Here is a 115,343-nt window from a genome sequence, read left to right on the forward strand (position 1 = left end):
CTCGGCCCGTGCCTCCGCGCGGAGTCGCGCCGAGCGACGTGCGAGCGCCGGGTCGTCGACGAGTTCGGTGAGAGCGGTCCGCAGCGCCTCGGCCGTGGCGTCCTCGGTGTCGATGCGGCGGGCCACACCGAGCTCCACGAGCCGGTCGGCGTTCATGAACTGATCCGCGCCCTGCGGGACGGCGATCATCGGGACCCCGGTGAACAGCCCTTCGGAGCTGCCGCCCATGCCCGCATGGGTCACGAAGGCGTCGGCCTGCTCCAGGATCGCCAACTGAGGCACCCAGGAGTGCACTTCGACGTTGGACGGGATGTCACCGAGCTTCCGCCGGTCGGTGTGCCTGCCGACCTGGAGCACCACGTGCCAGCCGGGCAGGTCGCCGTACGCGGCCAGGCACCGGCGGTAGAACTCGGGGCGGTCGGTGTACGCCGAACCCAGCGAGACCAGCAGGACGCGCTCCGCGTCCGCGGGACGGGTCCAGGTCCGATCGCCGCCACGCCGGCCGAAGCACGGGCCGACGAACGTCACCGTGTCCGTGTCGACGTCCTCGCCGTGCGGCTGCATCGCCCGGGGGATCAGCGCGAGGGTGTTCGCGGGATGGCCGCAGAAGGCGTCCATGTCGGTGGTGGACGCACCGCACTCGGCGAGCCACCGGCCGAACCCCGCCCGGTACGCGTCGGCGCCCGGCAGGGCCCAGAGCTGCGCGGCCACGTCCTGTGCGTAGCTCTCCCAGCCGACGAAGGTCGGGGACAGCTGCATGAGGGGGCGGTTCTGCGACTCGGCCAGCACACGCGCGGCATACGCGCCGATGTCGTACAGGTAGAGGTCTGCGGGGTCGTCGTCGTAGACGGCCCGCAGCTGCGGGAGAGCCTGGACGGCGTCGTCGAGGAAAAGGCCCATCGCGGCGATGGGGTCGTCGGGCCAGTTGTTGTCGGCGACCGGCAGCACGGAGCCGCACGGTACGAACTCGGCACCGGTGGCCTCGATCCGCTCGGCCACCACCGGATCGTTGGCGTAGGTCACCCGGTGGCCGCGGGCCACCAGTTCACGGATGACCTCAAGGCTCGGCAGGACGTGGCTGACGGCGGGGATACCGACCATCGCGATGTGCGCACGGCGACGGGACATGGAAGATCACTCTTTTCAGGTCTACGGCGAAGGAGACACGGCGGACCGGTGCGTCGGCGACCCCGGCAAAGATGCCGGGTCGTGGGCGCACACGGACATGCCGGACGCGGGCGGGGCGCTGCCCCGTCCGCGTCAGCCGTAGATCTGGAGGAAGTTCATGCCGGAGACCCTAGCCCGCGTCCGGGCCCCCCGCACCCGGGTTTCGGCGTGCCGCCGTACGCGGCCCGGCTGCGATGTCACACGGGCGGGGCCGCGGCTTCGAGTTCGTCGATGCTGCCCGACATGAGGGTCCGCACGTGCTCGGTGATGTGCTCCGCGGGCCAGTCCCACCAGGCCACCGCGAGCAGCCGGGCGATGTCCCGTTCGCTGTAGCGGGTGCGCAGGAGACGAGCCGGGTTGCCGCCGACGATCCCGTAGTCGGGCACGTCCTTGGTGACGACGGAGCCGCTGCCGATGATCGCGCCGTGCCCGATCCGCACCCCGGGCAGCACCGTGGCGCCGTGGCCGAACCAGACGTCGTGGCCGACGACGGTGTCCCCCCGGCCCGGCAGGCCGGTCAGCAGGTCGAAGTGGTCCGCCCACGATCCGCCCATGGTCGGGAACGGGAAGGTGGAGGGGCCGTCCATACGGTGGTTGGCGCCGTTCATGATGAACCGCACCCCCGTGCCCAGCGCGCAGAACCTGCCGATGACCAGCTTCTCCGGGCCGTAGTGGTAGAGCACATTGCGCGTCTCGAACGCGGTGGGGTCGTCCGGGTCGTCGTAGTACGAGTACTCCCCCACGTCGATCAGCGGGGACTTCACCAGTGGTCTGAGCTGCACCACCCTCGGCTGGCCGGGCATCGGGTGGAGCACGGTCGGGTCGGCCGGCACTGACATGTGCGATTCCTTACGGGTGGGGCGGGCAGGACCGGTCCCATGATCGTGCCGACGTCCCCCACCACGACACCGGATTACCGGAGACGGCGGCGGCGGGGGCGGGACAGGGAGGGTCCGCGCGACCCGCCCTCCGGATCCAGCCGGTCCGATGCCGACCGCAGCGTGGTCGTCGCCCCGCCGGTCCGATCCGCACGCCGCGACGACTTGAGCGCAACCCCCGGGTTGCTCCCGAGGCGCTCACGTGCAACTCTGGAGTTGCACCACATAGCGGCATCCATTGACGGAACTCAAGGAGTCATCCCATGAGCGAGGACCGGATCGAACGCGAAACCCTGATCGAGGCGCCCCTTGACCGGGTCTGGTCACTGGTGGCGCAACCCGGGTTCTGGGTGGCCGACAAGGCCTCCCTGCCGGGCACCGTGGCCAGGGAAGGTGAGTCACTGGTGGCGAAGAACTCCGAGCACGGCGACTTCCCCGTACGGGTGGAGAAGGTCGAGCCGCCGACGTATCTGGCGTACCGCTGGACCAGCGCGTTCCCCGGGGAGGAACTGCGCGAGGACAACAGCACCCTGGTGGAGTTCACCCTGACGCCGGAGGGCGAGAAGACGCGGCTGCGCGTCATCGAGAGCGGATTCGGGGCGCTTGCCGGGTCCGAGGAGCTGCGCGGTCAGAATCTCAAGGACCACACCGAGGGCTGGCCGCAGGAGCTCGACGCGCTCAAGAAGCGCGCCGAACAGCCATCCGCGTGACGGAGGGAAGCCCCGACGCCGCCGAGGCCGTCGACAGCGTCCTCGGCGCGCTGGCCGACCCGACGCGGCGCAGGCTGCTCGATCTGCTCGCGGCCCAGGGCGAGGCCACCGCGACGTCGCTCGCCGGACAGCTCCCCGTCTCACGCCAGGCGGTGGTCAAACACCTCACCGTGCTGGACGCCGCCGGACTGGTGTCCGGGGGCCGGGTAGGTCGCGAGGTGCGGTACTCGGTGCAGCCCGCCGCACTGAACGCGACGGCCCGGTGGATGGCCGGGCTGGCAGCCGACTGGGACCGGCGGCTGGCGAACATCAAGCGCGTCGCCGAGGCGGCCGAGCGGGATTCGCACTGACACCCCGCCCCAGGCCGGCACCGCTCCCACCGGGCCGGAAGACCGGTGGGAGCGGAAGGCCGGGTCAGGGCTGGATCGGCATGCTCCAGCAGTTGGACGTGGCCGCCCGGCCCGCGAGGCGGTCGGTCAGCCACGAGATCGCGTCACCCTGGTCGGTGATGAGCGGGACCACGTGGTTGGTGAGGAGCTTGTCGCCGAGGTTCGGCAGGATGATGGCGTCGTAGGTGACGTCGGCGCCCTTGCGGCACCAGTCCACGGCCAGCTTGCGCGCCTGTCCGTGGGGGACGATGTCGTCCTGGACACCGGTCGCCAGGCGCACCGGTCCGGCGGGCCTGAGATTGCCGATGCGCTGCCGGTCGAGAGCGGCCTGCGCGCGGGGCTCGGCCGCGATGACGTCACCGATGGACTTGCCGCTATTCGTCCACTTGTTGCTCTTGGCGAAGCCGTAACCGAGGATCGCGTCGCCGACGCACATGGTCGAGGCGTCCTTCAGCGCGGCCTTGCCCGCGGCGTTGATGCTGGCCTCGACGACGTTCCGGACGTCGGGGTCGGCCTGGGCGAAACCGTTGATCGACCAGCCCAGCGCACCGGCGAGGGCGCTGCCGTCGATGCCCTTCATGACCGCGGTCAGATCGGCGGGCGGTGCCCCGGAGTAGGTGCCGGCCAGTTCGACGTCGGGTGCGTAGGAGGGCTGCAGCTCGGCGGCCGCGGCACTGGCCCCGCCGCCCTGGCTGTATCCGTACAGCCCTGTGCGCGACTCGGGGGTGATGGACGCGCCGGGCACGGCGTGCGCGGCGCGGGCCGCGTCCAGCAGGGCGTGTCCCTCGTCGACCCGGTTGACGTAGGTGTGCAGCCGGTCGGTCGCGCCGAGTCCGACGTAGTCGGTGACGACCACCGCGATACCGGCGGAGAGAAGGCGGTAGATCGCCAGGGCCTCGTAACCGACCGACACCGTCTCGCCGTTCAGGGTCAGCGGGTACTGAAGCGCCATCGAGGGCGCGCACTGGTCGCCCTGGCCCATCGTGCCCGCGGCCAACGCCACCAACGGCCGCGGCCCGCCGCGCTTCCATGCCGCCGACGGCTCGATGTAGGCACCGGTCACCGCGACCGGCCGGCCGCTGGAGTCGGTCGATCCATACATCAGCCGGGTGGCCGTGCCGGGCATCGGCCGGCCGTCCAGACCCGGGATGGCCAGCCCCAGCGGGAGCGGCTCCTGACGGATCAACGCGCCATTGGCGTACGGCAGTTCAGTGGGCGGATTGTAGAAGTCGGGGATGGTCACACCCCGGGACACCACGGGCTCCGCCCCGTCGGCGGCATGGGCGGGTACGGCGTACGTGAGCGCACAGGCCGTCGCCGTCACGGCGACGGCCAGCAGGCGCACAGCGCCGGGACGTTGCGGACGACCGGGGGAAGTCACCGAGTGCGCGGTACTGAAGGTGGAACGCGAACGGGTGCTCTTGCGGCTCACAGCTCACTCCTCGCTCTGCTCCGAATGCAGGTGAGCGCAAGCTAGCAGCGGAACTTACCGAAGGTAACCCACCGGTAAGTTACGCTGCGGTAACCATTGCCCGGGTGCGGGCACGGAGGTACTGAGGTGCACGGAGGTAAGGCGGTACGGACCTGTCGCGCGCGGGAACGCGGCGTCCGGGGCGCACAAGTTCCCTATTCTGGGGGCGAGCTGATCGCCCAACGCCTCACGCACCCTGGAGTTCACCATGTCCCGACCGGCGAACGACGCCGCCTCCCTGCACATCGACACCAGCAAGCCGCATCCCGCACGGATGTACGACTGGTTCCTCGGCGGCAAGGACAACTACCCGGTGGACGAGGCAATGGGCCGCCAGATGCTCGCACTCGAACCCGGTATTCCGGTGATGGCGAAGGTGAACCGGGCCTTTATGCACCGCGCCACCCGCTGGCTGTCGAGTCAGGGCATTCGGCAGTTCCTCGACATCGGGACGGGGATACCCACCGAGCCCAACCTCCACCAGGTGGCCCAGCAGTCCGCACCCGCCACCCGAGTTGTCTACTGCGATAACGACCCGATTGTGCTGGCCCACGCCGAAGCCCTGCTGAACGGCAGCCCGGAGGGAGCGATCGACTACGTGCAGGCCGATGCGCGCGACGTGGACGCCATCCTCGAACACGCGGGAAAGACCCTGGACTTCAGCGAGCCGGTCGCTCTCTCGATGATCGCCCTGCTGCATTTCGTGAGTGACGAGGACGGCGCCTACGAGCTGATGAGCAGGCTGACCGGCGTACTGGCGCCGGGCAGCCATGTGGTGATCTCGCACCTCACCGCCGACTTCCATCCGGAGAAGGCCCAGAAGGTCGACGAGATGTACAAGGCCAACACGCTCACGCTGGCGCCGCGCAACCGCGCGCAGTTCTCCGCGTTCTTCGACGGACTGGAGATCGTCGAGCCCGGCATCGTGGCCGCCGAGGCCTGGCACCCCGAGCTCGGCGAACCGGTGCCCGGCCAGGAGGACATCATCAGTGCGGGGTACGTGGCGGTGGGCCGCAAGCCGTAGGGCCCGTGGCGCCACCGGCCGCCGCGCCCCGTCGTACGGGGCGCGGCGGTGACCCGGCACCGAAAAGGCAGCCGACCGCGACCCACCCGCGCAGGGCGGACTTCGGCCCCGCCCGCCGGCCTTCAGGGCATATACCCGCCGAACAGGGTCAGTTCATGCCTGGCACGGCATCGTGCGCATTTCGCGTCCAAACCCGTCGCACCGCCAGCTTCCTTTCCCCGAAGGGAACTTGCAGTTCTGCTGCGGCTCGGACGTTCACCCGACGGGCCTCGACATCCACCGGCGGACGAGAGCCCATCCGGAACGGTCGCCATCGCTAATCGGATCTAACCTTTCCGCAACGGCGGCCGAGAAGCTGACAGTTTGCCGATGCCGGGCGAGTTGGTCATGTGACCATTCCGCATACACGCCTGACAGCTCGTCACGCTGCAAGCGAGCGGCCGGTCAAAGCGATTTATCCGGGCAGGCCGAGGATTCCGCTTACCCTCGCCAAGTTCACCGTCCAGGCACTTTTGGCCGAGTTGGATCGCTTCCGTGTCTCTAGATGAGCGCAAACTTTCGACGATGTACGCATCGGTAGTTAGGTGCTACGGCATAGGATCAGGCCGCGCTACTGGAACCCCGCCCGCCCCGCTTGCCCCATCCGCAACCGTGCGCACGATGCACCAGCGTCCCCACCGTTCCCCCCACACCCCGTTAACAGGATCTGCGTGTCACCGATACTCAGCACCGGTTCCGGCAATGGAGCCGCGCAGTGAAAATCAACCGTCGTCTCGTCCTGCTCGTCACCGCCCCCCTCACCGTTGCGGTCACCTTCTCGGTTCTGGCCCTCGCACCCGCGACCAACCAGGCGCTCCAGGCCAACCGGCTGACGGAGATGGTCGATGTCGCCGCCGCCGCGGGTGATTTAACGCACCAGTTGCAGCGTGAGAGAGCCGCCGCAACCGCATCGGTCTCCAAACAGGGACCTTCGGACGCGTTCCAGACAAGTTCCAACGCGACCGACAAGAGCATCGCCGCCTTCAACAGCAGAATCGATCAGCTGTCCGAAGTGCCCGGCAGCGCACAGGCCGCGCTGGTCCGTATCAAACGCTTCATGGACGAACTGCCGGCCCTGCGTGCCCAGGTGCGCTCGGGCAGCAGCACCATCTCCGCGCTGGCCTTCGGCTACCGGATCGTCATCGCCGACCTCAACGGATACCGCGACGGCATCGCACAGGCCGACGGGGTCGACGCCGACATCGCGGACCGGATCCGCGCCGCCGCCGCCCTGTCCGAGGCCACCGAGCACACGGCTCAGCAGCAGGTCACCGTCATGAGGGCGCAGGCCGCCGGCGGTTTCACGATCGCCTCGCAGCGAACGTTCGATGCCAGCCGGCTGGGCTACACGGAGTCGACCGGTGCCATGTTCGGCCTCGGCCCCGGCGAGTGGCGGACGTGGCTGGAGCGCACCCTCTCCGGCCCGAAGGCGCTGGAGGCCCGACGGCTCGAGGACAAGATCGGTCGTACGGGCACCAGCAAGGACATCGATGTCACCCCGCAGGCGTGGCAGAAGGCTTCCGGTGACCGCCAGACGCTGCTGCGTTCGGTGGAGAAGCGGATCGACGAGTCCGTCTTCGCGACGGTCTCCAAAGAGCGCACCAGGCTCATGTGGACCGCCGGCGCCGAGGTCGCCCTGGTGCTGCTGACCCTGGTGGGCGCCGTCATCGTCGCCGTCCGCCTGGGGCGCGTGATGATCCGGCGGCTGCACGATCTGCGCAACGCCGCGCACGAGGTCGCCCACACCGGACTCCCCGCCGTGATGAGCGAACTGTCCCGGCCGGGCGCGCTGAGCGGCTCGACACCCGAGCAGGTCGCGGAGCGGTCGGGCAACCCGGTCAGGACCACGGGTGGGGACGAGATCGGCGAGGTCGGCGAGGCGTTCAACGCCGTCCATCACGAAGCCGTCCGACTGGCCGCCCAACAGGCCCGAGTACACGAGCAGTTCGCCGAGACACTGGTACGCGTCGCTCGCAGGGGCGCGCAGTTGACCAGCGTCATGGTGTCCGAGCTCGACACCGTGCAGCGCGACGAGGCCGACCCCGAGCGCATGCAGACGCTCTTCGCCCTCGACCACCTCGCCATCCGCATGGAGCGCAATACCAACAACCTGCTGGTACTGGGTGGTTACGGCAACGCCCGGGTGCGTTCGGCCAATATCGGCTGCTCCACGGTCATCGTGGCGGCGGCCCAGCAGATCGAGCGGTTCGACCGCGTTTCCCTCGGCGTCATCGAGTCGGGAATCGGCATCGCCGCCCGCGCCGTGCACGACGTGGCGCACATCCTGGCTGAACTCCTCGACAACGCGACCCGGTTCTCGCCTCCTGACCTGCAGGTCGGGGTCGCCGTCTGGCGGCTGTGGGACCGGGCCGTCGTGCAGATCGTCGACGAGGGAGTGGGGATCACGGCCGAACGCCGCGCCCTCCACAACGCCGCGCTGCGCGAGCCGCAGGCCGGCATCGGGGACGTCCGGTCCATGGGTCTGCACGTGGTGGCACGGCTCTCGGCGCGCCACGGCATCGTTGTCGAACTGCGCGACTCCTCCGGTCCCGGCACCATCGCCGAGGTCACCCTGCCCGCGAACGTGCTGGCCGAGATCCCGCAGGAAACCGCACCGGTGCAGGGTGCGCCCGGCGAGGCCCGCGGCGACGGTGTCCGCTACGAGACACCTCGTCCGGTCACCGCACACGGACAGCCCGGCCGCAGGCAGCCGGGCAACGTGGGCGGCCGGCCGGCCCGGCCCGTCGGCGCGGGTGTCGGCGTCCGGGAGGGCAGCGCCCCCGCCGGCGTGCCGGAGTACTCCCGCCCGGGCGACGGGAAGGCCGGGTCCGGCGGCACCGATGGACGCGGCGGCTCCTACGGCGCGGGTCCCGCCACCGACGCGCGCGAGCGCGCCACCGCCCCGGCCCCGCATCCCGTGCACGACGAACCCGCCTCGCGCATCGCCGGAGTCAGCTCCTCCGGTCTGCCCCTGCGGCAGCGCAACACGCCCCAGCAGTGGCCCACCCTGGGCAAACGGGGCGGCACCGATCAGCGGTCCGGCGCCGCCGCGCCGCGGCCGTCGCCCCGCCGCCGGGACTCCCGGCAGGTCTCCGACGTCCTCGCGGCCTACGCCCAGGGGATCAACCGGAGCACGAACCCCCGCGGGCGTTCCGCCACCGACGACGACACCGAACGGACCAAGAAATGACCTCACCCACCGACCTGAGCTGGATCCTGAGCGACTTCGCCGGACGCATTCCGGAAGTCACTCAGGCGATAGCCGTGTCCGTGGACGGACTCGCGCTGGCATACACCGGTGTGGAGCGTGACGACGCCGACCGGTTGGCGGCCATCGCCTCCGGCGTCGTCAACCTGCTCTCCGCCGCAGCCCAGTTGACGAACACCGACCCCGTCGAGCACAGCCTCACCGCGATGGAGGGCGGCTACATGTTCTCGATGGCCGTCTCCAGCGGCGCCTCGCTCCTGGTGACCACCACCAGGGACGCGGACATCGGCGAGGTCAGCTACATGATGTCCGAACTGATCAACCAGGTCGGTGACTCGCTGTCTCCCCACGTCCGCAGCCCGAGCATCTCGCCCACTCACTGACCGTCGGCGGTTTTCCCCACCGCCGCACCGGCCCGTCCGTCGCCCGCTCGGCGGCCGGGTCAGCCCGTTCCGCCCCTTCCCCCCGATGAGAGCCCTCATGTTCTTCGACATATCCAGTCCACGTCACCGCAGATTCCGGCCGGTGAGTGCTGCCGCCCTCGCCCTCGGTCTGGCAGCCGTCAGCGGATGCAGCAGCGACAGCGGCGCCGGCGACGACACCGTGAAGGTCGGCCTGGTGGCCTCCCTGTCCGGCACCTACAAGCCGGTCGGCACGGACCTGCGAGCCGGCTTCGAGCTGTATCTGAAGACGCACGGCAACAAGCTGGGCGGGCGCAAGGTCGAGCTCGTCGTGGCGGACGAGGGCGACGGCCCCCCGACCGCCGTGCCCGCCGCCACCAAGCTGGTCAAGAAGGACAAGGTCGACGTGCTGACGGGCCTCGTCAGCGGTGGCTCGGTCGCCGCGGTGATACCGCTGGTCACCAAGGCCAAGATCCCCTTCCTGGGGTCGAACGCCCGGCCGCCCGTGAAGGACCTCGAGTACGTGTGGACGACGAGCTTCATGTCCGACGAGCCGGGCAAGGCCATCGCCCCGTACGTCAAGGAGAAGGTGAACGGACCGGTCTACGCGATCGGCCCGGACTACCAGGGCGGATACGACGAACTGCGCGGCTTCACCGACGAGTTCAAGCGGATCAAGGGCAAGCTGGCCAACCCCGGCGGCAAGACCACCTGGACGCCGTTCCCGAAGACCACCAACTTCATGCCCTACTTCGCCGACATCGCCAAGACGGACGCCAAGGCGGTGTACTGCTTCTACGCCGGCAAGGCCGCGATCGACTTCGCCAAGCAGTACGCGCAGTCCGACGTCGCCGACCTGCCGCTGTACACGGCCTTCGTCACCGAGGGCAGTGTGCTGCAGGCACAGGGCAACGCGGCCAAGGACATCTACTCGGTCCTGAACTACGCGCCCGACCTGGACAACGCGGCCAACCGCAAGTTCGCCGCGGACTGGACGGCCGAGTACGACACGCAGCCGACCACGTACGCGATGTCCTCCTACGACGCGGCCTCCGTACTGGACAAGGCGATCGCCGACGCCGCGAAGGACGGTGACGTGACGTCGAAGACCATCAACAAGGCCATCGCGGGGCTGGGTCAGATCGACAGTCCGCGCGGCGCCTGGGAGTTCGGCGACAAGGCGCACTCGCCGGTGCAGACCTGGTACCTGCGCCAGGTACGGCCGGACGGCAACCAGCTGGCCAACGTCATGGTCCAGGACCTGGCGACGCTCGGCGGCTGACATGGAGCTTCTTGATGCCCACCTCGTGCCGGCGGTGGACGGGGTCGCCTACGGGCTGCTGCTGTTCGTGGTCGCCGCCGGCCTGAGCCTCGCGTTCGGCACCGCCGGCGTGCTGAACCTGTCGCACGGCACGCTGTACGCGATCGGCGCCTACACGGGCGCCGAGCTGAGCGACGGAACCTGGGGCGGCCTCGTCCTCGGGCTGGCCGCCGGAACCGCGGCGGCGGCGCTCGCCGGGGCGGGGCTGTCCGCCGCGACGGTTCCGCTCGCCCGGCGTGGGCATCTCGCTCAGGCACTGCTGACCTTCGGCCTCGCCCTGGCCGGCGGTGATCTGCTCATCCAGCTCTTCGGGGCGGACGAGCTCCCGGTGCGCGTCCCCGAGGCGCTCGACACCTCGGTGAGGCTGCTGGGCCACCGGTACCCCGCGTACCGGCTCTGCTTCATCGTGATGGCCGTACTGCTGGCGGTGTCCGGTACGTGGGTGCTGACCCGGACCCGCGTGGGAGCGGCGGTACGGGCGTCCGCCGACGATCCGCAGATGCTCGCGGCCACCGGCCACAGCCCACGGGCCGTGCACACCGGTGTCCTCGCGGCGGCGGGGGCGCTGGCCGGTGCCGCAGGGGTGCTCGGGGCACCGATCATCGGTCCCGGGCCCGGCACGTCCGAGAACGTGCTCATGCTGTCCCTCGTGGTGGTCGTCCTCGGCGGGCTGCGCTCGCTGTGGGCGACGTTCGCAGCGGCGATCGCCGTGGGCGAGGTCCAGACGCTGGGCGTCTCGGTGCTGCCGGACCTGGCGCCGTACCTGCTCTTCGCCGCGATGGCTGCGGTGCTGGTGTTCCGCTCCCGCTTCGCGGAACCGGCGGCGGTGCACGGCCCGCAGGACCCGGACCCGGTGGCCCGGCTCCGCCGTCGGCTCGCCGCACGGCTGAGGGCGCGCCGGGCCGCCACGGCGACCGGCACCGCGGACGGGACGGCGGGCGGTGCGGGCGACGCGAAGCCCTCGGCCGATCCCGGCGTGCCCGGCGATTCGGCCGGTCCGCCGGCGCCGTCCGGCGCGCACAGCGTGCACAGCGGGTTTGTGCGCGGGGCCGCGTGGCGTCGGGCCGCTCCGCTGCTCGTCCTGCTCGCGCTGCTGATCGCGTTGCCCGGGATACTCGACTCGTACAGCATCTCGCTGGCCGGCTCCGCCCTGGCCCTGGGGCTCCTCGCGGTCAGCGTCACCATCCTCACCGGCTACGCCGGACTGCCCACGCTCGGGCAGACCGCGCCGTTCGCCGTGGGCGCGTACGCCACCGCGAATCTCGCGGACGCCGGGTGGACGGTGGGCCCGGTCCAGATCGTCCTTTCGGCGCTCGCCGCAGCGGTGTTCTCGGCGGTGACGGGGCCCGCCGTGATCCGGGCCCGCGGCACCACCGTGCTGATGATCACGCTCGCCGTCGGTGAGCTGACCAGCGCGGTCATCAACCAGGTCAAGTCCGTCACCGGCGGCGCCGACGGTCTCGTGGGCTTCCCGTCCACGCGGGCGCTGTGGGGCGGTGAGGGGATGACCGACGAGAGCGACCTCTACAACTACGCGCTCGTCGTCGCCGTCGTCGCCGTCGCCGTCACCCTGCTGGTGCTGCGCTCCCCGGCCGGGAAGCTGCTCACCGGTACCCGGGGCGCCGAGGCCCGGATGCGCGCCTCGGGGCACCCCGTGGGGCGCTATCTGCTGGTGGCCCACGTCTGCGCCGGTGCGCTGGCCGGCGTCGGCGGCTCGCTGATGGTCAGCGTCCAGCAGTACCTCTCCCCCGCCGACGTCGGCTTCGAGATCGCCGCGTTCGCGCTGCTGGCGGTCGTCATCGGCGGCACGACATCCGTGATCGGCGCCCTGCTGGGTGCCGGACTCATCGTCTTCACCCGGGACTGGGTCGCCGGTTCGTGGCCCGGCCACGGGCCACTGCTGCTCGGGGCGCTGTTCATCGCCGCCGTGTACCTGCTGCCCCGCGGGCTGGCCGGCCTGCGCGGCGGACCCGGCCGGAGCGGGCGGGCTCCGGACGGACCGCGCACGGCCACCACCGCGTCCGCATCCACCCCGACTCCCGCCGGGAAGGCCTCCCCATGACGCCCGCGAAGACCGCGGCACCATCAGCCCCGGTGCTGGACCTCGCCCACCTCACCCGCAGATACGGCAGCCTCACCGCCGTCGACGACGTCAGCCTGCGGCTCCCCGCGGGTGCCCGGCACGCCGTCATCGGCCCCAACGGCGCCGGCAAGACCACGCTGCTCAACCTCATCGCGGGTACGGACCGGGCCGACCGCGGCACCATCGCCCTGAACGGCACGGACATCACCCGGACGGCCACCGCCAAACGCAGCCGTCTCGGCATCGCCCGCAGCTTCCAGCAGCCCGCGGTGATCTCCGAGCTGACCGTGCTGGACAACGTCGCACTGGCCGGCTGGCCGCACCACCCGAAGCGCCGCGGAGCCTGGCGCAGCCCGTCCCGCTACCGGCTGCACACCGAGTCAGCGGGCCGTCATCTGGAGACCGTCGGCCTCGCGGACCTCGCCCACCGCCCGGCCGCCACGCTCTCCCACGGACAGCGCCGCATGCTCGACCTCGCCGCAGCGCTGGCGGGCGACCCGCGTCTGCTGCTCCTGGACGAGCCGGCGGCCGGTCTGACCGACGGTGACATCGGCCGGCTGCTCGGCATCCTCGGCGGTCTGCCGGACAGCGTCGCGATCATCCTGGTCGAGCACCACGTCGAGGTCGTCGCCCAACTCGCCACGTCGGTCACCGTGCTGGCGGCCGGACGGATCCTGGTCACGGGACCGACCCGGGAGGCGCTCGCCCATCCCGAGGTCCGCGACGCCTACCACAACACCGGCACGACGGCGGACCGGGCACGGGGCGACGCCGCGGAGACCGTGGCCGCGGAGCCGGGCGCCGAGGACCCCGTCCCGCGCGTCGCCGGCCCGTCCACCACCGACGCGAGAGGATGACCCGGCCCACGATGCTCGAACTCACCGGTCTGACCGCGGGCTACCACGGCGGCACCGTCCTGCACGGTGTCGACCTTTCGCTGCCCGCCGGCACGGTCCACGCCGTCGTCGGCCACAACGGCGCGGGCAAGACCACCCTCGTCCACACCGTCGCCGGACTGATGCGTCCCGGGGCGGGCACCGTCCGGCTCGACGGCCGGGACGTGTCGGGCCGGCCCGCCCACCGGATCGCCCGTGCCGGGATCGGCCTCGTTCCGCAGGGCCGCCGGGTCTTCGCCGGCCTCACCGTCGCCGAACACCTGCGGCTGTCCTATCGCCCGCCGCGCCGGGGCGACACCCCGCGCCCGAGCGTGTGGACGCCCGCGCGGGTCCTGGAGCTGCTGCCCCGGCTGGGCGAGCGCCGGGGCAACCGGGGAGCGGATCTGTCCGGCGGCGAACAGCAGATGCTGGCCCTGGCCCGGGCGCTGCTCGGCTCACCGAGCGTGCTGCTGCTCGACGAGCCGACCGAGGGCCTCGCGCCCGCCCTCGTCCGGCAGGTCCATGAGCTGGTCACCACGCTGGCCGACGAGGGCATCGCCGTACTGCTGGTGTCCCCAAGCCCGGCGCAGGCGGCCGAGTGCGCCCATACGCTCACGGTCCTCACCTCGGGACGGACCACGCTTCGTCTGGACGGCGCGGCGGCCCGTGCCGATGCCGGCGCCCTGCACGCCGCGCTCGAACTCGCGCCGGCGGCCCTCTGAAGACGGACGCGGGCGCCCATGGGGGGGCGGTGACCGGCATCCGGCCACCGCCCCCGTCGCACTCCGGACCAACCGGCCCACCGGCGTAACCGGCCTAACCGGCCTTCAGGCTGTGGCCGCCGAAGCCGCTGCGCCGGTCGGAGCCGCTGTTCTGGTCCTGCCACCACGCGTCGAACTCCGGCTGCTCCATGGCGGACCAGTCCGGGGTGTTCTCGACCTGGGCACTGCCCATCCTGCGGGCGAGCGCGACCATGGCCGCCCCGACGGTGCCACGACCGGTGTCGTACCGCTCCAGAACCTCTTCCCAGCTGCCCCCGGCCACCCAGGCGGCCTCAAGGGCGGTGGCGTCCTGGAGCGCCTTCACGCTGCCGCCGCCGATGTGCGGCCGGGCGACACTCGCCGCATCGCCGACGAGCACCATCCGCCCCGAGGTGTAGTGCGGCACCTCAAGGTCGTAGATCGGCTGGATGAAGGTGGTCTCGGCGGGTGTGCGCAGGACCCTGGCCGCCCAGTACGGCGGGAAGTTGTCGGCCACCAGGGCACGCAGACGGGCGGTGAGCTCGGCGTTCAGACGGCCCGGCGGCAGGGAGGTCGGGGTCCGCAGGTCGGGTTGGAGGGCATCTGTCTGCGGGGGCGCGGTGTAGAGCACCCAGTTGAGCCGGTGCCCGCCGGCGCCGTCCGGGATGCGGTAGATCATGCAGTGGCCGCCGGGAAAGACGATGTTGTGCGCGGCCAGACCGTCCAGGGGGAGACCGTCGACGTCCGACGAGGTGCCGCGCCAGCCGATGTATCCGGCGTACGCCGCTTCGGCGCCGGGGAACATGGCCTCGCGGACGACGGAGCGGTAGCCGTCGGCGCCGATCACGACGTCGAAGTGCTCCTCGTAGCCCCCGGCCAGACGCAGTGTCACACCGTCACTGTCCGGATCCACGTCGGTGACCACGGCGCCGGACCGGTAGGTGACACCCTCGGGCACCCGGTGGCGCAACTCACTCCACAGCGAACCCCAGTTGTAGGCGCGGAAGGGAAACGGCTGCTCACCGACGGCCCGGCCGTGCTCCGCGTCGCCTTCGCGCACGCTCCACACCCGCCGGGTCAGCGGCGCCCAGGGCATCTCGGGAGCCACGTACCCGGCGTCCTTCAGCTCGTCGTAGCGGTCGCTGTGGAGGGCGATACCCACTCCTCTGTCACGGAGTTCGGCGTCGGCACGCTCGAAGACGGTGACCTTGCCGGCTCCCCCGCGCGACGCGGCCAGGGCCGCGGCACACCCCGCTATGCTGCCGCCGACCACGGCGATGCTGCCTCCACGCATGACTGGTTCTCCACTCACTTGGCGTTCCGGCCGCCATTCGGGGCTCTGCCGCGTCGGCGTGACCGGTCGGAAATCCACGGGCACTGGGGCTCGTTGTGCCGTTTCGGTGGATCAGGGCACGGACGGAATCCTATCCAGGGGCATCCGGCCGGTGAGCGGCGCGCACAGGGGTGGTGCAGGGGGCGGTCAAGAGCGGACGGTGGCCGCGATCCGCTCACGCGGCGCGATGGCTTCCGTGCCGTCGGCGCACCGCCCGCTCTCCTTGGACAGGCTCATCGGATCCTCGACGGCGCGGTTCGAGCGGAGGCGCCCTACCGCGTCCAGGGCCAGGTGGCCGGCGGCCGGGCCGCACACATCCGGCTCCTGACGCCCGCGAACGCGACTGCGGGGCACCCGCTGTTCACGGCGGAACCGCATGTGAGAGATTGTCATTCCTTTTGTGAAGACCCCTCAGTTAATGAGGGGTCCCCGGCGAGAGTTGCGACGGTCACCCGCGGCAGAGCGAGCGGGCCCTTCAACATGCCTACACACAAGGGTTATTGCGGATTTCGGGGCCGCGACTGACGTCTGTTGGGGCCAAGATCCGGTGATAGCATCCCGGCATCTGTGATCTTCATTCAATAGGTTCAGATGCTGATTTGCGATCGGTGGCCCGCCCTCTCCACGCGACAGCGGCCGGGCCGTGCCGAGCGGCTGCGTCACGGGTCCTCGCGAGGTGCATCCGTCGCCGTCCGCATGCCATGCGCCGGGAAAGGTTTCCATGATTCAAGACGCACTCGTGTGGTGCTTGGTTGCGGTGGCGGCGATAGCCGTTGTCGCGGCCGTCGCGCTCGCCGCCCGCAACAGAGCCCTTGGGGCGAAGAAGAAGCAGACCGAGGCCGAGCTGAGGCGCCAGCTCCATATATCCGACAACCACCTCCACGTCTCCCGAGCCGAGTTGCACCGGTTCAGGAGCGAGCAGGACGGCACTCTCCGAGAGGCCAAGGAGGCGGCCGAGGAGAACACCAAGGCGGTCCTCAAGGGTGCCGCCAGCTTCCTGCAGAGTCTCGCGGCGGAGCAGACCACGCTGCTGGACGGCGTGCAGCGGAAGTACGGCGGTCACGCGGTACTCAGTGACCTGCTGGAAGTCAACCACGCCAACGCGCAGATGGCGCGCAAGGCGCAGGGCATCGCGGTCATGTGCGGTGCGCCGCTCGGCCGCCGCAACCGGCCCGCCAGCGTCTACGACGTGGTGCGCAGCGCCCAGGGGCAGATCCGTAACTTCCACCGGATCGCCATCATGCAGCAGGCCGGTCTGGCGCTGAAGGCGTCCGCGGTCGCGCCCGTGGCCCTTGCGGTGGCCGAACTGCTTGACAACGCTGCCAGCTTCTCCCAGCAGGACGCACCGATCGAGGTGACGTTCCAGCGGGTCCGGAACAACCTGTGCATCGTCATCGACGACGCCGGTGTCAGCATGAACGACGAGGACCGGCAGCGGGCGACCGAGCTGCTCTCCGGTGACATCGTCCCCCGCCTGTCGCAGCTCGGGAACCAGCCGAAGTTCGGCTTCCCGGTGGTCGGTCTGATCGCGCGTCAGTACGGCTTCAAGGTGGATGTCACCGGAGTCTCCCGGTACGGCGGCGTGAGGGCCGTCGTCCTGTTGCCCGAGGAGCTGTGGACCATGGAGGAGACACCGCCGGCCCCGGAGGCCGCCGTCAGCAGCATCCTGCGCAACGAGGGCCGGCCGCAGGGCGCGCCCACGCGTACGACGCACGGTCTGCCGAAGCGCGGATCGCGCCAGGCGCCCATCGCGAGCGTGCCCGAACCCGAGGCCGACCGGCCGGCGTCCTGGGCTCCCGCGGAGAACAGCCGCCCCTCCGGACGCGGCCTGGGCGCTTTCCAGCGCGGCACGCTTTCGGGCCGCAACCTCGAAGCCACGTCACCCGAAGGGTCCGAAGACGCATGAGCGCAGACCTGTCGTGGATGCTCGAGGACATCGTGCACAACGTGCCCCGGGCACGGCACGCCGTCCTGCTGTCCGCGGACGGCCTTCCTCGCGGGGCCACGGAAGGCCTGGCCGAGAAGGAGGTGCGCACCATCTCCGCCGCCATGGCCGGGATGCAGTCGCTCAGCCGGGCCACGGCCCACTTCGCCGGGCCGGAGGAGGACCGGCAGTGGAACCAGACGATCATCGAGTTCTCCCACGGGTGGAGCTTCCTGATCGGAGCGGGACAGGGCGCCTATCTGGCCGCCGCCGCGGCGCCCGATGTGGACATGCAGCAGATCTCCTTCCGCATGCACCGCCTCGTCGCCCGGCTGGGCAACAACCTCACCTCGCCGCCGAGGGTGAACACCGAGGCCGACGCCGGTACGCGCAACACCGGTGCGGCCCGGCGCGGGGGCACCAGTGACTCCGGATTCGTGCTCGCCGACCTCGACCGGGTGATCGCCGATGTGCGCGGCGCCCGTCACGCTGTCCTGCTGGGATCCGACGGACTGCCCCGCGGGGCGACCAGCGGGATGAACAGGGACGTGGCGGACACGATCTCCGCCGCCATGACGGGCATTCACGCCTACAGCAGGGTCACCTCGCAGTTCGCGGGTGTCCTGGAGGGCGCGGAATGGCGTCAGACGGTCATCGAGTTCCAGCACGGCTGGATCTTCCTGATGGCGGCGGGTGCCGGGGCCTTCCTGGCCGCCGCAGCCGAGCACGACTGCGATATCGAGGAGTTCACCACGCGCCTGCACGAGGTGGTTCCCAGACTGACCGCGCCCACACCACGGGGGGAGGGGGCAGGCCATGCCTGACGAGCCCGAGCAGGACCTGGATCTGGAACTGACGTCCCCGTTAGTCCCCCTCTTCGTGATCACGAACGGACGGGCGCTACCTCCGGACCACGAGTACGAACACACCACCCTCGTCATGGCGGCACAGGACACATCGGCTGCGGCGCGCACGCTCTCCCCCGAGGCGGGTCAGGTCATGGACCTGGTGGCCGACGGCTTCCTGTCCGTCGCCGAAGTGGCCGGCCACACACACCTGCCGCTGGGCATAGTGCGCATCCTGCTGGCGCAGTTGGAGGAGGACAGCCTCATCCTCGTGAGGAGACCGATACCGCGCGCCGAACGTGTCGACAGAGAACTTGTCAGCGCCGTGCTCGAAGGCCTGAAGAATCGATTCGGAGCGTAACGCGTGCACCTGGATCCAGACGTATCCAATGCGGTAAAGATCCTCGTAGTGGGGCACTTCGGGGTCGGGAAGACCACCTGCATCGGAAGTCTCTCCGAGATCGAGCCGTTGCGGACCGAAGAGGAGATCACCGAGGCCAGCGAGGGTTTCGACGACCTGTCGGGCACACCCCACAAGACGACGACCACCGTGGCCATGGACTTCGGCCGCCTCACCCTCAGTGACACGCTCGTCCTCTATCTCTTCGGAACGCCCGGGCAGGAGCGTTTCAAGGAGATGTGGGAGGAGCTGTCACGGGGGGCGCTGGGTGCGATGGTCCTCGTCGACCCGGAGCGGCTGCACGAGTCCTTCCCCGTCCTGGACCTGGTCGAGAGCTTCGGCCTGACGTACGCCATCGGGGTCAACCACTTCGAGGGCACCACGGACTACCCGATCGAAGAAGTCCGCGAGGCGCTGAACCTGGCGTCCGACACCCCCATCGTGAAGTGCAACGTTCGCGACGAGAACTCCTCGGCCCAGGCGCTCATCACCCTCGTCCAACACCTCATGTCCCTACTCGGCTAGGAGCGCAGGAATGCAGCAGCCGCTTGACCCGCACGAGATACCCCCTCCCGGATGCCCCGCGCACGGGAACACCCAGTTGTACGGACCCGCGTTCGGAGCCGACCCCGACGGCCAGTACGCGCATCTGCGGACGTTCGGCCTGAGCGCCCCCGTGGACATCGCTCCTGATGTCCAGGTCGAGTTGGTCACCAGCTACGACGCCGCCCTGTACGTCCTGCAGAACCCCGCGTCCTTCGTCCGCGACTCCCGTCGCTGGAACGCGCTGAACGAGGGGCGCGTCCCGGCGGACAGCCCCGCGCTGCCGATGATGAGCTACCGCCCCAACGCGCTGTTCAGCGACGGCGCCGCACACGCCCGCCTGCGCCAGGCGGTCACGGACAGCCTCGCCACGGTCAACGAGCTCCAGCTCGTGCGGCAGACGCAGCAGTCCGCCGACTACCTGATCAGCCGCTTCAGCGCCGAGCCCCGCGGCCAGGCGGAGCTGATGGCCGAGTACGCCCAGCCGCTGCCGCTGCTGGTCTTCAGCGACCTGTTCGGCTGCCCGCCCGAGATCGGTGACCGCGTGATCGCCGGGATCAGCGGCATCTTCGAGGGGACACCCGGCGCTGACGAGGTGCTGGGCGGAGCACTCGCCGAGCTGATCGCCCTCAAGCGGCGTCGGCCGGCGGCCGACCTGACGACGCGTCTGATGGAGCACTCGGCCCAGCTGAGCGACGAGGAGGTGCTGCACCAGCTCGTGACCCTGCTCTCCGGCGGCACCGCGCCGCTGACCGCCGCCATCGCGACCAGCAGCGCGCTGTACCTCGGCGAGGAATGGCAGACCGGACTGCCGGTTGAGGACGCCGTCTCCCAGACCCTGTGGAACTACGCGCCGATCGCCAACTACGCGGCCCACTACCCGACGCATGACGTAGAACTGGGAGGCAGGGTACTCCGGGCCAACGACCCGGTCCTGGTCTCCTTCGCCGCGGCGAACACCGATCCCAAGCTGACCGAGCACCGTCAGCAGCTGAGCGCCAAGGCGCACTTGGCCTTCGGGGCGGGCCCGCACGCGTGCCCGGCCAAGGATCCGGCGTTCATGATCGCGGTCACCGCCGTGGAGACCCTTCTCAACCGGCTGCCGGACATCGAGATGCGCGTTCCGTTCAAGACACTCACCTGGGCGCCCACTCCGTGGAGCCGTTCGCTGGTGACCCTGCCGGTCCGCTTCTCCCCGAGGACGGTGCCGTCGGCCGCCGAGCACACGCATCCGCGAGCAGCCCAGGGGGCCCAGCAGCCCGCTACCCCCGAACAGCGATCCGCCGCAGGGGCATCCGGTCCGATGGGCGCCGCGTCGTCGCAGCACAAGGGGGGACTGTTCAGCCGCTTCCTGGCATGGACGAGAGGGGAGTGATTTAAGTAACCTCCTGAGTTCTCTGTGTTATTGGATAGTTCAACGATCTTGCGGGTATGCATGGCGGCTGGTTCTTGGAAAGGAGCAGTCATCATGGGCATTGCCACAACTCCGGTGCACGATCGCCGCGCTTCAGCCTCGCTTTTCTCCCGTCTGCGGACGGCAGGAGGGCAGGCCGATCCCTTCCCCATATACGAGGAGTTGCTGTCGAGGGGCGAAGTCATCCCCGCACCCTGGGGCGGCTCCGTCGTCACGAGCTTCGACGTCTGCGACCAGGTGCTGCGCAGCCGTGACTGGCTGGAGCCCGATAAACGGTGGCGGGAGAGGCAGGGTCCGGGAACGCGCTGGAACGCTTCCTCCTCACAGGAGATGAGCAACACCCTGGCAGCGCTCAATCCCCCGGACCACAAGCGGGTGCGCAGGGCGGCCGGCACGTTCGACCGGTCCACCATCGAGCGGATCAGCCGGACGGTGAGCTCGACGACGGACCGGCTTCTGGACGCCCTTTCGGAGCGGTTGCGCGACGGGGAGGCGGACTTCGCGGTCCTGGTGGGCGAGGAACTGCCGGTCGCCACCATAGGGGACTGGCTCGGCCTGCCCGCCGCGGACTGGCCCCGTCTGCGGCAGCTGACCCACGACCAGGTCTTCACCCAGGAACTGCTGCCCTCGGCGAGCCAGCTGGCCGCGTCCGACGCGGCGACGGCCGAGCTGCGCGCCTACTTCATGGCTCTGGTGAGCGACCGTCGCGCACATCCCGGCGAGGACCCCGTGTCCCGCTGGATACAGACGTGGGACTCGTTGGAGGCCGACCGCGAGAAGGCGGACGAGGCGGTCTACTTCCTGGTTCTGTTCGTTCTCCTGGCCGCCCTGGAGACCACCGCGCAACTCCTGACGACCATGACGCTCCTGCTCGTCGAGTGCCCGGAACGCTGGGATCTGGTCGCCGACCACCCCGACCTGGTACCCGGGTTCGTGGAGGAGACACTTCGCTACGACCCGCCCACCCACGTCATCAGCAGGGTCGCCGCCGAGGACTGTGTCCTGAGCGGAATGGAGATACGCAAGGACGAGATGGTCCACCTCATGGTGGGGGCGGCCCACCGCGACCCGGCCAGGCACAGCGACCCCGACCGGTTCGACCCCCTGCGCAAACCAGCCCACCTCGCCTTCAGCGGAGGCATCCACTACTGCCTCGGCGCGCCGCTGGCCCGGCTTGAGGCCCAGATACTTCTCCGTCAACTCATTCGGCGCCTTCCCCGTCTCACCCTCGTACGCCGCCCCTCGATGGCGCCCCGGGTGGCATTCCGGCGCCTGCTGAACTTGGATGTTGCCCTCGCATGATCGAAACGACCCGTTTCCTGCCCAGACACTCCCGCAAGGCGATACAGGTCGAGCAGGACGGCCCTGTGCTCCATGTCCGGCTCAACCCCTGGGAGCAGGACGACGTACTGGGCATCGCCGTCATCGACGATCTCCTGCTCCTGCTCAACGAACTCCACGAATGCCCGGACATCCGCGTCCTGACCCTGTCGTCCCTGGGCGCGGACTTCTGCCTGGGCGCAGACCGCAACGAGTACCAGGCGGCGCTCGCCGCGGATCCGACGGGAGCCGAACTGCGGCGCATCGCGGACAAGGCCCACCGTCTGTGCCAGGCGCTGGAGACCACCCACGCGGTCACGATCGCCCGCCTCCACGGCCGGGTGCTCGGCGCAGGACTCGCGCTCGCCTCGTTCTGCGACCTCCGCGCGGGCGCGGACACCTGCCGCTTCCGCATGCCGGAGGTCGGCATCGGACTCCCGCCCGCCTGGGGAGGCGCGATGGGCCGGCTGGTCTCCGAGGCGGGCGCCGCCAGGATCCGCGAACTCATGCTCACCTGCGATGCCTTCGACGCGGCCACCGCCCACCGAATCGGCCTCCTCCACAAAACCGCCCCGCTCGACCGGCTGGACGAGACCGTCGCGGCCTGGACGAGACCACTCGTCCGCCGCTCGTCCGAGTCCCTGGTCCTGACCAAGCGCATGCTGGCCGGCTACGCACGGGCGGACCGCACGACAGACGCCTCCCTGCTCGACTCCCACCTGCTCACGGCCCACATCAACCAGCGACGGGGCCCGGACGTGACTACGGACCGGTGAGTCGCGTACCCCCTGCACATGCCACCGCGCCCCGTGCGAACCGTATGTGTGCGGTTCGCGCGGGGCGCGGTGGCGTCCGGGGCCCTGTGGGTTTCCTCGATCGGCCCGGAGCGGCTGCGCCGGATCCGCGCCTACCGCTGGTGCAGCGCGGCGAGGGTGGCGTCGAGGTCGGCGGAGCGGGGACGGTTGTGAGGCAGCCTGGCAAGGGCGGCGGCCATGCCGCAGGAATTGGTGAGGGCGGAGAAGACCAGGCCGCCGCCGATGGCCGCCGAGAGCCCGCGGGCGGGGCGGTAGCGGGTGCCGACGGCGAGACCCAGGAGGACGAGGGACCCGGCGGCGAGGCGGACCTGGCGTTCCATGCCCCAGACGCGGGAGGCGCCTGCGGACCGGTCGAGGGGGTGGCCCTGTTCTGCCCACGCGCCGGTGCCACCGGTGAGGGTGGCCGCGGGAATACCGGCGGCGGCGAGTTCGCTGCAGGCGGTGGCGGAGCGGCTACCGGAGGCGCAGACCATCAACAGGTCGCCGCGGGCAGCGGCGGCCTTCAGTGCGGGCAGCGCGGCGCGTATGTGGTCCAGGGGGATGTTGTGGGCGCCGGGAACGTGGCCGGAGGCGTATTCACCGGGGGTACGGACGTCGATGACGGCGTAGTCGTCGAGCCGGGCCGCTGCCTGGGCGGGGAGGACTGAGGTGGGGGCGGTCATGTGTGGTGTTCCATTTCTGTGCGGGCCGGGGCCGAGGGCCCCGAACACGATAGGATACCCCTAGGGGTATTGATGGAGGAGGAAGCGTGGAGCTGGACATGGCGGCCGATGAGCTGAAGTCGGTGCTCAACCGGCTGAAGCGGGCCCAGGGCCAGATCGCCGGGATCATCAAGATGATCGAGGAGGGCCGGGACTGCGAGGACGTGATCACGCAGCTGGCCGCGGTCTCCCGCGCCCTTGACCGGGCCGGGTTCGCGATCATCGCAACGGGCCTGCAGCAGTGCATGGCCGATGGCGGACAGGCGGCCGGGGACCGGGACCAGATGCGGGCCCGGCTGGAGAAGCTGTTCCTCTCCCTGGCCTGACGGTGGCGGTCAGGCCAGCGCGTCGGCGAGCATGAATCCGGCGACCGCGAGGAGCACGACGGCGAACAGCCGCTGCAGCCCCCGCCCGGACACCTTCTCCGCCAGCCGCTTGCCGTCCCAGGCGCCCAGGATCGCGGCGCCCGTGAACGGCGCTATCACCGCCCAGTCCAGTCCCGCCGCACTGCCGGAGCGGGTGACCAGGGATGCCAGCGAGTTGACCGTGATGACCAGCAGGCTGGTCCCGACGGCGGCCTGCATCTCGAAGGCCAGCACAGTGACCAGCGCGGGAACCGCGAGGAACCCGCCGCCCACTCCGAGCAGCCCCGTCACCGCCCCCAGGCCCGCTCCCGCTCCCCCGGCCCTGAGCGGCCGCACCGCCTGCGAGGTCCCGTCGGCCGGCGCGGGAATGGGACGCAGCATCTTCAGGGCCGCGAGGGCGGCGATCGCGGCGAAGGCCGCGGTGAGCACCGGCTGCGGGAGGCGGTCCGCGGCCAGTCCGGCCAGAGCGGCGGGGATGATGCCCGCGGCGGCGAACGCCGCTCCGGCTCTCCAGCGGACGTGTCCGGCGCGGGCACGGGCGTACAGGGCGGTCGCGGAGGTGGCGGTGACGATGAGCAGGCTCGCGGTGGTGGCCGCGGCCGGGGTGAAGCCGAGCAGATAGATCAGCGCCGGAACGGCCAGGACGCTGCCGCCTCCCCCGAGGGCGCCGAGCGCCAGACCGACCACGGCCCCGGCAGCCAGCGCCAGGATCAGCGCGCTCACGCTATCGAACCGCCCCGGCCGCCGGAGGACGTGACGGCCAGGCCCGCCTGCGCCCAGGCGATCATGCCACCCGTGACATCGACCGCGTCGATCCCCTTGGCGGTGAGGTATTTCGCGGCCTGCCGGGAGCGGTGCCCTGAGCGGCAGATCGCCACCACCGGCTTCCCGGTCGCGCCCGCCGGCAGCTCAGTTCCGGTGAGCAGCCGGGAGAGCGGGAGGTGGACCGCCCGCGGCGCGTGCCCGGCCTTCCACTCGGGGGTTTCCCGGACGTCCAGGAGGACCGCGTCGCCGGTGCTCGTGCGGGCGTGGGCCTGGTCGGGGGTGAGGCGGCCGGGGCCGCGCCGGAAGAGGAACATCGTCATCGTCGCTTTCTGCTCACGGGGTTCAGCTGCTGGCGGTGACGGTCAGACCGGCGTTCCGGGCGGCGTCGAAGCCGTCGTCGACGGCAACCACGTCACGGCCTTCGGCGTCGAGCAGGGACGCGGCGATCGCGGCGCGCATCCCGCCGGCGCAGTGCACCCACACCACTCCGGCCGGGACCTCGCCGGTGCGCTTGTGCAGTTCGTGGAGGGGGATGTGCACCGATCCCCGCACGTGCTCGTCGGCGCGTTCGGAGTCGCGACGCACATCCAGCACCACGACGTCGTCACCGCGGTCGAGTGCCTGCTTCAGGGTGGCAAAGTCTACGCGGGGGAAGGACCGCAGGTCATCGCCCGTCCGCAGCCAGGAGGACGGCTCACCCGTGGCGGCGGCAGCGGGCCGCTCGATGCCGACCCGCACCAGCTCCCGCTGGGCTTCGGCGAGCTGTTCGGCGGATGCGGCGAGCAGGGTGACGGGCTTGCCCCACGGGATCAGCCAGGCCAGATAGGTGGCGAGCTTGCCCTCGGCCTCGAAGTTGAACGTCCCGGCCACATGCCCCTGCGAGAACGCGGTACGGCTGCGCAGGTCGACGACCCATTCCCCGGCGGCCAGGCGCTGCGCGATCTCCTCGCCGTCGGCGGCCCTGGGCGGGGTCAGGTCCACCGGCGCGGGACCGTCCGCGTTGACCGGGCCCATGTGCGCGTAGTACGCGGGCACGTCCTCCAGCCCGGCGAGCATCTGCGCCACGAAGGTGTCGACGTCCTGGGTCAGGGCGTCGTTACCGGTCCGCTCCTTGCCGATGGTGGTGGCATCGCCTTCGGCCTGGGAGGAGGAGCAGAAGCTCCCGAAGCCATGGGTAGGCAGCACCTGAACGTCGTCATGGAGTTCGCCGGCCAGCCGGTGGGCGGAGGCGTGCTGGGAGCGGGCCAGCTGCTCGGTCAGCCGCGGCTCGACCAGGTCGGGACGCCCCACCGTGCCGATCAGCAGCGACCCACCGGTGAACGCGGCCACCTCCCGCCCGTCCTCGACCAGCACGTAGGCCGTGTGGTGCGGGGTGTGACCGGGAGTGGCCAGCGCCCGCAGGCTCAGACCGCTGTCGACGGCGACGCTGTCGCCGTCGACGACCGGGACCCGGTCGAAGGAGACCCGGGCCGACGCGGGCACCAGATACTGCGCGCCGGTCAGCCGGGACAGCTCCAGACCTCCGGTGACGTAGTCGTTGTGTATGTGCGTCTCCACCACGTACGCGATCCGAACCCCGCGCCCGGCCGCCGCCGCCACGACTCGCTCCACATCGCGCGGCGGGTCGACGACCACCGCCGTGGCGGCCCCGCCTGCGAGATAGCTGCGGTTGCCCAGGCCCTCGGTCTCCAGGGTGTCCACGAAGAACACGGCTGACTCCCTCCATAGCGATTTACCCCGGGGGGTATCTTCATCTCACTGTAACAGTGATACCCCCAGGGGTATTCCTCACGCCGGGACCGTCGGGAGGGCGGAGCGACCCCGCTCCGGAAGCACCCAGGGCGTCACGGACATAACGGACGCGACCGACAGGCGGCACACGTGAAGCCCCTGGCGAATACGGTGATCCTCACCAAGGAATCACCCACCAGGAGCTTCACGACGTTGCACGGGAGTCCAACTCGACCGCGCCGCAGTCAGGCCGGAAACATCTCTCTCATCACTCTTTACGCTCCGCTCTCCAATTGAACTACTCGCAATTCAGAGCATGATGAGCAGACGCGTCTTCGGCTTGAGCTTCCTGTTCACCGAACGGCTCTGCACATACACCTCCAACTCGGGATTGTTCCCCGCCTTCACCGAGACGGTCCCGTGAATACCCGTGCCGAACAGAAGGCTGCGCGCCGCGTCTCCCGTATAGGCGCGATCGGTGTCCTTCTCGACCACGATGACTTCCTTGTTCGGCTGAACCTGAGCCCGGGTTCCCAGCTGGTAGTAACACGAACCGCGCTCGTACGTGACACCCGGATGCGAATCGACGAAGGGGCGGATCTCGACCTCCTTGTCGACCTTCAGAAGCCGGTATCTGTCGGCCGGAATCGGTTCGAGGTTCGCCCGCACCTCGTCAACCGATATGTCCTGGCCGACGGCGAACAGGTTCTTCGTGCCGCGCACGCCCTGCTCGCGACCCCGGAGGAAGCTGGTGGCGGCAGCGCGCACGGTGCCGATCGCCTCCTCGACACCCTCCTGGGAGTCCGCGTCCCAGATGGCGATGTTTCCGGCCGGGAAACCGTAGTTCTGGGCGGTGCGCTTCGCCAGGGAGTTCGGCACGAGGATCGCGGACGTCCAGTGCCCCGGAAGGCCGCCCATCCTCCCCGCGATCCTGTCGAGCCAGGGGCCGAGGACGGCCATGTCGCCGTCGTGCCGCCTGTCACCGCCGGAGGCGTTCTCCTCGCCGTCCGTCACCACGATCTGAAGGAAGCTGTGCTCGCCGTACTCCTCCCAGATATGGCCCAGATCGTCCAGGGACTTCAAAGAAGCCTCGATGAGAGCTGTCGCACCATTGTTGACCCTGTACAGACCCCTCATGGACGGCAAATGCTTCACGTCCATGTCCCAGACCAGGTTCTCCACCTTGTGGTCGAAGGAATAGAGGCTGATCCGCGTCTCATGACCGAGGCTGTCCGACTCGGCCTTCAGACCCGCCACGAACTCGTCGACGACGCGGATGAGCTGACCTTGGTGCGGGCGCATGGAACCCGAACAGTCCACTACCAGCGCGACGTGGTTCACCTTGTGCTGGATCTTGTTGGCGGACACCATTCTGCTCCTTCTCCGAGGCTCCCCGAGTGATGCCTCAACTCTATGGGGACCCACTGACAACGGAGTTTGACGCCCAATCACCAGTGCGCATCCGGCCACGCGTCCGGAATTCCGGAGACACCCGTCGGCGGTGCGCCACCCGAGGCCGACGCCGCTCCCGGAACGCCATCGACCCCGACCCGCCAGAACTCACGACATCCCGCAACGGTCCCTCCGGGCACCTGCTTTTGGCCATTCAGTCCCACCATGGGCATGACTCATGCGGACCTGGGACAGAAAAACGCCGGGCACAGCGGCATCCGTGAGGCAACAGCCGAGTGAACCGGGGGGTTCCAACACGTGAGAGACACCCGTGCCATCGAGGCCCAGGTGGAAGACTTCACCGAGGAGGGCTTCCTGGTATTGCCGGGTTTCCTGCCCGGCGCACTCGTCGAGCGTCTCGTGCCGGAGGTGAACAAATGGGTGGAGGCAGGGTGGCGGCAGAAGTCGGTCGACGCCTGTATGGACGCGGAGGCCGGACCACCCCGGATGGTCGAGCTGGACCTTGAGGCGCACGGCGAGCTCGCGGTGTACCCACCGCTGATGGACCTGCTCAGCAGGCCCGAACTGCTCGGCGAATCCTTCGTCTTCCACCACCTGCACAGCGACCGGAGAACGGTCGGCGGAGCCGGCAAGAGCTGGCATCACGACTACGAGCAACAGCCCCAGCGCGACCGGCACTTACCCATGATCCACGCGTTACATTACCTAGGCGGGCTCCAGCCCGGACGGGGTGGCCTGGTGGTGCTGCCGGGCTCGCACCTGGAGGTCGCCGAGAAGAACGCCCGCAGCCACCTGGGCACGGGCGTGCTGCCGGGCGAAGTGGTCATCGACGACATGCCGCCGGGGTCGACCGTCGTACTCCACTCGGCGCTCTTCCACACCCGCCGGGCCGCGTCGGCGCCCCAGGCGAACAGCGACCCGCGATACATGATCGACGGCTCCTACTGCCGCACGGGGGCCCTGTGGCCGCCGGTCAAACCCTACTGGCGACAGGTGCTGGCGGTGGCCCGGTCACGTGGTCTGGGAGCGGGGCGGCCGGAGCTCTTCGCGGAGCGACACTTCAGCGAGTACGAAAGGGCGGAGAGGCACAGCGGATGAGAGTTCTGGAAGCCGTACGATTCGACGCGATCATGGACCGCTTCGAAAAGGAGCACCCCTTCGACGCGTCCGACCAGGCCAATTCAAACGACGAGGCCGAGGGACACATCCGTAACGCCGAACTGGAACATCGCGGCCGTTGGCACCGGGTCCTGCTGGAAGGGCCGGAGATCCGGGACGTGGTACTGCCCTGGCACCTGGGCGAGGACGGAGAGGTGGAACTCATCCCCAGGACCGGGCTGACCGTGGCCGCGGCGGTGGACCGGCTCGCGTCGCTCGACAACTCGTACACACGCACCAATCCGCTGTGCGCGTCCAAACTCGCCCGTCAGAGCACAGCTGCTCACCTCGCCCTGTTCCTGACCACACGGGCCGTGAAGGGGCGTGACTACGAGTCCCTGACGGTCCGCGAGGGACTGATCCACCTGGACGGGCTGCACCGCATGATCGCCTGGGCCATGGCTGGTTACCTGATGCCCGGCAACTGGTTCGAGGCGTACGTGGCGGGACTACCCCCGGCCCACGTAGGGCATGGCGCTGGGCATGACCAGGACGGACTGGATGTTCACTCCGAGGGGCAGGCCGGCCATGGCCCGCACCATGTCGACGACGTGCCGCACGTCCATGGTGGGTTCCACCCGACGTGACCCGTCGGCCTGCAGGACGGCCGGCTGAGGCCGGTCCTGCGGGGTGACGTTGCCGATGTCGATCTGGCCGCAGGAGATGTCGTGGCGCCGGCCGTCCAAGGACAACGAGCGGGTCATCCCGGCCACCGCGTGCTTGGCGGCGGTGAACGCGATGGAGTCGGGCCGGGGGGCCTGAGCGGAAGGTGCGCCGTTGTTGATGATGCGTCCGCCGCACGGTGTCTGCTGCCTCATCACCCGGAAGGCGGCGCGGGAGCACAGGAAGGTTCCGGTGGCGATGGAGTCCATCACGCGGTGCCATTCCTCGACGCCCACGTCCTCGGTCGGGGTGTACGGCATGGTGTCGGCAGCGTTGTTGAACAGCACGTCCAACCGCCCGAACCGGTCCACGACAAATCCGAACAGGTCCTCGACGGCCGCGGGATCGGTGATGTCAGCAGAGAACGGGACCGCGCGGGGACGCTCGGCGGCGGGGGTGAGCGTCACCGTCTCCTCCAGCGCTTCCTTGCGCCGGCCCACCAGGATCACCGTCCAGCCGTCCGCCAGCAGACCCAGCGCGCACGCCCGCCCGATTCCGCTTCCCGCCCCCGTGATGACAGCCGTTCTCGCAGCCACGATCCACCCGACCTCTCCTCAGGGAAGCCCCGCGCACGAAGGGCTCTCCGAACGTGCCCGAGCACCCCTCAACCAAACAGGAGCCGCACATGAATGGCCATATACCGGCGTTGGGCGGGTCCGACGGCAGCCGGGCCTGGTTCGACCGGGCCCAGGCATCGCTGGCCGGCGGCATCAGTTCGTCCTCCCGGCTGACCTCGACCGGCCCGCACCCCTATCCGCTCTACATGGCCGAGGGGGCCGGTGCCCGCATCCGGGACATCGACGGCAACGAGTACCTCGACTACCTGATCTCCTACGGCAGCGCGGTGCTGGGACACGCCAATCCGCAGCTCACCGAGGCGCTCACCGCGGTCCTGCACACCGGCACGATGTTCGGCACCTGCAACACCACCGAGGTGGAACTCGCCGAGCTGATATGCGACATGGTGCCGTGTGCGGAGCTTGTCCGCTTCGCCAACTCGGGGAGCGAAGCGGTGCAGGGGGCCGTGCGCGCCGCCCGCGGGTACACCGGCCGCTCGAAGATCCTCAAGTTCGAGGGCCACTATCACGGCTGGACCGACAGCCTGGCCATATCCAACCGTCCCGCCGTCTCCGAGGCCGGCCCCTACGCCACCCCGCACTCCGTACCCCACTCCCCCGGCATCCCGGCGGGAGTCATCGACGACGTGGTCGTCTGCCCGTGGAACGATCCCGCCGCGCTCCGCGCCGTACTGGACGCCCACCGCGGGGAGTTCGCCGCCGTCATCTGCGAGCCGATCGTCGCCAACAACGCCTGCACCATGCCCGCGCCGGGTTTCCTGAACCTGCTGCGTGAGGAATGCACGCGCCGCGAGATCGTGCTCGTCTTCGACGAGGTCTGTACCGGATTCCGCACCGGCCCGGGGGGCGCCCAGACGATGTTCGGGGTCGTGCCGGACATCGCCGTCTTCTCCAAGGCGCTGGGGGGCGGCGTCCCGATCGCCGCCTTCGCCGGGCAGCGGCACGTGATGGAACCCCTGGCGCAGGGGCAGGTCAAGCACGGCGGGACCTACAACGCCTCACCGCTGTGCGCGACCTCCGCGCTGGTGACCCTCCGGCAGCTGAGCCAGCCGGACGTCACCAAGCGGATCGACGAGAGCGGCCGTCGCATCATGGAGGCAATCCGGCGGGCCGCCCACGACCGGCACATCCCCTGCTCGGTGCAGGGCGTCGGCGCCATGTTCCAGACCGTGTTCACCGCTGACGGCGCACCGACCCGGCAGTACCGCGACCTGCTGCTGACCGACCAGGCCCGCTACAACGCGTTCCGCCACGAACTCCTCAAACGCGGAATCCACACCAACGCTTACGGCATGGCCTGCTGGTTCGTCGCCGCCACCGTCACGGAGGACGACCTGGACGCCACGTGCGAGGCCGTGGAAGGCGCCTTCGGCGTGCTGTGAAAGGCGTGCCGGGACCTGGTGCTGGGCCCGGGGTCACCGCCACCGGATTGGCCGGCGTACGGCAGACCGCGCCCCCCTGTGAGGGGAGGGCCCCACCTGCTCAGGCGGTTTCCAGGGGCCCTCCTGCCGTTCGCCGGCCTCGCGGCCGGTGGTTCAGTCCTCGCCCTCCAGGTCACCTTCCGACTCCAGGAAGACCTGCCGCAGGGCGGCGAGGACCGCCGGGTCGGGCTTCTCCCACATGCCGCGGGACTCGGCCTCCAGGAGGCGTTCCGCGATGCCGTGGAGGGCCCAGGGGTTGGCCCGCTGGAGGAACTCGCGGTTGGCCGGGTCCAGGACGTAGGTCTCGGTGAGCTTGTCGTACATCCAGTCGGCGACCACACCGGTCGTGGCGTCGTAGCCGAAGAGGTAGTCGACGGTGGCGGCCAGCTCGAAGGCGCCCTTGTACCCGTGGCGGCGCATCGCCTCGATCCATTTGGGGTTGACGACCCGGGCGCGGAAGACGCGCGAGGTCTCCTCGACCAGGGTGCGGGTCCGGACGGTCTCCGGCCGCGTGGAGTCGCCGATGTACGCCTCCGGGGCACTGCCCTTGAGCGCGCGCACCGTGGCGACCATGCCGCCGTGGTACTGGAAGTAGTCGTCCGAGTCGGCGATGTCGTGCTCGCGGGTGTCGGTGTTCTTGGCCGCGACCTCGATGCGCTTGTACGCCGTTTCCATCTCCTCGCGGGCCGGTCGCCCGTCGAGTTCGCGGCCGTAGGCGTAGCCGCCCCAGACGGTGTAGACCTCGGCGAGGTCGGCGTCCGTGCGCCAGTCCCGGGAGTCGATGAGCTGGAGCAGGCCGGCGCCGTAGGTACCGGGGCGGGAGCCGAAGATACGGGTGGTGGCGCGGCGTTCGTCGCCGTGGGCGGCCAGGTCCGCCTGGGTGTGGGCGCGTACGTAGTTCTGCTCGGCGGGTTCGTCCAGCGAGGCCGCGAGGCGGACCGCGTCGTCGAGGAGGCCGATGGTGTGCGGGAACGCGTCGCGGAAGAAGCCGCTGATGCGGAGGGTGACGTCGATGCGCGGGCGGCCGAGTTCGGCCGCCTCGATCGCCTCCAGACCCGTGACGCGGCGCGACGCGTCGTCCCAGACCGGGCGGACGCCCAGCAGAGCGAAGGCTTCCGCGACATCGTCGCCCGCGGTACGCATCGCGCTCGTGCCCCACAGGGACAGGCCGACCGAGGTGGGCCAGTCGCCGTTGTCGGCGCGGTAGCGGTCCAGGAGGGAGTCGGCCAGTGCCTGCCCGGTCTCCCAGGCGAGGCGGGAGGGCACCGCCTTGGGGTCGACGGAGTAGAAGTTGCGGCCGGTCGGCAGGACGTTGACCAGGCCCCGGAGCGGGGAGCCGGAGGGGCCGGCGGGGACGAAGCCACCGTTCAGCGCGTGCACGGTGTGGTCGAGTTCATCGGTGGTGGCCGCCAGCCGCGGCACGACCTCGCGGGCGGCGAATTCGAGGATGTCGGCGACGGACCGCGGGTGCCCGGCCGCGACCCCGGCAACGGCGTCCGGCGCCCAGTCCGCGTCCTCCATCGCCTGGACCAGGGCGCGGGCCTGCTCCTCGACCTCGTCGGCGGTGGTGCGGGTGGCCGCGGACTCGTCGAGGCCGAGTGCCTCGCGCAGGCCGGGCAGGGACGTGGTGCCACCCCAGATCTGGCGGGCGCGCAGGATCGCCAGGACGAGGTTGACACGGTCGGCGCCGCCGGGCGCGCCACCCAGGACGTGCAGGCCGTCGCGGATCTGCGCGTCCTTGATCTCACAGAGCCAGCCATCGAGATGCATGATGAACTCGTCGAAGCCCTCGTCCTCGGGGCGGTCTTCGAGCCCCAGGTCGTGGTCGAGCTTCGCGGCCTGGATCAAGGTCCAGATCTGGGCGCGGATGGCCGGGAGTTTCGCCGGGTCCATCGCCGCGATCTGGGCGTGCTCGTCGAGGAGCTGTTCCAGCCGGGCGATGTCGCCGTAGCTCTCGGCGCGGGCCATCGGCGGTACGAGATGGTCCACCAGGGTGGCGTGGACGCGGCGCTTGGCCTGGGTTCCCTCGCCCGGGTCGTTGACCAGGAAGGGGTAGACGAGGGGGAGATCGCCGAGAGCCGCGTCGGGGCCGCACGAGGCCGACAGGCCGGCGTTCTTTCCGGGCAGCCATTCCAGGTTGCCGTGCTTGCCGAGATGGATCATCGCGTCGGCGCCGAAGCCGTTGTCCTCGGCGGAGGCGGCGATCCAGCGATAGGCGGCCAGGTAGTGGTGCGAGGGCGGCAGGTCGGGGTCGTGGTAGATGGCGATGGGGTTCTCGCCGAAGCCGCGCGGCGGCTGGATGAGGATGAGCAGATTGCCCCGGCGCAGGGCGGCCAGGACGATGTCGCCCTCGGGGTTGCGCGAGCGGTCCAGGAACATCTCGCCCGGAGCCGGACCCCAGTGCTGCTCGACGGCCTCGCGGAGTCCGGCCGGCAGCTTCGCGTACCAGCGGCGGTAGTCGGCCGCCGGGATCCGGACCGGATTGCGGGCCAGCTGCTCCTCCGTGAGCCACTCCTGGTCGTGGCCACCGGCCTCGATCAGCGCGTAGATCAGCTCGTCGCCGTCGCCGGAGGCGAGGCCCGGCACCTCCTCGTCACCGAAGTCGTATCCCTCGCTGCGGAGCCGGCGCAGCAGGGCGACGGCGCTCGCGGGGGTGTCGAGTCCGACCGCGTTGCCGATCCGGGAGTGCTTGGTCGGGTAGGCGGAGAGCACCAGCGCGAGGCGCTTGTCGGCGTTCGGGATGTGGCGAAGCCGCGCGTGGCGCACGGCGGTCCCGGCGACCCGGGCGGCGCGCTCGGCATCGGCGACGTACGCCGGGAGGCCGTCCTCGTCGATCTCCTTGAACGAGAACGGCACGGTGATCAGGCGACCGTCGAACTCGGGGACCGCGATCTGGCTCGCGGCGTCCAGCGGCGAGACGCCCTCGTCGTTGTCCTCCCAGTCGGTCCGCGAACCGGTGAGGCAGAGCGCCTGGAGGATGGGCACGTCGAGGCCGGTGAGGGCGCCCGCGTCCCAGGACTCGTCGTCACCGCCGGCCGAGGCCTCGGCGGGCCGGGTACCGCCCGCCGCGAGAACGGTGGTCACGATCGCGTCGGCGGCGCCCAGGGCATCGATGAGCTCCGGTTCGGGTGTGCGCAGTGAGGCGACGAAGAGCGGCAGTGCGCGGGCGCCCGCGTCCTCGACGGCGCGGCACAGGGCCTCGATGAACGCGGTGTTGCCGCTCATGTGGTGGGCGCGGTAGTAGAGCACCGCGATGGTGGGGCCGTCCAGCTCGCGGGACGTGCGCTCCAGGGGGCCCCAGGAGGGGGCCGGGGCGGGCGGTTCGAAGCCGTGGCCGGTGAGCAGGACGGTGTCGGACAGGAAGCGGGCGAGCTGCTCCAGGTTGGCGGGGCCGCCGTGTGCGAGGTAGGCGTGGGCCTCGGCGGCGATACCGATCGGAACGGTGGAGGCGGCCATCAGCTGGGCGTCGGGGGCCTGTTCTCCGGTGAGGACGACGACGGGGCGCCCGGTGGCGAGGACACGGTCGAGGCCGTCCTGCCAGGCGCGGACGCCGCCGAGAAGGCGTACGACGACCAGGTCGGTGCCGTCCAGGAGCTGGGGAAGGTCCTGGAGCGGGAGCCGGGAGGGGTTCGCGTAGCGGTAGGCGACCGGGCCGTTGGAGGCGCGGGCGCTGAGCAGGTCGGTGTCTGACGTCGACAGGAGCAGGATCATGCGGCGTCTGGCCTTCCTCGGGGTATCCACGCCCCGGGCAGTGTCGGAATGGGACTCCCCTGCTCGAACGGGTTCGAGCGTTCGGGGAAGGGAGTTCCTGACTCACCCGGCCGGTGGGGCCGGGATCACAGTGGCGGGACCGCGCCGGAATCGCACCGGGCTTCCTCCCCTGTCGCCGTCTGTGGCGACGACGGGCCGGATGGCCCGTCGCTAGGCATAGTAAGGGGCGCTCAAGAACTGGGAGGCATACGTATCTGATGAGATGGTCGGTATGCTCGCCGCCATGCCCCCGCCAGCCACTTTGCCCGCGCCCACAGGAGACGCGTCTCCCCGTGACCGCGGTGACGCCTGCCCCGGGGCGCTGCGGCTGCACCAGGCGGACGACGGTGCGCTGGCCCGCGTCCGGGTCCCCGGTGGCGTACTGACCACGGCGCAGGCCGACGTGCTGCGGGAGTTGGCGGATCGCCTGGGCGATGGTGAGCTGCATCTCACTTCACGCGGCAATGTACAGCTGCGCGGTCTGCGGCCGGACTGCGGCAGCGAACTGAGCTCCCGCATGGGTGAGTCGGGGCTGCTGCCCTCCGGGCGCCACGAGCGCGTCCGCAATATCGTGGCGTCCCCGCTCTCCGGGCTCGACGGCCGGGGAGAGCGGGACATCCGCCCCTGGCTGTCCGCGTTGGACGAGCTGTTGTGCGCGAGCGACACGGCGGCCGGTCTGTCCGGCCGGTTTCTGTTCGCGCTCGACGACGGCCGCGGCGATGTGGACCAGCTCGGCGCCGATGTGACCCTGATGGCGCGGCGGGACGGGGAGGCGGCTCTGCGGATCGGCCCGGCCGAATCCGTTCTGCGCGTCCCTGGCGCACGCGCTCCGCAGGCCGCGCTCATCGCCGCCGAGACCTTCCTGGACATGGCGCGCGGCTCCGGCGTCTGGCGGGTGACGGATCTGCACGCGGACGGCACGATCCTCCAGGACCGGCTGGCCGGGCGGTTGCGACAGGCCGGAATCCGCTCCGCGTGCACCGCCGGACCCGTGCGCCCGCCGGAAACCGCTGCGCCTGCTCCCGGCATCGTGAACGGCCCGCACGATACGGTCGCGCTGTCCGCCGGCGTTCCCCTGGGACGCATCGGCGCCGAGCAGTGGCAGGCGCTGACGAGCACCGCCCGGCACCGGGGCGGTGGCGAACTGAGGCTGACCCCTTGGCGCGGCGTCGTCGTACCAGGACTGGAGCGGGCGCAGGCCCCAGCGGCGCTGGACCGTCTGGGGACCGCCGGCCTGATCATCGGGCCCCACTCCCCCTGGACCGGGGTGGGGGCCTGCATCGGGCGTCCCGGCTGCGCCAAGTCCCTGGCCGATGTCCGGGCCGAGGCGACAGCGACCCTGGGGCCCGTGGGGGCGCTGCCGGTGTACTGGTCGGGGTGCGAACGCCGGTGCGGTCATCCGCGGGGCGAATGGGTCGACGTCCTCGCCACCCCGGACGGATACCGGGTCTCCCTGGTGCGCGGCGACGAACGGCGCGCCCCGCTGGCCGTCCCCGACAGCCCGTCAGCGCTCGCCGCCGCCGTGACGGCGGCCCGGGGCGGCCTCGGCTGACAGCGCCCTGCCCGGCACCACGACGCCTGACCGTTCCACGCCCCATCCACCCTTTCCACGCCCGAAGAAGAGAGCGACAGCACTGTGCACCAGTACGAGAAGGACGGACCGGCCATCTATCGCCAGTCCTTCGCCACGATCCGCGCGGAGGCCGATCTGTCGGGACTGCCCGCCGATGTGAGCCAGGTGGCGGTCCGGATGATCCACGCCTGCGGCATGGTCGACCTCGTACGCGATCTGGCCTTCACCCCGGACGTGGTGACCCGTGCCCGTGAAGCCCTGCGGGCCGGCGCGCCCATCCTGTGCGACGTGGCCATGGTCGCCAGCGGTGTCACCCGCAGGCGGCTGCCCGCCGGCAACGAGGTCGTGTGCACCCTGTCCGACCCGGCGGTCCCGGGTCTCGCGGCGGAGCTGGGCACCACCCGCAGCGCGGCCGCCCTGGAGCTGTGGCGCGACCGGCTGGACGGCGCGGTCGTCGCCGTCGGCAACGCGCCCACCGCGCTGTTCCGGCTGCTCGAACTGATCGAGGAGGGCGCACCGCGGCCCGCCGCCGTCATCGGGGTGCCGGTCGGCTTCATCGGCGCCGCCGAGTCCAAGGACGCCCTGGCCGCGCACCCGTCCGGGCTCGATCATCTGATCGTGCGCGGTCGGCGCGGCGGCAGCGCCATCGCGGCCGCCGCCCTGAACGCGATCGCCAGCGAGGAGGAGTGAGCGTGAGCGAGCAGAAGAACGGCCGGCTGTACGGAGTCGGGCTCGGACCCGGCGATCCGGCCCTGATGACCGTACGAGCCGTGCAAGTCATCGCTGAAGCCGATGTCGTCGCCTATCACAGCGCCCGGCACGGACGGTCGATCGCCCGGTCCATCGCGGCCGGGCACATCCGCTCCGACCACCTCGAAGAGGCGCTGGTCTACCCGGTCACGACGGAGACCACCGACCATCCGGGCGGATACCGGGGCGCGATGGACGACTTCTACACCGAGGCGGCAGCCCGCCTGGCGGTCCACCTCGACGCGGGGCGCACGGTCGCTGTGCTCGCCGAGGGCGACCCGCTCTTCTACGGCTCCTACATGCACATGCACAAGCGGCTCGCCGACCGCTACCCCACCGAAGTGATCCCCGGGGTCACCTCGGTCAGTGCTGCGGCCGCCCGGCTCGGCACCCCGCTCGCCGAGGGCGAGGAGGTGCTGACCATCCTGCCCGGAACCCTGCCGGAGGAGGAGCTCACCGCTCGTCTGGCGTCCACGGACGCCGCGGTGGTGATGAAACTGGGCCGCACGTTCCCCGCTGTGCGCCGTGCCTTCGACGCGTCGGGGCGGCTGCCCGAGGCGCACTACGTCGAGCGCGCCACGATGGCCGGGGAGCGTACGGGCGACCTGGCCGGGATCGATCCCGGCTCCGTGCCGTACTTCGCGGTCGCGGTGCTGCCCAGCAGGATCGACGCGCCACGTCCCGAGGGCGCTGCGGACGGCGGCGAGGTCGTGGTGGTCGGCACCGGCCCCGCCGGACCGCTGTGGCTCACTCCCGAGACCCGCGGGGCGCTGGCCGCCGCCGACGACCTGGTCGGCTACGTCACCTACCTGGACCGGGTGCCGGTCCGGCCGGGACAGTCGCGGCACGGCTCCGACAACAAGGCCGAGTCGGAGCGCGCCGAATTCGCCCTGGACCTGGCGCGCCGCGGACGGCGCGTGGCTGTGGTGTCCGGCGGCGACCCCGGCGTCTTCGCCATGGCGACGGCCGTACTGGAGGTGGCCTCCCAGGAGCGGTACGCGGACGTGCCGGTGCGGGTCCTGCCGGGGGTGACGGCAGCCAACGCGGCCGCCGCCCGGGTGGGGGCACCGCTGGGCCACGACTACGCCACGATCTCGCTCTCGGACCGGCTCAAGCCGTGGGAGGTCATCGCGGAGCGGTTGCGGGCCGCGGCCTCGGCGGACCTGGTGCTCGCGCTGTACAACCCCGGTTCACGCAGCCGGACCTGGCAGGTCGGCAAGGCGCGCGAGCTGCTCCTGGAGCACCGCTCACCGGACACGCCCGTGGTCCTCGGCCGGGATGTCGGCGGACCGGCCGAGAGCGTACGCACCGTACGTCTGGCCGATCTCGACCCGGCCGAGGTCGACATGCGCACGATCCTGATCGTCGGTTCCTCGCAGACGCGCTGGGTGCGGCGCGGTGACGGGCAGCAGATCGTCTGGACGCCACGCCGCTACCCGGAGGGCTGAGTCCGCGGCGGCCTCCGGCTACGGCCCGCAGCCGACGTGCCCGCGCAGCCAGGCGAGGGCCAGCGCGGGGGTGGCGGCCACCGCCACTGACCCGGGAACCGGTGGGCGGCGCACCACGATCACCGGGATCCGTGCCTCGCGGGCCGCGACGAGCTTGGGGGCGGTGGCGGCGCCGCCGCTGTCCTTCGTGACGAGAACGTCGATGCGGTGACGGCGGATCAGCTCACGCTCCCCTTCGAGAGCGAACGGGCCCCGGTCGAGCAGGACCTCCATCCGGGCCGGGTACGGGGGCTCCGGCGCGTCCACCGACCGCATCAGGAACCACAGCTCGTCCAGCCCGGCGAAGGCGGCCAGCCCCATGCGCCCGGTGGTGAGGAACACGCGCCGCCCTCGCGCGGGCAGCGCCCGTGCCGCCTCGTCCAGGGAACCGACCGGGTGCCAGTCGTCGCCCTCGCCGGGCACCCAGCCGGGGCGGCGCAGCGCCAGCAGGGGAACATGGGCAGCCGCAGCGGCTGTCGCCGCGTTGAAACTGATCGTCCCGGCGAAAGGATGGGTGGCGTCGATGAGCGCGTCCACCTGGTGCGTACGCAACCAAGCGGCAAGTCCGTCGGCGCCGCCGAAACCGCCGATGCGCACCTCGCCCGGGGGAAGTCTCGGGCCGGCCACCCGCCCGGCGAGCGAGCTGGTCACCTTGGCCCCGCCGGGAAGTTCCGCCACCAGGAGCCCGGCGAGGCGACGGGCCTCCGTGGTCCCGCCGAGTACGAGTACGTGCATCGAGTCCATCCATGGGTGAGGCGAAGGGCGGGCGCAGCGCCCAACTCAAACACACCGGTCTGCGGCCCGGCTGGACGACCGGTGCCTGCGCGACCGCGGCAGCCACGGCCGCGTACACGGCCCTGCTGACCGGGGACTTCCCCGACCCGGTCACCATCACCCTCCCCCGGGGCCAGACCCCGGCCTTCGCCCTGTCGGTGGAGGAGCTGGCCGAGGGGCGGGCGACAGCCGGCGTGGTCAAGGACGCCGGGGACGACCCGGACGTCACCCACGGCGCTCTCGTACGGGTCACCGTCCGAAGGCTGCCGACGGGCTCGGGAGTGGTGTTCAGGGCAGGACCCGGCGTGGGCACGGTCACCCTGCCCGGCCTGCCGCTCGACGTGGGCGAGCCCGCCATCAACCCCGTGCCCCGCCAGATGATCCGCGAGCACCTCGCACGGGTCGCCGCGGCACATCGGGGTTCAGGGGATGTCGAGGTCACCGTCTCCGTCGACCACGGCGAGGAGATCGCCCGCTCGACCTGGAACCCGCGGCTGGGCATCCTGGGCGGCCTGTCGATCCTGGGCACGACCGGCGTCGTGGTGCCGTACTCCTGCTCGGCGTGGATCGACTCGATCCGCCGGGGCGTGGACGTGGCCCGCGCCGCGGGACACCGCCATGTGGCGGGCTGCACCGGCTCCACCTCGGAGAAGACGGTCGTGGCCGAGTACGGGCTGCCCGAGATCGCCCTGCTGGACATGGGCGACTTCGCGGGCGCGGTACTGAAGTACGTACGCCGTCATCCGGTGGAACGGCTGACCGTCTGCGGCGGGTTCGCCAAGCTGTCGAAGCTCGCCGCCGGCCACCTCGACCTGCACTCGGCCCGTTCCCAGGTCGACAAGCCCTTCCTGGCCGGACTGGCCCGGCGGGGCGGCGCGGACGAAGCCCTGGCCGCCGAAGTGGCGGCCGCGAACACGGGCCTCGCTGCGCTCCAGGTGTGCCAGGCACGGAACGTCCCGCTCGGGGACCTGGTGGCCGTCGCCGCCCGGGACGAGGCGCTGACCGTGCTGCGCGGGGCGCCGGTCGCCGTCGACGTCATCTGCATCGACCGGGCGGGCACGGTCGTCGGGCGCAGCGGCGTCCGCTGACCGGCCGCCCCGCCGACATGACGGCGGCGTCAGCAGGCGTGCCGGTCACGACCCGGCGAGTAGAGGTGGCTGTCGCGGAACTGATCGGCGCCGAGCGTGCGGCCGACCATGATGACGGCGGTACGGATCACGCCCGCCGCCTTCACCTGCTCGGCGATGCCGTCGAGGGGGCCGCGCAGGATGAGCTCGTCGGGACGGGAGGCCAGCGCGACGACCGCGGCCGGGCAGTCGGCCCCGTAGTGCGGCAGCAGCTCCTCGACGACCCGGTCCACGTACTTGGCGGCGAGGTGCAGGACGATCAGGGCCCCGCTGCGGCCCAGTGTCGCCAGGTCCTCGCCCTCGGGCATCGCCGTGGCGCGGTTGGCCACCCGGGTGAGGATGACGGTCTGGCCGACCGTGGGCACGGTCAGCTCCCGCTTGAGTGCCGCCGCGGCGGCCGCGAACGCGGGCACGCCCGGAATCACTTCATAGGGCACGTCCGCCTCGTCGAGGCGCCGCATCTGCTCGTTGACCGCGCTGAACACCGAGGGGTCGCCCGAGTGCAGCCGCGCCACGTCGTGCCCCGCCTCGTGCGCGCCGGTCAGCTCGGCCGTGATCTGGTCGATGTCGAGCTGCGCGGTATCGACCAGTCGGGCGTCCGGGGGGCATTCGGCGAGGAGTTCGGCGGGCACCAGACTGCCCGCGTACAGGCACACCCCACAGGAGGCGAGCGTGCGCGCGCCACGCACGGTGATCAGGTCGGCCGCACCCGGCCCCGCGCCGATGAAGTACACGGTCATCTGTTGTCTCCTGAGTGTTCTGCGCGGGCTTGCGCTGAGAATCCCGCGGTCGGGCCGACCGAGGGCTTGCGTACCGACCACTGGGTGACCGGCATCGCCTGCCGCCAGCCGGTGAAGCCGCCGACGGGCACGGCGTGCGCGACGGCGAGACGGACCAGGTCACCGCCACGGCGGCGGTACTGCTCGGTGAGCAGCGCCTCGGACTCCAGCGTGACGGTGTTGGCGACCAGGCGGCCGCCGGCCGGCATCGCTTCCCAGCAGGCGTCGAGAAGGCCGGGCACGGTCAGCCCGCCACCGATGAACACGGCGTCGGGCGTGGGCAGTTCGGCCAGGCTGTCGGGGGCTCTGCCGGTGATCACACGCAGTCCGGGGACACCGAGGTGTTCGGCGTTGCGCGTGATGCGCTCCGCCCGCACGGGGTCGCGCTCCACGGTGATCGCCCGGCACGAGGGGTGGGCACGCATCCACTCGATCGCCACGGACCCCGAGCCACCGCCGACGTCCCACAGCAGCTCGCCCGGAGCCGGTGCGAGCACGCCGAGGGTCGCGGCCCGGATGTGGCGCTTGGTGAGCTGGCCGTCGTGTTCGTACGCCTCGTCGGGCAGACCGGGGACGGCGCCGAGGTGCCCGGCGCCGGGGGCACGGCGGCATTCGACCGCGATGACGTTCAGCGGGTCGCCGGGCGGGTGCGCCCAGGTGTCGGCGGTGCCGTCGGTCCACGCCTCGTTCGCACCGCCGAGCTGCTCCAGGACACGGAGCGGGCTCGGCCCGAAGCCGTGGTCACGCAGCAGCGCGGCGACCACGGCGGGAGTGGTGGCGTCCGCGCTGAGGATCAGCAGCCGGCGGCCGTTGTGCAGGGCGGCCGCGAGCCGGGCCGCGGGCCGGCCGACCAGGGTGATGACCTCGGTGTCCTCAAGGGGCCAGCCGACGCGGGCGCAGGCGTAGGACACGGACGACGGGTGCGGCAGGACGCGCAGCCCATCGGCGCCGAGCACTTCGGTGAGGGCCCGGCCGATGCCGTAGAACATCGGGTCGCCGCTGGCCAGTACGGCGATCCTGTTCCCCGCGTGTGCGGCGAGCAGGCCGGGAACCGCGGGTCGCAGCGGCGAGGGCCATGCCACGCGCCGTCCCGCGCACTCCGGCGGGAGCAGGCCCAGTTGGCGCTCACCACCGATCAGGACCTGCGCGTCCATGAGTTCCGAGCGGGCCGCGTCAGGCAGTCCGGACCACCCGTCGGCTCCGATTCCCACCACGCTCACTGCAGGTGGAACGGGGTGTGCGGGGGGTTCGGGAGTCACGGACGATACCTCGGTGCTCGGGGGCTGGCGCACCCGAACTCTACTGTCCGGCATCGGCCGGACACCGGTCAGGTGGAGCTCCCCTTACTCTTATTGCACATAGATCGCAATTAACTGTTCTACGCAGGAGAGCGGGACGTGAAATCTCCACTGGTGCTGGGCATCGAGTCCTCGTGCGACGAAACCGGCGCGGGTCTCGTACGCGACGGGCGGCTGCTCGGGCACGCGGTCGCGTCGAGCATGGACGAGCACGCGCGATTCGGCGGAGTGGTCCCGGAGATCGCCGCGCGGGCGCACGTGCACTCCTTCACGCCCGTCGTGCGGGAGGCGCTGGACCGGGCCGGGCTGCGGACGGCGGACATCGGGGCAGTGGCCGTGACCACCGGACCCGGCCTTTCCGGCGCGCTCCAGGTGGGCCTGGCCGGTGCGAAGACCCTGGCGTTCTCGCTGGGGGTGCCGCTGTACGGGGTGCATCACCTGGCCGGTCACGTCGCTGCCGACACCCTGGAGCACGGGCCCCTGCCCGATCCCTGCATGGTGCTGATCGTCTCGGGCGGCCACACCTCGCTGCTGCTCGTACGCGATCTGGCGCGGGACCCGATCGTGCACCTGGGCGACACCATCGACGACGCGGCGGGCGAGTGCTTCGACAAGGTGGCCCGGGTGTTCGGGCTGCCGTATCCGGGCGGTCCGGCCATCGACCGCGTCGCGAGGGAGGGCAATCCGCGCGCCGTGGCGTTCCCGCGGCCGCTGACCGGGCCGCGGGACTCGCGCTACGACTTCTCCTTCTCCGGACTGAAGACCTCTGCCGCACGCTGGGCCGAGCAGCACCGGCTGCGCGGCGGGGAACCGCCGCTGGAGGACGGGGCGGCCTCGCTGCAGGAGGCCGTGGCCGACGTACTGACGCGCAAGGCGGTCGCCGCCTGCCGCGAGCACGGGGTGGGAACGCTGGTCGTGGTCGGTGGGGTGGCTGCCAACTCCCGGGTACGGGCGCTCGCCGAGGAACGCTGCCGGGCCGCCGGAGTCACGCTGCGGGTGCCGCCGCTGAAGCTGTGCACCGACAACGGCGCGATGATCGCGGCGGTCGGTGACCTCCTGGTCCGCGCGGGAGCCGAAGCCGCCCCGCTGGACATGTCCATCGACCCGTCCGCGCCCCTGGAGTACGCCGCCCTGCATCCCGTCACCCGTGCCGCCGGGGCCGCGTGATGCGACCCCTGGTCCGGCCGGTTCCCGTATCCGGTGGCGAGCGACGGGGCCACGTACCCGCCCGTGTCCTTGGCGAAGGCGTGGGCGCGGTCGGTGCGCGGGTCGGCCGGGCGACGCAGCACCGCCGGGGCGATGAAGCACGCCTACCCGGCGCCGCAATCGGTGCCGTCCCCGTCCGGGCCGGGGGTGTCCTGGCCCAGGCCCCGGCGGATCGCGATCTCCACGGGTGAGTACGCGCCGTCGGCCCGCTCCAGTTCGTACGGCGCGGCCGGCATCAGCGGCGGCTGGGCCATGAAGCGCGGCCGCACCCCATGGTGCGGTTGCGCCGCGTGGACCAGGAACGGATGGCACAGGAAGACGTCGCCCGGGGACCCGGTGGCGAGGACGACGGGCCGGTGGCCGGACGCCGCCACCAGGTCGGGCGCGAGGGCCAGCCCGCTCGCCCCGTCCTCCCCGTGCTTCTCCAGCACCTTCGGCACATCGAGGTGCGAGCCGACCCGGATCCGGGTCGGGGCGTCCTCCTCACCGACCTCGCTGAACAGGAACAGCATCAGCAGCGCCCGGCCCCGGGAGCGCAGATTGGTGAAGTACCAGCTCTCGCCCTCCGGCAGATAGCTCCCCTCGATGTGCCAGCCCGCGTCGTCCGGCTCCTCCTCGTGCGGGAAGCGCAGCGGGAACGTGCCCAGCGAGTAACGCGGCTCCCAGCATCCCGCGCCGACGAGCAGGTCGTACGCGTGCTGCAGGGACGGAGAGTTGGGCGCGGCGGCGAACGGCCCCTGCGCCATGCCGGCCACCCAGTGCACGGGCTGCGTCCACGTCGCCGGATCGTCCGGGTCGCAGCCCGTCTCCCGCCACAGCAGCCGCGCACAGTCCGCGGCCACACGCGGCGCTACCGCGCCCTCCAACTTCACGAAGCCGTCGCGCAGGAAACGGGATACCAAGGTCGTGTCATCCATGCCCCCATCGTGCGGCGACACCGGCCCCGATCACCCCTCATTATCCGCACCGCGGCCACCGGGCCACACGGGCAGGGCTGGAGCCGGGCGCGGGGCGTAGGCGATCTTCTCGTCGAGGACCTCCATCGCCCGGCACAGTGCCGTCACCCGCTGCTCCAGGTCGGCACGGCGCTTGCGGAGGAACGCGACCCGGTCCTGCGCGGGGTGCTCGGCGCGCAGGATGGCGAAAAGCGGCGTGGTTCGCCGCCCCGACGCGCAGCACCGTTCCCTTCGAGACCAGTTCGCCGAAGACGCCGACCGTCTCCTCCAACGGCACGCCGCGGTCCTCGGCGTGGGCCCAGAGCATATCGACGTGATCGACTCCGAGACGCCTCAGACTCCCCTCGACGCCGGCGCGGACGGCGTCGGCGGAGAGCCCTTCGGCGCTGTCCGGCCAGGAGTGCGGGACGAGCGGGTTCTGTCGGACCTTCGTCGCGATGCGCACCGCGTCACGTGCGCCGGGGCGGGCCCGGAGCCACGCGCCGAGGACGCGCTCACTGGCGCCGTCGACGCCGTTGGGGTCGGCCCAGAAGGAGTAGCAGTTCGCGGTGTCGAGCCAGACACCGCCGCCGGCGACGAGGGAGTCGAGGATCGCGAAGGCTTGTTCGGGGCCGACGCGGGTGCCGAAGTCCATCGTCCCGAGAACGATCTGAGGGGCTGTGATGTTCATGCCCCCATGCCGCCGAGGGCCCATGACTCGATGTCGCGGTAGTGGATCGGCCCGGTGCTGCGGCCGGCGTTGCTGCCGACCAGGTGCAGACGTTCGGCCGGCCATCGGCTTCCGGCGAATTCGGTGAGCCCTGCGGCGATGTCCGCCGTCGAGGACCGATCGCCCCGTCGTGCACGAGCCAACGTCAGATGCGGGCGCAGTGGTCGGCCCTCGAACGCGACACCGCAGCTCTTGACCACCGTACGTACGTCGGCGGCGAGCATCCGCAGCCCGTCCAGATCTCCGTCGATACCGCTCCACAGCACCCGGTCGTCGAAGGTTCCGCCACCGCGCAGTGTCAGGCGGATTGGCTGGTGGGCCGCCGCGAGGCCGGCGAGCGGCTGGCGCAGGAGCGGAACGGTGGAGACGGGAAGTTCCCCGAGGAACGCCAAGGTGATGTGCCAGTCCTCGATGCGGTTCCACCGCAGGTGAGGGTACGTGTCATAGGCGGGGCGGAGTTCCCGGGCGAGTTCATCCTTCGCGTGGTCGGGTGGGGCGAGGGCGATGAACACGCGAACGGTCGTGGGCTGGGTCTGTTCGTTCACACCGGACTTCGTACCGCATGATGACTGGTTGAGGCGAAGGCGCCGGCGGCGTGGTAGTGGACCTGAGGCCGGGTTCCTGGGACCAGCCGTCGCCCTGATGATCGGCCTCCTGGTGCTCGGGCAGCGTCCCGGCGTGGCCCCCGCCTTTGGCATCGTGCTCGTGGTCGTCGCCGGTGTCGGTGCCACGAGGGGTCGAGACGGGGTGAAACCTGCCGTCGCTTCCCCGCCCACCCTCGGCGGCCAGGCCGGGCGTGACGCAGCCGCGAGCGTCCGCGCCGGTCACCGGCAGTGGCGGGGTGGGCAACGGCGCGGTTCGGTTGTCCGCTTCGGCGCTCAGTGAGAACGCCACGCCCGCGCCGACCGCATCGCGGGTGCGCGGCGTGGAGCCCGTTCCGGCCACTCGGGGAATGCGGTTCAGCCCGGGCAGCGGGACCGGCGGGCGCCTCCCCCCGAGGCGCCGCGCGCAGGCCCGCTACGTCTGCCGATCACCCCCGCGGCAACGGCCGCGCCCAGGTCTCCCGTACCGCGCTCAGCGGGTCGCGCTCGATGCGCGGCGACTCGTCCCAGATCATCGTCTCGCGGCCCTCGCGGCTGTACCGCGGCCAGGACGGTCCCGGGTCCAGGTCGCGGACGAACGCGACCCAGGCCGCGTGCATGGCGTCGGCCAGGTGCTGTGCCGGGTTCTCGCCGAGGGCGGCGGTGACGCCTTCGGCGTCGAGGACGTCGAACGCGAACGGCAGGTCCGTGCAGTGGTACGCCATGCCCGCGCAGCCCGGTGCGGTGCCGGCCCAGCCGAACTGGTAGAGCCAGGTGGGCCGTCCGAGCCGCGCCCGTGCGTCGGCGATGGCCAGCCCGGGAGCACGGAACGTCGTGTCGGTGACCGCCTGACCCGACAGGACGGCCGGATCGCCCGCGTACGAGGCGTACGTGTCGCGGAAGAGCCGGGCGTGGTGCTCGTCGAGGCCGAGGGCGGCGAGCAGGCCGCTCAGGTCCGCGTCGGTGGCGTCCGGCTGCGGCATGCCGTTGAACTCGTGTGCGGTGAAGCCGGCCATCAGCGGGATGCCTTCGCCCGCGTCGCCGGCGGTGAGCGCGTCGGGCACCGGCTGCGGGATCAGCTCCCCGTCGGCGAAGGGAGCGAGGACGAGCATCGGCAGCTGTCCCCGGTCGGGCCCGGGGGCGCCGAGCGCGTCCTGGTGGGCGAGGAGTTCGGCGTCGGTCGCGTCCTGGAGCGCGGCGGCGGTCGCGGGGACGCCGGTGCGCCGCGTGAACAGCCGGCTGACGGCCTCGGCCACTTCCCGGCTCTGCGGCTCCATCACGGCGCCGGACGCCGAGATCGCCGCCCTGAACAGACCCTGGGCGGCGGGTGTGGCGAGCAGCGTCTGCACGGCCCCGCCGCCCGCCGACTGGCCGGCCACGGTCACCTTGGCGGGATCGCCACCGAAGGAGGCGATGGTGTCGCGTACCCACTCCAGGGCGGCGATCCAGTCGCGTACACCCCGGTTGTCCGGCGCGTCGGGCAGCTGCAGGAAGCCCTCGATACCGAGCCGGTAGCCGAGCGAGACGAGGACGACGCCGTCCCGGTTGAAGGCCCCGCCGTCGTACCAGGGACTGGCGGCCGATCCGGCGACGAAGCCGCCGCCGTGCAGCCATACGAGGACCGGCAGGCCGGCGGCCGGGGACGGGTCGGGGGTGAAGACGTTCAGGTTGAGCGTGGAGGCGCCCGGGATGGACGGCTCGGGGATGGTGGTGACCTCGGCGAACTGCCTGCGCTGCGCGGTCGGTCCGTAGGAGGTGGCGTCGAGGACCTCGGTCCACGGCTCGGGCGGTACGGGTGCGGCGAACCGGAGTGCGCCGACGGGCGGCTGGGCGTAGGGGATCCCGAGGAACTTCACCCCGGTGGCGTGGCGCTCACCACGCACGGGGCCGTGCGGCGTGCGGACGGTGACGTGGGGGGTGGCGGAGTCGTGCGGCATGGTGGCCTCCATGGGGTGTGGTCAGGAGCGCGGGGCGTCGTGGGTGACGGCGGCGCCCTTGCCGGACTGTGCCTGCCAGTGCGCCATGACGACGACGCCGGCACCGGCGTCGCACAGGGCCTTACGGATCTCGGTGTTCTTGCGGATGCGTGGTCCGTCCCGGATCTGGAGCTGCTCATGTCCGTCCTCCTCGGCTGCTCTCGCGTGCGGGAAACGAGAAGAGGTGGCAGGTCGCGACGGTGGCGCCGACGGCGAGACCGGCAGCGGCTGCCGATCGCCGAAAGGTGCCGCGGGCAGAGTCGGGCGGCTCTCACACCGTGCAGGTAAGCACAGACAATCACGAAAACCGAGCAGGTGGTAGCTTTTGGGAAGTGGCGTGAGTCTCAAATCCGGAAGCCTCCCGGCCACCTGGCTACGGTGAGCGCATGGATCGGACGAACAGCCGTCGGCAGCAGACCGGCACCAAGGCGCGCGGGCCCTATTCCGTCGGCGACGAGCGGCGCCGGCGCATCCTGGACGCGGCAGTGGAACACTTCGCGCAGTGGGGCTTTCACGCCTCCTCCCTGGCTCGCATCGCGAAGGAGGTCGGCGTCACGCAGAGCGGTCTGCTGCACCACTTCCGCAGCAAGGAGGATCTGCTCGTCTCGGTACTCGAACGGAGCGAGGAGCACGACGTCGAGAAGTTCTTCCGCACGGACTTCGACTCCGCCGCGCACTGCTTCGTGCGCCTGCTCGAACTCGTCGACTACAACAGCCGCCGCCCCGGCCGCACACGGATGTTCAACGTCCTGGTCGGCGAGTCATCCGACCCCGGCCACCCCGCCCACGCCTTCTTCGCCCGCCGCTACGACACGATCGTCAGCCAGCTCTCCGAGATCCTCAGGACCGCGGTCGGCACAGGCGAATTCCTGCCGGCCACGGACTGCACGGCGACGGCCCAGGAGGTCATCGCCGTGATGGACGGCATTCAGCTCCAGTGGGCGCTCGCCCCGGACTCCATCGACATGGCCCAGCGGCTGCGCACCTACCTCGACCGGCTGTACCGGTCGGTCTCCACCACCGGCGCGACCCTGCCGCCGACGGCGCCCCTCGGCTGACGGACCTTACGGAGAAGGCCCCCACACATGCGGCGGGAGATGACAACGGGTCGGACGGGCCGGCGGCCGGACGCGTCTGAAGTAGTTCCCGCGCGAGTCGCAGGTGACGGTGATGTCGCCGCGCCGGAAGATTGCCTGCTCAGCGCGTGGTCGGCCCCTCGGACGAGTTCGGCAATCCCGACGACCTCGAACTGCGGTGCGCGATCAACGGCGAGGAGGTCCAGAAAGGCCGCGCCCGCGACCTGATCTCCCGAACGGACACAGGGCCAGGACGAAGTACACGACCAGCCGCGCCGACCTCCGACAGGGCTTCGCCGGGTTCGGGCGGGCGTCGCGGACACGAGCGCCCGGAGCCGGCCCGCATCCGGCTCCGGGCGCTCCCGCCCACGGGACTATCAGGCAGCGGGCTGTTGCTGCGTGACGCAGCGGATTGTCTGGAGCACAGCCCGAACATGGCCTGCCTGGCCTTCGTGGCGGATCTGGCGGGCAAGCCCCGCAGCTGAGTTGCTGGTTGACCCGGGTGGCGGCGTCGATGATGACATCTCCACCCGGGTCTTCGGTGGTTCTCAGGCCGGGACGACTCTGCCGGACAGGCCCGAGAATGTCGTCCCCGGCCGTATCGCCAACATCCTCCTGACGACCATCATTGGAGCGGCATCAGCAGGGTTGGCCTCCCTGGCCGCCACCACCTCACTTGCACCACGAGGGGACTGGAGAGTGGGACGCCCTGGACGAACGCGGGGACTCACCACCACTGGCACGGAGCGGGAGGCCGCATCGGTCCCCGTTCCGGCTCACCTGCCGCGCTGCTGTCACTTCTGGTCGAAGGAGAGCCATGTACCGGCGAGCCCCTGCTGACCCGCCCCGGGCTGGGACCAGTCGCAGACACCGTCCCGGAAGATCGCCTTCAGATCCGTGAACTGGCCGTCGGTCACCGGCACCAGGTAGTCGGAGCGGACCACGGGGCGCTTGCGGCACTTGATGATGTCGTTGGCCACATCGGCTCCGGCGACCATCCGCGGCGATGTCCACACCGGGTAGAGGGTGTTGCACTCGGTGTTGTCGATGCCCTCGACCTGGGGCTCCGCGATCTTCTTCGCACCGATGCCACGGGTCCAGCAGGCGTCCGTGAGGCCCTGCGGCTGGTGGCGGACGATCTTCTCGATGGGGGCGTCGTTGCCGGAGTCTCCCTTGATGCCGGTGAGCCACTGGTCCATGTCGGCCAGCATCCCGGCGAGAGTGAATCCGTGCCCGTTGGAGCGGGTGAGCATGACCTGGTTGGCGTGGGTGCCGTTGGCCTTGTCCAAGCGTGCCCGGGTGGAGAAGGAGTGGAAGCGCATGTGCATGTCGCCGGCCGCCGCGTCGTCCGTGTAGTCGCGGTAGTCGATGATCGGAACGTCGGCGAGGCCGCCACCGCCGTTCAGCACGCGCCCCGTCCGGTAGGCCGTCCGTACCGCCGCGAGATCGGCGACGGTGCGCTGCGCGGCGGGCTTGGCGTCGTCGTCGAGGCCGCCGATACGCCGGTTCAGGTCGATGAACTGGTCGATGTCGATGGTGCCCTTGTTCAGGGCCTCGAGTCCGTACTGGATACCGGTGTTGTCGAGCGGCCTGCGCGCCTTCCCGGACCCCGGTACCTCGCCGTAGACGTTCACGGTGTGGCTGTAGACGTCACAGCGGGCACCGTCCGGGTTGGTGGCGGGGTCGTAGCGCTGTTCCGCGGGCAGCTGGGGCGGACAGAACACCGTGGGGTCGATACGGCCGCCGGCCCTGGCCAGGCTGCCGATGCTCTCCCACTTGCCGAACCCGGAGACCACCCTCTGCTGCTCCTTGGTGAACGCGTCCGGCGCGACTTCCTTGAAGTAGTGGTTCAGCAGCTGGGCGTCGCTGAGGGTGTGGATCGTCCCGAAGCCGACGTCGGGGAAGCTGCAGCCGGAGAGGATGCCGTCCAGCAGACCCGGGTAGTTGTCGGCGATCTGGTGGGTCTGGTACGAGCCGCCGGAGCAGCCGTTCCCGATGGTGAAGGCCGGGTCGCCGTACGTCTCCACGAAGCGTTCCTTGACCATGCTCATGGTCTCGGCGGCCAGCAGGTCGTTGCAGTTGTTGCCGAAGACGTTCAGCGTGGACGATGCGACGCCGTAGCCCTTGCTCAGATATGTGTCGTTCATGATGCCGACGGTGTTGCGGCCCTGGACGTACCAGCCGCCGTTGCAGCCCCCGCCGAAGCCGTACACGAGGCGCCCGTTCCAGCCCGGCCCACGCTCCAGCGGGTCGGGGGTGCCCGACTCCGGGTCGTGCAGCACGGCCGTCTCGTAGATGCCCCGGTTGATGGTGCCGGTCTCGACGCGGACGATGTACGGCACCTTCTTGCCCGCGCTCGTCGTGGCGGTAGCCAGGTCGGCGGGACGGACGTTCTGGTCGGGCAACGGAACGAACGTGCCGGCCGTGGTGCGATACATGTAGTCGACGCGGGTCCTGACCGAGCAGTCCTGGTCGATCGGCTGCCCGAGGGGGGTGCCGGTGACCGTCTTGAACTCGGCGGTGTCACAGACGAACGGCTGCTCGTGCGGCCCGGCGAACACCGGCCCCGTGATGGGCTGGTTCTTCACGGTCAGTTGTCCGGCGTCCGCGCCCTGAGCCCGGGCCGTGAACGTGTTGGCGCCCTTGGACAGCTCCTTCACCACGCCCATCAGCGCGTTGTCGCCGGAGGGCCGGAAGCTCGAGGTCACATCCCGGCCCCCCACCTCGACCCGGACCTTGTCGGCCGCTGTGGACGCGGGCACCTCGACACGTATCAGGGCGTCGTCTCCCGACACCGTGCCGGGCCGCGACGACACGGCCGTCACCTGCAGCTTCTCGCGTTCCTGGCTGTCGGCCGGCGTCGCCGACGCGCCTACCAGCACGCCCATGAACGCTATGCCGACAAGGCCCAGTTGGACCGGCCTCGCGGCTCCTGTGAACGACACGACGGAGCTCGCCTCACTTCCTGGAGTCGTAATTCGTACTCGGTGTGCGGACGCGGGCGGTGGGCCCGCCGGGACGGTGACGCGCATGTACCGTTGTCATGGTGTGCGGCTTCCCGGCCAGTGGCCGGAAGAGGTCCGCTCCTTGTCCGGCGTCCTGCGCTCTGCCGGATGGGGCACAAGGGTTGTACGTGGCCTTGAATCCCGCAGGGCCGGCCCGCGCGGCGGACCGGCCCTGCGCGGCTACCAGTTGGTGAACGCCCCGTCCGCCGTGCGCAAGTGCGGGCGCTCGGCCGCCGCGGCCTGGTACCGGCGCGCCGCCTCCCGGTCGATGTCCACGCCGATGCCGGGCAGTTCGCTCGGCTCCACCCGCCCCGGCAGGATCGTCGGCCGCGCGGTGAAGAGGGCGGCGATGGCCGGATCGGGGTCGGTCTGGTGCTCCTGGACCGCGACATTCGGGCAGGCCAGGTTGAGCTGGAGCGAGGAGGCGGCGGTGACCGGGCCGAGCGGGTTGTGGGTGGCGAGCTTGATGTGGTGGGTCTCCGCCATCGCCGCGATCTTCTTCGCCTCGGTCAGGCCCGCGGCCACGCCGACATCCACGCGCGCGTAATCGATGAAGTCGCCCTCGATGAGTGCCCTGAACTCCCATTTGGAGCCGTACTGCTCACCTGCGGCCAGTGGAACGCCGGTGCGGGCCCGCAGCATGCGGTAGCTGTCCGGGTTCTCGCAGCGCAGTGGGTCCTCGACGAAGTACGGGCGGGCCGCCTCGATCTCCCGGCACAGGGTCACCGCCTCCGGCGGATCCAGGCGCGTATGGACGTCGAGGATCAGCTCCACCTCGTCGCCGACCGCGTCCCGCACCTGATGGAAGAGGTCGACCGAGTCGCGTAGGCAGCGGCGGGCGTCGAGCGTGCCATCGGCGTCGTGCGGCGAGGCGAACCGCAGATGGCGCCAGCCCTCGGCGACCAGGTCGCGGCAGCGGTCCAGGAACCACGCGCGGTCGTGGTAGCCATCGCCGACATGCACATAGGCGGGTACGTGATCACGCACCCGGCCACCGAGGAGCTCATGCACCGGTACGCCGAGCGCCTTGCCTCGGATGTCCCAGAGGGCCACGTCCACCGCTGCGATGGCGGCGCCGAGTATGCGGTCGGCGGGGAAGAACCCGCGCCGGAACATCACCTGCCAGAGGTGTTCGATCCGCCGCGGGTCCTCGCCGACGATCAGCTCCGCGAGGTGCTCCAGCCCGCCCGCTACCGCCCGTTGGCGCGACCTTATGCCGACCTCGCCCAGGCCGTGGATGCCCTCGTCGGTGTCGACCACGACCAGCATCATGCTGTCGCCGTGGTCGGGAAGAGTCAGCACTTCCAGGCCGGTGATCTTCATTCCGCTCCTCTATGAAAACGTTCCCGCAATTTCAGTACCGTTCTTGAGAGCACATCATCGGCAGCAGTCGAGGCGAAGCGCAAGACCCTTGCATCCAGAAGGTTTCCCTCGATGAAATACTCCTGACACATGTCTTGACACGCCATGGGAACGTTCGCAAACATCAACAGCATTCGCAGGATCCAGATGCGAGACGACCGGGGTCCCCCGGCTCAAGACGACGAGGAGGCCGTTCGTGGCAGTCACGATCCGGGAGGTGGCGAGCGCCGCGGGGGTCTCGGTGTCGACGGTGTCCCGTGCGTTCACCGCACCCGACCAGGTGCAGCCGACGACGCGGCAGCGCATCCTCGACGCCGCGACCAAGCTCGGCTACTCCCCCAACCCGGCGGCCCGTTCACTGCGCGGCGGGGGCACCGGAACGCTCGGCCTGATCGTCCCGGACATCGCCAACCCGTTTTTCCCGCCGATCATCAAGGCGATGCAGGCCCGCGCCCGGCAGCTGGGCTACACGGTCCTGGTCGCCGACAGCGACGAGCGCGAGGCGGACGAGCTGGCCGCCATCGCGGCCGTGTCGAAGCGGGTCGACGGCCTGATCCTGTGGGCCTCCACCCTCACCGAGGACCGGCTCCATGAACTCGCGGGCCGGATGCCACTGGTGGTGGTGAACCGTCATGTGCCGGGCATTCCCGAGGTCCGGATCTCGCTGTCCGCCGGCATCGCGCAGGCCGCGGAGCAGTTGAAGGCGTACGGCCACCGGCGCTGCGTCTTCATCAACGCGTCCCGCGCCGAGCTGAGCCGCGGCAAGTCCATCCAGGAGTCCTTCGAGGCGCTCGACCTCTCCCTGTCCGAGCTCGGACCGTACGAGCCGCGGTTCGAGACGGGCGTGCACGCCGCCACCCTCGTCGCCGCCCACGATGCGACGGCCGTGATCGCCCACAACGACCTGGTCGCCCTCGGCGTGCTGCACCAGATGGCCAACCTCGGTGTGAGCGTGCCGCGCGACGTCAGCGTCATCGGCATCGACGACACGCTGCTCGCCTCCGTCTCCACCCCCAGCCTCACCACGATCAGGATCGACCCCGAAGAGATCGCCACGCGCGCGGGGGACCTCCTGATCGAGACGATCGCGGGAGCAACAGGCCGTACTGGAGCCGGGCTTGAGGTCACGTCCCCCTTCGTGGAGATCGGCTCCCGCCTGATCCCCCGCGCCTCGACGGGCCCCGCACCCGCCCACTGATCCACGGCGCAGCCCACCGCCACAACGAACAAAGCCCCGCACTGCACCGCACCGAGCCCACTCCTGCCCTTCTTGGAGCCGTTATGCCCAGAAACTCCCGCTGTGCGGCCATACTTGGCTGCATGGCGCTGACCGCGACCCTCGCGGGCTGTTCCTCCCTCACCCCGAGCAGCGCCGGCGGGGACGGCGATCTCGTGCTGCGGGTGCAGGGCATGCCGCCGGCCACCGACAAGCCGGGGGTCGCCCTGTTCAAGAAGCAGGTGGCCGACTTCGAGAAGGCGCATCCGGGCATCAAGGTCAAGGGTTCGACCACGGTCTTCGACCCGCTGACGTTCTCCGCGAAGCTGTCCGGCGGCAATGTCGAGGACGTCATCAAGGTGCCGCTGACCGAGCCGCAGCGGCTCATCCAGCAGAAGCAGGTGCAGCCGATCACCGCGCAGCTCAAGGAGTGGAAGCACTTCAAGGAGTTCAGCCCCCAGGTCCTCCAGCCGCTCACCGACAGCGCCGACGACGTGTACGGCGTACCGCAGAATCCTTACGCCCAGGGCCTGGTCTACAACCGCGAGCTCTTCGAGAAGGCGGGCCTCGACCCCGACAGACCGCCGACCACCTGGGCGGAGGTCCGCACCGCCGCCAAGAGGATCAGCGACAGCACCGGCAAGGCGGGCTTCGTCCACGAGTCCAAGGACAACCAGGGCGGCTGGCAGCTGACGATGCTGTCGTACGCCTTCGGTGGCGAGCTGGAGAAGGAGCAGGGTGGCACGTACACCGCCACGCTCACCGGGGAGCCGACGAAGAAGGGCTTGCGGCTGCTCAAGGACATGCGCTGGAAGGACGATTCGCTCGGCAAGACCCTCCTCAACAACCAGAACGACGTGATCAAGCAGTTCGCGGCCGGGCAGGTCGGCATGTTCATGGGCAGCCCGGGGACGTACCGACTGGCGAAGATGCAGTTCGGCATGGAGAACACCGACGCCTTCGGAGTGGCCCCGATGCCGCAGTCCGGCGGCGACGCGACACTCACCGGCGGCGACATCTACATGGTCCCGAAGTCCGCCGACAAGAAGCACGCGGCAGCGGCCGTCGAGTGGCTCACCTTCGCCTACGCCAAGCCGCAGTACAGCACCGAAATCGCCGCCGAGCAGGCCAAGGCGCTCTCCGCCGACCCGAAGTCCGCGGTGGGCGTGCCGACGCTGCCCGTATTCGACAAGAAGCGGCAGACCGAGATCGACGCCGCGATCAAGCCGTACATCAATGTGAAGCTGCGGAACTTCAAGCCGTACACCGACGGCCTCTCCACGCTGAAGCTGAAGCCGGAGCCGCCGTACCAGGCGCAGAAGCTGTACACCGCGCTCGACCCGGTGGTCCAGGCTGTGCTCACCAAGCGCGACGCCGACATCGACTCCCTGCTGGCCTCGGCCGAGAAGGACGTCAATGCCAAGCTCGCCGCGGACCAGAAGTAGCCGGCCCATGGCCCTGCTCACTCCGTCCCGGCGCCCGGCCGCTGTGTCCAAGCAGCCCGTGCCGCGCCCCATGCCGCGGTTGCGGCGTGGCACCGGCGCCCGCAAACAGTTCACGGCCTGGCTGTTCCTCGTCCCCACGCTGCTGGTCTTCGGGCTCTTCGCCTGGTGGCCGATCGTGCGCAGCCTGCTGCTCAGCTTCCAGCAGACCAACCTCGTCGAGCCCGCGGTCTGGGTCGGCCTGGACAACTTCCGCACGCTCTTCGACGATCCACTGCTCGCCACCGCCGTCGGGAACACCGTGTTCTTCGTGGTCCTCGGCCTGCTGATCGGCTTCCCGGCGCCGCTGATCCTGGCCGCGATCATGTCGACGGTGCGGCGCGGCGCGGGCGTCTACCGCTTCCTGGTGTATCTGCCGGTGGTCATCCCGCCGGTCGTGGCGATCCTGCTCTGGAAGTGGTTCTACGATCCCGGGAGCGGGCTCTTCAACAACGTCCTCGGCAAGGTCGGGCTCGGCCCGTACGCGTGGCTGGAGTCGTCCGACAGCGCCATGCTCTCGCTGGTCCTGGAGGCCACCTGGGCGGGCATGGGCGGCGCCGTCCTGATCTACCTCGCGGCGATGGTCGGCATCCCCGGCGAACTCTACGAGGCCGCCGAGGTGGACGGCGCCGGCATCTGGCGGCGGATCTGGCATGTGATGCTGCCCCAGCTCCGGTCTGTCATCGGACTGCTGCTGCTCGTACAGCTGATCAACACGGTGCAGGTCTTCACCGAGCCGTACGTCTTCACCGGCGGCGGACCCGAGAACTCCACCCTCACGGTCCTGCTGTTGATCTTCCGGTACGCCTTCCAGGACGGCGAGTACGGCCAGGCCGCCGCGCTCTCCTTCCTGATGGTCCTCGCCCTCGCCCTGCTCTCCGCGGTCTACCTGCGGGCCACGCGCAGCTGGAGCACGTCATGACCACGCTCACCACCTTCGTATCCACCAACGACCGCCAACGCCCCGGCGTACGCGCCGCGGTGCGCTCCATCCAGGCGTTCTCCCTGATCCTGCTGCTGCTCATCGGCATCGGACCGCTGTACTGGATGGTCAAGGGCGCGGTCTCACCGCCCACCGAGCTCACGACCGCTCCCCTGGCCCTCTGGCCGGACCGGCCGGCCCTGGGCAACTTCTCGACGGCGTACACCGATCTGAGTGTCGGCCGCTATCTGATGAACACCTTCCTGGTGGTCGGCGGATCGTGGTTCGTGCAGCTCTTCGTCTCGGCCACGGCGGGCTTCGCCCTCTCGGTACTCAAACCGAGGTTCGGCAAGGCCGTGTACGGGGCGATCCTCGCCACGATGTTCGTGCCGTACACGGTGAACATGGTCAGCCTCTTCATGACGGTGATCGATGTGCCGTTCCTCCACCTCAACCTGGGCGACACCTACTGGGCGATCTGGCTGCCGGCCGGCACGAACGCCTTCACGGTGCTGCTCGCCAAGCAGTTCTTCGACGCCCTGCCGAAGGAGCTGTTCGACGCGGCGCGGGTGGACGGGGCAAGTACCTGGCAGCTGCTCACCAAGATCGTGCTGCCCATGAGCAAGCCGGTGCTCGCCGTGATCAGTCTGCTCGCGGTGATGCACTCCTGGAAGGACTTCATCTGGCCGCTGGTGGCCATCACCGACCCCGAGAAGCAGCCGATCAGCGTCGCTCTCGCCCAGCTCGCCACGCAGGCTCCGCAGGACCAGCTGATCGCCGCGATGGTGCTCGCCGTCGCGCCGCCGGTGCTCGTCTTCGTCGTCTGCCAGAAGTACATCGTCGCCGGACTCGGCTTCACCGGAGTCAAGGGCTGAGCTCCACCGGCGTCAAGGGCCAGGTCCACCGGAGTCAACGGCCGAGCCATCGACTTCCCCGCCGCACCTTCGGCTTCGGAACTTCGGAGCATCCGGAACACCCCGACCAAGAGAAGGGCACCTCCATGCCAGTCGCCCGCCGCAGATTCATCCAGGGCACGGCCGTCGCCACCGGCGCCGCACTGCTGCCGACCGTTCCCGCGTACGCCGCGGATCCCGTCACCATCGAGGCCGACGGCATCACCCTGGTCGGCCGCAGCGACGGCAGCGTCCTCGTGCGGGACGGCGCGGGCGCCGACCGCATCCTGCTCAGCCACTTCATGATCAAGGACACCGCGCTGGGCCAGCAGCGCACCTTCGGCGGTACGCCCGCCCGGATCACGCTCCCCGACGGGCGGCCCGCGATTCAGGTCACGTACACGATGGCGAGCGGCGCGTCCGGAGTCACGGTGCGCGGCACCTTCGACGTCACTCCTCGCAAGGCACACCTGAAGTGGGAGGTCGGCGGCCCCGGCACGCTCACACCGGCCGGCTTCATGTTCTCCCGCACGGTGTACGGGGCGAGCGCGGCGGAGTCGTACGAAGCGCTGACCGTCTGGGAGCGGGACGCCCGAGGTGGCATTCCGTACGAGGTGAACGCGGGCGGCGCGTACGTGGAGACGTGGGCGGGCTCGAAGGGCTTCTTCTGCCTCTCGTCCACCAACCCCGCCAGCACGAACGCCACATGGGTCCATTCCCCCGGCACCTCGACCGGCGCGACCAGCGCGGTCACCGAGGCCGATCTGGTCCTCGGCGATCTGCGGCCGCGCGGGGCGGGAGCACTCGCGGCCAAGAGGCCCCTCGGCGTGGAGGTGTGGACCGACCAGCCGTTCAACCTCTACAAGGCGGCCGGGCAGACGATGACGCTCAAGTCGCAGGTCGTCAACGGCTCCGCCGCGGCCAGGACGGTGCGGCTCAACTGGTGGGCGCGGGACTTCGGCGGCAAGAAGATCGGCGGTGGAACACTCTGCAGGAGCCTCGCGGCGGGCGCCGTCTGGAACGCCTCCATTCCCCTGACCTCGCCCTCGCAGAACATCGTGTTCACCGAGGTGGAGGCGGTCAGCGGCAGTGACAGGGCACTGGCCCGCACGAATCTGAGCGTGCTCCCGGAGTTCACGTACAAGGCCGGCAAGGAGTCGATGTTCGGTCTCGCCAACTACCCCTGGCTGCTCAAGCCCGGCAAGGACGCCGTACTCGGGCTGGTCAGGACGCTCGGCATCAAGTGGATCCGCATCGCCTACGCAGGCGCCCCGGGCATCGACACCGCGACTCTGGACGCGAACGGCATCGGGCACAACGTGGAGCTGAGCGGCATCCCCGTGGGCGGCAGTCCGGAGCAGATCGCGGCCTGGGCCGACACGAACGTCGCCAAGGCCCTGGACGCCGAGGCCGCGTACTTCGAGGTGAGCAACGAGGTCAACCAGCCCTGGATGTCGGGGCGCGGCGCCGACGCCTACGTCCGGGACGGTCTGCGCCAGGTCACCACGCGCCTCGACGCGGCGGGCTCGCGGATGAAGGTCATGAACGCCGGCCTCGGCGGCATGGACTACGTATGGACCGAGAACTTCCATGACGCGGGCGGCTGGGATCTCATCGACGCCTTCGCCTTCCACCCCGGTCGCGGCAACTTCACGCCCGACTTCGCGCCGCCGCCCGAGGAGTGGACGCAAGGGCCGTCCGGCTCGTACTGGAACTTCCTCGGCGCGCTGCGCAAGGCGAACCAGGTCCTGGAGGAGTACGGCGGCGACAAGGAGCTCTGGCTCACCGAGGCGTACGCACCGACCCGGCCCAACGCGTGGTGGAGCGACACCTACCGGCACGCCGCCGAGAACACGCTGCTCACGCTCGCTCTCGCCAAGGCCGAGAAGGTGCGCGCCGTCAACTGGTACCAGCTGCACGACTCGACGCTCTACCACCCTCAGGAAGCCGACCCGGCCAACCCCGAGTTCCACTACGGCCTGATGAACCGCGACACCAGCGCCAAGCCCTCGCTCCTCGCCTTCGCGACCGCCGCCCGGGTCCTGGACCAGGCCGAGTTCGTCCGGCATCTCGCCTTCACGGACGAGGACATCAAGGGGCTCCTCTTCACCACCCCCGGCGGACCGGTGTCGATCATCTGGAGCCGCAAGGACGGCTACATCCTCAACTCCGACCACGGCGAAGACCCTTGGTACGCATCGCCGGAGCCCTGGGTCGACACCTGGACGACCAGGACCGCGGTCGTGGCCCACTCGGGGACGGTCGACGGCACGGTGCGGGAGCTGAACTGCATCGGCCAGGAACGCTCCCTCAAAGCCTCCGGCGGCAAGATCAGCCTCACCCTCGACGGCGCCCCGCGCGTCTACTACGGTCTGTCCGCCCATCCCGACTGGAAGTAAGTGACATACGACATGAGGAATGAAACCGCACGCCACGACATCACCGTCGTCGGGGGCGGCCTGGCCGGGGTCTGCGCAGCGATCGCCGCGGCCCGGCTCGGCCGGAGCGTCGCGCTGATCAACAACAGGCCGGTGCTCGGCGGCAACGCGAGCAGCGAGGTCCGGGTCTGGGTGTGCGGCGCGACCGGCCACGGCAAGAACCACCATGCCCGTGAGGGCGGCATCATGGGCGAGCTGCTCGTGGAGAACCAGTTCCGCAACCCGGACGGGAACCCCTACTACTGGGATGCCGTGGTCCTGGACGCCGTGCGCGCCGAGCCCGGCATCACGCTCTACCTCAACACCGACGTGCGCGAGGTCGACGCCGAAGGCCCGGACGAGGCCCGGCGGATCACCTCGGTCACCGGCTGGATGATGGGTTCGGAACGGCGGATACGTTTCGAGAGTTCCCTCTTCCTCGACTGCACGGGAGACGGCCTGATCGGCCACCTGGCGGGCGCCCACCACCGCATCGGCCGGGAATCGCGCGCCGAGTACGACGAGGCATGGGCTCCGGAGACGGCCGACGACATCACCCTGGGCTCGACTCTCCTCTTCTATACGAAGGATGCCGGTCACCCCGTCAAGTTCGTGCCGCCGAACTTCGCCAAGGACATCACGCAGACCGAGATCCCCCAGCGCCGCATCATCAAGGCGGGCGACAACGGCTGCGCGTACTGGTGGATCGAGTTCGGCGGCGAGCTCGACACCGTCCACGACAACGAACGCATCCGCGACGAGCTGTGGTCGGTGATCCACGGCATCTGGGACCACATCAAGAACTCCGGCGAGTTCGACGCGGCGAACATGACCCTGGAATGGGTGGGCTCGATCCCCGGCAAACGGGAGTACCGGCGCTTCCTCGGCGACTACGTCCTGCACCAGGGCGACATCCTCGGCCAGACCGAGTTCGCCGACCGGGTCGCTTTCGGCGGCTGGTCGATCGACCTGCATCCGCCGCAGGGCATGTACGCCACCGAGGCAGGCGCCAGACAGCTCTACGCGGACGGCATTTACCACATTCCCTACCGCAGCCTCTACTCGGTGAACACCGAGAACCTGCTCTTCGCCGGGCGCAATATCTCCGCCAGCCATGTCGCCTTCGGCTCGACCCGCGTCATGGCGACCTGCGCCACGATCGGCCAGGCGGCCGGCACGGCGGCGGCACTCTGCGCCACCGGAGATGTCACCCCGCGCGAACTCCCCGTACCCGAGCTGCACCGGGCGCTGCTGCGCCAGGACGCCTCGCTCATCGGCCTCGCCTCGACGGACCAGGAGGACCTGGCCCTGCGGGCGACGGCCACGGCCTCAGCCACCCTGAGCAGCCTGGCAGTCGAGGACTCCGACGCGCTGTGGCCGCTCACGGCGGACGCCGGACTCGTCCTCCCCGCGGACCCGGACCTCTCCGGAGTGGAACTGCTCGTCGACGCCGACCGCGACACCGAGATCGTGATCGATCTGTACGACCCCGAACTCGGCCAGAACTACGTCCCGCGACGCCTGGTCACCTCCATCACCCTGCCCGTCGCCGCCGGTGCCCGGCAATGGCTCAAGACGGGCCTGGACTGGTCTCCCGAAACCCCGCGCAACGCCTTCCTGGTCCTCCGCGCCAACGACGCCCTCGCTCTGCACCGCTCCGACCGCCCCACCCCCGGCGTCCTGTGCTTCACGCGCGTCCCGCTGCGCCCGTCGGACGAATCGCCGCAGCCGCTGCGCGAGTGGACGGACGCGGGTCTGCTGCGCCGCACCTTCTGCTTCCGTACGGGAGAGACCGCGGCCTACTCCCCCGCCAAGGCCACCGACGGCTATGCCCGCCCGTACGCGGGACCGCACATGTGGGTCTCCGCCCCCCTGGCGGACTCCCCGTCCCCCTGGCTCGAGTTGGCCTGGCCCGAACCGGTCGCCCTGGGCCGGATCGAGGTCATCGCCGACGACGACGTCAACGAGGACCTGATCAACCTGCACCACCACCGCACGCCCTTCGACACCCTCCCCACCCTCCTTCGCGACTACCGCGTCGAGGCGCTGGACACCGATGGCACCTGGCGCGTCATCGCCCGTGCGGCGCAAAATCGCCGGCGCCGCGAGACGCACACACTGGCGGAGCCGGTCACCACATCCGCGATCCGGATCGTCGTCGAAGCCACCAACGGGGCGGCGTCGGCGCACGTCGTCGCCGTGCGCGCCTACAAGTAGAAGCACCGACGCGGGAGAGTGACGGAATGGCAGGCAGAGTGATGGTCACCGGGGCCGCCGGGCGGATCGGTCGAGCGGTCCTCGCGCTGCTCGCCGAGCGCGGGATCGAGGCGAACGCCTTGGTCCTCGATGATCCCGGCGATCTCGCGGCCCGCCTGGTCGTGACCGGGGACGCCGCCGACGCGAAGACCGTGCAGGCGGCTCTGGAGGGCGCCGACGCGGTCATCCACCTGGCGGCGATCCCGACTCCCGAGCGCAACACCGCGCTTGAGGTCTTCGCGGGCAACACCCTCTCCACCTTCACGGTCCTGGAGGAGGCAGGCCGGGCCGGGATCCGGCATGCGGCGGTGGCGAGCTCCTGGGGTGTCACGGGCCTGCCCTGGACGGACGTCGAGGATCCGCATCCACCGTACGCACCGGTCGATGAGGCGATGACCTCCCAGGTGTCCGACCCCTACGGCCTCTCCAAACAGGTCGACGAGCTGACAGCGCAGACGATGGCGCGGCGGCACGGGATGAGCGTGGTGTGCCTGCGCTATCCGTACGTGGGCGGATTCGAGGAACGCCTGCTCGCGCACGCCACCCGGCTCACGGCCGACCCGGCCGCGGGGGCAAGGGACCTGTGGACGTACCTGGAGGTCCATGACGCGGCGCGGGCCGCACTGCTGGCCTTGGACGTACCCGGCCGCGCGGCACACGCGGTACACCTCTGCGCCCCCGAGATCATCGTGCCCTACCCCACGGAGGAGCTGCTGCGCCGCTATCACCCCACCACCGTGCTGCGGCGCCCGCTGCCGGGCCGCGCGGCGCCGGTCGACACCTCGGCCGCGCGCAGGCTGCTCGGGTTCACGGCTCGGAATCTTCTCGGTCGCGGGGCGGTCACCCCCCAGTGAGCAGGCCGCTGCCGAAGAGCTGGCAGCGGACCAGCTGCGGACCGGCTCGATGCCGCGCCGGTGGTCGCGTCACGGCATGTACGTCGTAGCGCGTGAAGTCACCGGCGATACGGATCGGGCGCGGCCGCGCAGCACCCAAACCCGCAGGTCAGTCGTCCTTCTTCTCCGGCTCCAGGATCGCGACGCACTCGACGTGGTGGGTCATCGAAAAAATGTCGGCCTGAGCACGTGATGGAAAAGCCCAGGTCAGAGACCATTTCTCAGCTCGCCGTCCTGCGTGTGGCGGCCTGGAGCGTCAAACGAGCGTCATGGCCGACAGCCGGTGAACAGGCCGCCGAAGCCATGTCACCCATCGGGTCCACCCCCACCGGCTCCGGAGGCCAGCTCACCTGTCATGCCCCGCACCATCTTTCCGACCAACATCATGGGCCAGGCCCGCCGGCCGACAACACCCCGCACCCGGGCGGAGGAACTCCTCGGTCTCGGACGCCAACGACTTCGCGCTGCACCGGGAGAACCCCATCACCGCCCCTGCTAATGTCTCCGCCGAACCCGGAACGGTTCACTCTCAATGCCCCTGCCCAGCCGGACGGTCACGATCCTCACGTGAGATCGGACAACAGCAGCTCCAGTTCCCTCTCCTCCTCGACACGAACACCGAGTTCGGCGACGGCCGTAGCGAGTGCGGGCTCCCAGGGGGTCTCCGTCGGGGTGCTGACGAGCGGTGACAACGGAGGTTGGGCACAGCGGAGCACGGCGGCGCGGTAGTCCGCGGCCGTGTAGCGCCAAGGCAGCCAGGGGACGCGGCGGCGAAGGACGCCGGCGATCCGGAGCCCTCCCCAGTCGAAGTCCCCGTGGTAGTACAGGGTCGCTCCGTGGTCGTGCAACCCCCGGAGCAGTGTGAGGGCGGCGGCGGAAGGCTGGCCTTGGAGGCAGACCAGGGGCGGGCAGGCAGGGCCGAGCATGTCGGCCGCCGCCGCGAGGACGGTCGGGTTCTCGCAGATCCGCACCACAGGATCGGTGACGGCCGGAGCTCTGCGGGTGAGCTGGCGAAGGGTGAGCACACAGGGTTCGCCGTCTTCGGCCAGGCGGTCCAGGGCCGGGGTGCCGCGCAGGTTCAGGGTCAGGACGGTCGAGGACAGCTCGTCCCGCAACAGCCCTACCGAGGCCCAGGCCTCACGTCGCCATTCGGCGCCCTGACCATCGTGGAAACCGGTCAGCGCACGGGCCCCGGACAGAGTGAGAGTGGCCAGCGGTGTGCCGTCGTCAAGGGCGTGAGCCCAGCCGAGGACCCGGGCAGCGAAGGCGGGTAGCGAGACGACCGGGACGGCGGGGAGTGCGTACAGGGCGGTACACACACGGGTGAGCAGGCCGAACGTGACGTCTGGTGTGCGCCCCAGACGCCGCGCCAGGCCGTCGGCGCGTATCCGGGCCGCCCACTCCGCAAGCGCGGGGACCGAAGCGACGAGCTCGTCGAGCGGCGTGTGCGCCCGCTTCCAGGCGCTCTCCTCCTCTTGGCGGGCTTGGACGAGCGACGTGATAGGCCCGGTGAGCAGAGCGACCGCAGCGGCGAGGCCGTTCGGGCTTGCGCCCGAACGGCGCAGTACGGCGTCGACCGCTTCCAGCCGTACGGTCAGAGACCTGCCGCCACCGGGGGCCCGGGCGAGAAGTCGTTCGGCCGCTGCTCGCTGGGCCTGAGTGGGATCGGCCAGGGACACGGAACCAGTCATGGGCTGCCCGGCCACCAGTCGTCGGCGTGCTCGTTCGACGAGCCAGGAGAGGTCCGGCGTGCCGAGCAGCCTGGCCAGCCGCGGGCTGTCGACTGCTTCGGTGCCGGGCTCAGGCCCGTGGGTCAGCCCCACAGCGACTCGGGCTCCTCAACGCCGGGCGCGTCCTGCAAGGCGTCACGTACGGGGTCCTCGCGGCGCTGCCGTCGCGCGCCGTCCCATTCCCACCGGGTGACGAGGACCGCCGCCACCTCGTCGATCCGGGACAGTTGAGCGATGGCGATGCCGGGCACCTGCGGGTAGCAGGCCCACTCCCGTTCGCTGGTCATGACCACATCGAGGTCAAAGGCGCTCAGGAGGCCGAGGCACTTGGCTCGGGAGTCGTCGTCCACGCCGGCGAACGCCTCGTCCAGGGTGACCAGGCGGGGCGCGTGCGGGCTGCCCGCGCTGGCGTAGTGGGAGGAGGCGGCGGCGAACAGCGGTACGGAGACGGCGAGGACACGTTCACCGCCGGAGGCGGGGCCGGTGGCCGGGACCCAGCGCCCGTGCTGGTGACGTTCGACGCCGAATTCGTGCCAGGAGCGGTAGTCGAGCGCGGCAGTGAGGTGTTCGAGCCAGCTGCCCGAGCCGTCGTCGGACTGTTGGCGGGCGATCTGGGCCTGGAGGAACTCGCCCACCGCCGCGCGGTCCTCCGAAGTCCAGGCGTCCGCGGACTGGCGCAGCCTCTCGCGGGCTTGGGCCAGTCCGGACGGGGCCTTGCGCGAGGCCCGCCACACCAGCCGGAGTCTCATCCCGGTGGAGGTGGGGCGATCCTCCAGTTCGGTGTTCATGTCCCGCACCTGTCGTTCGGCGGCACCGATGAGTTCCTGGAGGGTGCCGGCGACCTCGGTGATCAGGTGGGTTTCGAGGATCTGGCGTTCGTGCGCGGACAGGATGCGGGTGAGCTCGCCAACCTCCGTGGCGAGCGCTTCGGCGAGTTCGGGTACGGCGCGCTCACGGCCCTGGTAGACGATGTCGACGACCATGCCGTCCTCGACCATGCGGGCGGACGCGCTGTGTCCGTGCCGGGACAGAACGTCCTGAAGGACCTTGAGTTCCTCGCTGAGTCGGCGCTGGACGCGTTCCCAGGCCGCGTCCGTGTCGTCGACGGACGACAGACCGGAGTCGATGGCACGGGCGAACGCGATGGCCGGGGTCGCGGCCCAGTGGCCGTCGTCCGAGGCGGGGACGGTGACCTCGGGCAGCGCGACCGCGACCAGGCCGGTGGCCGTGAAGCGCTGGAGCGCGGCAATGGCCTCCGCACGTGCGTCAACGACTTCGGCGAGGTCCTTGTCCAACTGCTCGATCCGCCCCTCGGCCCGGCTCGCCTCCCGGTCCGCCTGAGCGTGACGCTGCCCGGCGTTCTTCCGGTCGGCCTCACAGATCCGCTGTGCCTCGATGGCCTCGGCGAGGCGCCGTTGGAGTTCGGCGACGGCGGCGCCGACGGTGGAACGCAGAGTCCGGTGCCGCTCATCGGCCGCCGCCGCCTCGCGCGCCGCCTCTTCCGCCCGCTGGGCGAGGTCGACGACCCGCTGCTCCGCCTCGGCCTCCTCGGCACGCTCGTCGTCCACCTGCCGTGCGGCCTCCCCTTGTTCGCGCAGCGCGGGCCACAGAGCCGCCAGCGCGGTGGCGAGGGAGCCGAGGGCGTGACGCACGGCGGTGAGTCCGGCCCGTTCGGCGGGCAGCCCCAGATCAGCGGCAGCCTCGGTGAGATCGGCGGCAGCCCGCTCGGCAAGTTCAGCCGCCTCGACGACCTCGGTGGCACGCCCTTCGTACCGGGCACGGGCCTTGCGCGCGGTCTCGGCGGCGGCGCTGACGAGCGCGTGTGCCCTGGTGAGCGGCGACTCGTCGGGGACGCCTGCGAGCTCGGCGTCGAGCGTGCGGCGGCGTGCCGCGATCGCCGCGGACCGAACTGCGAGATTCTCTGACTCCTCGCGCAGAGAGGCGAGTTCAATGCCGAGCGCCGCGACCCGGGCCCGGCGCGCTGCTTCGCGTGCGCCCTCCCCGATGTACGTGGCGGCGGGCTTGGCCCACGTACCGGTGAGCGCACCGACCCGGAAGCGCCCGTCGGGTGCAGCCCATGTCGTGGCTCCTCCCCCGCCGTCGAGGCCGATGGCGGCGAGCAGTCGGGTCACCGTCGTCTCGTCCAGGACAGCGGCCCGCCCATCGCCGTAGTCCACGGCGGGGCCCAGAACGTCTGCCAGTGAGGGGCCGCTCACCGGTCCGTTCGACGGGGAGAGAAGGACATCGTGTCCGTCCACGGCGAGGGCGGAGCCGTCGGGCAGCACCCAGGCGTCGAGGAGGCCGGAGGCTTCGAGCGCCGCTTCGAGCCCGGCACGGCCGGCTTCGGGCAGTTCGTCACGGAAGTCGACCAGGCGCCAGAGCGGCGCGCCCGGCAGTGTTTCGCGCAGGCCGGGGGTGCGCGTCGCCGGGGGCCGGGGTTCGCGTCCGGCGCCGGCTTCCAGTGCGGTGAGCTCGCGACGGGCCTCGGCGGTGCGCTCTGCCAGCTCCGTGGTCGCGCGGGCGGCTTCGGCCGCCTGGTCGGCGAGGTCCACCGAGCGGGCGGTGTGCGCCCGGGTGGCCGAGACCCGCGCCGGGTAGGGGCCGTCGAGGTGGCGGGTCCACTCCTGGAGTTCGTCCAGGAGGCCCGTCGCGTCGGCGTAGGACAGCTCCTTCCAGGCGCGGGCGCGTTCGCGTACGTCGTCCAGGAGGGCCCGGCCCGCCCGCGCCGCGTTCTCCTCCGCCTCGCCGTGCGTCTCGGCAGCCAGCGCGAGGTCGGTCTCCGCCTCGTCGAGACGGCCCGACGCCCGACGGTGCTCGGCGGCGGCCTGCTCGGACACTTCGAGGCGGCCCTCGATGTGGCCGAGCCCTCGCTGGGCGCGGTCCGTGGCTTCCTCGACGGCCCGCCGCGATTCGGGCCCGGGCAGCAGGCCGTCCGCCGGCAGGGCGACGTGCCCAGCGGCCGCCTGCTCCCGCACGTGGGCGCAGGTCTCTTCAGCGCGGCCCCGCGCCGCACGCAGCCGGTTGTCGGCGGCGCCGAGCCGTCCGAGGGCCTTGGCGTGAAGCGCGTCCGCCTGCTGCCGGTCCTCCCGCGCCCGGTCCGCCGCCTGCCCGGTTCGCGTCACGGCCTGGGCGGCGTGCTCCAGCTCTCGGGCGTCGCGCATCTCGGGCGCCTCGCGCAGCGCTGCCTCCTGGGCCCGCAGACGTTCACCGGTCTCGGCCAGGGAGCTGATCTCCGCTTCGGCCGCCGCTCGCTTCTCCTCTGCCCGGGTTCGGCGCTCCTGGTCCTCGGCCAGATCTCGCTGCACGCGCTCGTAGCGGGAGTGCTCGGTGCGAGGGAGCCGGGCGCGGCGCCGGGTGGCGATCCGGGCGTACCGCCGGTAGTGCTCCAGGAAGGCGGAGGCGGCCCGCTCGGCGGCGGACGCGGCGGCCAGCTCGTCCTTCTCCTCGTCCAGGGAGCGGAAGGCCTCGGCCACGTCGGCGATGACGGCCTGGTCCACGGGCGGCAGCGCCTCGGTGAGGGCGCGGGAGAGAGCGGCTTCGTTGGGCCGCTTGGAGAGCTGGGGCTGGCGCAGCTGGATGAGCAGGTCGACCAGGGCCGCGTAACGCTGCTCTCCGAGGCCGAAGAGCGCTTCGTCGACGGCCCTGCGGTACGCCTTGGCCTGGTCGTACACCATGCCGTGCCCGGCGACGGCCTCGGCAAGACGGTCCCTGGACAGGGCCGTGCCGGTGGCGTCGAGGAGCCGGAAGCTCTCCTCCGTTCGTTCGGTGGAGCCGTGGTCGACGCGCTGGCGGGTGACGGCGTACCAGTGTCGGGCGATGCCCCGCCCGCTGACGGCCTTGAGCCCGCACAGCAGCGTGCGGAAGTGCTGCTCGCCGGTCGCGTCGTCGAGCCTGCCGAACTCGATCCAGGTGTAGCCGAGCCGTTCGGAATGCGGGTGCTCGCCACCGAGGAGCAGGTTCCACTCCATCCGCTTGCCCGGGTCGCCGTCGGGTTCGACACGACGCGGACTGAGGTCGCCGTCGAGCAGGAACGGCAGGGTCAGGGCGAGCACCTTGGACTTACCGGTGCCGTTGTTGCCGCGCAGCAGCAGGCGCCCGTCCCGGAAGCGGAACTCCTCCACGTCGTAGTGGAACAGGTCGACGAGCCCGATGCGCAGGGGTTGCCAGCGGGAACGCCGCGGGGTGGGGAGGCGGGTCACGAGGTGGCCTTTCGCTGCGGAGGCACGGGGGCAGAGCCGGGTTCGCGGATGACGGTCTCGCCGACCGCGTACCGGGCGAGGGCGGGTCGCACCACGACCGTGTACGGAGTACGGGAGATCAGGCCGAGCGCGGCCAGCCGGGCGACGGCCTGTTCGACGAGCTCGGTCTCCATGCCTGGCTCCCTGGCGGACTTCGACCAGAATCCGCCGTGCTGGGAGGCGAGTTCGCGGACTCGGAGGGCGAGCTCGCCGAGATCGACGGGGCCGTAGGCGGCGGCCAGGTGCTCGGCGAGCAGCAGGGTGATGTGGCCGTAGGTGCCCTGTTCGGGCATGCGGAGGTCGGTGAGGTGGTCTTCGGGGTCGACCATGGCGATCCCCTCGGCCCGCACCTCGGCTACCAGTCCGGTCAGTTCGGTGATCCGGGCGGTGAGGAAGCCGCGTTGCCGGGTGAGGTAGCCGAGTTCGGCGTCGCTCAGATCGTCGTAGTAGAGCACCGGGTCGTCGAGGAGCCTGCGGGTGAGCGAGCGGCGCATGGCGCGGAAGCGCAGCTCGTCGCTGTCCAGGGCGGTTTCGGCGACGAGTTCGGCGAGCCGGTCGTCGAAGGCTTCGGCGTGGACGGTGGAGGGGCCGCGGCGGGAGGCCAGGAGCCCGGCGAGGACGCGGCGTTCGACGTCGTACAGGACGTCGCCCGCCCCGCTGACGTAGGCCTCTTCCTCGCCCGCGACCCGCCGCAGTACTCCGAGGTCGAGCAGCAGCCGTACGACGGCGGCGAGATCGAGGCGCTCGTCGCGGCGCTCCAGGGCGAACTCGATCCCCGTCGCGGCGAGTCGGGGATCGGCGGCGTCGAGGACGATCTGGTCGGCGAGGCGCCCCAGCGCGATCTGGGCCTCGCCGCGTTCGAGGGCGGCGAGGGCGAGGCAGAGCAGGACGTAGCGGCGTCGGGTGAAGGGGGCGGCACCGCGGGTCGTGTCCCGCGCGGGGTGGGTGGGGTTGGTGAGGACACCGGGACTCTTGCGCAGCCGGGCGGCTTCGGTGTCCGACTGGAGCGCCCAGCCGGTGTTGCGGTCGAACCACTCCCGTAGCTCCGATGCGTGCCGGCGGGCGAGGCGGAACTCGTCGGCGTACCGGCCCCGCGCGAGCAGAAGTGGCTGCTTGAGCAGGGCACGGGCGGCCTTGCGCAGCTCGGCGGCGTGCTGGCCGTCCAGGACCTCGGCGAGTGGTGTGGTCATCGTCGGGGTTCTCCGTCCGTCGGACGGTCTCCGCCCACCAGGTCGTCTCCGTCCGTCAGGCCGTCTCCGTCCGTCAGGTCGTCTCCGTCCGTCAGGTCGAGGATTTCGATGAGGTGGTCCGGGCCGCTGAAGACTCCGCCGGGGGTGCGGACCTCGGCGGTCGTACCGTCGGCGAGTGCGGTGAGTCTGATCTCCATGGAGCCGTCGTTGCTGGTGGCGGTGGTGTGCCGCATACCGGGCCGCCATGTGGCCAGGGCGTCCCCGAGCAACTGGAGGAACAGCCCGAAGGAGTCCGGGTCGAGGTCGCCGAGGGCGGACAGACGCGTGACGCCTTCGGTGACGAGCCGGGCGCGGGCGGCGGCCGTCTCGGCGGCCTGCTTGGCGGCGGTCTCGGCGAGCGAGCGCCGCAGCTTCTCCCGGTCCTCGACCTTGCGGGGCTTTCCCCGCCGCTCGTAGCTGCCGGTGCGGCGCAGCTGCGGGCTGATGCGCAACGGCTCGGCCTCGGCCCACGAGGTGGAAGCCAGGACGGGCCGCGCCGCGCGGGCGGCGAGGGTGTCGGCGTCGACGGTGAGGTGCCGGGCCGGATAGAGGCCGAAGGCGGCCCGCCACAGCCGGTGCCGGGCGTCGTCGTCGGGTGCCTCGGCAAACCAGCGCGCCAGCGTACGGAAGTCGGCCGACCGGTCGGAGCGGCCGGCCCGGCGCTCGTTCAGCGCTCGTACGACGGCGAGGAGCTGGGGAATCGCGCCGAGTGCCCGGCCGCGCAGGAGCCTGGCCTGCGACTCGCGCCCGTCCCTGCTGAGGAACCACGCGCCGAGCCCCGACCAGCGGGCGGCCCACCGCTCGTACATCTCCCGCTCCGCGTTCGCGGCCTCCTCCGGCGAGGCGTCGGCGGCTTCCCGCCCGGCGGCTGCCCGGAGCAGGGGCTCCACCCTCCCGTCCTCTTCCAGCTCCAGGATCAGCCGCGCGATCCGTCCGCCCAGCGTGATCAGGTCCTGGATGAACCGCTCCAGGTACTGGATGAGCCGGTCCTTGTACGCGAGGAAGACCGCCTCTTCGACATCGTGCAGGTCGATGGTCTGCTGGAGCGATCCCATGAAGGCCCGGGCGTTGTCGGCGAGCGCGGCGAACCGGCTGGCCAGCGCGTCGAGCGCCAGATGCGCTTTGGCCGGATCCGGCTGCTCCTCGGCAGCCAGGACGAGAAGGGCGCGAAGCTGGGTGACGATGTCGTGCAGGGCCACGGCCTGGAGGGCACCGCGCCGCCCGAGCGCCTCGTCATAGGCGGACAGCGCCTCCTCGGCGGCCTCCCCCTCCCTCGTGAGCTGGTAGATGAACCGCTTCCGGTAGAAGTCCTCGACCGCGGTCACCCGGGCGGTATCGGGATCCGCCCGCAGATTGCCCCAGCCGACGAGCCTGTCGAGCGCGCCGACGACGGCGTCCGGCTCGGCGGGACGGACATCCGCCGGGAGCGCGGTGTGCACGTCCTCGGGCCTCAGGTGGACCGCGAACCGTTCCTTGGCCGTCAGGAACGTCCGCATCACGTGGCGGTAGAGCGGGGTGTTCGGCACCGTGAGATGAGCGAAGGGGCCGAAGCCCGACGGCTCGGGAAGGGGGCCGGCGGAAGCACTGGGGGCGGTGACAGTCATCGCCGCCATTGTCCCTGAGGCGCGGCAACCTCGGAAAGAGACCGAAATATCCGGCCGATTCACCCCGTTCTGACCGGTTCGGGATGTCAGGACGAAGCTGGAGAAGGGGCATCTCCCGACCGCCCTCGGGCTGTATCCGTTCGGGGCAAGGGTGACCTGCCCCGAACGGGACCTACTGTCGGATACCGCCGATACCCTTGGCTGTAGGCGCGCGACCATCCGACCGCACGCGCGCGGCCATCGCACGACCTTCGGCAGACCTTCGAGGTGGGGACCAGAGTGAACGCAACGCCGCTGAGCCCGGACGATCCGGCCGAGCTGGGCGGGTTCGCGCTGCTGGGACGGATCGGCCACGGCGGTATGGGCCAGGTCTACCTCGGCGAGTCCGCCGCCGGTGAGGCCGTCGCGGTGAAGGTCATCAAACCCACGGTCGTCGATTCGGAGACCCGGCAGCGGTTCGCCCAGGAGATCGAGGTCCTCAAGACGGTCTGGGGACCGCGCGTCGCCGCGTTCGTGAAGGCCGACACGGAGTCCGAGCAGCCGTGGCTCGCGACCGAGTACGTGGAGGGCCCCGACCTGCGCCGGCTCCTCGACACCCGGGGTGTCCTGTCGCCCCTGGCAGCCGCTTCGCTCGGAGCGACCCTTGCCGAGGCTCTGGCCGGAGTCCACAGCCAGGGGCTGCTGCACAGGGACCTCAAGCCGGCGAACATCCTGCTCGGCCCCAACGGCCCCAAGATCATCGACTTCGGCCTCGCCGTCTTCGCCGAGTCCAGCGCCTCCCTCACCGCACCGAACATGGTGATGGGCACTCCCGCCTGCATGTCTCCGGAGCAGGCGAACGGGGAGAAGCCGCTGACGGCCCCGGTGGACGTGTACGCGCTCGGGGCGGTGCTGCTCTTCATGAGCACGGGCCACTATCCGTACCAGGCCGACCACGTGCAGGTGCTGTTCAGCCACATCGTCAACCCCGAGAAGGCCCCCGACCTGTCGGGAGCCCCCGAGGAACTGGTCGGCCTCCTCTCGTCCATGCTCCGGTACGCGCAACACGACCGTCCGACGATGGACGAGGTCGTCACCCAGTGCGTTGCGGTCATCAAGGCGCACGGGGCGACCGTGGCCCAGGCCCGACGGCAACTGGCCGCCCTGGCCAAGGTCGCGTACGCACCGCCGGAACCCTCCCCCGTACCGGCTCCGGCTCCGCCGCCCACCGACGCCGAGGCTTTCTCCGAAGTGCCGACTCTCCTGGCCGCCCCGAACCCGGCGGCCATGGCACCGACCGTCCCACTGCCGCAGCCGTCCGTCGCCCCTGCCCACCCGCCGGGCTACACCCCGACGGTAGCGGTGACCACCCCGGAGGCCGAGGCCGCGCCCCGGCCCACGCCGGCGCCGCATCCTCGCCCCCGCCGTTCCGTCGCCGCGCTCCGGATCGCGGCACAGTTGCGGGAGACGTACGCGTCGACGGCGCCGTTCTGAGCGGGACGGCAGGCCGAGACGCTCCAGTGTGCGCCGGGCCGAGGTGGCACTCGCCCCTTGTCCGGAGGCGTGGCCCGCACGAAGATCTACACAGTTCAGCAGCTATCAGGAGGTACCGCGGGTGACCGCCCAGCAGTCCAGTCGGCCGTCCGGTGGGCAGCCCGTCCCGGGCACCGGTACGAGTCTCCCGCCCGGCGCCCAGATCGTCGTACGCGACGAGGAATGGCTGGTCAAGAACGTCACCCGGACCGATCACGACGGCGACCGCATCGAAGCCGTCGGGGTCTCCGATTTCGTCCGCGATCAGGAGGCCGTCTTCTTCACGGGCCTGGAGCGCACCCGCGACGGCGCGCCCGGCATCGAGTTGATGGACCCCGCCAAGACCACCCTGATCGGCGACGACTCACCGAACTTCCGCCGCAGCCGGCTCTTCCTCGAAGCGATCCTGCGCAAGACCCCACTGCCCCAGTCCGAGCGCGGTCTGGCCCTCGCCGACAGCTTCCTCCTCGACCCGCTGCCCTATCAGCAGCGGCCCGCGCAGCTCGCGCTCTCGGGGCGGAACCTGCGCCCCCGCATGCTGATCGCGGACGTCGTCGGCCTCGGCAAGACCCTGGAGATCGGACTCACCCTCGCGGAGCTGATCCGCCGCGGCCGCGGCGAGCGGATCCTCGTCGTGACCCCGCAGCACGTTCTGGAGCAGTTCCAGCACGAGCTGTGGACACGGTTCGCCATCCCGCTGATCCGCCTCGACTCCGCGGGCATCGAGCGGATCCAGCGGGAGATCCCGGCCGGCCGCAACCCCTTCACGTTCTTCAAGCGCGTGATCGTCTCGATCGACACCCTCAAGAACACCGATCAGTACAAGCACCATCTGGAGCACATCCGGTGGGACGCCGTCGTCATCGACGAGTCGCACAACCTGATCAACCGGGGTTCGCTGCGCAACCAGCTCGCGCAGCTCCTCGCCCCGCAGACGGACGCCCTCATCCTCGCCAGCGCCACCCCGCACAACGGCAACGCCCGCTCGTTCGCCGAGCTGATCGCGCTGCTCGACCCGGCGGCGATCCGTGACCCGGAGCGTTACTCGGCCGAGGACATCAAGCACCTGTTCATCCGCCGCACCAAGGTCAGCGCCGAGGTACGGGAGAAGATGTCCGGCCAGTGGGCCGACCGAGGGCCTTCCGAGTCGGTGCACTGCCCGGCGACCCCGGCCGAGGAGAAGATCTTCGACGAGCTGGCCCAGGTATGGCTGCCCGCCGAGGGCCGCTCGGTGAGCGACGTCCCGCTCTTCCCGTACACCCTGCTCAAGTCCTTCCTCTCCTCGCACGCTGCCCTGAGCTCCACGGTCGACACCCGGATGAAGACGCTGGAGAAGAAGAACGACCCGGACGCGACGGACGCCGAACTGGCCGCTCTCCAGCGTCTGCGCGGGCTGACGGCCGATCTGACCGCTCAGGATTCCGGCAAGTTCACCGCTCTCGTCGAGCAGTTGAAGGCGATCGGCGTCGGACCGCGCAGCGAGACACGCGTCGTGGTCTTCTCCGAGCGCGTCCAGACCCTGGAGTGGCTGCGGTCCGCCGTGCCGGCCGCGCTCGGGTTCAAGGGCAAGTCCCTGGAGGAAGCGGCCCGCGTGATGCACGGCGGCCTGTCCGACGAGCAGCAGATGCAGTGCATCGAGGACTTCGGCCTCGCCGACGCACCCGTACGCATCCTCTTCACCGGTGATGTGGCGTCCGAGGGTGTCAACCTCCACCGGCAGTGCCATCAGCTCATCCACTACGACGTTCCGTGGTCGCTGATCCGCATCGAGCAGCGTAACGGCCGTATCGACCGTTACGGGCAGGTCCACAAGCCGCAGTTCCGCGCCCTGATCCTGACCAGCGAGGTGGACGGCGCGAAGGACGACCGCACGGTCGCCGAGCGCCTCCTCGAGCGGGAGGACGAAGCACACCGCTCGCTCGGCACGGCGGAGGCGGTCTCCGGCCTGTACCGCGCGGAGGCCGAGGAGAAGTCGCTGATCCAGGACCTGCTCAAGGGCCGGACGGTCGACGAGTCGCTCCAGCACACCGCGGACGAGGCGGGCGGCGCGGACGATTTCCTGGCCGACTTCTTCGCCCAGGTCGACGACGTGTCCGCCGAGCCCGCCGTCGCGGCTCCCGCGTCGGACGGTTCCTCGGCTGCCCCGCCGAAGGCCCACGTGCCCCGTCTCTTCACGACCACCCGCGAGTTCGTCGACGAGGCGGTACGGGAGGTCTTCCCCGACGCCCAGCAGTCCCTCGGGATGGACCGCGACCCCGAGAACGGCCTGATCTCCTTCAAGCCCCCGGCCGACCTGGTGCACCGGCTGAAGGCGCTGCCGCCCGACTACCGCCGCGAGCAGCGCCTGAGCGAGCGGCTGCTTGTCACCCTCAACCGCAAGCTGGCCGACCGGGCCCTCGTACGGGCCCGTGAGTCGGGCACCTCCAGCTGGCCGGAGATCTCCCTGCTCACCGACCTCCACCCGGTGGTGGAGTGGCTGACCGACAAGGTCCTGGTGAAACTGGGCCGCCAGGAGGCCCCGGTCATCACGGCCGACGTCGACGCCCCCGTGTACCTCGTGCAGGGCATCTACTCCAACGCCCTCGGCCGCCCCACGGTCGTGAAATGGATGGCTGTCACCGGCGAGCACGTCACGGACGACATGGTGGGGACACTGCGCGAGGCAGGCATCGGCCCGACGATGGCCAACCCGTTGCAGCCCCACGACGCCGACGGCCTGCGGGCCGGTATCCCGGCCGCCCTGGAGTCAGCCGAGGCCTTCCTCTCGCGCCACAGCTCGGAGTGGGACAAGGCGCTCCTCGCCCCGATCGAGGAGTACCGGCAGCGCCTTGGCCAGTGGGAACAGCCCACCCTCGCCGGCGAGGAGACCAAGGACGACCTCTCCCGCCTCGCCGACTCCCTGCTGACGACGGGCCGGCCCATGCTGCGCGTCCTGGCCGTCCTCGACTCCGCCCACGGCTCCGCCGCGCACGCCTAGGAGAATCCCCATGACGTACGACTCCCTGGTCAACCGCGGTGACTACTTCTCCGCGCACTACCTGGCCGAGGTCTTCCCGAAGGACCTCAAGTCCGGGCTCCTCGCGGCCTGGAAGACCCGCGAGGAGGAGGCCAAGTCCTCGGACTCGGACGACTCCGAGCAGGAACCGGCCCCGGACGCCCTCCCGGTAACCCCTCGTCTGGGTCTGCGCGCCCTGCGCCGCCCGTACTTCCGTAACCGCGCCTTCTTCGCGGAGGCGGCGGTCACGCACGACGACGCGACGACGTACGACGCACCCGAGTGGCGCGAGCGCGCGACCACTCTCAACGCGTCCGTCCTCCGCGCCCTCGGTTATGACGCCAAGCCCCAAACCCTGACGGTGTCGCGGGCGGACCACACGTACGAGATCCCCGTCGCACACGCCGAACCGGGTCTGGTGGCCGTCGACTGCGGCTGGGCCGCCGAGCCGGACGCGGCCCTGGACGCGGACGGCTCCGGCCGCCTCCTCACCCCCGTACAGCTGGACGCGTCCGCCTCTCTCCGTACGGGCTCGAAGCTCGCCTCGTTCCTCTTCGCGAGCGAGGACGCGCCACGGTACGTGCTGCTGCTCGCCGGCGGCGTGATCGTCCTCGCGGACCGGGCGGCGTGGGGCGAGGGCCGCTACCTCGCGGCCTCCCTGGACACGGCCCTGGACCGCAACAACACCAAGGACGGCCAGGAACTCGACACCCTGGCCGCCTTGTTCGGCGCGGACTCGCTGCGCACTCCGGAGGAGGGCGGCGAGAACCCGCTCGCCGGGCTCGTCGACAAGTCCACGAAGCATGCCGTGGGCGTCTCGTCCGAACTCCGTGACGGCCTGCGCGAGTCGGTGGAACTCATCGCGAATGAGGTCCTGGCACGGATCGCCGGCCATGACGGCGTCCGCCTGGAGGACGTGAAGGAACTCCCGGAACTCTCCCGGCAGCTCACCCGCGAGTCGCTCCGCTACCTGTACCGCATTCTGTTCCTCCTGTACGCGGAGGCCCGCCCGGAGCTGGGCATCCTGCCGTCCGACTACCCGGAGTACCACCAGGGGTACGGCCTCGGCCGTCTCGGCGAACTCGTCGCGGAGCGGGACCTGGTGGGCGAGAAGGCCCGCGAGGGTGTCTACCTGTACGAGTCCCTGGACCTCCTCTTCAGCAAGGTCCAGGAGGGCTACCGGCCGCGCCGCACGCACGGGGTGGGCGCCAAGGACTCCGAAGACGTCGGCCTCCGCTTCGAACCCCTCCACTCGAAGCTCTTCGAACCGGAGTCGATCCGCCTGATCGGCGCGGAGTCGGTCAAGGACCCCCGCCACGACGACGACTCGGACGAGGGCCCGCGCTACCTGGACACCCGACTCCGCAACGCCACCCTGTACAAGGTCCTGCGGAAGCTGATGCTCACCCGGGGCAGGAAGGGCGAGCGCGGCGGCTTCATCTCGTACGCGCAGCTCGGCATCAACCAGCTGGGCGCGGTGTACGAGGGACTGATGTCGTACGCGGGCTTCATCGCGGGCGCGGAACTGTACGAGGTCGCGAAGAACGGCGACCCGAAGGACGGCTCCTGGCTGATCCCGTCCTCGAAGGCCGACGAGTACGCGGACTCGGTCTTCGTCCGCCGGCGGGACGAGGAGACGGGCGCGGATATCCGGCTCCGGTACCGACCTGGCTCGTTCGTCTACCGCCTCTCCGGCCGCGACCGCCAGACCTCGGCCTCGTACTACACGCCGGAATCCCTGACGAAGGTCACGGTCCAGCTGGCGTTGCAGCACCGCCTGGACCAGGACGACACGGTCACCGAGGCCCGGGAGCTCCTGGACTGGAAGATCTGCGAGCCGGCCCTCGGCTCGGGCGCGTTCCTCAACGAGGCCATCAACCAGGTCGCGTCGGAATACCTGCGCCGCCGCCAGGACGAGACCGGCCGGGCCATCGACACCGAGCAGTACCCGGTGGAGCTCCAGAAGGCCAAGGCGTACATCGCGCTGCACAACTCGTACGGCGTGGACCTCAACTCGACGGCGGTCGAGCTGGCCGAGGTCTCGTTGTGGTTGAACACGATGCACCCGGGCATGGAGGCGCCGTGGTTCGGCCTCCATCTGCGGCGGGGCAACTCGCTGATCGGGGGCCGCAGGGAGATCTACTCTGCGGACCGCCTGAAGAAGGGCGGCTGGCTGGGCGCCACGCCAGAACGCTTCCCTCTCACGGAGGCTTCGGCGGGCCTGCCGACCGGCTCGGTCCACCACTTCCTGCTCCCGGCGAAGGAGTGGGGCGCGGTCGCCGCCGAGAAGGAGGCGAAGGCCCTGGCCCCGGAGGAGGCGAAGGCCCTGGGCGCCTGGCGCAAGGCGATCACTAAGTCGCCGAGCGCGAAGCAGACGGCCCGGCTTCAGGGGCTCGCGCGTCGGGCGGAGTACCTGTGGCAGCTGGTGGTGCGTCGTTTGGAGATCTCCGAGCGGGACATCAGCCGCAAGATCGACGTCTGGGGTGCGGAGCCGCAGTGGCTGCGGCAGCCGGTGGAAGCGGTCCAGCGAGAAGAGGTCCTGGCGGACCTTGAGGCGGTGGACACCCCGTACTGGCGGCTGAAGACGCTGATGGACGCGTGGTGCGCGCTGTGGTTCTGGCCGGTCCAGGAGGCGTCGCTGCTGAATGGCACGAATCCCCGTTACCGGCAGGCGGCGGAGCTGGCGGAGCAGTCGGCGGCGTATGAGGTGGCGGTCTCGGGGGCGGAGGACGAGGAAGAGGACGAGGACGAGAGCGCCGGTGTCCTGATGTCCTGGGAGGAGGAGGCCCTCCCTGGTTTTGGTACGGAGGCCAAGCAGCTCTCCTTGACCCAGGAGGCCGTGGCCAAGCGCCGGATGGGCCGCCGCAAGGAGTCCATCACTGAGCGGCGCCGCGAGGTGATCCCGCTGGCGAACCTGGACGACTGGTTGGACTTCGCGGAGTCGCTGCTGGGGACGCAGGATGTGCCGGCGGAGTCGCTGATCGCGGAGTTCGAGTCGCTTACGGAGCTGACACCGTACGAGGATGCGTTGCCGGACTTGATGGGGATGGATCGGTCTTATTGGCTGGAGTCTCGGTTCCCGTGGGCGGCGCAGGCGAAGGACATTGCCACCCAGCAATGGTTCTTCCATTGGGAGTTGGAGTACGCGCAGGTCTTTGAGCAGGGCGGGTATGACTTGCAGGTGGGGAACCCGCCGTGGGTACGCCCAACTTGGCAGGAAGACTCCGTTCTCGCCGAACTTGAGCCGTGGTTCATGCTCGTAGAGAAGCCCAGCCTCACTGATTGGCGTTCCCGAAAGCTCGAGATCCTCCACGGAACGGGATCCACATATTTCCTAAACGAGCTTTCCGCCAATGTCGGACTCGCCTCAATCCTGGGGTCTCCCACTACATACCCCCTACTTTCTGGGACTCAGTCAGATCTCTACCGAGCGTTCATGTGCCGCTCCTGGATCAGCCTCAGCCAAACGGGAATCTCTGGACTCATTCACCCTGATACGCATTTCGGTGGAAGTCGAGATGGCAACCTTCGGGCTTCCGCTTACAAGCATCTAAAATTCCACGCACATTTCTCCAACAGGCGAGCCCTATTCCCCGAAGTGGAACGCGCACGGAAGTACGGCCTGCACATCTATGGGCCAGAGTCGGACATCTCATTCCCTCACTTGAGTTGGATGTTCGAACCACGAACAATCCTAGAGACCCTGACACACGACGGGTCTGGCGCGCTCCCCGGAATCAAACACCTTGGCGAATGGGATATTCGACCCCATAAAGGTCGCATCGTTCAGGTCAACCCCACAACCCTTGCCGAATGGAACCACCTGACCGGCTCAGAGGGTCCGCTTAGCCAAACACCCCTGCTAAATCTGGTCACATCCGGAGAACAGGGCGCAATCGCGGCCCTAGCGAGCCCAATGAAGCGGCTTGACGTGAATTCGACCTTCATCTCCTCCGGCTACCACGAGAAGTCGGCCAAGGATTCAGGAATCATCGAATGGCGTCAGAGCCAGGCGACAGATGCACGTGAAGTCGTAATTCAAGGGGTTCACGTTGGCGTAGCAAACCCCCTCTGCAAATATCCCAAGATTCCGTGCCGAAGCGTGCAGGATTGGAAGCTCAGAGACCCTCGCACACTTGCGGATTCAGAACTCCCGCGCACGAATTATGCGCGAGCCTGCGAATTTTCCAGATTCCGATCCAGTCAGGACCAATGGGACGGCAAGGAATATTCGGACTACTATCGAATCGCCTGGCGCAAGATGATTTCTTTCGATGGCGATCGAAGTCTCTTTTCAGCGATCATCGCCCCCGGTGTAGCACATGTTGACGGGCTGTACAGTATGGCTCTTCGCGATAACGCAGAAACTGCCCTCTGCGCAGGATTCTGGGCATCGATTCCCCTCGACTACATGGTTCGAATTCTAGGCAAAGGAAACCTCCACCCTTCAGAGGTCTCCGGATTCCCGACCCCGGAGACTGGCCACCCACTTTCATCGGCACTCATCGTCCGCACACTTCGCCTCAACTGCCTCACGAACTCGTACGCGGCCATCTGGGGGGAGCTCTTTCACCCGACCTGGCCAGGGTATGAAGACTGGGCCCTTGCCTGGCCAAGCACCTCGCCACTTGCAAGCGACCAAACGGCCAACTGGCAGCATGCCACAGCATTTCGAACTGAACACGAGCGCCGCGCGGCACTAGTGGAAATAGACGCGCTTGTATCTGTCTGGTTGGGGATCACTGCGGATCAACTCGTCGCCATCTACAGGTCGCGCTATCCCGTGGTCTCCGACTACGAGTCAGAGATGTACTTCGACGCAACTGGCCGCAAGATCGCGAGGAACCATAACGCCTACGGTTTTGGCCAGACCAAGGAGACCTACCCGGCCCTCCTCGATCACCTGGATAGCCCGGCCGCCACCCCACTGCCCGAGGGCTACACCGCCCCCTTCTACAAGGCCGACCGCGAGACCGAGATGCGGGCCGCGCACGCGCACTTCTCCGCTCGGCTCGACGCGGAGATCGCTGCCGACCGGTGGACACCACCTGTGAAGGCCGACGCGTAGAGCTCGTAACACGATCTTGTTGAAGTGTCCTGGTTGGGCGTTACCGGTGTGACGATTCGGCCGTTCGTGATGGTGTGGGTACTCGACCGTGGATCGTGGACGATGAGTTGTGGGCGTTGATCGAGCCGTTGCTGCCGCCGTGGCCGGAGCGGTCGCCGGGGCCTCGGCCGGTGTCGGACCGGCTCTGTCTGCAGGGCATCCTGTTCGTCCTCTACAACGACATAGCCTGGCAACCGCTGGAGCTGGGGTTCGGCTCAGGGCAGACGTGCTGGCGTCGCCTGGACCGATGGCAGAAGGCAGGGGTCTTCGACCGGCTGCACCGGATCCTGCTCGCCGAACTGAACGCGGCCGGCGAGCTTGACTGGTCCCGGGCGTGCGTGGATGGCTCCCACATCCGCGCGAAAAAGGGATCCGACACCGGCCCGTCGCCGGTCGACCGGCGGAAGGCGGGCAGCAAACACCGCCTGATCTGCGACGGACGCGGCACCCCGCTCAAGGTCATCACGACCGCGGCCAACGTCAACGACGTCACCCAGACCCTCGCCCTGGTCGACGGCATCCCGCCCGTCGCGGGCCGCCCAGGCCGGCCCCGCCGCAGACCTGAAGCTCTGCTTGGCGACAAGGGATACGACTCCAACGCCCACCGCGACGCGCTGCGTCATCGGCGAATCCTGCCCATCATCTCCCGCAAGGGATCACCGAACATCAAGGGCTTGGGCAAGCTCCGCTACGTTGTCGAGCAGACCTTCGCTCTGCTCCACCACTTCAAGCGCCTGGCCGTCCGCTGGGAACGCCGCACCGAACTCCACGACGCCTTCGTCTCCCTCGCCTGCAGCCTCATCTGCTGGCGGCGGCTTCGGAAACCCAAGAACGGCTGACTGGTGTCAGGGCAGGCCAGGGGCCCCGACCGGCTGCTTCAGAACGTTGGTACCCTCCGCATCTACAGCGAGGCGGGGGAGATAATCGTGGGAACAGAGCCGTCGCGACCTCCGAGCCGCTGGTTTAGAGGAACTGGCTTTGGGGTCCTCTTCGGTGGGCTGACCACGGTGGTGACCACTGCTGCCATTGGGAGGGCCTGGGCTGCTTGTGACATCGGTAGCAGCGCAGCAGCCAACAGCATGACTTTGCTGCTTCTTGCGCCTCTCATATGGATCGCCGCTGCAGTTCCGTGGGTGATCCTGCACGGCACCCTCGGGAAACGTCATCGCAGGACAGCCCTGACTGCAGGGCTCGTCTTCACCCTGTGGTTCGCCTGGTTCCTCGTCACATGGCTCGGCATGCCGGACTCCTACCCCGCCCCGCTGTGCCCGGCCAACGTCCCACCCTGGTGGCCGAGCTTCGTCCCGGCATGACTCCGGCGAAGCCTACGAACGGCCTTGGCACAGGAAACAGCAACCTACTCAGCTGCCCCCGACCAGGCCGCTGCATGCCAGCAAGATCGTGTTACGAGTTCGTAGAACACGAACGGGCCGTGCCAACCGAGGTTGGCACGGCCCGCTTGGTCGTACAGGTCAGTGCGACGTGAAGGCGACGAACGCCGCCCACTGCTCCTCGTCGAAGCTCAGCACAGCCCCGACCCTGTTCTTCGAGTCGCGTACGTGGGTCGAACCAACGACGTTCGCCACCTCCACGCACTCGCCTCCCTCGCCGCTGCTGTAGCTGCTCTTGAACCAGGCCGATTCCGGCACGGCCCGCACAGACTCTTCGACGTTCATGTCTCTCCCAGCAACTTCTCGACGACGGCCAGCGATTCGCGCGGAGTGAGGGCCTGCGCCCTGAGGAGCCCGTACTGCTCCTCGATCTCCCGCACCGAGTTCCGATCCGTATGAAGGCGGCTGTCCTTGAGCACCTCCACGTAGGCGATCCTCCGCCCTTCCCTCGTCTCGATCAAGGTGAACGGGCCCGCCAACCCAGCGTGGTCCTCACGCTCTGTCGGCATCACCTGGATCTCAACGTTGCGGCGATGTCCCACCAGCAGCAGGTGCTCCAACTGCCCCCGCATCACGTCCCTACCACCCAACGGGCGACGCAGCACGGACTCCTCGATTACGAAGCTGATGGTGGGCATCGGCGTGCGGGAGAGAATCTCGTGCCTGGCCAGCCGGGCCGCGACCCGTTCCTCAACGGTCGCCTCATCCAACAAGGGCCGCCGCATCGCGAACACCGCCCGCGCGTACTCCTCCGTCTGCAACAGCCCCGGCACCGCCTGCACCGCGTACACATGCAGTTCCACGGCCTCCTTCTCCAGCTTCGCCGCGCCCCGGAAGAACGCCGGGTACTGGGCTCGCGCCACCTCCTCCTTCATCTCCTTCAAGATGCCGCGCGCACCCAGCAACTCATCCGCCTGATCGATGAACCTCCCCGGCGGGATCCGCTTGCCCTGTTCGAACGCCGCGATGGTCGCCGCCGAATACCCCGTCCTCGCCCCGAACTCCGCCCGACCCAGCTCCGCCCACTCCCGAAACCGCTTCAGCTGCCGCCCGAACACCTGAAGGATGCCCGTCGCCCCCTGCTCGGCCTCGTACCCGGCTTCCACTTCCCGATCGTCCATGATCCGCGCCTCCCACGCCCAACGCCCCGGCCGTCCCGCCGGTCACGCCCCGCACTGCCGACATCCTCCGCACCAACGCATACAGCCCGCACCCGTCCGCGCGTCACTCCTGGTCAACGGCACTCACGCAACGCCACCGTTGGCGGCATGAAATCCACAACTCACACCACCCAGCCCGCACACGAACTCCGCTCCCCCGGCCTGGAGTTCGACATGCGCTTCACATCCACCCCACGAGGTGCACGGCTCGCCCGGCGCCTCGTCTCGCACCGGCTCCACGAGTGGGGCCACCCGTACAACACGACCACCAACGACACCGTCACCCTCATCGCCGCCGAGCTCGCCGCAAACGCCGTACGCCACGGCCACGTCCCCGGCCGGGACTTCCACCTCCGTCTGACCATCGACGCAGACGCCGACGCCACGACCATCCGTATCGAGGTCACCGACACCCGCACCGAGCGGATTCCCGCCCTCGCCACCCCCGCGCCGGACGCCGAAGCCGGCCGTGGCCTGCTCCTCGTGGCGACCCTCGCGACCCTTTGGGGCACCACATCCCGCGTCGCCGCCCCCGGCAAGACCGTCTGGGCGGAGATCAGCACTCCCTCAGACCGGTGATCCCCTACGCTGCCGTCGTGGTCTATGCAATCTCCCTCTCGGCAGCAGAACTCGACTACACCGACTGACAGTTGCAGCTGGACCAGTTCATGGGAAAGACCATGGGTTCGTCCATGCGGTCGCGTGACTGTCTCCCCAGGTCACGCTCGATTTCGCGCGTACACGCCCGAGACAGGCAGCGCCGCCCCGCTGAACAGTCGCGGGTCGGCATGGTCGAGCACCCCCACGGGCAGACGAATCGCCGCCCCCGCGACGCCCTGACCGGGGTGTAATGGAGTCATTGTGGGCAGTCCCGCCCCCTGGGGGGAACTGGCGACTGTGACGCCCTCGCCGTGCCGCGTGGGCGCCGCGAATCTCAGCCTCACACTCTCCGACGAGGTCGCCGTAGCCCCCGACAAACTCGGTCAGTGCCTCGTCACCGTGCAGCGCGCGCTCGGACCGCGCTTGCAAGCTCCTCGACCGGCGGCTGAGGAGCGCCCCCTGCTCTCTCATTAGGATCTCCACGGGGATCTACATATGGGGGGTTGTTGTGCGAAGACTTATTGGAGCGGTCGCCGCAGCGGTTCTGGCTGTATGCGCGAGTGCGTGCTCTGAGCAGGGGCCACCTGCGAAGGCGGAACCGGCCGCGGAAGCCGTGCCGGCTGCAGAGATGAAGTCGGTCGAGAAGGTCGAGGGCAATGCGGACGTGCCCGCCTGGGTCACGAGTCGCACTTTCCCCGGTCTCACGTATGTGAAGTACAGCGAGTACCACAGCGCGACATCGGCGGAGCTGGGCGAAGCGCTGGACCACTTCGGGGGTAACGTCGACGCAGGCGAGGCAGTGGCGTATTGGGAGGACAAGGGGGTCTCGTCCACCAAGGATGCGATGTTCGAGGCAGACGTGACGGAGGGCGACCTCATGCAGTTGTGCAAGTTCGCACTTGGAAGGCTCCCTGATCGGAGCGTCGTCCTGATCCGCAATCTTGACTCGGGTACCGAGGCCAGTGCCAACATGAACATGAGTACAGGCGACACCCCTGGTACGTGCGAGAAGCCATGACGTAAGAGGGCCGGCGCACGCAAGCTGAGCCGGCCCTCCCCGGAAGCCGACCAGTCGAAGCAGCCACTGGCCGGGGACCAGATGTCGTTCTTCGAACCCGACGAGGGTCACCAGGGCTGACTGAGATCAGCCGTCCTTCGGCAGAGTCCCGTACGAGAAGGTGCACCGGACGCGGCCGTCGGCCGCGGGAACAAGGCGTACCTGCTCGGCGGACATCTGCAGCGGCCCGCCCGCCGACGCGTCCCAGAGCGATACCGTCCCTCCGGCCTCCCCGAACGACAGGTACGGATGCTCGGGCTTCAGAACACCACCCCGGCTGCCGAGTTTCGCCGCGGGAACCGTCGGCTCGACGCACATCCACTCCGGTGCCACCCCGAAGTACGAAGGTGGCGCCGTCTTCCGGACCGCGGCCGTACGGAAGTCGTCCACCGCCTCCCGAGCCGAGTCCAACGCCCCCAACCCGCACACCGCCACCACGGCCAACTGGGCACACACGTACAACGGAACTCCCAGCCGCTCGACAGGGCTGACGAACGGTGCGTGCACGTGTTTCGCGATGCCCCAGAGGGCCGGGACGAGCAGGGCGTAGCTGAGCAGGCTCAACAGCTTCACCGCCGACGTGGCCTGCCAGATCCCGGGAACGTCGAGGACATCGGGTGTCACGCCGAGACCGTCCGCGTACAGCGCGTGCAGCACCGATCCGGAGGCCACCACGCACGACACGGCAACCGCGAAGACGAGCGGCGCCGCCCAGGCGAGCCATTCGCCCCACGTCCACTGGCGGACGAGCAGCCAGATACCTCCCACCGTCGCCGTCACGGCGAAGGCCGACAGCATCTGCGCCGGAGTCCGGGCTCTGCCGTCCCCCGCGCCGAGGGACACGGCGAGGAGAAAGACCGCCACCACACCGCACATGAGGAGACTCCGCACACGGCCGCCGACCGCGAACAGGCCGTATGCAAGCCGGGCTCCCCCGACGAAGCACAGCACCGCGATCCCCGCCCACACCCATACCCGCACCCCGCTGTGCTGCCGGGCGACCGCCGCGCAGAAGGCCATGGCGAGCAGCCAGGCCACGAAGCGGAACACACGCTGCCAACCGTCCTCCTCGCGACGCGGAACGATGTGGCTTCGCTCCCGTCCGTAGAACGGCCGTACATCGACGGCAGCCCCGGGAGCGGAACCTCCGGGCAGGTTCATTCGGGAGAGCCGACGGGCTTCCGATGCCGTACCCGTGACCACCATTCCGGTGTCGTGGTAGCCGCGCCTCTCCGAAATACGCGCGCGTGACACTCCGACCGCTCGGCGCAGTCTCGCCATGCGTGTCACGGGCCCCGGGGCGGGTGCGCGGGGTGGTCTGTGATCAACCGTATGCACCCGCCAGCCGGTCAGCTGCTCCCGGTCCCGGTCCACCAACTCGCAGCGCCGGGCGTACATCTCCAGACCGACCGCCCGTGCCAGCTGCTCCACCCGCCAGGCAGCCGCCTGCTCAGTGCGCCGGTTGCGGGCTCCGAAGAACCGCACCTCGACGGAGTACAGCCGCGCCGAGGGAGCCGCGCGCAGCACCCCTCGCGACGCGCCCACACCGCGCGCGAACCCAGCGACGACCGGCCAGCCCCGCTGGTCGAACAGCCGCTCCGCCTCGTCCCAGTCGCGTTGCTCCCCGCGTACCTCGACGAGGACCACCACACGCTGGTCATAGCGTTTCCTGAGCACCAGCTCCCCCTCTCACCGGGATCCGAAGGTACAGCGACCTACGATGTGACGGTCACGGTGGTAGGCAGCCACTCCTACGAAGGAACGGACGCGAAGACATGTCACCGGAGGACAGCGGCAGCAACCGCGCACCCCAGCCGAAGGACCAGCTGTCCCTGTACGGCCGCTATCTGGACGATGCGTCCGCCGAGGACAGCGGGGGCTTCCTGGTGGAGATCGGGGCGGGCGGTCGGAGCACCGATGTCGAACTGGAGCGGCCCGACGAGGAGCCGGACAACGCGGATGAGCCGATCACGGCACCGTACGACCCGTCCAAGATCGAGATCCAGACCCTGAACCCGACGATCAACCTGCTGATCTCCCGGCTGGTCAACAAGATGATCGACCTCGCCCCGGACTTCCAGCGCAAGGCGGGCATCTGGTCGGACGAGCAGCAGAGCCGGCTGATCGAGTCCCTGCTCCTGCGTATCCCCATCCCCTCCTTCTACGCCTCCGAACTCACCGACAGCTCCTGGGCCCAGGACAGTTCCTGGGCGATCGTCGACGGTATCCAGCGCCTCACTGCCATCGCGCGGTTCATCGCCCCCGAGGCTCTGGCGAAGGCGGGGATAAGGTCCGGACCGCTGAAGTTGCGCGGCCTGGAATACCTCAAGGACGACTTCGAGGGCAAGGGGTACGCGGATCTGTCAGGGCGCATGCAGATCCGTCTCAACGAAAGCCAGGTCGTCGTCCACCTCATCCGTCCAGGGACTCCGGAAGAGGTCAAGTTCAACATCTTCGCGCGGATCAACACTGGTGGCCTCCCACTGACCCGTCAGGAGATCCGGCACGCGCTCGTCCCGGGCCCGGCACGCAAACTCCTGTCCTCGCTCGCCGAATCGCCGGAGTTCGCCTCGGCCACCAGCCACGGCGTCTACAGCGAGCGGATGGCGGACCGCGAGATGGTGCTGCGTTATCTCGCCTTCCGGCTCACCGACCCCAACCTGTTCCGGAGCCAGGACTTCGACCAGTTCCTCGCTCTCACCATGCGCCAGGTCAACCGGCTCACCGATAACGAGCGGGAGGGTCACGGCCACGACTTCCGGCGGGCCATGGTCACGGCTGAGAAGATCTTCGAAGGCCACGCCTTCCGTAAGCAGTTCCCTGGTCAGACGCGTCGCTCCCCCGTCAACAAAGCCATCTTCGAGACAGTTTCCGTGAATCTGGCCGCTCTCTCGGACCGCGAACGATCTGCGCTGGTAGCGTCCCGGGAACAGGTGGTCGAGGGTTTCCAGCAGCTCATGACCGACCGGGACTTCGAGCGGGCCGTGTCCGTGGGCACCGGCGACCGGGTCAAGGTGGTCGACCGCTTCGCCAAGGTGCGCGAACTCTTCCGCACCGTCCTGGAGAACAATAGGGGCAGCAACCAGTGATCGAACAATTGTCACTGACCAACTTCAAAGCGTTCCAGTCCGCCGACATCCGGCTGGCCCCGGTCACTCTCCTCACCGGCCTCAATTCCTCGGGCAAGAGCACGGTCCTGCAGTCCCTGGCGTTGCTGCGCCAGTCATACGACTCGGGCATCCTCATGTCCACCGACGGGGACACCGATATCCACGGGGGCCTCCTCCTCGACGGTGACCTTGTGGAGCTGGGAACCGGGCAGGACCTGCTGCACGAGGACTTCACCACGGAGCAGCCGGGCATGGACCCGGCAATCTCCATCGCGTTCAAGACTGCCGACAAGAAGACGTACACCTGGTCTGCTCGGTATGCGCCCGAACAGGACGTACTGCCGCTGGAAATCTCCACGCGGAAGGCGGACTGGGGTGACGTCCCCCTCTTCTCTCGGCACTTCCAGTACCTCAAGGCCGACAGGATTGTGCCCGCCACGACTTATCCTCGTTCTCACCACCAGGCGATCGGCCGTGGCTTTCTCGGATCGCGTGGCGAACACGCCGTCAACTTTCTCCGGCATCACGCCCAATACGTTGTGCCGGAAGGGGACCCGCTCCGACACCCGGAGGCTGGCGGACACACCCTGCTCGACCATGTCGTCGCATGGATGCAGGAGCTCTGCCCGGGGGTCAACCTCGAAGCCTCGGAGATTCCCGGGATCGACTCGGTCCGTCTCAGCTTCGGATTCGGCGGCACCGCCGGCCTGGACTCCACCCGGCGCCGCCGCCCGACGAACGTCGGCTTCGGTCTCACGTACGCCCTCCCCATCGTCGTGGCCTGCCTTACCGCCGGGCCCGGCAGCCTCATCCTGCTGGAGAACCCCGAGGCCCATCTCCACCCGCGCGGCCAGTCCCGTATGGCCTCCCTCATCGCCGCCGCGGCGTCCGCCGGTGCGCAACTCGTCGTCGAGACCCACAGCGACCACGTACTCGACGGGACCCGGCTCGCGGTCAAGCAGGGGCGGCTCGCGGCCGGGGACACCGCAGTCCACTTCTTCCGGGGCAACGGGGCTGGAGTGGAGATCATCACCCCTACGGTCGCCGAGGACGGATCGCTCTCCGAATGGCCGGAGGGCTTCTTCGACGAGTCGGATCACACACTGGACCAACTGCTGGGCTGAACGCCCGTACCGGATAGCGGAGCTCACCAGGGGGGAGAGCGCTCAGTGGTGCTCATGTTCTTCAACGAGAGGTCCTGCGTCTCGGACGCTACGCAGGACGAGGCCAGGCAGGCCATGCGCGACTTCATCAAGGTCTGCCAGGCGGTGTGGCAGATCCATCGCGGGACGACGCTGGTGAGCGAGGTCCGGCTGGAGGACGTGGAGATCTCTCCGGGCTACTACCTCCAGCAGTGGCGCAACGAGCCCGCCAACCACGACGCCTGGCAGTTCATGCGGAGGACATTGCAGAGAAAGGCGCCCCTCTCGGGTGTGCTTCCCAAGCCACCGGAGGACCAGGAGAGCGAGTATCGACACGAAGGCGACCCTGTTCTCGGCCTGGCCGCCGCCCACCTGATGAAGATGCTGGCTGTCAGCCTGCCCACGGGTTCCCGCTGGGCGGCCCCTTGGCTCAAGGTCGACTACGAGATCCTCAATGACGACGGCCTTACCACGGACAGCGCGAGCGTCCACCACGCCTCCGAGGACGCACACGTCCGTGAGCACGAGGACTGGATACGCACCACCGCCGCCTCCGCCACCACCAGCGGTGTGCAGTTGTGGGAGGAGCGCGACACCTTGTTCCCTTACCTCCAGTTCGTGCCGGGGGTGGAGCAGAATCTGCGGGAGCTGCCGGGTGTGGCTGTGGCGAACGTACGGGCCGAGCTCGTGCATCTCAATACCGCTGCGGAGAACTGGAAGCCCGGGGAGTCGGAGCCCTCGTGGGCGGTCAAGGTCGTTCCAGAGAGCGACACCCGCATTAATATGGGGCTGGTCGACTTCATCGATCTCGACGGTCTGAAGCGGACGTTCAGTCCCCATGTCCGGTACCAGCCGTACCAGGGCCGTATCCACTTCCGGCTGATCGCGGATGAGAGCAGGATCCGTGTGGGGTACGTCGGTCGCAAGCGCCTGACGGCCGGGGTACCGCGCAGCGCCCGGTAGCGGCGACTACGGCAGCCAGCGCGCCGCCTGTTCCCGGCTGACCTTGGCCTCGTCGACCCACCAGTGCCGGGCCTCCTTGTCCCACTGGGCCCGCAGCAGACGCTTGGCCTCGTGCCTCTGCTCGTACGAGACGTTGAGGTACAGGCGGCCGTCCCGTACCAGCCCCGGGTACACCTTCCCGTCCTGCGCCTCCGCTCGCTGGGCAGGCACCTCGGACACCGGAGCGGTCTCTCCGGCGGGGCGCCACTGTGCGCGCGCCGGACGTTCCATGCGGGTGTGCTCCATCAGACGCCGTACGCGGTCGCAGGAGGCGGGGTCGGTGTAGCGCATCATCAGGTCCGTCGGCCCGATGTTCGCGAGCAGGTTCTTCGAGCCGTGCCACAGGACCGAACCGTCCAGGATGAGGACCTTCTCGTGCATGCGGTCGCGGAACTCGACCCGGCAGCCGACGGCCTCCAGCTGCCCGACCAGCTCCCGGTGCCGCGCTACGCGGGTGGGTTCCTGCTGCTCCTCCGGCGGGCGGGTGAAGACCGTGACCTGGATCCCGGCAGCCGTCTTCGGTTCGAGCATCCTGGCCCACCGGCGGACCGGCGGCGCGTCCATGAACGCCGAATACAGCTCGATGCCGCGCTGCGCTCGCTCCACGTCCCATGCCACCGCTTCCAGGACCTCGCTGTGTTCGAAGAAGGCGGGCCGTGCCAGCTCCTCCGCCGACATGGTGGCCAACTGGTCCGCGTCACGGATCGGGATCAGCTGGTCGGCGGAGATGGTCTGCGCGTGCGCCTCCAGATGATCGACCATCGCCAGCGCCTCGCTGTGCGGGGCCAGGTGCTTGCGCAGGAAGTCGACGTCCGCCACGACGACCAGGTGGTCCTGGGCCCGGCTGAGAGCGACGTTGAGGAGGCGACAGGTCTGCGAGGACAGCCCCGTTCCGCTGTAGAAGAAGCCGGCATCCTTACCGGCGCCCGCCACGGTGTCGAGGAGCACGACGGGGCGCTGGCTGCCCTGGAACCGGTGGACGGTGTCGACCAGGCCGTCGTAGTCCTCCCCGAAGCGGTGGGCCAGGCTGCTCTTGAGGGCCTTGACTTGTTCCCGGTACGGGGAGATGACGGCGAGCCGGTCGGTCGCCCGTTCCCCTTCGGGGACCTCCTGCCACTTGCGGCCGGGCAGGATTCCCTCGTGCTGGAGCCCTCGGACCAGTTCGTGGATGACTGCGGCGTGAACGGCGTTCGTCATGTGGGGCTTGCGGCCGCCGCCGGGGATCCGGCGGCCGGACGTGTCGATCAGGATCACCGGGGAGTCGATGAGCGGGGCGAACGGCAGACGGCTGGTGTTGCCGCGCCCGGTCCTGAGTGGAGCGTCCGGATACGCCACCTCGTTGACGACCGCGCAGATCGGCTCCCGCATCCGGTACTGGGTGTCGAGCGCCACCAGTCGAGGGTCCTGGCGTACCCGGCCGGAAGGGTCGACCAGGCCTGCGGCGTGGAAGGCGTCCCGCGCCGTCCACTCGCGGGAGTGGGCGCGCTCCTCCTCGCTCGCCGCCCGGTCGCCGTCGCCCTTGGTCACGGCGGGCAGCTGCCGGAAGTCGCCCGCCACGATCAGCCTCTTGCGGGCGAGTCCGGCGGCGAACCAGGCCGAGGGAAGGTTTACCATGCCGGCCTCGTCGATCACCACGACATCGACCTCGTCGAGCAGCTTCCTCGACTGGACGGCCTTGGCCACGGTCGCTCCGAGCACTCGGCAATGGGAGCGGACTTCGTCTTGGATGCGCTTGCGCTTCTGCCCGAGTTCGCCAAGTCGCTCCTGGAGAGAGGCAACGGACTCGACGACGTTCTGCCTGGGCGGGATCCCTAGGATGGCGGCGCGGGCAGCAGGGAGGGCTCGGCTGGCCTCGGCGGCCTGCTTCTCGCCCGCCGTGTGGCGACGGGCCGCGCGCGAGACGTCCTCCCTGGCCCGCGCCGACTCGCCCTCCTCATGCGCCAGGGCGGTCCGGAGGTCACGCAGTTTCGCCGCTCTGCGCTCCGCGAAGGGTCCGGTCGGCTGCCCGGCCTTCTCCGTCTTCAGCCGCAGCTGCGCAGCCAGGGTGTCCGCGGCCGCCACCGCCTTCGCCGCTGCGGCGTGGTCGCGGCCGGCCCCGGCCATTTCTTCTGTGCCGGTGGCCAGGTCCGACTCCAGGTCCTGGACCCGGTCGTGCAGGACCAGCGCCGCCCGTGCGCCCTTGAGCTGGTCGGCCGCCGTGCTGATCTGCCGGTCGATGCTCTCCACCAGCAGGGCGGCGATCCGGGCCGGGTCGACCTGGTCGCCGTAGCGGCTGCGCAGCGACGGCAGGACGATGCTGCCGGACCGCTGGACGATCCCCTCGGCGAAGCCCTCCTCGTGCTCCAGCAGGGAGCACATCCGCTCAAGGGCCTGGTCCACCGCAACGTTTGTGGGGGCAAGGAAAAGGACCTTGAGTCCTTGGCGGAAACTGCCCTCGACGATGTGGCCGACGACATCCGTCTTCCCGGTGCCGGGCGGCCCCCACAGGAACAGCACCTCACTGGCGAGGGCCTGTGCGACGGCATCACGCTGACGTGGGTTCAGCTGGAGCCCCGTCCAGTTCGCCACCCACTGTCCCGGGTTCCCGGCACGGCCGGTGCGCGGGGCGCCCCGGCCGAACAGCCAGCCGGCATGGTCCGCGTCGATGGGGCTGTCCTGGCTGCCGGCCGTCTCCAGGCGCTCGGCCAGCACGGCCCAGTTCGCGGAGTCGTCCTTACGGATCTGGATGTTCCCGGGCGTCGCCCCGAAATCGGCTTTCGTCACGAGCCGTACGGTTCCGTCAGGAGCACGCGTGGCCTCGGCCGGTTCCCATGCCTTCCGGGAACGTGACGGCCTGGCGAGGACGGGAAGACCGTCCAGGCTCTCCTGCCAGGTGCGGCACTCGAAGAGATACTCGCGGGTCCCCCCGGACTGCGAGAGGAGCCGCCCCTTGGACAGGGCGACCTTCACAGCGCCGTCGGCGTCGCTCCTCTGTTCGGCGAGGATCTCGGCGCGCACCGCCGTCAGAAGCTCCTCGACGGGATAAGGACGTCCCGTGCCGGTCATGTCCGCCGCTCCCCACCATCGCCCCACAGATCCGGAGACTGTACGTGAGTCTGCCGCCGCCGAACGGTGCACTCGGCGGCCACTGGCCAGTGACTGGCCGGAATCATTCACGATCAGTCATTGCCCGGAGCGTTGTCGGCGGCGCCGTATACCGTTGGCGCAGCTCACCGACCTGGCACGAAGCGAAGGAGATCGCCGTGAGGCCCACGCTGGCCGCCGCGCAGCTGCGGGGCAGTCTCACCCAGTACCTCACGACGACGTACGCACTCACCGACGAGGACACCCGTCGGGCGCTGGAGCGGTTCCTCGAACATCCCGAGACCGGGATGTTCCGTGGCCCCTATCTGCGGATCAGGACCCCCTTCCACAAGGCCGTTGCCGGCTGGGAGAAGCACCTGGAGTGGAACCCTGGCTTCACCCCGTACCGGCATCAGGCGAAGGCGTACGAGCGGCTGAGCACGCTCCACGGGCCCGCCCTGCCGACGCTGGTCACGACGGGGACGGGTTCCGGGAAGACCGAGTCGTTCCTCGTCCCCGTCCTCGACCACTGCCGACGTGAGAAGGCACTCGGGCGCCGCGGGGTCAAGGCCGTGCTGCTCTATCCGATGAACGCGCTCGCCACCGATCAGGCCGGCCGCATCGGCGAGTACCTCGCGCAGCCGGAACTGGCCCAGGTGACCGCGGGGCTCTACATCGGCGACCGGCCGGACACCGACTTCCGCCGGGTGATGACGCGGCGTGAGGAGATGCGGCAGTCGCCGCCCGACCTGCTCATCACGAACTACAAGATGCTCGATCTGCTGCTCCAGCGGACCGAGGACCGCGCGCTGTGGCAGGACTCCGGGATCCAGTACGTGGTGCTGGACGAGTTCCACACCTATGACGGGGCGCAGGGCACGGACGTCGCCATGCTGCTGCGCCGCCTGGCTATGGCCACGGGGCAGAGCGAGCCCGGGCGTCCCCTCGGTTCGATCTGCCCGGTGGCGACCTCGGCGACCCTCGGTGAGGGCGGGCCCGGGACCGGTCCCGGCTCCATCCTGGAGGTGGCTGCTCAGGTCTTCGGGATGCCCTTCTCCAAGGACGCGCTGGTGGGCGAGGAGCGGATGACACCCGAGCAGTTCACCGGGCCGGTGAACTACGGTCTGCCCGAACCGCCTTCGCCCGAGGAGGTCATCGCCTGCTCCGGTGGCCCCGATGTGGTGTCGCGTCCGGACTTGCTCGATCTCAATGCCCTGGCGGCTCGGATGCTCGGGCAGCAGGGCCTGTCCGCCTTCGAGATCGGGCGGCTGCTCAAGCAGCACGACTTCACTCAGGGGGTGCTGTCCCTCCTCGACGGGGACCCGCTGAGCGAATGGGAACTCCGTGACCGCCTCGGCCGGTTCGGGTACACCTGGGGCCGGACCGCGCGGGAGAACCCCCGCCTCGCCCTCGCCGCGCTCGCACGCTTCGTCGCCCTGCTGTCGGCGGCCCGCGATCCGGAATCGGACGAGCGCCGCCCGCGCCCCCTGCTGCACGTGGAGACCCACCTGTGGATCCGGCCGGTCGGCCGGATCGTGCGCGGAGTCGGCCCGGGAAAGCCCGAGTTCCACTGGTACGAGGACGATCGCGCTCGGCGCTCCGCCCTGCTCGCGACGCCCTCTGAGGGCGACGAGGAACCCGAAGCCGGCCAGATCGGGCACGTGGCGCGTTCTCATCGCGCGCAGTCGGCGATCGGCGCGGACACCGCCGTACGGCAGGCGAGCATAAGGCTGCCTGCCGTGTACTGCCGCAACTGCGGCCGCTCCGGCTGGGCGGCCGTCTCCCCGGAAGCCGATCCCCAACAGCTCGTGATGGCCCACGACAAGATCTGGCGCGCCAGCGTGGGGCGGGAGAAGCGGCGGGTCCGCTATTTCATCGCCGCCACGGCGGCGGAGCAGGAGGACACGCTGGCGGCGGTCAGCCAGTCCCGCCCCGCAACGGGAGGCGGACAGCCACCGGCGCTGATCCTGGACGGTGCTCAGGGGACCTACCGGCTGCCGGTCGCCCAGGACGCCGGGAGCCTTCAGGACGCCTGTTTCGTCCAGGCGATCACCGAGAAGAAGACCGCCGACCGGGCTGCCGTCGATCAGCGCTGCCCTGCCTGCGACACCGACAACGCGATGCGCTTCCTCGGCACTCGGCCGGCAGCCCTGGCGGCCGCGACGGTGACCCAGCTGTTCACCGGTCAGGAGGTCGCACTCGAAGCGGAGGAGCGCAAGACCCTCCTGTTCAACGACTCGACCCAGGACGCCGCCCACCGTGCGGGGTACGTGGCAAACCGGTCGTTCACGTTCTCGCTGCGCTCACTCCTCGCGCGCAACCTGGACGAGTCCGGCAAGCCGTCGGCTCTCAACGACCTGATCGGGAACGTGCTCGACTCCGTCGAGGATCCGCAGGCCCTCGCGGCTGTCGTCCCGCCCGATCTGTACGACGAACCAGGCGTGGACCGGCTGCTCTCCGGGCGGGGCACGGGCGATCTGCGGACCTGGAAGCTCATCGGAGAGCGGCTCGCCTTCGCCACCGTCATGGAGTTCGGACTCCGATCCCGGCAGGGCCGCACCCTGGAGCTGACCCGGACGGCGGCCGCCGAGGTCGTCATCGGGGACCAGCACCGGATCACCATGCTCGCCCGCGACCTGCACATGTCCTTGCCCGGTCAGCTGCTCGGCACCGGCCTGCCGACGGCCGAGCGCTATCTGGCCTTCGTCCGCGGGCTGCTGGAGCGGGTCCGGCTGCGCGGCGGGGTCCGGCACCGGTGGCTGGAGCCGTGGATGAAGGACGCCGGGGTGACCCGGTTCAAGATCTGGGGCGGCAGGCCCGACGGCATGCCGGCGTTCCCCGACAGTGTGGCCGCGCCGCGCTTCCTGCTCGACGGTGACAAGGGCAGGTCCGACTTCGACTCGACGACAGCCCGCACCGGCTGGTACCAGGACTGGGCGCGCCGGTGCCTGGGCCTCGACGCCCCCGGGGCTGCGGAGTATCTCCGCAGGCTGCTGCCGGTCCTCGTCGACGAGGGTCTCCTCGCGGTGCGGACGGCACAGGACCGGACGACGAAGGTCTACGGCCTGCAGCCCGGCCATGTCGAGGTGCGGCTGCTTGAGGACGACATCGTCAACAAGGCCTTCGTCACCTGTGAGGCGTGCGGCTGGCAGCAGGTGGTCCATCCCTCCCGGCGGACCCGCTGGTACGGCCATCCCTGTCCCCGGTACCGGTGCCGGGGGCAGATCACCGCGCCGCAACCGGGCCAGGCCACGGTGCTGTCCTCCGGTTCCACCAGCTTCGGCGGCCCCCGGCCGCGCGACTACCGCGATGACTACTACCGGCACCTCTACCGGACGGGTGGCACCTTCCGGGTGGTCACGGCCGAGCACACCGGCATGCTCACCCGGCCGCAGCGGGAGCGCGTGGAGCGGGCCTTCCGCGACGGCACCCACTACACCGACCCGAACGTGCTGTCGTGCACTCCGACCCTGGAGCTCGGCATCGACATCGGAGACCTGTCCGCGGTCCTCCTGGGATCGCTTCCGAAAGGCCCTGCCAACTACGTGCAGCGAGCGGGCCGTGCGGGCCGCAGGACGGGCAACGCCCTGGTGGTGGCCTTCGGCGGTCGCCGGGCCCGCGATCTGTACTACCTGGACGAGCCTCGGGAGATGATCGCCGGGGACATCGTGCCGCCCGGCTGCTACCTCTCCGCGGTGGAGATCCTGCGCCGCCAGTACACGGCACACCTTCTGGACCTCGCGGCGCGGGGCCGGCTCACGACGAGCGACGGTGAGCCACTGCAACCCGCGCCGCGCCTGGTGTCGGCGCTGTTCGGCAGCACGGCCTGGTGCCAGGATCTCGCGGACGCGGCCCTCGCCCATGGCGCCGTGCTCGTCGAATCGTTCCTGGCCCTCTTCCCCTCACTCCCGGGCCGGCCGGACACCGGGGTCTCCGGCCAGGCCGCCGACGAACTCCGCACGTACGCGTGCGGTGGCATCGTGCGCGCGCTCCAGGAAGCCGAGGAGGAATGGACCGGCCGCGGTGAGGAACTCCGGCGCCGACTCCACGCCATCGACACCGCGATGGACCAGCTCGTGCGCAGCGATCCCGAGCAGGAACGCGAATGGCGCGAGTTGCGCGCCGAGCGCTACGCGACGGGCAACCTGCTGCGCGACCTGAACCAGACCAGTGCCCACGGGGCTCTCGTCGAGCTCGGTCTCCTGCCCAACTACACCCTCTCGGACACCACCACGCAGCTGGAAGCCACCCTCTCCTGGACCGAGCAGCCCGAGACCGAAGGGGCCAAGAAGACCTACCACAGCGAGGTCCGGGACTACGAGCGCTCCCGCCGGTCCGCGCTGTCCGAACTGGCGCCCGGCAACAGCTTCTACGTCAACGGCTACAGGCACGTCGTCCGGGCCCTGGACATCGGCAGTCCGGAGCGCCGTGCCTGGTCGGTGTGGCGCATGTGCCCCGCCTGCGGCTACGTCCGTACGGAGAACTCCCAGGCCGATGCCTCGCCCTGTCCCCGGTGCGGCGGCCGGGAGATCGCCGACGCCGGCTGTGTCCAGCGCGTTCTGGAACCGAAGCGGGTCATGTCGCGCGACAAGCGGGACGACGCCCGCGTCCGGGACGACAAGGACGAGCGCGACAGCAGAAGGTACGCCGTCCTCACCACCGTGGACGTCGACCCCGTGCACCTGGCTACGGGCTCCTGGCGCCATGACACCGCCGTCTTCGGCGTCGACTTCACCCGCCAGGCCGTGGTGCGCACGCTCAACCTGGGCCTCGACCGTCAGGACGGCAGCAGCACCGTGCCCCTCGCCGGGGCCGAGGTGCGGATCAACCCGTTCTACGTCTGCACGAGCTGTGGCGGCGCCACCTCCGAGGGGCGTCCGGTCGTGGACCACCATCAGGACGCGCTCACCGAATCCCTTGCAGCGGCGACCAGGGCCAGCGCCCACCACCAGCTCTGGTGCCCGCGCCGCAAGGTCCGTACAAGCGCCCCGGAAGGTCAGGGGAAGGGAGAGGACGTCCCTCTGCTCCTGGCCCACGAGCTGACCACCGAGGCCGTCCGCATCCTGCTTCCCGCATCGGTCGCCCGCGTCAAGGAACGCCTCGCGTCCTTCACCGCCGCGCTGTTCGTGGGCATCGCCGCTCGCTACGGCGGCGACCCGGACCACATCGACATCACCGCCGCGTCGATGCCTGACGGCAACGACCCGGAATGGCCTCGTCGTTTCCTCGTCGTCTACGACCGTCTGCCGGGCGGCACCGGCTATCTGCACCGGCTCGCCACCTCCGACGGCTTCCGCGAAGTGCTGCTGAGGGCCCGCGAGGTGATCGACAACTGCCCGTGCATCGAGAAGGGCCTCGACGGCTGCCACCGCTGTCTCCTGCGCCGCGTACCGGCCGGCGACTACGACAAGGTCAGCCGCAACGAAGTCCGGCAGATGTTCGACGAACTGCTGGGAGCCGACGGCGGCGACTGGGCCACCTCACCGGTCGCGGCCACCCACCAGATCCCATTGGAGCAGCAGGCCGAGAGCGATCTTGAGGTCATGTTCATGGAGACCTTGGTCGAATGGGCGAAGCAGCCCTCGGCCAAGGCCAGTGCGGACGCCTACACGACCACGGCCGGGACGTACTCACTGGACCTGCGGCTGACCGGCGTGGACGGGGCCACCTTGAGCTGGCGGGTCTCCCAGCAGCGGGTCCTCGACGGCACCCGCCCCGACGTCCTCTTCGAACGTACCGATGCACCCGGTCCGCGGATCGCGCTCTACCTCGACGGATACGAGTTCCACGCCGGGCCGAAGCACAAGGACAGGCTCGCCGACGACGCCGTCAAGCGCACCAGGCTGCGCGCCGACGGGATACGGGTCTTCCAGCTCACCTACTACGACGTGAAGGACTGGCGGACCCGGGTCCGCGACACAGGGTACGCGAGCACGGGGCCGGAGAACCCGGTCTGGTTTCCGTACGGCGAGCAGGGCCAGAAGCGTGCCCGCGACTACTACGCGGGCGTGCACGGCGGCCTGCCGGGCGAGCTGTCCGCGAAGCTCTGGGTGAATCCGGCGGACCTTCTGATCGCTTATCTGCGTGCCCCGGACGCTTCCTTGTGGCAGCAGCGCGCCGAGGCCGCCGTCGCGGGGCTGCTGGGCGCCGGGGCCCGGATCGCCGCGCTGCACCCTCAAGCCGTCGGCGAACAACTCCTCATCGCGCTGCGGGGCGGCGCCCCGCAGGGGCCCAAGGGACCGGTGCAGCTGCTGACCGCGGTCGACGCCGCAGGATGTGTGGTCACCGCCGCCGCGGACGGTCGCCACCGGCCGCCGATGTGGACCGGGCTGACCCCGCTCGACGACAGCGACCGGGCCGTCTCGGACGAGGCCGGGCACAAGCGGCGCTGGCAGGGCTGGCTCTACTGGAGCAATGTGCTGCAGTTCCTGGAGCACGGCGGCGGTGACAGTGTCCAGTTGACGACCAGCCTGCTGGAAGGCTTCACCGTCGACGGCCTCAGCGTCGCCGGAGGCTCGGGCTGGCTCGAATCGCAGCGGGCCGAGCGGCCGGCCGCCGCCGCCGTCACGGCGAGTCCCGCCGGAGACGTCGTGGAAGAGCCCGCCCCGGTCATCCCCGCCTCTCGGCCCGCCCAGCCCACCAACGCAGCTCATGACACGGGCTGGGGACAGGTGCTGGAGTTCCTCGACCCCGATGAGCCCGGTCTGCTCCCCCTCAGCCAAGGGCTGTGCGCTCTGGACGTGGTGCCGCCGGAAGCCGGCTACGAGCTGGACGAGCACGGCTGGATGGCCGAACTCGCCTGGCCCTCCGCCCAAATCGCCGTGGTGACGGCCCACCGACCGGCCGACGGGGAGCGCGACCACGACGCGGAGGACCGGGACAGGGCCTTCGCCGCGGCAGGCTGGTGGATCAGCACAGCCGTCTCCTGCACCCCCCGGGACATCAAGGACCTCCTTGCCGCGGCAGAGGGCGAAGACACGGACACGAACGACGGAGACCAGCAGCGATGACGACCACGGGCGTGACCCTGCGTCTGCTCGACAAGGCGGACAAGGAGATCCTGAGGCTGCCTCGTGCGGTCAAGGGCGCGATCTACGACTTCCAGCACAAGTTCAAGGAGAACCCGCAGCTCCGGGGTCTGCGGTTGAAACAACTGGAGGGTCACGACCGGCTCTGGTCGGCCCGTGTCAACGACGAGTACCGGGCCCTGCTGCTGCGCCTGGCGGAGACCGACTGGCTCATCGTCTCCGTCAAACACCGCAAAGACGTGTACGAGAAGCTCGACCGGCTCTCATACGGAATCAACCGGATCACCGGCGGCATCGAGTACGTAGACCTCGAGATCGTCGAGGAGAGCGTCCTGCGTCGGGCGGCGACTCCCGGGCCGGCCACCGCCCCCATCGAGCCTGCCCCGGCGCCCGCTCCCGTCCCGCTGTTCGCCGCGTTCTCCGATGAGCAGCTCACTGACCTCGGCGTCGCGGGACCGCTCGTACCGGTCGTCCGGACCCTGACCACAGAGGATCAGCTCCTCGGCCTGGCGGAGTACGCCCCGCAGCTCACTTCCGAAGTCCTGCTCGCACTTCACGACGGCGCGTCGTACGACGCGGTGCTGGAGCAGATCACCAGTCCCGTCTCCGCACCGGACCCCGTCGACACCGACGACTTCCGGGTCGCCGCCGAGCGGCCGGCCACCATGGTCACGACGACGGACGAGGCGCTGCGCGAAGCCCTGGAAGGCGGCGACTTCGGTCGGTGGAAGGTATTCCTCCACCCGACCCAGTCCCGGCTCGTCGACCGCGAGTACTCGGGCCCCGCCCGGGTGGGTGGCGGGCCGGGCACGGGCAAGACCATCGTGGCCCTGCACCGGGTCAAGCACCTGGTGGACCGGCTCCCTCCCGGACGCAACAAGCCCGTCCTCCTCACCACGTACAACAAGAATCTTGCCGCCGACCTCAGGTCACGGCTGCTCCAGCTGGGCGGCGAGGAGCTGCTGGCGCGGGTGGAGATCAGCCACGTCGATCAGCTCGCGCTGCGCGTCGTACGCGAAGCCGAGCCCGGAAGCGCCAAGCAGACGCTCGACGAGAGCCAGGCTCTCCGAGAGTGGCGTGCCATGCTCGACGAGCTGGGCGAAACCGGGTGGGACGCCCAGTTCCTGCACGACGAGTGGTCGCAGGTCATCCTGGGCCAGGCCGTCGTCTCCCGCACCGAATACTTCCGTGCGCGGCGAGCCGGCCGGGGCAAGAACATCGCACGGGCCGAGCGCGCCGAGATCTGGCAGCTCGCGGAGCGTTTCACCCAGCGACTCGACCGCCTCGGGCGGCAGACCTGGGAACAGGTCGCGGAGCGCGCGGCGCGGCTGGAGATGGACCGCGAGCGGCGGATCCAGGCCGTCGAGCGTCAGCGGGAGGAGGCGGGTGGTCTCGACAACATCCATCTTCAGGCCGGCTCCGCGGGCTGGCTGCGGCACCGCTTCCAGCACATCGTCGTCGACGAGGCACAGGACCTGCGGGCCGCGCACTGGAAGCTGCTGCGGGCGATGGTGCCGCGTGCCGCCAACGACATCTTCCTCGTGGGCGACACGCACCAGCGTATCTACGGCAACCAGGTCACGCTGGGCAGCCTCGGGGTCCATATCCGCGGCCGCTCGGCCAAGCTCACGTTGAGCTACCGAACGACGCGGCAGATCCTCGGCTCCGCTCTCGGGGTGCTCAGCGGTGAGAGCTTCGACGACTTGGACGGCAGTACCGAGGACCTGGCCGGGTACAGGTCCGTCCTGACCGGAAGCCTTCCGCAGTTGCACGGTTGCGAGGACTGGGAGTCCGAGCAGGAGTCGATCGCCGCACTCCTCGTCGACTGGATCGCCCTGCCGACACCCCCAGGGCAGATCGCCGTCTGCGTTCCGACCAACGCCATGGCAAGCGAGCTTGCTTACACTCTGCTCGCCCACAAGGGGATCAAGGCCGTCGAGATCGGCCCCGAAGGCCCTCGTGGAGACGAAGGCGTCCACATCGGCACGATGTTCCGCTTCAAGGGACTCGAGTACCAGCGCATGGTCATCGCGGGCGTGCGGGACGGGCTCGTCCCCCGGGAGGCGGTCACCCGCCTACAGAGCGACGATGCCGTCCGCTATCGACGCGAGCTCCAGCGGGCCCGCTCACTGCTCTTCGTCGCTGCCACCCGTTCTCGGGACAGCCTCGCCATCTTCTGGCACGGCCGTCCGAGCCCGTTCCTCGGACCGCTCATGCGTTTGCCCGCTTCATGAACACACCGGACGGCTGAGCCACCCTGGAACAGGAGATTCTCGGGGACTCAGCCGCCCCGTTTGGCGAGCCCAACGCTCCGGAGCACTGATGGCGCAGGTGACGCGTAATCAACAGTGGACGGGACGACGGGAACAGCTCCGCCCAGTGCGATCCCTCGGTCACTCCTGACACGCTTGCGCGATCAGGCCGTCCCTTCAATCCGATGCGGCTTCACCTCCTGCAGAGACAGCAGGGCCTGGAGGCTCGACCTCATCGGTGAGACCCAGAGGCGGCTGCGCCGAAGTCACCGTGAGCCAGTCATCTCTGACACCACAACCGCTCTCGCCGTCGCGGTCGTCTATTTCTCGGACGCAGCGCATCGTGATCGCTGGCGGCTCCCCGCGGTCGGATGGCACGAGGCGGCCACGAAGCGCACCCTCAGCAAGGACGCGACGCCCCGTGCGACTCGGTGAGCTCGAGCCTTGGCTGACGCGCAATCAGAACGGGCGTCAAGTGAGCGTCAGCCCGTCGCGCACCATTCCCGGAGAAAGTCACCGCAGCTGGCTCATCCCTTGCGGTCGTGGGTGAAACCGCAGGTCAGAGCAGTCTGCCCGGAATGGCACGCACTCCACGTCGTGTACCGGGGGAAACAGGTCGAACAACCCACCCGAACCACAAAGCGTCAGGTCAGGCACCCTTGTCCGCAGGCTCCAAGATGGCCACGCACTCCACATGATGCGTCATCGGGAACAGATCGAACGCCCGCAGCGTCCGCACCTTGTACCCGCCCTCGCGGAAGTACGCCAGGTCCCGCGCCAGCGCCGCCGGGTCGCAGGCCACGTAGGCGATGCGGCGGGCGCCGAGGGCGGCGAGGCGCTTGACCGTCTGCTTGCCGGCTCCGGCGCGGGGCGGGTCGAGGACGATCAGGTCGGCCTCGGTGATGCCGGTGCGGGGCAGGATCTGGTCGACCTTGCCGTGCTCGATGCGGACCCGCTCCAGGTCCTTGAGGTTGTGGCGGGCGTCCTCCACCGCGCGCTTGCCGGACTCGATGCCGAGGACGGCGCCCTTGTCGCCGAGGCGTTCGGCGAGGGAGCCGGCGAACAGGCCGACGCCGCAGTACAGGTCGAGGGCCATTTCGCCCTTGCGCGGCATCAGGCCCTGCATGACGGCCTTGACCAGGGTGTAGGCGGCCTGGGGGTGGACCTGCCAGAAGCCGCCGGAGCCCACGCGGTAGGTGCGGTCATCAGCGCGTTCGCGGACGAAGCCGCGGCCGTGGACGCGGTGCACTCCGCCGTCGTGCTCGTCGACGCGCAGGACCGAGACGGGCTTGTCGAGCTCGACCAGCGGGAGGCGGCCGCCGGAGCGGGGGGTGAGGATGACCTGACGGTCGTTGGAACCGGTGGCGGCGATGGCCTCCACCGTGGCCATCTGGGGCCAGTCCTGCTTCTCGATGCCGAGTTCGGTGACGCCGGGGGCGGCGATCAGGCAGTGGTCGATGATCTCGATGTCGTGCGAGCGGTGCTTGCGCAGGCCGACCCGGCCGTCCTCGTCGATGGCGTACTGGACCCGGGTGCGCCAGGCGGGCACCTCGCCCGGCGGGAGCTTGTCGCCCTCGGCCGGCATGACGGTGCCGTCCCAGCCGGCCTCCTCCGGGGTGAGGCCCGCGAGGTGCTGGAGCTGTTCGGCGATCACTTCGCCCTTGAGCCGTCGCTGGGCGCCGGGCTTGGCGTGCTGCCAGTCGCAGCCGCCGCACTTGCCGGGGCCCGCGAACGGACAGGGGGCCTTCACTCGGTCCTTGGACGCCTCGATGATCCGCACCGCGTCGGCGCGCAGGAAGCGGGAGTCGGCCGCACCGTCGGTGACCCGGGCGACGACCGTCTCGCCGGGGAGCGTGTGGCGTACGAACAGGACCTGGCCCTGCGAGGTCCGGGCGATGCAGTGGCCGCCGTGTGCGACGGGGCCGACCTCGACCTCGTACTCCTGCCCCACCAGCGATTCCACGGCCTGCGTTTCTTCCGCCTGCGGGTCTGCGGCCTGCGTTTCCCCGGTCTGCGGCGACGTGGATTCGTTCTGCATGAGGGGGTGGCTCCAGAGATCAGGGGAAACAGGGGGAACGATCGCGACGTGAGAGCGGCCGGACAACAACCTACGAGTGTACGTGGGTGTCGTCCGGCCGCTTACCACGAGCGGGACCGGGCTGCGGAATGGACCGCTGCCGTGTGTCAGCTCTTGTGGGTGGGCTCCTTGGGCCTGCGCTCCACCGGGCCGCGTCGCACCATGCCCGGGGCGCTCCAGTCCGCGCGCTTCCTGGCACGCTTCTTGGCCGCCTCGGAGGACTCCAGCTGGTAGGGCACGGAGGTGACCATCACGCCGGGAGTGAAGAGCAGTCGGCCCTTGAGGCGCAGGGCGCTCTGGTTGTGCAGCAGGTGCTCGTACCAGTGGCCGACGACGTACTCCGGGATGTAGACGCTCACGACGTCGCGCGGGCTCTCCCGGCGCAGGCCCTTGACGTACTCGATGACCGGGCGGGTCACTTCGCGGTACGGCGAGTCGAGGATCTTCAGCGGCACGTTGATGCCGCGCCGCTCCCAGTCCTCCCTGAGCGCCTTCGTCTCGGCCGGGTCGACGCTGATGGAGAGCGCCTCCAGCTGGTCCGAGCGGATCAGCTTCGCGTACGCGAGCGCGCGCAGGGTGGGGCGGTGGAGCTTGGAGACCAGGACGATCGAGTGGACCCGGGAGGGCCGGACGCTCTCGTCGGACGGGGTCTCGTCGGCGGCGATCTCCTCGGCGACCCGGTCGTAGTGCTTACGGATCGCGGTCATCGTGCCGTAGAAGATCACCATGCCGAGCAGCGCGACCCAGGCGCCGTGGGTGAACTTGGTGGCCAGGACGACGACGAGCACCAGGCCGGTGAAGAAGGCGCCGAAGGTGTTGATCGCGCGGGAGCGGATCATGTGACGGCGCTTGAGCGGGTCCTTCTCGGCCCGCAGGTGGCGGTTCCAGTGCCGGACCATGCCGGTCTGGCTGAGGGTGAAGGAGACGAACACACCGACGATGTAGAGCTGGATCAGCCGGGTCGAGTCCGCCCCGTAGATGACGACCAGCAGGATCGCGGCGCCGGCCAGCAGCACGATGCCGTTGGAGAAGGCGAGGCGGTCACCGCGGGTGTGCAGCTGGCGCGGCAGGTAGCGGTCCTGGGCCAGGATCGAGCCGAGCAGCGGGAAGCCGTTGTACGCGGTGTTCGCGGCCAGGAAGAGGACGAGTGCGGTGGCCCCGGCGAGGATGACGAAGAAGAACGTCCCGTCACCGAACACGGCGGCCGCGACCTGGGAGATCACCGGGTCCTGGACGAAGCTCGGACCGACCGGGGTGCCGTTGTTGATCAGGTCCTTCGCCGGGTTCTCGGCCATCTTCACATCGGTGGCCATGGCCAGCCCGATGATGCCGCAGAACATCGTGACGGCCAGCAGGCCCATCGCCGCGAGGGTGGTGGCGGCGTTCTTGCTCTTCGGCTTGCGGAAGGCGGGGACGCCGTTGCTGATCGCCTCGACGCCGGTGAGGGCGGCGCAGCCGGAGGAGAACGCCCGCAGCAGCAGGAAGACCAGGGCGAAGCCCGACAGGCCCTCGTGCTCGGCCTTGATCGTGTAGTCCGAGGTCGGGGCGTGCATGGTGTCGCCGAGGACCAGCCCGCGGAAGGCACCCCACGCGATCATGATGAAGACGCCGGCCACGAAGAGGTACGTGGGGATGGCGAAGAGCTTCCCCGACTCCTTCACGCCACGCAGGTTCATCACCGTCAGCAGCACGATGGCCGCGACGGCACAGGCCGTCTTGTGCTCGACGACGAACGGGATGGCGGAGCCGAGGTTCTCCACCCCGGAGGCGATCGACACGGCGACGGTGAGGACGTAGTCGACCAGCAGTGCGCTGGCGACGGTCAGACCGGCCTTCGGGCCGAGGTTGGTGGTCGCGACCTCGTAGTCGCCGCCGCCGCTCGGGTACGCGTGCACGTTCTGCCGGTAGGAGGCGACGACGGTGAACATCAGGACCACGACAGCGACTGCGATCCACGGGCTGAAGTGGTACGCCGACACGCCTGCGATGGACAGCACCAGGAGGACTTCTCCGGGGGCGTACGCCACCGAGGACAGCGGATCGGATGCGAAGACGGGCAGGGCGATGCGTTTGGGGAGGAGTGTCTCCCCCAGCTTGTCGCTGCGCAGGGCCCGTCCGATCAGGATCCGTTTGGGCACGTCGGTCAGTTTGGACACGCTGAGGATCGTAAGGGTTCCGTATGGAGGCCGCCCACGCACCACCCCCGTATCACTTGAATCTCCTGCACTCGGACGGAAAAGCCACGAAATCCTTAACGGAATCCTTGCACCGCGGCTCCCCGAATCTCACCGGAACACTTCGGTCAGCTGCCGCTTTGCCAACGCGACCCCGGCGAAAGGACACTCGAATGAGGCAACGCACCCGGCGCCGCATAAGCTCATCCTGGGCAACGGGGACGAACCGTTGCCCCATTGTTTGCCCGGCCAGCCGAGGAAAGAGTGTGAGCAGGGTGTTTTCGCAGGTCAGCCGGACGACCAGGACTGCGAGGTAGGCGCAAGGTGCACATCGTCATCATGGGCTGCGGGCGAGTGGGAGCCGCTCTCGCGCAGACCCTGGAGCAGCAGGGGCACACGGTCGCCGTCATCGATCAGGACCCCACCGCGTTCCGGCGCCTCGGCTCCGGATTCGGCGGCCGTCGGGTCACCGGCGTCGGTTTCGACCAGGACACCCTCCGCGAGGCGGGGATCGAGGAGGCCGGTGCGTTCGCGGCGGTGAGCAGCGGCGACAACTCGAACATCATCGCGGCCCGGGTGGCGCGCGAGATGTTCGGCATCGAGAACGTCGCGGCCAGGATCTACGACCCCCGGCGTGCCGAGGTCTACCAGCGCCTCGGCATCCCCACGGTCGCCACCGTGCGCTGGACCGCGGACCAGATGCTGCGCCGGCTGCTGCCCTCGGGCGCCGAGCCGCTGTGGCGGGACCCGAGCGGCGGTGTCCAGCTCGCCGAGGTGCACACCACGCCGTCCTGGATCGGCCACAAGATCAGCACGCTGCAGGAGGAGACGGGCGTCCGCGTGGCGTTCCTCACCCGGTTGGGCGAAGCCGTACTGCCGTCGTCGCAGACGGTGCTGCAGGAGGGTGATCTGGTCCACGTGATGATGCGTACGGACGAGATCGCGAAGGTCGAGGCGGCCTTCGCCGAGGGCCCTGAGGAGGGCGGTCACTGATGCGTGTCGCGATTGCCGGGGCCGGTGCGGTGGGCCGTTCCATCGCGGCCGAGCTGCTGGAGAACGGCCACGAGGTGCTGCTCGTCGACAAGGCGCCGACCGCCATCTCGGTGGAGCGGGTGCCGATGGCCGAGTGGCTGCTGGCGGACGCCTGCGAGATCACCTCGCTGGACGAGGCGGCGCTTCAGCGCTGCAACGTCGTGATCGCCGCGACCGGCGACGACAAGGTGAACCTGGTCGTCTCGCTGCTCGCCAAGACGGAGTACGGCGTGCCGCGGGTCGTCGCCCGGGTGAACAACCCGAAGAACGAGTGGCTGTTCAACGAGTCCTGGGGCGTCGATGTGGCGGTCTCCACGCCGCGGCTGATGTCGGCCCTGGTCGAGGAGGCGGTGAGCGTCGGCGATCTGGTCCGGCTGCTGCGCTTCAGCCACGGCGACGCCAACCTGGTCGAGCTGACGCTGCCCCCGGAGTCGGCGCTGGCCGGGACCCGGGTCGGCGAGGTGGCATGGCCCGAGGACACCTCGCTGGTGACGATCATCCGCGGACAGCGGGTTCTGACGCCGAGCACGGAGGAGAGCCTGGAGGCCGGTGACGAGCTGCTGTTCGTGGCGGCCCAGGCGCGCGAGGAGCAGTTGGAGGACCTGTTGTCGGTGCGCCGGGGAGACCCGGAGAGCTGAGCACATACGAAAAGGGGCCCAGGACCGCCAGTGGCGGTCTCGGGCCCCTTTTCGTGTCCGCGTTCCGCGGCGCGGGGACCGGGTCTCGGAAAGACCGTTGCCGCGTGCCCCGGAAGGGCCGGCCGTCCGCCTCAGAACTCCTGGCTGCGGGCGGCTTCGGTGGCTGCTGCCCTTCGGGCCTTCTCGGCCTTCTCGGCCTGCTCCTCGGCCTCCATCTCGGCGAAGACGTCGATGGGCGGCGGCGCCTTGGCGAGGAAGACCCAGGTGAGGTAGACCGCGAGCAGGAACGGCGGGATCTTCAGCGCCACCAGGACCCAGCCGAACTGGGTGGTGTCGCCCCACCAGTACAGCGGGAAGAGGATCGTGCACTTGGCGAGCAGGATCAGTCCCCAGGCGTAGCTGGCCTTGGCGTAGGCCTTCTTGCGGCCGGGGTTCCTGGTGCGCCAGGAGAGGTTCTCCTTGAAGACCGGGCCCAGGATCAGACCGATCAGCGGCAGTCCCGCCAGCGTGGTGACCAGGTAGGCGACGGCCAGTCCGAGCGTGTAGATCATGCCCGGCAGATAGAAGTCCTTGGCGTTGCCGGTCATCTTCGCGAAGACGACACCGAAGGCCACGCCGAAGACACCGCTGAAGGCGTGCTTGACGGTGTCCCTGCGGATCAGCCGGACAGCCACGAGCGCCAGCGACACCGCCACGGCCGCGATGGCCGAGTACGTGAGGTTCTTGTCGATGGTGAAGATCGTGACGAAGAGCAGTCCCGGCAGGACTGTCTCCACCATGCCCCGGATGCCGCCGAAGGCCTCGAAGAGCGCGGCCTCGGTGACCGCCTTCGCGTCGGCCTCCTGCTGGTCGGTGCTGGTGGTGGGGTCCGTGTCGGACGTCGGCTTGTCAAGAGACGTCACCGGCTACTCCTTGCCGAGCGGTCGGAGTTCGTATTTGGGGTTGAACAGCACCCGGCGACCATGACTCATGGAGATCCGGCCCGAGGCGATGAGCTTGCGGCCCGGTTCGATGCCCACGATGGAGCGGCGGCCGAGCCAGACCACGTCCAGCGGAGCACTGCCGTCGAAGAGCTCCGCCTCCAGGGCGGGCACTCCGGCGCGCGGTCGCAGGGTGACCGTCCGCAAGGTACCAGTGACCTTCACGATCTGGCGGTCGGCGCACTCCGAGATCCGGGTGCATCCCGAGGCATGCGAGTCCTCCGCCAGCTCCTCGCACTCCAGGTCCTCCTGGGAGCTGGAGAGCCGGTCGAGCATCCGCCGGAAGCGCCCGGTCGGCCGCTCGGCCTTCCCGGCCTTCTCGAATCGAGGAACAGCACTCATAACCGAAGGGTACCGGTCCCAGGGGGTCCTGGCGGATGGCCACTGTTTCACTCGAACGGGTTACAGGGAGAGTCGGGCGGCGCCCTTCAGGCGCGCTCGAAGCGGTATCCCATCCCCGGTTCGGTGACGAAGTGCCGGGGGTGCGAGGGGTCGGCCTCCAGCTTGCGCCGCAGCTGGGCCATGTAGACCCGCAGATAGTTGGTCTCGGTGCCGTACGACGGGCCCCAGACCTCCTGGAGCAGCTGCTTCTGGCTGACCAGCCGGCCGCTGTTGCGGACCAGTACCTCCAGCAGATGCCACTCGGTGGGGGTGAGCCGTACGTCCCGTCCCTCGCGCTGGACCTTCTTGGCGGCCAGGTCGACGGTGAAGCCCGTGGTCTCGACGATCACGACCTGGTCGCCGCCGTCCTGGCCGACGGGTTCGGCGCGGCGCACCGAGGCGCGCAGCCGGGCCAGCAGCTCGTCCATGCCGAACGGCTTGGTGACGTAGTCGTCGGCCCCGGCGTCCAGCGCCTCGACCTTCTCGTCGGAGGTGTGGCGGGCCGAGAGCACCAGGATCGGCACCCGGGTCCAGCCACGCAGCCCCCTGATCACCTCGACGCCGTCCATGTCGGGCAGCCCGAGGTCCAGGACGACGACGTCGGGGTGGCGGGCGGCGGCGAGCTGGAGGGCGGTCGCCCCGTCGGGCGCCGCGTCCACCTCGTACTTGCGCGCCTTCAGGTTGATCACGAGGGCGCGTACGATCTGCGGCTCGTCGTCGACCACAAGCACCCGGGTCATCTCGGTCCTGCCTTTCTGCTGTACATCGGGTCCGCGGAGCTCTCCGCGGATCATGAGGTGACCCGCGCGGGCAGGTCGGGGCTGACCGGGACGTGTCCCGAGGCCGCCCTGAGGGTCAGGACCATGGTGAGGCCGCCGCCGGGGGTGTCCTCGGCGTCCAGCGTGCCACCCATGGACTCCACGAAGCCGCGGGCCACCGCGAGGCCCAGGCCGACCCCGGCGCCGCGCGGGGCGTCGCCGTAGCGCTGGAAGGGTTCGAAGATGCGTTCCTTGCCGTCGTCGGGGACGCCCCGGCCGCGGTCGGCCACGCGTAGCTCGACGCGGGCGCCCAGCGCGCTGGCGGCCACCGTGACGCGGTCGCCGTCGGGGTTGTACTTGACCGCGTTCTCGACGATGTTGGCGACGGCCCGCTCCAGCAGCCCGGGGTCGACGGCGACCATCGGGAGCGTTTCGGGGATGTCCAGGTCGACGCTGTCCTCGGGCACGCCGCCCAGGGCCATGGGCACGACCTCGTCGAGGTCGATCTCGCGGATCAGCGGGGTGACGGTGCCGGTCTGCAGCCGGGACATGTCGAGGAGGTTGCCCACCAGGTGGTCGAGGCGGTCGGCGCCGTTCTCGATGCCTTCCAGGAGTTCGGCCTCGTCGTCGTCGGACCAGGCGACGTCATCCGAGCGCAGGGAGCTGACCGCGGCCTTGATGGCGGCGAGCGGGGTCCGCAGGTCGTGGCTGACGGCGGCCAGCAGCGCGGTCCTGATCCGGTTGCCCTCGGCGAGCCTGCGGGCCTCCTCGGCCTCGCCGACGAGGCGCTGGCGGTCCAGTACGACGGCGGCCTGGGCGGCGAAGGCGCCGAGCACCCGGCGGTCCTCGGCGGGCAGCACCCGGCCGGAGAGCGCGAGGGCCATGTGATCGCCGACGGGCATGTCCACATCGGCGTCCTCGGGCCGGGTGACGGGCCCCGGGCCGACGCTCCCGGCGCACGTCCACGGGTCGACGTCGCTCTGCCGCTCCAGCAGCGCGACGGACTCCATCCCGAAGGTCTCGCGGACCCGGTCCAGGAGCGCGGCCAGGGTGGTCTCGCCGCGCAGCACGCTGCCGGCCAGGAAGGACAGGATCTCGGACTCGGCGCGCAGCCTGGCGGCCTGGTGGGTGCGGCGGGCCGCCAGGTCGACGACGGAGGCGACCGCGACCGCCACCGCGAAGAAGATCACGATGGCGACGAAGTTCTCGGGGTCCTGGACGGTCAGGGTGTGGGTGGGCGGGGTGAACCAGTAGTTCAGCAGCAGCGAGCCCACGGCGGCCGAGGCGAGGGCGGGCAGCAGCCCGCCGAGCAGGGCGGCGGCGACGGTCATGAAGAGGAACAGCAGGACGTCGTTGGCGAGCCCCGGACCGTTCTCCAGGCCCTTGAGGAGCAGCGAGAGGAGGACCGGGCCGCCCACACCGACGACCCAGCCCCAGATGATGCGGGCCCGGCCGAGCCGGGCGCCGCGGGCGATGGGCAGGCCCCTGCCCTTGGCGACCTCGTCGTGGGTGACGATGTGGACGTCGAGGTCGGTGCCGGACTCACGGGCGACGGTGGCGCCCACGCCGGGGCCGTAGATGTACTGCCAGGCCTTGCGCCGGCTGGAGCCGAGGACGATCTGGGTGGCGTTGACACCCCGGGCGAATTCGAGGAGCGCCGAAGGGATGTCGTCGCCGATCACGTGGTGGAAGGTGCCGCCGAGGTCCTCGACGAGGGTGCGCTGGACGGTGAGCTCCTTGGGCGAGGCCGAGGTCAGTCCGTCGCTGCGGGCGATGTAGACGGCGAGGATCTCGCTGCCGGAGCCCTTGGCAGCCATCCGGGAGGCGCGGCGGATGAGGGTGCGGCCCTCGGGGCCGCCGGTGAGTCCGACGACTATGCGTTCGCGGGCCTGCCAGGTGGTGCGGATGTTGTGCTCGCCGCGGTACTGCTGGAGGTATTCGTCGACCCGGTCGGCCACCCAGAGGAGGGCCAGTTCGCGCAGGGCGGTGAGGTTGCCGGGGCGGAAGTAGTTGGAGAGCGAGGCGTCGATCCGGTCCGGCTTGTAGATGTTGCCGTGAGCCATTCGTCGGCGCAGCGCCTGGGGCGACATATCGACAAGTTCGAGCTGGTCGGCGCGGCGGACCACCTCGTCGGGCACGGTCTCGCGCTGGCGTACGCCGGTTATCGACTCGACGACGTCCCCGAGGGACTCCAGGTGCTGGATGTTGACGGTGGAGACCACGTCGATGCCGGCCTGGAGGAGCTCCTCGACGTCCTGCCAGCGCTTGGCGTTGCGGGAGCCGGGCACATTGGTGTGCGCCAGTTCGTCCACCAGGGCGACGGCCGGGGCACGCTCCAGGACGGCGTCGACGTCCATCTCGGTGAAGACCGCGGAGCGGTACTCGATCTCGCGGCGCCGGATCTGTTCGAGGCCGTGCAGCATGACCTCGGTGCGCGGGCGGTCGTGGTGCTCGACGAAGCCGACGACGCAGTCGGTGCCCCGCTCCACGCGGCGGTGCGCCTCGGAGAGCATGGCGTACGTCTTGCCCACGCCGGGTGCCGCACCGAGGTAGATCCGAAGTTTGCCGCGCGCCATGGCCTCATTGTCTTCCCGAAACCGGCTGCGGCCGATGCGGCAGCCTCTGTCGAAGCTACCCCGTGAATTTCCGGCATATCGGGCGGGGGGTGCTGGAGCGGAGCGTATTTACGTAATTCTGATGCCCCGGGCCGGGCCCTATACGGCCAGGGCGGCGCACCCCGGAAGCGGCAAAAGCTCCCTCGCGCGTGCCCGGCGTACGCCGTGACGGCTCCCGCTACACGTGCTCGACGATGTGCCCGTCACTGAGTTCCAGGACCCGGTCGGCGAGGCCGAGCAGCTGGGCGTCGTGTGTGGCGACGAGCGCGGTGACGCCCTCGCTGTG

81 protein-coding genes, 3 pseudogenes and 1 riboswitch (2 of these 85 only partly in view) are annotated in these 115,343 nt (G+C 70.0%); of the genes and pseudogenes, 47 read left to right on the forward strand and 37 right to left on the reverse strand.

Annotation, left to right across the window (positions count from 1 at the left end; all coding sequences use genetic code 11):
• A protein-coding gene (locus tag OG322_RS07080; RefSeq protein ID WP_329306197.1) for a macrolide family glycosyltransferase crosses the window boundary here: on the reverse strand, nt 1-1,128 show its 5' portion. Its footprint begins 48 nt before the window's first position; the window shows 1,128 of its 1,176 coding nt (coding positions 1-1,128); it begins with the start codon at nt 1,126-1,128; its stop codon lies off the left edge, out of view.
• 236 nt (nt 1,129-1,364) lie between these two features.
• Nucleotides 1,365-2,006, reverse strand: coding sequence for a CatB-related O-acetyltransferase (locus OG322_RS07085; RefSeq protein WP_123463046.1), 642 nt, complete (start codon nt 2,004-2,006; stop codon nt 1,365-1,367).
• Nucleotides 2,007-2,308: 302 nt separating this feature from the next.
• On the opposite strand from OG322_RS07085, the gene OG322_RS07090 reads away from it, so the two are divergent.
• Together OG322_RS07090 and OG322_RS07095 are read left to right on the forward strand one after the other, a co-directional pair.
• Nucleotides 2,309-2,755 carry an SRPBCC domain-containing protein gene (locus OG322_RS07090; RefSeq protein WP_123463044.1) on the forward strand — a complete coding sequence of 149 codons (447 nt, stop codon included), beginning with the start codon at nt 2,309-2,311 and terminating at the stop codon, nt 2,753-2,755.
• On the forward strand, nt 2,752-3,105 hold the full coding sequence (locus OG322_RS07095; RefSeq protein ID WP_123463042.1) for an ArsR/SmtB family transcription factor: 354 nt from the start codon (nt 2,752-2,754) through the stop codon (nt 3,103-3,105). Before OG322_RS07090 ends, OG322_RS07095 begins: the two co-directional genes overlap by 4 nt.
• Nucleotides 3,106-3,169: 64 nt before the next feature.
• Here the strand turns inward: OG322_RS07095 and OG322_RS07100 are convergent, their stop codons facing one another.
• On the reverse strand, nt 3,170-4,576 hold the full coding sequence (locus tag OG322_RS07100) for a lipase family protein (protein ID WP_443066530.1): 1,407 nt from the start codon (nt 4,574-4,576) through the stop codon (nt 3,170-3,172).
• Nucleotides 4,577-4,823: 247 nt separating this feature from the next.
• Between OG322_RS07100 and OG322_RS07105 the strand changes: the two genes are divergently transcribed.
• The 7 genes from OG322_RS07105 (at nt 4,824) to OG322_RS07135 (ending at nt 14,288) form a co-directional block, all read left to right on the forward strand.
• The gene (locus OG322_RS07105; protein ID WP_123463038.1) at nt 4,824-5,639 is read left to right on the forward strand and encodes an SAM-dependent methyltransferase; all 816 of its coding nucleotides are present in this window, start codon (nt 4,824-4,826) and stop codon (nt 5,637-5,639) included.
• Between the two features lie 754 nt (nt 5,640-6,393).
• Nucleotides 6,394-8,868: a sensor histidine kinase gene (locus OG322_RS07110; RefSeq protein WP_124285436.1), complete on the forward strand. Its 2,475-nt coding sequence runs from the start codon at nt 6,394-6,396 to the stop codon at nt 8,866-8,868.
• Nucleotides 8,865-9,269, forward strand: a complete 405-nt coding sequence (locus OG322_RS07115) for a roadblock/LC7 domain-containing protein (protein ID WP_123463034.1) — start codon at nt 8,865-8,867, stop codon at nt 9,267-9,269. Before OG322_RS07110 ends, OG322_RS07115 begins: the two co-directional genes overlap by 4 nt.
• 97 nt (nt 9,270-9,366) lie before the next feature.
• Complete coding sequence (locus tag OG322_RS07120; RefSeq protein WP_123463032.1) at nt 9,367-10,569, forward strand: ABC transporter substrate-binding protein; 1,203 nt, start codon at nt 9,367-9,369, stop codon at nt 10,567-10,569.
• Between the two features lies 1 nt (nt 10,570).
• Nucleotides 10,571-12,670 (forward strand): ABC transporter permease, encoded by a 2,100-nt coding sequence (locus tag OG322_RS07125; protein WP_124285434.1) that lies wholly within the window; start codon nt 10,571-10,573, stop codon nt 12,668-12,670.
• Complete coding sequence (locus OG322_RS07130) at nt 12,667-13,548, forward strand: ABC transporter ATP-binding protein (protein ID WP_329306198.1); 882 nt, start codon at nt 12,667-12,669, stop codon at nt 13,546-13,548. Before OG322_RS07125 ends, OG322_RS07130 begins: the two co-directional genes overlap by 4 nt.
• Nucleotides 13,549-13,559: 11 nt before the next feature.
• A complete protein-coding gene (locus OG322_RS07135; protein ID WP_329307715.1) occupies nt 13,560-14,288 on the forward strand; it encodes an ABC transporter ATP-binding protein in 729 nt (242 codons plus the stop codon).
• 94 nt (nt 14,289-14,382) lie between these two features.
• Here OG322_RS07135 and OG322_RS07140 read toward each other — a convergent pair whose 3' ends face one another.
• A complete protein-coding gene (locus OG322_RS07140) occupies nt 14,383-15,600 on the reverse strand; it encodes an FAD-dependent monooxygenase (protein WP_124285433.1) in 1,218 nt (405 codons plus the stop codon).
• Nucleotides 15,601-15,786: 186 nt separating this feature from the next.
• Complete coding sequence (locus OG322_RS07145; RefSeq protein ID WP_148085536.1) at nt 15,787-16,017, reverse strand: hypothetical protein; 231 nt, start codon at nt 16,015-16,017, stop codon at nt 15,787-15,789.
• 343 nt (nt 16,018-16,360) lie between these two features.
• On the opposite strand from OG322_RS07145, the gene OG322_RS07150 reads away from it, so the two are divergent.
• The 7 genes from OG322_RS07150 (at nt 16,361) to OG322_RS07180 (ending at nt 22,861) form a co-directional block, all read left to right on the forward strand.
• A complete protein-coding gene (locus OG322_RS07150; RefSeq protein ID WP_123463024.1) occupies nt 16,361-17,545 on the forward strand; it encodes an ATP-binding protein in 1,185 nt (394 codons plus the stop codon).
• Nucleotides 17,542-18,387, forward strand: coding sequence for a roadblock/LC7 domain-containing protein (locus OG322_RS07155; RefSeq protein WP_260146869.1), 846 nt, complete (start codon nt 17,542-17,544; stop codon nt 18,385-18,387). Before OG322_RS07150 ends, OG322_RS07155 begins: the two co-directional genes overlap by 4 nt.
• Entirely contained in the window at nt 18,380-18,769 is a 390-nt protein-coding gene (locus tag OG322_RS07160; RefSeq protein WP_123463020.1) for a DUF742 domain-containing protein, read from the forward strand. The genes OG322_RS07155 and OG322_RS07160 overlap by 8 nt, the downstream gene beginning before the upstream one ends.
• A gap of 3 nt (nt 18,770-18,772) precedes the next feature.
• The gene (locus OG322_RS07165) at nt 18,773-19,333 is read left to right on the forward strand and encodes a GTP-binding protein (protein ID WP_123463018.1); all 561 of its coding nucleotides are present in this window, start codon (nt 18,773-18,775) and stop codon (nt 19,331-19,333) included.
• Between the two features lie 10 nt (nt 19,334-19,343).
• Complete coding sequence (locus OG322_RS07170) at nt 19,344-20,726, forward strand: cytochrome P450 (protein ID WP_123463016.1); 1,383 nt, start codon at nt 19,344-19,346, stop codon at nt 20,724-20,726.
• A gap of 93 nt (nt 20,727-20,819) precedes the next feature.
• Nucleotides 20,820-22,067, forward strand: coding sequence for a cytochrome P450 (locus OG322_RS07175; protein ID WP_123463014.1), 1,248 nt, complete (start codon nt 20,820-20,822; stop codon nt 22,065-22,067).
• On the forward strand, nt 22,064-22,861 hold the full coding sequence (locus OG322_RS07180) for an enoyl-CoA hydratase/isomerase family protein (protein ID WP_329306199.1): 798 nt from the start codon (nt 22,064-22,066) through the stop codon (nt 22,859-22,861). The genes OG322_RS07175 and OG322_RS07180 overlap by 4 nt, the downstream gene beginning before the upstream one ends.
• Nucleotides 22,862-22,992: 131 nt before the next feature.
• Here the strand turns inward: OG322_RS07180 and OG322_RS07185 are convergent, their stop codons facing one another.
• Nucleotides 22,993-23,562: a rhodanese-like domain-containing protein gene (locus OG322_RS07185; protein ID WP_123463009.1), complete on the reverse strand. Its 570-nt coding sequence runs from the start codon at nt 23,560-23,562 to the stop codon at nt 22,993-22,995.
• A gap of 86 nt (nt 23,563-23,648) precedes the next feature.
• Between OG322_RS07185 and OG322_RS07190 the strand changes: the two genes are divergently transcribed.
• Entirely contained in the window at nt 23,649-23,927 is a 279-nt protein-coding gene (locus OG322_RS07190) for a metal-sensitive transcriptional regulator (protein ID WP_123463007.1), read from the forward strand.
• 9 nt (nt 23,928-23,936) lie between these two features.
• Here the strand turns inward: OG322_RS07190 and OG322_RS07195 are convergent, their stop codons facing one another.
• From OG322_RS07195 to OG322_RS07210, 4 genes are all read right to left on the reverse strand, one after another.
• On the reverse strand, nt 23,937-24,689 hold the full coding sequence (locus tag OG322_RS07195) for a sulfite exporter TauE/SafE family protein (protein WP_123463005.1): 753 nt from the start codon (nt 24,687-24,689) through the stop codon (nt 23,937-23,939).
• Nucleotides 24,686-25,045, reverse strand: a complete 360-nt coding sequence (locus OG322_RS07200; protein ID WP_123466155.1) for a rhodanese-like domain-containing protein — start codon at nt 25,043-25,045, stop codon at nt 24,686-24,688. The genes OG322_RS07195 and OG322_RS07200 overlap by 4 nt, the downstream gene beginning before the upstream one ends.
• Nucleotides 25,046-25,073: 28 nt before the next feature.
• Nucleotides 25,074-26,441, reverse strand: coding sequence for an MBL fold metallo-hydrolase (locus OG322_RS07205; RefSeq protein ID WP_123463003.1), 1,368 nt, complete (start codon nt 26,439-26,441; stop codon nt 25,074-25,076).
• A gap of 330 nt (nt 26,442-26,771) precedes the next feature.
• The gene (locus OG322_RS07210; RefSeq protein WP_124286087.1) at nt 26,772-27,830 is read right to left on the reverse strand and encodes a vWA domain-containing protein; all 1,059 of its coding nucleotides are present in this window, start codon (nt 27,828-27,830) and stop codon (nt 26,772-26,774) included.
• A gap of 342 nt (nt 27,831-28,172) precedes the next feature.
• Between OG322_RS07210 and OG322_RS07215 the strand changes: the two genes are divergently transcribed.
• Together OG322_RS07215 and OG322_RS07220 are read left to right on the forward strand one after the other, a co-directional pair.
• On the forward strand, nt 28,173-28,973 hold the full coding sequence (locus OG322_RS07215) for a phytanoyl-CoA dioxygenase family protein (RefSeq protein WP_329306200.1): 801 nt from the start codon (nt 28,173-28,175) through the stop codon (nt 28,971-28,973).
• A 32-nt stretch (nt 28,974-29,005) separates the two neighbouring features.
• Nucleotides 29,006-29,440: pseudogene (locus OG322_RS07220) on the forward strand (DUF6309 family protein); the annotation flags it as partial.
• Between the two features lie 42 nt (nt 29,441-29,482).
• On the opposite strand, the gene OG322_RS07225 reads toward OG322_RS07220, so the two are convergent.
• Entirely contained in the window at nt 29,483-30,232 is a 750-nt protein-coding gene (locus OG322_RS07225; protein WP_123463001.1) for an SDR family oxidoreductase, read from the reverse strand.
• Nucleotides 30,233-30,321: 89 nt separating this feature from the next.
• On the opposite strand from OG322_RS07225, the gene OG322_RS07230 reads away from it, so the two are divergent.
• A complete protein-coding gene (locus OG322_RS07230; RefSeq protein WP_123462999.1) occupies nt 30,322-31,656 on the forward strand; it encodes an aspartate aminotransferase family protein in 1,335 nt (444 codons plus the stop codon).
• Between the two features lie 153 nt (nt 31,657-31,809).
• Here the strand turns inward: OG322_RS07230 and cobN are convergent, their stop codons facing one another.
• Nucleotides 31,810-35,406 carry a cobaltochelatase subunit CobN gene (gene cobN / locus OG322_RS07235; protein ID WP_329306201.1) on the reverse strand — a complete coding sequence of 1,199 codons (3,597 nt, stop codon included), beginning with the start codon at nt 35,404-35,406 and terminating at the stop codon, nt 31,810-31,812.
• 91 nt (nt 35,407-35,497) lie between these two features.
• A riboswitch (cobalamin riboswitch) is annotated at nt 35,498-35,597 on the reverse strand.
• Nucleotides 35,598-35,677: 80 nt separating this feature from the next.
• Between cobN and cobG the strand changes: the two genes are divergently transcribed.
• From cobG to OG322_RS07250, 3 genes are all read left to right on the forward strand, one after another.
• Nucleotides 35,678-36,997 (forward strand): precorrin-3B synthase, encoded by a 1,320-nt coding sequence (gene cobG / locus OG322_RS07240; protein ID WP_329306202.1) that lies wholly within the window; start codon nt 35,678-35,680, stop codon nt 36,995-36,997.
• A gap of 84 nt (nt 36,998-37,081) precedes the next feature.
• Nucleotides 37,082-37,708 (forward strand): precorrin-8X methylmutase, encoded by a 627-nt coding sequence (locus OG322_RS07245; RefSeq protein ID WP_207315504.1) that lies wholly within the window; start codon nt 37,082-37,084, stop codon nt 37,706-37,708.
• Nucleotides 37,705-39,216: a precorrin-2 C(20)-methyltransferase gene (locus tag OG322_RS07250; protein ID WP_123462991.1), complete on the forward strand. Its 1,512-nt coding sequence runs from the start codon at nt 37,705-37,707 to the stop codon at nt 39,214-39,216. The genes OG322_RS07245 and OG322_RS07250 overlap by 4 nt, the downstream gene beginning before the upstream one ends.
• An 18-nt stretch (nt 39,217-39,234) precedes the next feature.
• On the opposite strand, the gene OG322_RS07255 is transcribed toward OG322_RS07250, so the two are convergent.
• Entirely contained in the window at nt 39,235-39,990 is a 756-nt protein-coding gene (locus tag OG322_RS07255; RefSeq protein ID WP_329306203.1) for a cobalt-precorrin-6A reductase, read from the reverse strand.
• 11 nt (nt 39,991-40,001) lie between these two features.
• On the opposite strand from OG322_RS07255, the gene OG322_RS07260 reads away from it, so the two are divergent.
• On the forward strand, nt 40,002-41,117 hold the full coding sequence (locus OG322_RS07260; protein WP_123462987.1) for a cobalt-precorrin-5B (C(1))-methyltransferase: 1,116 nt from the start codon (nt 40,002-40,004) through the stop codon (nt 41,115-41,117).
• 29 nt (nt 41,118-41,146) lie between these two features.
• Here the strand turns inward: OG322_RS07260 and cobM are convergent, their stop codons facing one another.
• On the reverse strand, nt 41,147-41,896 hold the full coding sequence (gene cobM, locus OG322_RS07265) for a precorrin-4 C(11)-methyltransferase (protein WP_329306204.1): 750 nt from the start codon (nt 41,894-41,896) through the stop codon (nt 41,147-41,149).
• The gene (gene cbiE / locus OG322_RS07270) at nt 41,893-43,155 is read right to left on the reverse strand and encodes a precorrin-6y C5,15-methyltransferase (decarboxylating) subunit CbiE (RefSeq protein WP_241200407.1); all 1,263 of its coding nucleotides are present in this window, start codon (nt 43,153-43,155) and stop codon (nt 41,893-41,895) included. Before cbiE ends, cobM begins: the two co-directional genes overlap by 4 nt.
• 177 nt (nt 43,156-43,332) lie before the next feature.
• On the opposite strand from cbiE, the gene tsaD reads away from it, so the two are divergent.
• Nucleotides 43,333-44,400 carry a tRNA (adenosine(37)-N6)-threonylcarbamoyltransferase complex transferase subunit TsaD gene (tsaD, locus tag OG322_RS07275; RefSeq protein WP_329306205.1) on the forward strand — a complete coding sequence of 356 codons (1,068 nt, stop codon included), beginning with the start codon at nt 43,333-43,335 and terminating at the stop codon, nt 44,398-44,400.
• 143 nt (nt 44,401-44,543) lie between these two features.
• On the opposite strand, the gene OG322_RS07280 is transcribed toward tsaD, so the two are convergent.
• The 4 genes and pseudogenes from OG322_RS07280 to OG322_RS07295 all read right to left on the reverse strand — a co-directional run bounded on the left by OG322_RS07280 (nt 44,544) and on the right by OG322_RS07295 (nt 48,622).
• A complete protein-coding gene (locus tag OG322_RS07280) occupies nt 44,544-45,356 on the reverse strand; it encodes a phytanoyl-CoA dioxygenase family protein (RefSeq protein WP_124285426.1) in 813 nt (270 codons plus the stop codon).
• Nucleotides 45,357-45,579: 223 nt separating this feature from the next.
• Nucleotides 45,580-46,065 (reverse strand): annotated as a pseudogene (locus OG322_RS07285) (aldo/keto reductase); the annotation flags it as partial.
• Nucleotides 46,062-46,649 carry an RNA 2',3'-cyclic phosphodiesterase gene (thpR, locus tag OG322_RS07290; RefSeq protein ID WP_123462978.1) on the reverse strand — a complete coding sequence of 196 codons (588 nt, stop codon included), beginning with the start codon at nt 46,647-46,649 and terminating at the stop codon, nt 46,062-46,064. The gene thpR and the pseudogene OG322_RS07285, both read right to left, overlap by 4 nt.
• A 485-nt stretch (nt 46,650-47,134) precedes the next feature.
• Entirely contained in the window at nt 47,135-48,622 is a 1,488-nt protein-coding gene (locus tag OG322_RS07295) for a carboxylesterase/lipase family protein (RefSeq protein WP_124285424.1), read from the reverse strand.
• Nucleotides 48,623-49,047: 425 nt separating this feature from the next.
• On the opposite strand from OG322_RS07295, the gene OG322_RS07300 reads away from it, so the two are divergent.
• Nucleotides 49,048-49,719, forward strand: coding sequence for a TetR/AcrR family transcriptional regulator (locus OG322_RS07300; RefSeq protein ID WP_329306206.1), 672 nt, complete (start codon nt 49,048-49,050; stop codon nt 49,717-49,719).
• A gap of 812 nt (nt 49,720-50,531) precedes the next feature.
• Here OG322_RS07300 and OG322_RS07305 read toward each other — a convergent pair.
• Nucleotides 50,532-52,682 carry a DUF6351 family protein gene (locus tag OG322_RS07305; protein ID WP_329306207.1) on the reverse strand — a complete coding sequence of 717 codons (2,151 nt, stop codon included), beginning with the start codon at nt 52,680-52,682 and terminating at the stop codon, nt 50,532-50,534.
• Nucleotides 52,683-52,922: 240 nt separating this feature from the next.
• Complete coding sequence (locus OG322_RS07310; RefSeq protein ID WP_123462975.1) at nt 52,923-54,065, reverse strand: mandelate racemase/muconate lactonizing enzyme family protein; 1,143 nt, start codon at nt 54,063-54,065, stop codon at nt 52,923-52,925.
• Nucleotides 54,066-54,300: 235 nt separating this feature from the next.
• On the opposite strand from OG322_RS07310, the gene OG322_RS07315 reads away from it, so the two are divergent.
• The 7 genes from OG322_RS07315 to OG322_RS07345 all read left to right on the forward strand — a co-directional run bounded on the left by OG322_RS07315 (nt 54,301) and on the right by OG322_RS07345 (nt 64,143).
• Nucleotides 54,301-55,302 (forward strand): LacI family DNA-binding transcriptional regulator, encoded by a 1,002-nt coding sequence (locus OG322_RS07315; RefSeq protein WP_329306208.1) that lies wholly within the window; start codon nt 54,301-54,303, stop codon nt 55,300-55,302.
• A gap of 122 nt (nt 55,303-55,424) precedes the next feature.
• Complete coding sequence (locus OG322_RS07320; RefSeq protein ID WP_185095460.1) at nt 55,425-56,765, forward strand: ABC transporter substrate-binding protein; 1,341 nt, start codon at nt 55,425-55,427, stop codon at nt 56,763-56,765.
• 7 nt (nt 56,766-56,772) lie between these two features.
• Nucleotides 56,773-57,723 carry a carbohydrate ABC transporter permease gene (locus tag OG322_RS07325; protein ID WP_329306209.1) on the forward strand — a complete coding sequence of 317 codons (951 nt, stop codon included), beginning with the start codon at nt 56,773-56,775 and terminating at the stop codon, nt 57,721-57,723.
• Nucleotides 57,720-58,598 (forward strand): carbohydrate ABC transporter permease, encoded by an 879-nt coding sequence (locus tag OG322_RS07330; RefSeq protein WP_306086571.1) that lies wholly within the window; start codon nt 57,720-57,722, stop codon nt 58,596-58,598. The genes OG322_RS07325 and OG322_RS07330 overlap by 4 nt, the downstream gene beginning before the upstream one ends.
• Before the next feature lie 125 nt (nt 58,599-58,723).
• Entirely contained in the window at nt 58,724-61,015 is a 2,292-nt protein-coding gene (locus OG322_RS07335; protein ID WP_329306210.1) for a hypothetical protein, read from the forward strand.
• A gap of 12 nt (nt 61,016-61,027) precedes the next feature.
• On the forward strand, nt 61,028-63,250 hold the full coding sequence (locus tag OG322_RS07340) for an FAD-dependent oxidoreductase (protein ID WP_329306211.1): 2,223 nt from the start codon (nt 61,028-61,030) through the stop codon (nt 63,248-63,250).
• 26 nt (nt 63,251-63,276) lie between these two features.
• Nucleotides 63,277-64,143 carry an NAD-dependent epimerase/dehydratase family protein gene (locus tag OG322_RS07345; protein WP_329306212.1) on the forward strand — a complete coding sequence of 289 codons (867 nt, stop codon included), beginning with the start codon at nt 63,277-63,279 and terminating at the stop codon, nt 64,141-64,143.
• Here the strand turns inward: OG322_RS07345 and OG322_RS41525 are convergent.
• The 5 genes and pseudogenes from OG322_RS41525 to OG322_RS07365 all read right to left on the reverse strand — a co-directional run.
• Nucleotides 64,142-64,267, reverse strand: a pseudogene (locus tag OG322_RS41525) (DUF5655 domain-containing protein); the annotation flags it as partial. The gene OG322_RS07345 and the pseudogene OG322_RS41525 sit on opposite strands and share 2 nt — an antisense overlap.
• A gap of 478 nt (nt 64,268-64,745) precedes the next feature.
• Nucleotides 64,746-66,005: a TIGR02679 family protein gene (locus tag OG322_RS07350; RefSeq protein ID WP_329306213.1), complete on the reverse strand. Its 1,260-nt coding sequence runs from the start codon at nt 66,003-66,005 to the stop codon at nt 64,746-64,748.
• Nucleotides 65,996-70,111 carry a TIGR02680 family protein gene (locus tag OG322_RS07355; RefSeq protein ID WP_329306214.1) on the reverse strand — a complete coding sequence of 1,372 codons (4,116 nt, stop codon included), beginning with the start codon at nt 70,109-70,111 and terminating at the stop codon, nt 65,996-65,998. The genes OG322_RS07350 and OG322_RS07355 overlap by 10 nt, the downstream gene beginning before the upstream one ends.
• Complete coding sequence (locus OG322_RS07360) at nt 70,108-71,340, reverse strand: TIGR02678 family protein (RefSeq protein WP_329306215.1); 1,233 nt, start codon at nt 71,338-71,340, stop codon at nt 70,108-70,110. The genes OG322_RS07355 and OG322_RS07360 overlap by 4 nt, the downstream gene beginning before the upstream one ends.
• Nucleotides 71,337-72,983, reverse strand: coding sequence for a TIGR02677 family protein (locus tag OG322_RS07365; RefSeq protein WP_329306216.1), 1,647 nt, complete (start codon nt 72,981-72,983; stop codon nt 71,337-71,339). Before OG322_RS07365 ends, OG322_RS07360 begins: the two co-directional genes overlap by 4 nt.
• A gap of 279 nt (nt 72,984-73,262) precedes the next feature.
• On the opposite strand from OG322_RS07365, the gene OG322_RS07370 reads away from it, so the two are divergent.
• The 5 genes from OG322_RS07370 (at nt 73,263) to OG322_RS07390 (ending at nt 83,910) form a co-directional block, all read left to right on the forward strand.
• On the forward strand, nt 73,263-74,456 hold the full coding sequence (locus OG322_RS07370) for a serine/threonine-protein kinase (RefSeq protein WP_329306217.1): 1,194 nt from the start codon (nt 73,263-73,265) through the stop codon (nt 74,454-74,456).
• A gap of 121 nt (nt 74,457-74,577) precedes the next feature.
• The gene (locus tag OG322_RS07375; RefSeq protein WP_443066531.1) at nt 74,578-77,472 is read left to right on the forward strand and encodes a DEAD/DEAH box helicase; all 2,895 of its coding nucleotides are present in this window, start codon (nt 74,578-74,580) and stop codon (nt 77,470-77,472) included.
• Between the two features lie 10 nt (nt 77,473-77,482).
• Entirely contained in the window at nt 77,483-82,558 is a 5,076-nt protein-coding gene (locus OG322_RS07380) for a class I SAM-dependent DNA methyltransferase (RefSeq protein ID WP_329306218.1), read from the forward strand.
• Nucleotides 82,559-82,650: 92 nt separating this feature from the next.
• Nucleotides 82,651-83,436 carry an IS5 family transposase gene (locus OG322_RS07385; protein WP_443066588.1) on the forward strand — a complete coding sequence of 262 codons (786 nt, stop codon included), beginning with the start codon at nt 82,651-82,653 and terminating at the stop codon, nt 83,434-83,436.
• 294 nt (nt 83,437-83,730) lie between these two features.
• Entirely contained in the window at nt 83,731-83,910 is a 180-nt protein-coding gene (locus OG322_RS07390) for a hypothetical protein (protein WP_185095423.1), read from the forward strand.
• A 159-nt stretch (nt 83,911-84,069) separates the two neighbouring features.
• Here OG322_RS07390 and OG322_RS07395 read toward each other — a convergent pair whose 3' ends face one another.
• Together OG322_RS07395 and OG322_RS07400 are read right to left on the reverse strand one after the other, a co-directional pair.
• Nucleotides 84,070-84,273, reverse strand: a complete 204-nt coding sequence (locus OG322_RS07395; RefSeq protein WP_329306220.1) for a DUF397 domain-containing protein — start codon at nt 84,271-84,273, stop codon at nt 84,070-84,072.
• Entirely contained in the window at nt 84,270-85,109 is an 840-nt protein-coding gene (locus OG322_RS07400) for a helix-turn-helix domain-containing protein (RefSeq protein WP_329306221.1), read from the reverse strand. The genes OG322_RS07395 and OG322_RS07400 overlap by 4 nt, the downstream gene beginning before the upstream one ends.
• Before the next feature lie 213 nt (nt 85,110-85,322).
• On the opposite strand from OG322_RS07400, the gene OG322_RS07405 reads away from it, so the two are divergent.
• Together OG322_RS07405 and OG322_RS07410 are read left to right on the forward strand one after the other, a co-directional pair.
• Nucleotides 85,323-85,727 carry an ATP-binding protein gene (locus OG322_RS07405; RefSeq protein ID WP_443066589.1) on the forward strand — a complete coding sequence of 135 codons (405 nt, stop codon included), beginning with the start codon at nt 85,323-85,325 and terminating at the stop codon, nt 85,725-85,727.
• A gap of 649 nt (nt 85,728-86,376) precedes the next feature.
• Nucleotides 86,377-86,766: a hypothetical protein gene (locus OG322_RS07410; RefSeq protein WP_329306223.1), complete on the forward strand. Its 390-nt coding sequence runs from the start codon at nt 86,377-86,379 to the stop codon at nt 86,764-86,766.
• Between the two features lie 126 nt (nt 86,767-86,892).
• Here OG322_RS07410 and OG322_RS07415 read toward each other — a convergent pair whose 3' ends face one another.
• Complete coding sequence (locus OG322_RS07415) at nt 86,893-88,482, reverse strand: NnrS multi-domain protein (RefSeq protein WP_329306224.1); 1,590 nt, start codon at nt 88,480-88,482, stop codon at nt 86,893-86,895.
• A 98-nt stretch (nt 88,483-88,580) separates the two neighbouring features.
• Between OG322_RS07415 and OG322_RS07420 the strand changes: the two genes are divergently transcribed.
• The 3 genes from OG322_RS07420 to OG322_RS07430 are packed head-to-tail and all read left to right on the forward strand — an operon-like array spanning nt 88,581 to nt 92,020.
• Entirely contained in the window at nt 88,581-89,894 is a 1,314-nt protein-coding gene (locus OG322_RS07420) for a DUF262 domain-containing protein (protein WP_329306225.1), read from the forward strand.
• The gene (locus OG322_RS07425) at nt 89,891-91,039 is read left to right on the forward strand and encodes a DUF3696 domain-containing protein (RefSeq protein ID WP_329306226.1); all 1,149 of its coding nucleotides are present in this window, start codon (nt 89,891-89,893) and stop codon (nt 91,037-91,039) included. Before OG322_RS07420 ends, OG322_RS07425 begins: the two co-directional genes overlap by 4 nt.
• 54 nt (nt 91,040-91,093) lie before the next feature.
• Nucleotides 91,094-92,020: a hypothetical protein gene (locus tag OG322_RS07430; protein WP_329306227.1), complete on the forward strand. Its 927-nt coding sequence runs from the start codon at nt 91,094-91,096 to the stop codon at nt 92,018-92,020.
• 6 nt (nt 92,021-92,026) lie between these two features.
• Here the strand turns inward: OG322_RS07430 and OG322_RS07435 are convergent, their stop codons facing one another.
• The gene (locus OG322_RS07435) at nt 92,027-95,104 is read right to left on the reverse strand and encodes an AAA domain-containing protein (protein WP_329306228.1); all 3,078 of its coding nucleotides are present in this window, start codon (nt 95,102-95,104) and stop codon (nt 92,027-92,029) included.
• Between the two features lie 197 nt (nt 95,105-95,301).
• Here OG322_RS07435 and OG322_RS07440 point away from each other — a divergent pair, with 197 nt between their 5' ends.
• Both OG322_RS07440 and OG322_RS07445 read left to right on the forward strand, forming a co-directional pair.
• The gene (locus OG322_RS07440; protein ID WP_329306229.1) at nt 95,302-102,132 is read left to right on the forward strand and encodes a DEAD/DEAH box helicase; all 6,831 of its coding nucleotides are present in this window, start codon (nt 95,302-95,304) and stop codon (nt 102,130-102,132) included.
• Nucleotides 102,129-104,384 (forward strand): UvrD-helicase domain-containing protein, encoded by a 2,256-nt coding sequence (locus OG322_RS07445; protein ID WP_329306230.1) that lies wholly within the window; start codon nt 102,129-102,131, stop codon nt 104,382-104,384. The genes OG322_RS07440 and OG322_RS07445 overlap by 4 nt, the downstream gene beginning before the upstream one ends.
• A 667-nt stretch (nt 104,385-105,051) precedes the next feature.
• Here OG322_RS07445 and OG322_RS07450 read toward each other — a convergent pair.
• Both OG322_RS07450 and OG322_RS07455 read right to left on the reverse strand, forming a co-directional pair.
• The gene (locus OG322_RS07450) at nt 105,052-106,440 is read right to left on the reverse strand and encodes a class I SAM-dependent RNA methyltransferase (RefSeq protein WP_329306231.1); all 1,389 of its coding nucleotides are present in this window, start codon (nt 106,438-106,440) and stop codon (nt 105,052-105,054) included.
• 146 nt (nt 106,441-106,586) lie between these two features.
• Entirely contained in the window at nt 106,587-108,635 is a 2,049-nt protein-coding gene (locus tag OG322_RS07455) for an APC family permease (RefSeq protein WP_123462947.1), read from the reverse strand.
• A 342-nt stretch (nt 108,636-108,977) separates the two neighbouring features.
• Between OG322_RS07455 and OG322_RS07460 the strand changes: the two genes are divergently transcribed.
• Nucleotides 108,978-109,646, forward strand: a complete 669-nt coding sequence (locus tag OG322_RS07460; RefSeq protein WP_123462945.1) for a potassium channel family protein — start codon at nt 108,978-108,980, stop codon at nt 109,644-109,646.
• Nucleotides 109,646-110,323: a potassium channel family protein gene (locus tag OG322_RS07465; RefSeq protein WP_123462942.1), complete on the forward strand. Its 678-nt coding sequence runs from the start codon at nt 109,646-109,648 to the stop codon at nt 110,321-110,323. The genes OG322_RS07460 and OG322_RS07465 overlap by 1 nt, the downstream gene beginning before the upstream one ends.
• 131 nt (nt 110,324-110,454) lie before the next feature.
• Here OG322_RS07465 and OG322_RS07470 read toward each other — a convergent pair whose 3' ends face one another.
• The 5 genes from OG322_RS07470 to OG322_RS07490 form a co-directional block, all read right to left on the reverse strand.
• Complete coding sequence (locus OG322_RS07470; protein ID WP_329306232.1) at nt 110,455-111,225, reverse strand: DUF3159 domain-containing protein; 771 nt, start codon at nt 111,223-111,225, stop codon at nt 110,455-110,457.
• Nucleotides 111,226-111,228: 3 nt separating this feature from the next.
• Nucleotides 111,229-111,645: an OB-fold nucleic acid binding domain-containing protein gene (locus OG322_RS07475; RefSeq protein WP_123462939.1), complete on the reverse strand. Its 417-nt coding sequence runs from the start codon at nt 111,643-111,645 to the stop codon at nt 111,229-111,231.
• Between the two features lie 86 nt (nt 111,646-111,731).
• Nucleotides 111,732-112,424 carry a response regulator gene (locus OG322_RS07480; protein ID WP_123462937.1) on the reverse strand — a complete coding sequence of 231 codons (693 nt, stop codon included), beginning with the start codon at nt 112,422-112,424 and terminating at the stop codon, nt 111,732-111,734.
• A 50-nt stretch (nt 112,425-112,474) separates the two neighbouring features.
• Entirely contained in the window at nt 112,475-115,018 is a 2,544-nt protein-coding gene (locus OG322_RS07485; protein WP_123462935.1) for a sensor histidine kinase, read from the reverse strand.
• Between the two features lie 217 nt (nt 115,019-115,235).
• On the reverse strand, nt 115,236-115,343 hold the 3' end of the coding sequence (locus OG322_RS07490; RefSeq protein WP_123462933.1) for an ABC transporter ATP-binding protein. Its footprint extends 630 nt past the window's final position; 108 of the gene's 738 nt are visible here — the last part of the coding sequence; its start codon lies beyond the right edge, outside the window; the stop codon is at nt 115,236-115,238.

The organism is Streptomyces sp. NBC_01260, from assembly GCF_036226405.1.
GTDB classification, from domain to species: Bacteria; Actinomycetota; Actinomycetes; order Streptomycetales; family Streptomycetaceae; genus Streptomyces; species Streptomyces laculatispora.

Bases quoted from the DNA above. Each gene is read 5' to 3' on its own strand.
- OG322_RS07085 (WP_123463046.1), bottom strand. From the start codon at position 2,006: ATGTCAGTGCCGGCCGACCCGACCGTGCTCCACCCGATGCCCGGCCAG.
- OG322_RS07090 (WP_123463044.1), top strand. From the start codon at position 2,309: ATGAGCGAGGACCGGATCGAACGCGAAACCCTGATCGAGGCGCCCCTT.
- OG322_RS07105 (WP_123463038.1), top strand. From the start codon at position 4,824: ATGTCCCGACCGGCGAACGACGCCGCCTCCCTGCACATCGACACCAGC.
- OG322_RS07115 (WP_123463034.1), top strand. From the start codon at position 8,865: ATGACCTCACCCACCGACCTGAGCTGGATCCTGAGCGACTTCGCCGGA.
- OG322_RS07120 (WP_123463032.1), top strand. From the start codon at position 9,367: ATGTTCTTCGACATATCCAGTCCACGTCACCGCAGATTCCGGCCGGTG.
- OG322_RS07125 (WP_124285434.1), top strand. From the start codon at position 10,571: ATGGAGCTTCTTGATGCCCACCTCGTGCCGGCGGTGGACGGGGTCGCC.
- OG322_RS07130 (WP_329306198.1), top strand. From the start codon at position 12,667: ATGACGCCCGCGAAGACCGCGGCACCATCAGCCCCGGTGCTGGACCTC.
- OG322_RS07135 (WP_329307715.1), top strand. From the start codon at position 13,560: ATGCTCGAACTCACCGGTCTGACCGCGGGCTACCACGGCGGCACCGTC.
- OG322_RS07140 (WP_124285433.1), bottom strand. From the start codon at position 15,600: ATGCGTGGAGGCAGCATCGCCGTGGTCGGCGGCAGCATAGCGGGGTGT.
- OG322_RS07145 (WP_148085536.1), bottom strand. From the start codon at position 16,017: ATGCGGTTCCGCCGTGAACAGCGGGTGCCCCGCAGTCGCGTTCGCGGG.
- OG322_RS07150 (WP_123463024.1), top strand. From the start codon at position 16,361: ATGATTCAAGACGCACTCGTGTGGTGCTTGGTTGCGGTGGCGGCGATA.
- OG322_RS07155 (WP_260146869.1), top strand. From the start codon at position 17,542: ATGAGCGCAGACCTGTCGTGGATGCTCGAGGACATCGTGCACAACGTG.
- OG322_RS07160 (WP_123463020.1), top strand. From the start codon at position 18,380: ATGCCTGACGAGCCCGAGCAGGACCTGGATCTGGAACTGACGTCCCCG.
- OG322_RS07170 (WP_123463016.1), top strand. From the start codon at position 19,344: ATGCAGCAGCCGCTTGACCCGCACGAGATACCCCCTCCCGGATGCCCC.
- OG322_RS07175 (WP_123463014.1), top strand. From the start codon at position 20,820: ATGGGCATTGCCACAACTCCGGTGCACGATCGCCGCGCTTCAGCCTCG.
- OG322_RS07180 (WP_329306199.1), top strand. From the start codon at position 22,064: ATGATCGAAACGACCCGTTTCCTGCCCAGACACTCCCGCAAGGCGATA.
- OG322_RS07185 (WP_123463009.1), bottom strand. From the start codon at position 23,562: ATGACCGCCCCCACCTCAGTCCTCCCCGCCCAGGCAGCGGCCCGGCTC.
- OG322_RS07200 (WP_123466155.1), bottom strand. From the start codon at position 25,045: ATGTTCCTCTTCCGGCGCGGCCCCGGCCGCCTCACCCCCGACCAGGCC.
- OG322_RS07230 (WP_123462999.1), top strand. From the start codon at position 30,322: ATGAATGGCCATATACCGGCGTTGGGCGGGTCCGACGGCAGCCGGGCC.
- cobN (WP_329306201.1), bottom strand. From the start codon at position 35,406: ATGATCCTGCTCCTGTCGACGTCAGACACCGACCTGCTCAGCGCCCGC.
- cobG (WP_329306202.1), top strand. From the start codon at position 35,678: ATGCTCGCCGCCATGCCCCCGCCAGCCACTTTGCCCGCGCCCACAGGA.
- OG322_RS07255 (WP_329306203.1), bottom strand. From the start codon at position 39,990: ATGCACGTACTCGTACTCGGCGGGACCACGGAGGCCCGTCGCCTCGCC.
- OG322_RS07260 (WP_123462987.1), top strand. From the start codon at position 40,002: ATGGGTGAGGCGAAGGGCGGGCGCAGCGCCCAACTCAAACACACCGGT.
- cobM (WP_329306204.1), bottom strand. From the start codon at position 41,896: ATGACCGTGTACTTCATCGGCGCGGGGCCGGGTGCGGCCGACCTGATC.
- OG322_RS07280 (WP_124285426.1), bottom strand. From the start codon at position 45,356: ATGGATGACACGACCTTGGTATCCCGTTTCCTGCGCGACGGCTTCGTG.
- OG322_RS07295 (WP_124285424.1), bottom strand. From the start codon at position 48,622: ATGCCGCACGACTCCGCCACCCCCCACGTCACCGTCCGCACGCCGCAC.
- OG322_RS07300 (WP_329306206.1), top strand. From the start codon at position 49,048: ATGGATCGGACGAACAGCCGTCGGCAGCAGACCGGCACCAAGGCGCGC.
- OG322_RS07310 (WP_123462975.1), bottom strand. From the start codon at position 54,065: ATGAAGATCACCGGCCTGGAAGTGCTGACTCTTCCCGACCACGGCGAC.
- OG322_RS07320 (WP_185095460.1), top strand. From the start codon at position 55,425: ATGGCGCTGACCGCGACCCTCGCGGGCTGTTCCTCCCTCACCCCGAGC.
- OG322_RS07325 (WP_329306209.1), top strand. From the start codon at position 56,773: ATGGCCCTGCTCACTCCGTCCCGGCGCCCGGCCGCTGTGTCCAAGCAG.
- OG322_RS07330 (WP_306086571.1), top strand. From the start codon at position 57,720: ATGACCACGCTCACCACCTTCGTATCCACCAACGACCGCCAACGCCCC.
- OG322_RS07335 (WP_329306210.1), top strand. From the start codon at position 58,724: ATGCCAGTCGCCCGCCGCAGATTCATCCAGGGCACGGCCGTCGCCACC.
- OG322_RS07340 (WP_329306211.1), top strand. From the start codon at position 61,028: ATGAGGAATGAAACCGCACGCCACGACATCACCGTCGTCGGGGGCGGC.
- OG322_RS07345 (WP_329306212.1), top strand. From the start codon at position 63,277: ATGGCAGGCAGAGTGATGGTCACCGGGGCCGCCGGGCGGATCGGTCGA.
- OG322_RS07360 (WP_329306215.1), bottom strand. From the start codon at position 71,340: ATGACCACACCACTCGCCGAGGTCCTGGACGGCCAGCACGCCGCCGAG.
- OG322_RS07365 (WP_329306216.1), bottom strand. From the start codon at position 72,983: ATGACTGTCACCGCCCCCAGTGCTTCCGCCGGCCCCCTTCCCGAGCCG.
- OG322_RS07380 (WP_329306218.1), top strand. From the start codon at position 77,483: ATGACGTACGACTCCCTGGTCAACCGCGGTGACTACTTCTCCGCGCAC.
- OG322_RS07395 (WP_329306220.1), bottom strand. From the start codon at position 84,273: ATGAACGTCGAAGAGTCTGTGCGGGCCGTGCCGGAATCGGCCTGGTTC.
- OG322_RS07400 (WP_329306221.1), bottom strand. From the start codon at position 85,109: ATGGACGATCGGGAAGTGGAAGCCGGGTACGAGGCCGAGCAGGGGGCG.
- OG322_RS07405 (WP_443066589.1), top strand. From the start codon at position 85,323: ATGCGCTTCACATCCACCCCACGAGGTGCACGGCTCGCCCGGCGCCTC.
- OG322_RS07410 (WP_329306223.1), top strand. From the start codon at position 86,377: ATGAAGTCGGTCGAGAAGGTCGAGGGCAATGCGGACGTGCCCGCCTGG.
- OG322_RS07420 (WP_329306225.1), top strand. From the start codon at position 88,581: ATGTCACCGGAGGACAGCGGCAGCAACCGCGCACCCCAGCCGAAGGAC.
- OG322_RS07430 (WP_329306227.1), top strand. From the start codon at position 91,094: ATGTTCTTCAACGAGAGGTCCTGCGTCTCGGACGCTACGCAGGACGAG.
- OG322_RS07435 (WP_329306228.1), bottom strand. From the start codon at position 95,104: ATGACCGGCACGGGACGTCCTTATCCCGTCGAGGAGCTTCTGACGGCG.
- OG322_RS07445 (WP_329306230.1), top strand. From the start codon at position 102,129: ATGACGACCACGGGCGTGACCCTGCGTCTGCTCGACAAGGCGGACAAG.
- OG322_RS07450 (WP_329306231.1), bottom strand. From the start codon at position 106,440: ATGCAGAACGAATCCACGTCGCCGCAGACCGGGGAAACGCAGGCCGCA.
- OG322_RS07465 (WP_123462942.1), top strand. From the start codon at position 109,646: ATGCGTGTCGCGATTGCCGGGGCCGGTGCGGTGGGCCGTTCCATCGCG.
- OG322_RS07475 (WP_123462939.1), bottom strand. From the start codon at position 111,645: ATGAGTGCTGTTCCTCGATTCGAGAAGGCCGGGAAGGCCGAGCGGCCG.
- OG322_RS07480 (WP_123462937.1), bottom strand. From the start codon at position 112,424: ATGACCCGGGTGCTTGTGGTCGACGACGAGCCGCAGATCGTACGCGCC.
- OG322_RS07485 (WP_123462935.1), bottom strand. From the start codon at position 115,018: ATGGCGCGCGGCAAACTTCGGATCTACCTCGGTGCGGCACCCGGCGTG.